The following is a 115028-nucleotide window of genomic DNA, read 5'->3' as shown; positions in this document are numbered from 1 at the left end:
CGTCAAGGTGGAGAAGATCACCGCCCTGCAGCGCAACATCGCCTACGCCGTAGCCACCGACAACGTGCGTCTGCTGGCTCCGATTCCCGGCAAGTCTGCGGTCGGTATCGAGGTGCCCAACACCGACCGGGAGATGGTGCGTCTGGCGGATGTGCTCAAGGCGCCCAAGACCCGCAAGGACACCCATCCGCTGGTGATCGGTCTCGGCAAGGACATCGAAGGTGAGTTCGTGAGCGCGAACCTGGCGAAGATGCCGCACCTGCTGGTCGCCGGTTCCACCGGCTCGGGTAAGTCCAGTTTCGTCAACTCGATGCTCGTCTCGTTGCTCACCCGCGCCACCCCCGAGGACGTGCGGATGATCCTGATCGACCCGAAGATGGTGGAATTGACTCCGTACGAGGGGATTCCGCACCTGATCACGCCGATCATCACCCAGCCGAAGAAGGCTGCCGCCGCGCTGGCCTGGCTGGTGGAGGAGATGGAGCAGCGCTATCAGGACATGAAGGCGTCGCGGGTGCGCCACATCGACGACTTCAACGCCAAGGTGCGCTCGGGCGAGATCACCACTCCGCTGGGCAGTGAACGCGTCTACAAGCCCTACCCGTACATCATGGCCATCGTCGACGAGCTCGCCGACCTGATGATGACCGCGCCCCGCGATGTGGAGGATGCGATCGTGCGCATCACCCAGAAGGCGCGCGCCGCGGGTATCCACCTCGTGCTGGCCACCCAGCGTCCTTCGGTCGACGTGGTGACGGGACTGATCAAGACCAACGTGCCGTCGCGGCTGGCCTTCGCCACCTCGTCGCTCACCGACTCACGCGTCATCCTCGATCAGCCGGGCGCGGAGAAACTCATCGGCATGGGTGACGGGCTGTTCCTGCCCATGGGGGCGAACAAGCCGATCCGCATGCAGGGCGCGTTCATCACCGACGAAGAGATTCAGGCGGTCGTCGACTTCACTCGCGAACAGAGCGACCCTGACTACACCGAGGGTGTCACCACCGCGAAGGCCGGCGACAAGAAGGAAATCGACGGCGACATCGGCAACGACCTCGATGATCTGCTACAGGCGATCGAGCTGGTGGTGTCGAGCCAGTTCGGCTCCACCTCGATGCTCCAACGCAAACTGCGCGTCGGATTCGCCAAGGCGGGCCGGTTGATGGACCTGATGGAGACCCGCGGCGTTGTCGGCCCCAGCGAGGGCTCGAAGGCACGGGAGGTCTTGGTCAAGCCGGAGGACTTGGCCGGGGTGATCACCTCGATCACCGGCGGCGCGGACTCCAGCGAACAGGCCTGAGGGCTCGGCGTCGGTCAGTCGAGACCGTGCTCGGCCAGCCACGTGGCGGCCCGGCGCGCCGATGCCCGGCTCAGCCAGGCGTCCTGGATGATCTCGGTGAGTTCGTCCCGAGTGACCTCGGAAACTCTTGACGTGCGCAACAACACCGACAGATGTCCGTTGAAATGGTTCGTGGTGAAGAACGGTGACCGATCCTGCTGCACCAACGCGAGTTTGTCGGCCTCCGAGGCGACCCAGATGACCACCACGTCGTCGTAGCGTTCGCCCGTCACCGGGTCGACCGCATCAGGGCGGGGAGTGCGGAAGAACACGAACGACTTGCCGCCGACCTGGTAGACGGGCCGGTCGGCATGGGTGCCGGCATCGGTCACATGTGGCATGCCCCGGGCAGTCGTGTGGATGTCGGCCACCGACGCCGGACGCGTCCCGGCCGACCCGGATGCAGGCGACATGGATGCAACCGTACGCGTGGGTGTACTAGGCTGGGCGACGATCGAAGAGGGGAGTATCCCCGACCTCGCGGCGTTCCCGTCAATACGGCCGCGTCCCGCCGACGATGCGGATCATCGTCGTCAGGACCGTCCCGGGTTCGTCGGTCGGCTCGCGGAGCGCACACGTACGTGGTGGGCGTCCGGTGTACCGGCGGGAGAGACCTCTGGCATCGCAACCGTTGTGCTGCGCGCTGGAGGAGATCGCTCGCATGGATGTTTCGTCAACCGTCTGGATTGTCACCTGTGTGGTGATCGCCGGACTCTTCGTCTTCGACTTCTTCGCCCACGTCCGCGTGCCACACGCCCCATCGCTGAAGGAATCGGGCTCGTGGTCGGCCGTGTACATCGGCATCGCCATCCTGTTCGGTCTCTTCGTGTGGTGGCAGTGGGGAAGCACCTACGGTGGCGAATATTTCGCCGGGTATGTGACCGAGAAGGCGTTGTCGGTCGACAACCTGTTCGTGTTCGTCATCATCATGTCGAAGTTCGCGGTGCCCAAGGAGTATCAGCAGAAGGTGCTGCTGCTCGGCATCGTGATGGCACTCATCCTGCGCGGCCTGTTCATCGCGGTCGGTGCTGCTGCCATCAACGCCTACGCATGGGTCTTCTACCTGTTCGGTGCGTTCCTGATCTACACCGCGATCAAACTCGTCCGGGAAAGCGACGACCCGGTCGACCACGAGGAGCAGCGCGAAACCCGGCTGGAACGCTTCGTCAAGCGCCGTCTGCGCACCACCGACGACTACGACCGCGACAAGTTGTTCACCCGTGTCAACGGCAAGCGGATGGCCACCCCGATGCTGATGGTGCTCATCGTCATAGGCTTCACCGACATCCTGTTCGCCCTGGATTCCATCCCGGCTATCTATGGGCTAACCCAGGAGCCCTACCTGGTGTTCACCGCAAACGCATTCGCGCTGATGGGGCTGCGACAGCTGTACTTCCTGCTCGGGGGGCTCCTCGACCGGCTGGTGTACCTGTCCTACGGACTCTCGTTCATCCTGGCGTTCATCGGCGTCAAGCTGGTGCTGCACGCCCTGCACGAGAACACCCTGCCGTTCATCAACGGCGGTGAGCACGTGTCGGTGCCCGAGATCACCACCCCGGTGTCGCTGGGGGTCATCGTGCTGACGCTGGTCATCACCACCGTCGCAAGCCTGATGAGTTCGAAGAAGCCGAAACAGTCGGAGTCCTCGGAGACCTGACCCAACGCGGCGCCGGTGCCGTTGACGTATCAGGAACCGAACGGACCGAACACCTCGGTCCACTCCACCACTCGGATCCCGTCGACGGCCCGGTGCGCGTTGAACGGGTCGTTGGCCAGGAACGCCTCGGCGGCGTCGAGCGACGCGGCCTGGATGAGGATCAGCGCGCCGGAGCCGTCCGGGTAGGGGCCGCAGGCCAGTACGTTGCCCGCGCGGAACTCCTCACCGAGCCATTCGCGGTGCAGCGGCCGGTGTTCGTCGCGGACGGCAGCCTTGGCGGGTTCGTAGGTGTAGTGCACGGCGAAGATGGTCATCGTCGACTCCTGTTGGTTCAGTGCGGTCGGATCGGTGCGGTCGGATCAGTCGAGCGCGGCCAGCATGCGAGTGTTACCCAGGGTGTTGGGCTTGACATAGCTCAGGTCCAGGAACTCGGCGACGCCGGTGTCGTAGGAGCGGCACATCTCCTCGAACACCTCCCGGGTCACCGGCGTCCCGTCGATCTCGGCGAAGCCGTGCCGCGCGAAGAAGGACGTCTCGAAGGTGAGCACGAACACGCGCGACAGTTGCAGTTCACGTGCGACATCCATCAGCCGGGCGACCAGTCGGTGGCCGATGCCGCGGCCGGCATACCCGGTGTCGACGGCGACCGTGCGCACCTCGCCGAGGTCGGCCCACAGGACATGCAGTGCACCGCACCCGACCACCACACCGTCGATGTCGGCGACCCAGAACTCCTGGACCGACTCGTAGAGCGTGACGAGGTTCTTCTCGAGCAGGATCCGCCCGGCGTACTGATCGATGAGTTCCTTGATCCGCGGGACATCGGAGGTACGGGCCCGGCGGATGGCCACCGCGCGGGCCGAGTCCGGGCCCGCCGCACTCGATTCCGACGATGTGGGGTCCGCGGGCGACGACGCCGGCTCGGGGGCGACAGGAGGCATGGCATCACAGAGTAGTCGCGAACGTGACCCGGGCGCACGGACCGGCGACATCGGCCAGATAGGCTGGCATCGTGTGGGAGCAGTATCGTCGGGTCAGCGTGCGGCCACAACCGACGCAACCACAACGGATCCGGGCATCATGACCGATCGTGTGCGTCGTGCAGTCGAGGAGAGCGGTCTCGCGAATGCCGGGCGCGGTCCCGATCACATCACCGACCCGGTCGACCCGGTTCCGGTCGTCAACATCGCCAACGCGCTCACCGTCTTCCGGATCGTTCTCGTCCCGGTCTTCATTGTGGCGTTGTTTCTCGGCGGCGGTCACGACACCGGTTGGCGCATCGCGGCCGCAGTGATTTTCGGCATCGCCGCGATCACCGATCGTTATGACGGCCGCCTGGCCCGCGAGCGCGGTCTCGTCACCGACTTCGGCAAGATGGCCGACCCGATCGCGGACAAGGCGCTCATCGGTTCGGCACTGGTGGGCTTGTCGATCCTCGGAGATCTGTCGTGGTGGGTCACCATCGTGATCCTCATCCGTGAACTCGGGGTCACCGCCCTGCGGTTCTGGGTTCTACGCCACGGCGTCATCCCGGCCAGTCGCGGTGGGAAGCTCAAGACGTTGCTGCAGGCGGTGGCCATCGGGCTGTATCTGTTGCCGTTGGCCGGACTGTGGCATGTGGCGGCCGCGGTGACCATGGGGACCGCCGTGATCGCCACCGTCTTCACCGGCGGTGACTACGTGTGGCAGGCGCTCGTCCTGCGCCGACGCTCGCTCGCCGGTCGGACCGATGAGGGGCGCGCGAGGACGCCCGACTGACACGCCCGGCGTGTTCGCCCCTGGCGCAATCGGCTCGCGGTGCGCAGTGCGGCAGCGGCGGTGAACTTCGACTACTGTCGTGGCACGGACGGCGGAGAGGTCGGCGGAACTCGCCGCGGGGTCGACGCGTTGATGTGGTGTACCCCGGGGCGTCGAACCGATCCGACGTCATGGACACGTCGGACGTCACGAACCACCCGATGTCATGATGTGCAGAGTCGTCACGATGTGCAGTACGGCCGGTGAGCAGTCGCGGACGGTAAGCAGTGAGGAGGACCTCGATGGCAGTGCTACTGCGTGAGGCGCTGGGAGACAGCCTGCGCCGGGTGCGCACCGCGCAGGGCCGGACCCTGCGTGAGGTGTCCACCGATGCCCGGGTCAGCCTCGGGTATCTCTCGGAGGTCGAGCGAGGTCAGAAGGAGGCGTCGAGCGAACTGCTGGCCTCCATCTGTGATGCGCTCGACGTCGAGATCGCCGAACTCCTGCTCGACGTGGGGCACGCGATGCTGCCCGCCGGCGACGAACACCTCGTCGGTTCCACGGACCCGGTGGCTGCGGGCGAGATGGGTGTGCTCGATGCGAAGGTCGTCATCCCCGGCCCCGGTGGTCGTACCGAGGCGGCACTGGCAGCGGCGTGAGGTCGGTTGTCGAACCGACCCGACCCGTCGCCCCGCGTCGGCCACAACGGCTAGATTGGTTACACACCGCAGGCGAATACCGGACTATGGAGTTGACGCAAGTATGGCGAACCCGTTCGTGAAGTTGTGGCGCTATCTGATGGCACTCGGCAACGCGAAGATCGACGAGAACGCGGATCCGAAGGTCCAGATCCAGCAGGCCATCGAGGATGCGCAACGACAGCATCAGGCGCTGTCGCAACAGGCCGCCTCCGTGATCGGCAACCAGCGACAACTGGAGATGAAACTCAACCGGCAGCTCGAGGAGATCGAGAAGCTGCAGGCCAACACGCGCCAGGCGCTGACCCTGGCCGATCAGGCCAGCTCGGCCGGTGACACGCAGAAGACTCAGGAGTACACCAACGCCGCAGAGGCCTTCGCCGCGCAGCTCGTCACCGCGGAGCAGAGCGTAGAGGATCTCAAGGTGCTCCACGATCAGTCGTTGCAGGCAGCTGAACAGGCCAAACAGGCCGTCGAGCGCAATGCGATGATGCTGCAGCAGAAGCTGGCGGAGCGGTCCAAGCTGCTCAGCCAGCTCGAACAGGCGAAGATGCAGGAGCAGGTCAGTGCGTCGCTCAACCAGATGAGCGAACTGTCGGTGCCGGGTAACACACCCAACCTCGATCAGGTCCGCGACAAGATCGAACGCCGCTACGCCAACGCACTCGGCCAGGCCGATCTCGCCCGCAACTCGGTGCAGGGGCGGATGCACGAGGTCGAACAAGCCGGGGTCCAGATGGCCGGCCATGCGCGTCTCGAGCAGATCCGCGCCAGCATGTCCGGCGGCGCGCTGCCGTCCTCGGGATCGGCCGAAACCGCCGCGCCGGCGCAGCCGACCGCGCAGCCGGGCACCGAACAGCCCCCTCAAACGGGCAACTGACAGACGGACATCTGAGCATGACCGCACCGACGGCCTCCTACCGACGTGGGGGGCCGTCGTCGTGTGCGGTCGGTGTTCGAATCCGAGTTCCCGCCGAGGAGGGTTGTGGCACGAGTCGCCATCGTCGCGGGACCTGATGCCGGGCATGCGTTTCCGGCGTTCGCACTCGCCGAGCGGCTGACCGCCGCGGGGATCGAGGCTGTCGTGTACACCGGTGCGCGGTGGTGCGCAGACGCCGGGACCCGGGACGTCCGTGTCGAGGTACTACCCGGGCTGGCCGCACTCCCCACCGACGACGACACCGATGCCGGCGCCAAATTGAGCCACCGTGCAGCGCGGATAGCGTCGGCCTTGGCGCCGATTCTCACCACCACATGCGTCGACCTGGTCATCTCCGATGTGATCACCGTTGGCGGAGCGTGGGCGGCCGAATTGGCGGGTGTTCCGTGGATCGAGTTGTCGCCGCACCCGCTGTACCGGGCGTCGGCCGGTCGCCCGCCGATCGGGGCCGGTCTCGAACCGGGCGTGGGCCGGGTGGGTCGCCTGCGCGACACGGCCATGCGTGCGGCCACGGCGCGTTCGGTGCGGTCGGGTGAACGGCAACGAGCCCGGTCGCGGGCGACGATCGGACTGTCCGGCCCCAGCGGGGAACCGATCGCACGTCTGGTGGCCACTCTTCCTGCCCTGGAGGTGTGGCGACCGGATTGGCCCGCCGACACACATCTGATCGGCCCATTGCTGTGGGAACCCACCGACGTGGTCTTCGATCGACCCGTGGGCGACGGACCCGTGGTGCTCGTGGCGCCGTCCACCGCCGTCACCGGTGCGGCGGACATGGTGTCGACGTCTCTGGCGGCGCTGATCGGCGAACTCGCCGATCTTTCGGTGCGGGTGGTGGTCTCTGCGCTGCAGATCCCCGACGGGGTCGAATCGACGGCGCAGGTGACGGTGGGCACCGCCCGCCAGGACGAGGTGCTCACCGACGCGACCTTGGCGATCTGCGGTGGCGGACACGGGATGTTGGCCAAGGCATTGAAGGCCGCCGTGCCGGTGGTGACGGTGCCCGGTGGTGGGGATCAGTGGGAACTGGCCAATCGTGTCCGGCGGCAGGGCAGTGGTGTGCTGGTTCGGCCGTTGGATGTCGGGTCGATGGCGGCCGCGGTGCGGCAGGTACTGTCCGATCCGGGATTCGCCGCCGCGGCCGCACAGGCGTCGGGTTCGGCGCGGGAGGTCGTCGATCCGGTCCGCATCGTGCAGTGGCTGCTGGGTCGGATGGCTGCCCGATCGGACGGGTGATCGGCTTCGCGTAGGCTGACGGCGATGCGTCTCACCGAGTTCACCGAGCTGATGACCGAGGAATTCGGCGCACAGTCGGCCGATTCGATCCTTCTCGACCACGTGCTGATCGATTTCGGCGGTCGAACCGGGGCGCAGGCCATCGACGACGGGATCGACCCGCGCGACGTATGGGTGGCCATCTGCCGGGATTTCGACGTCCCGCGCCACCGCTGGTGATCGCAGGCGTGTCACGCTTGCCATCGAACACATGTTCGTCCATTCTGAATCCAGAAGGAACCGCGCTCGCCTCCGGTGCGTCATAACCACGGGACACGAGCAACCCACGAACCGAGAGCAGCCGTCCCCGGCCTGTTCAGCAAACTTGTCAGACCCCGTGGCTAGCGTGCACATCACGTCAGCAACTTCAGCAGACCACCACATCCACGACCGGCCACCGGTCAGAGTTCGGAGGAGAATCTCATGGCACCAGCACCGCAGGATCGGGAGAAGGCACTCGATCTGGCCCTCGCCCAGATCGACAAGAGCTTCGGCAAGGGGTCGGTCATGCGACTCGGCGAGGAGACCCGCCAGCCGATCGAGGTGATCCCCACCGGCTCCATCTCGCTCGACGTGGCGCTCGGCATCGGCGGTCTGCCGCGTGGCCGGATCATCGAGGTCTACGGCCCGGAGTCGTCGGGCAAGACGACCGTGGCGCTGCATGCGGTCGCCAATGCCCAGGCGCAGGGCGGGATCGCGGCGTTCATCGACGCCGAGCACGCGCTCGATCCCGACTACGCCGCCAAGCTCGGGGTGGACACCGACGCGCTGCTGGTGTCGCAGCCCGACACCGGTGAGCAGGCTCTCGAGATCGCCGACATGCTGATCCGCTCCGGTGCGCTGGACATCCTGGTCATCGACTCCGTGGCCGCGCTGGTGCCGCGTGCGGAGATCGAGGGCGAGATGGGTGACAGTCACGTGGGTCTGCAGGCGCGATTGATGAGCCAGGCGTTGCGCAAGATGACCTCTGCGCTGAGCAACTCCAAGACCACGGCCATCTTCATCAACCAGTTGCGCGAGAAGATCGGTGTGATGTTCGGCTCGCCGGAGACCACCACCGGCGGTAAGGCGCTGAAGTTCTACTCCTCTGTCCGCCTGGATGTTCGGCGTATCGAGACGCTCAAGGACGGCACCGACGCGGTGGGCAACCGCACGCGGGTGAAGATCGTCAAGAACAAGGTGGCCCCGCCGTTCAAACAGGCCGAGTTCGACATCCTCTACGGCCACGGCATCAGCAAGGAGGGCTCGCTGATCGACATGGGTGTGGCCGAGGGATTCATCCGCAAGTCCGGATCGTGGTTCACCTACGAGGGCGATCAGCTCGGTCAGGGCAAGGAGAACGCGCGCAAGTTCTTGATCGAGAACGACGACATCCGCGACGAGATCGAGAAGAAGATCAAGGAGAAGCTGGGTATCGGCGCGGTGGTCGATGCCGACGACGTCGCTCCGGCGCCGGTGGAGTTCTGATATCACCGACGTTCGGATACCACCGATGAGCACCACTTCGGACCCCGAGGAACGAACCGGACCCAGCGCCTGGGATGCGGCACTCCGTCTTCTCGGGGTCCGAGCTCGTTCCCGCCACGAGATGATCGACCGGCTCGCGCGTAAAGGCTTCGACAGCGACACCGTCGACGAGGTGATGGCCCGGCTCGACAAACATCATCTCATCGACGACGAGGATTTCGCCGCCGAGTGGGTGCGTTCGCGGCATGCCCATTCGGCACGCGGACGTGTCGCGCTACGACAGGAACTGCGGGCAAAGGGAATCGACGCCGGCATCGTGGAGTCCGCCCTGGCCGACCTCGACCCCGAGGACGAGCGTGTGGCGGCCACCGACCTGATCGCCAAGAAGCTCACGCCGAGTCAGGTCGATCGACTTCAGGAAGACCCGGCATCGCGTGACGCCGTGTTCCGTCGGCTCGTCGGCATGCTGATGCGCCGTGGGTATGCCCAGTCCCTGGCCATCGAGGTGGTCACCGAATCGCTGGATGCAGTGACCACCTCGACGGACTGATCGATCGGCTCGACACCGAATCCGGTTGCGTTACTTCTTGCCGAAGGTTGGCATGTTCTCGGCGGCGGCCTGGTCGGCCTCCTCGTGGTCGGCCACGGCGGTCTTTCGTCGCCCACCACGCAGTCGCGCCTCGAGGTAGGTGGCGAACGACGACAATCCGAAGTTGATGAGGATCATCACAATGGCCACCACGACGAGCGCCGGGAGGTAGTTGCCGTAGTACGACGCGGATTGGATGCCCGAGCGGACCACCTCGACATAGCCGATGGCATAACCGAGCGCACTGTCCTTGAGTGCGATCACCATCTGCGAGATGAGGGCGGGCAGCATCGCGGTCACCGCCTGCGGCAGCAGAATCACCCGCATCATCTGACTCTTGCGCAAGCCCAGGGCCTGCGATGCCTCGGTCTGACCCTTCGGCAACGAATTGATACCCGAACGAATGATCTCGGCGATCACCGAGCCGTTGTACAGCGTCAGCCCGGTGACCACCGCCGCGAAGGCCAGTTGTGACGACGGGAAGATCGCGTAGTCGGCGAACAGGTAGTACGCGAAGATCATCAGGATCAGCACCGGGATCGCACGGAACACTTCGACGATCAGTCCGGAGACGGCGCGTACCCAGGTGTGGTCGGAGAGTCGCCCGATGCCGAGCACCGCACCGAAGATCAGCGCGAACACGATCGACAGCGCGGCAGCTTTCAGAGTGCCCCACAACCCCGGCAGGATGTACGTGGTCCACGTCGTCGACTTGATGAACGGGTTCCATTTGTCCGCGGTGAGCTGATCGTTGCCGGCCAGAACATAGATCACGTAGGCCGCGACCGCCATCAAGATGGCGATGAACACCACGGCGATGATGGCGTTGCGGCGTCGTGCCTTCGGGCCCGGTGCGTCGTAGAGGACGGTGGCGTTGGCGCTCATCGCTTCACCGCCAGACGCTTGGCGAGGTAACCGAACACGAATCCCTCCGTCAGCGTGATGATCATGAAACCGATGGCGATGATCGCGAACACCGCGATGATCTGGTCAGAAAACGTCTCGATCTCTTCCTTCATCAGCAGCGATGCCTCGGCGACACCGATCACCGAGGCCACCGTGGTGTTTTTGGTGAGCGCGATGAGAACGCTGCCCAACGGGCCGATGACGGACCGAATCGCCTGCGGCAGCACGATGATCCCGAAGACCTGAGGAAAGGTGAGACCCAGGGAACGTGCCGCCTCGGCCTGCCCGAGGGGCACCGTGTTGAAGCCCGACCGGAGGGTCTCGCACACGAAGGTCGCCGTGTAGAGGATGAACGCCAACACCGCGAGCCAGAAGTTGTTGTTCTCGATGAAGTTCTCGTTGTCGGGTGCCAGCGCGAGACCGAGGTTCTGATAGAGGCCGATCGAGCAGAACAGCACGATCAGTGTCAACGGGGTGTTGCGCACCACGTTGACGTACACGTCGGCGAACCCGCGCATCACCGGAACCGGCGACACCCGCATCGCAGCCAGCAGGGTGCCCCAGATCAGCGCCCCGATCGCCGAGAAGAACGTGAGTTTCAGCGTCACCCAGAAAGCCGGCCACAGTTGTGGCCCCATATCCGCCCAGAGTTCACTCATGTCGGTGCTCCACCTCCCTCGTCAGCTCAGGCCCGGTGGGCATGGTGTGGGTTCCGAGTCCAGGAAATCCAGGTCCCCGGGTGTCGGCGTGAACGTGTACTGCGAATCGGGCTCCTCGGCGCGGGCCATCATGCGGTCGACCTCTTCGTCGCCGATGGCGTCACGCAGCGCCGCATCCCACGGGGACGTGCCGTCGGGACCCGGCTGCATCATCTCGTCCAGGGCCTCGTTGACCGCGGTGACGACCTCCGGGCTGTCCTTCGCGAGGCCGATTCCGTAGTACTCGGTGGAGAACGGGGTACCCGCTGTTTTGAGGGCGTCCTTCACGCAGGCGTCCTGCGGATAGTTCATGTCGACGAGTTTGAATTCGTCGGGAAAGAAGTTGGCATACCCGGCGAGAATGACCTCGTCGGTGGTCAACGCGTCGACCTTGCCGCGCCGCAGCGCCTCCACACAACTCGAATAGGAGTCGTACTCCTGGAGCTGGACCGATGGAAGCTGCGCCTTCACGTTCTGAGCGGACGTGGAGCCGGTGACCGAGCACAGCTTCTTGCCCTTGTTGAGGTCGGTCAGCGTGGTGATCGAATCGTCGTCATCGCGGACCAGTAGACCCTGGTAATTGATCAGGTACGGACCGGCGAAATCGACTTCGTTCGCGCGCGACGAGGTGATCGAATAGGTGGCCGCGATCATGTCGACCTCGCCGTTCTTGATGAGCGTCTCGCGCTGTGCCGATGGCGTCTCCCGCCACTGGATCTCCGGGTGCTCCACCCCGAGGGAATCGGCGATGCTGTTGACCACATAGGTCGAAACCGCCGGATCGAACCCGGTCACGGATTTGTCGGGGTTTCGGATGCCGAGGCCGGGCTGATCGTATTTTGTTCCGAGCACCACGGTGCCCTCGCGTATCGAGTCGACGAGATTGCGCGGCTCAGAGCTGCCGCATCCCGCGAGTGTCGCGGCCAGGAGGGCAGCAACTACCGCGAACAGGCCGAGGGTGGAGGTGCGCGGTACACGTCTGCGTGATGTCACTGGTGATCTGTTCATCTCAGTGACCGAGGATCTTTCCAAGGAAATCTCGTGCGCGTTCGGACTTCGGTTGCGAGAAGAAGCTTTCGGGATCTGAATCCTCCACGATCGCGCCGTCGGCCATGAAGATGACGCGATCGGCTGCTTTGCGGGCAAAACCCATCTCGTGGGTCACCACGAGCATGGTCATGCCCTCCTTGGCGAGCGACACCATGACGTCGAGAACCTCGTTGACCATCTCGGGATCGAGTGCCGAGGTCGGTTCGTCGAACAACATGATCTTCGGGTCCATGGCCAGCGACCGGGCGATCGCCACACGTTGCTGCTGACCACCCGACAACTGGGCCGGGTATTTGTCCTTCTGGCTTGCTATCCCGACCCGTTCGAGAAGTTCGAGTGCTCGCTTGTTCGCGTCAGCCTTGTTCTTCTTACGCACCTTGATCGGAGCGAGGGTCACGTTCTCCAGGATTGTTTTGTGGGCGAAGAGGTTGAAGGACTGGAAGACCATCCCCACGTCGGCACGTAGCCGGGCCAGATCGCGGCCCTCGTCGGGAAGTGTGCGGCCCTCGACCTCGATCACGCCGCTGTCGACCGGTTCCAGGCGGTTGATGGTGCGGCACAGAGTTGACTTGCCCGATCCCGACGGGCCGAGGACCACGACGACCTGTCCGGCCGGAACCTCGAAATCGATGTCACGCAGCACATGCAGATCACCGAAGTGCTTCTGTACGTTCTTCATCGCGATCATCGGCTGTGGCCGGGAGGTGGGCACGGCCGTTGTGGAGTCGTCCGTCGGCGATTCGGTCATAGTGGCTCACACTAGTGTGATGGATGCGACTCGTCCTGTTCATCGGTGAACCGTGCGCGTATTTGGGACCGATTTGCCCACGCCCGTACCCTGGAAGCCGTGAGTATCGAGTTGTCCGATCGGCATGTTGCCGCTCGGAAGGGTGTCCGGGCGGCCCTGGCCGACGACGTGTCCGCGGGCAGTGGCCGCAGCTATCAGGTGCGGACCTACGGCTGCCAGATGAACGTGCACGATTCCGAACGCATCGCCGGACTGCTCGAAGACGCCGGGTATGTCAAGGCCGACGACGGTGACGACCCCGATCTCGTGGTGTTCAACACGTGCGCGATCCGCGAAAATGCCGACAACAAACTCTATGGCAATCTCTCGCACCTCGCGCCGGTGAAGTCCGAGCGGCCGGGAATGCAGATCGCCGTCGGTGGCTGCCTGGCGCAGAAGGACAAGGACTCGGTGCTGCGCAAGGCGCCCTGGGTGGACGTGGTGTTCGGCACCCACAACATCGGTTCGCTGCCCGCGCTGCTCGAGCGAGCCCGTCACAACGAGTCGGCGCAGGTCGAGATCCTGGAGTCGCTGGAACGCTTCCCGTCCACGCTGCCCGCCAAGCGGGACTCGGCGTACTCCGGGTGGGTCTCGGTGTCGGTGGGATGCAACAACACCTGCACCTTCTGCATCGTGCCGTCGCTGCGTGGCAAAGAGGTCGACCGTCGCCCCGGTGACGTGCTCGCCGAGGTGTCGGCGCTGGTCGAGCAGGGTGTGCTGGAGGTGACCCTGCTGGGTCAGAACGTGAACGCCTACGGCATGTCGTTCGCCGATCCGGACCAACCGCGTAACCGCGGTGCCTTCGCCGAACTGCTGCGGGCCTGCGGTGAGATCGATGGTCTCGAGCGTGTCAGGTTCACCTCGCCGCATCCGGCCGAGTTCACCGATGACGTCATCGATGCCATGGCCGAGACACCCAACGTCTGCCCACAGCTGCACATGCCGCTGCAATCGGGTTCCGACCGTGTTCTGAAGTCGATGCGCCGCAGCTATCGGCAACGTAAGTTCCTCGGCATCCTGGAGAAGGTGCGAGCAGCGATGCCCCATGCGGCCATCACCACCGACATCATCGTCGGATTCCCCGGTGAGACCGAAGAGGACTTCCAGCAGACACTGGATGTGGTTGCCGCCGCACGGTTCTCGAGCGCATTCACCTTCCAGTACTCACCGCGGCCCGGTACCCCGGCCGCGACGATGCCCGACCAGGTTCCGCCGGAGGTCGTGGGGGAGCGGTATCGCCGACTCATCGATCTACAGGAACAGATCTGCCTCACGGAGAATCAGAAGTTGCTCGGTACCGAGGTGGAGCTGTTGGTGGTGGCCGACGAGGGCCGCAAGTCGGCCCACACCGGACGTCGCACCGGGCGCGCTCGCGACGGTCGACTGGTGCACTTCGCGCCGGCACCTCACGGCGACGACGAGACGATCCGTCCGGGCGACGTGGTGACCACCCGGGTCACCGGCGCTGCTCCGCACCATCTGATCGCCGACGCCGGGGTCGACAATCATCGGCGGACCCGGGCCGGGGACGCCCATGCTGCCAGCCGGATGCCGACGACGGCACCGGTCGGGGTGGGGCTGGGGATGCCCGGTATCGGAGCGGCGCCCGCAGAATCGGTCGGCGTGGGATGTTCAGGAGGATGCGGCTGATGACTGCAGACAAGGACCAAGAGGTCGACCACGGTCAGGACGCCGCCGGCGGCCTCGCCGCCTACGAAAGCGATCTGCGTCGAGCTGAACGTAAGGTCGCCGGAGAGATCGATCCCGGTATGCGTGCGGTGGTCGTCGCGGTAGGTGTGCTGGTAGCGATGCTGTCGATGGTGTTGCCGCACACCGGTACCGCCAGTGGGATCGAGGTGCTCACCTTCGCCCCGGACGCCGACGCCGAACGCGTCACCATCACCTCGGAGGTGTTCGTCTACCTGTTGACGATCTTCGGCATCGGTGTGTCGGCATTCGCCCTGCTGACCCGACGGTGGCTGCTGGCGTGGATAGCGCTGTGCGGCAACGCCGTCGCCTGCGTGGCCGGCATGCTGGCGTGGTGGTCACGCAACACTCCCGGCGTCGGAGGCATCGAGCCACCGTCCGGGGTGGGCATCGGACTGATCATCGGCTGGCTCGCCGTTCTGGTGCTGACCTTCCACTGGGCGCGTGTCGTCTGGGCCCGTAGCACCTACCATCTGGCGCTCGAGGAACAACGGCGCAAAGAGGCGGCCACGCGCGACGCGGTGGCGCGATCCTTGCAGCTCAAGCCGGACCGCGACGCCTGACGTGGGCGAGCACACATCCGGCAGACTTCCGAGCGTCGCGGATTATCGCGCGCACGTCACCGAAAAGGTTCGGTACGCCGACACCGATCGCCAAGGTCATGTCAACAACGCCGTGTTCGCGACGTTCCTCGAATCCGGGCGGGTGGCGGTGCTCTACGACCCGCAGGCACCGCTGGCCGGGCCCGGCACCTCATTCGTGATCGCTCGGCTCGAGCTGGACTTCCGTTCCGAGATGACCTGGCCGGGTGACATCGTTGTCGGTACCCGCGTGGCCTCACTCGGTCGCAGTTCCATCGTGCTCGAACAGGGCATATTCCAGGCTGATACGTGCGTGGCGACTGCCACGACCGTCATCGTCGCCTTCGACGACTCCACTCGCCGGTCCCGACCGCTCCCGGAATCCGCCATAACGATCCTGCGTGCCCTGACCGTGTCGACGGCAGGTGGCTCGACGACGGACGAAACGACGTCGGGTGGGTCGACGAACTGAGCGCCGACCGCCCGGCGTGCGTCCCTCAGCGGTCGGCGATGGCGCTGGCTGCGGCGTCTGCCCACTCTCGCCACTGCGCAGCCTGTTCCCGAAGCTTCACGGCGTCCTTGGCCTTGCCACGGTCATCGGCCTTGCGGGCCTGATCCTCGAGTTGCGCGGCGCGGTCGGCGAATTGTGCGGCGCGCGCCTGTGCCTCCGGATCGGTTCGCTGCCATTGTGCATCTTCCGCGTCGCGGATGCGCTTCTCGAGGGCGCGTGCGCGTCCCTCGAGTGAACCCATCTGATCGCGCGGAACCTTACCGATCTCGTCCCACTGGTCGCGGAAGGCGCGAAATTCGCGCCGCGCAGCATCGAGGTCGGCGGCCGGGTCGATGGACTTCTCGGCGTGCTCCAACAGTGCCATCTTCGCGGCCCCGTTTGCCGCGAATTCGTTGTCGCGCTCCGACGTGGCGGCGTTGCGGGCGGAGAAGAACACGTCCTGGGCGGCTTTGAATCGCTGCCACAAAGCGTCGTCGGCGTCGCGCGGTGCGCGTCCGGCGGCCTTCCACTCGGTGAGCAGTTCACGGAAGCGTGCCGAGGTGGCGCCCCAATCGGTGGATGTGGACAGTTCTTCGGCGCGCGTGATCAGCTCCTCCTTGCGGGCCTTCGCGCCCGCTCGTTCACGGTCGAGCTCGGCGAAATGGGCGCCCCGCCGCCGATTGAACGCGTCACGCGCCTTCGCGTAGCGCTTCCACAACGCATCGTCGGTCTTGCGGTCGACACCCTTGATGGACTTCCATTCATCGAGGATGGCTCGCAACCGATCCCCGGCCACCTTCCACTGGGTGGATTCGGCGCCGATGTCCTCGGCCTCGGCGGCCAACGCCTCCTTGCGGGCGATAGCCGTGGCGCGGGCCTGCTCTCGCTCGGCCTTGATCGAGTCGGCCACCTCGTCGGCGCTGCCCACGATCACCGTCAGCCGCTGCTCGAGGGCGGCGACATCACCGATCACTGCGGCGGTCGGTAGCGCATCGAGCAGATGGCGCGCGGCGGTCTGCGCCTTGCGTGGATCACCCGACCGTGCCGCCAGACGTTCCTCGAGGATCTCCACCTCGGTGGCGAGGTCATCGAACTTGCGGGAGAAATGCGCCAGTCCGTCCTCGATGGAACCTGCTTGCCAGGAACCGATCTGACGCTCTCCGTCGGTGGTCTTCAGCCACACCACACCGTCGGCGTCGATTCGGCCGAACTCGTGCGGGTCGCCGCACGGTACAGGCGTGGGCACCGGGTGCACATCGGCGGCGCGTGGGCGCGGCCCGGGGCGAGGTCCGGGCTTGGGGCCCGGCTTGGGCATCGGATGCGGCTTGGGCGGGCCCGGGGTCGGCGCGGTCGGCTCGGCGGGTCGGGATGCCGCGGGCTCGACACGCCCCGGATCGGCGCCCCCCGGATCGGCTGGAGTGGGATCTGTCGGATTCGTCATGTGCAGGTGCCCTCTCCCGCAGATTGATGCCGCGCGCCACGGCTGCCGTCACGTCGAGGCCTGCACCGACGTACCGACGCCACAGGCTGCCCCCATTGAACCAGGTCAGGGTGTGCCGTGTGGGCGCTGCGGTGACATTGCGGCCGGACGCGGTGCGCTGGTGGCCCAACGGGTCGACTAGCGTCGTGAACGTGCTGGCGTCCGTGGTCTTCGTCCCGAGTGCTCCGCTGCTGGTGCCACAGGTCGCGGGGCCGGGCGCCACCGACACCGAGGCGGTACGGGAAGCGACCCGCACGGCCGGTCGGGAACTGGCCGCCGCGGCCACAGAGTTCGTGGCGATCGGCGCGCGCGACGATGATTCGGCGGCCGAGATCGGGGTGGACGGCGACTTCGGACGGTTCGGGGTGCCCATGGCGGTGACACTGCGCCGTCCGGCCGCTGTCGCGGTTCAGTCCGGTACCGCACGCAAGGACACGCTCGATCTGTCGCCGTCGGATCTGCCGCTGTCGATGCTGATCGCGGGGTGGTTACGTGCCGAGTCCGGCATCGAGGCCGTCGAACCGGTCACGGTGGCGCGCGATGCCCTGCCGGCCGACTGTGCGCGGGTGGGCGCCGAACTACGGAGGCGGATAGACGCCGATCCCGGTCGGGTGGGGGTGCTGGTGGTGGCCGACGGCGCTACCGCACTGTCGGCGCGAGCACCTGGTGGCGGCCTGCGACCCGGTGCGGTGGACATGCAGCGACGCATCGACCAAGCCCTGGCGGCTGCCGACACCGACACGCTCGCGGCGTTGGACCCGACGGCATGTGCTCACGCGGGTGTCGCGGGCCGTCCGGCGTGGCAGGTCGCCGCCGCACTGTGTTCGGGTCGGCAGTTCGCCTCGCGGCTCGCCTATCGCGATGCGCCGTTCGGGGTCGGCTACACGGTGGTCACGTGGACGCCGCGATGACCGGTTCCAGCGGGCCCGTTCCGATCGCGATCGTGGGTCCGACGGCGACCGGCAAATCCGATCTCGCCCTCGACATCGCCGAATACGTCGGCGGCGAGATCGTCAACCTCGATGCGATGCAGCAATACCGCGGGATGGACATCGGTACCGCGAAGGTGCCCGTCGCCGACCGCCGCGGCATCCCTCATCATCAGATCGACGTGCTCGACGTGACCGAGACCGCCACCGTCGCGCGTCACCAACGTGGCGCCGGAGCCGACGTCGACCGCGTGCGGGCCGCGGGACGGGTGCCGGTCCTCGTCGGCGGATCGATGATGTACATCCAGGGCCTGCTCGACGACTGGCGGTTCCCCGCGACCGATCCGCAGGTACGTGGCCGGTACGAGGCGCTGCTCGATGAGATCGGTGTCGCGGCGCTGCACCGGCGTCTGGCCGAGGTGGATCCGGACGGGGCGGCATCCATTCTCGCCACCGACGGTCGGCGTATCGTGCGGGCCCTGGAGGTGGTCGAACTGACCGGCGCGCCGTTCGCGGCGTCGGCGCCGAAGATCGGGGAGCCACGCTGGCACACGCGCATCCTGGCCCTCGACCGGGACACCGCCGATCTCGACGCACGCATCCGGGTGCGCACCCGGCAGATGTTCGCGCTCGGCCTCGTCGACGAGGTGGCGCAGTTGTGTCTGGCCGGTCTGCGCTCGGGGCGCACGGCGTCCCGGGCCATCGGCTATGCGCAGGTCCTCGCCGCGTTGGACGGCGAGTACGACATGGACACCGCCGAGGAGTTGACCTTCATCGGCACGCGCCGGTACGTCCGCAGGCAACGGTCATGGTTTCGACGCGACCACCGCATCACCTGGCTCGACGCCGCCCACGACGATGTGGCGGCGCAAGCCCTGCGGATTGTGGAGGCTTAGGCTTCGCCTCGTACGCTGGTGGGGTGATGGCCACAACCACGGGTGACCAGACGCCCGCCCTGCATTTCGTGAAGGGCCACGGGACCCAGAACGATTTCGTCATCCTGACCGATCCGGCGGCACACCTCGACCTGACCCAAGCCCACGTCGCGGCATTGTGTGACCGGCGGCGTGGAATCGGCGCGGACGGTCTGCTGCGGGTGGTGCGGTCGGCCGCACTGGTGGAACGCGGAGTGCTCGACGCCCTCCCGGATGGGGTCGCGCCCGATGACTGGTTCATGGACTATCGCAACGCCGACGGCTCCATCGCCGAGATGTGCGGAAACGGGGTGCGGGTCTTCGCCCATCACCTGCGCGCCTCCGGTCTGGTCGCCGCGGACCGCTTCACGGTCGGATCACGCGCCGGCGCTCGACCGGTTGTCGTCCATGCCCACGACGCCGTCCACGCCGACGTCACCGTCGAGATGGGGACGGTCCGCCGCGACGGCGACTCGCTGGTGCGAATCGGCGACGACGTCTATCGCGGTGTGATGATCGACGTCGGCAACCCGCACCTGGCCTGCGTGGTACCGGATCTGACCGCGACCGACCTGGCGGCCATCGATTTCTCCGACGGGGTGGTCCTCGAGCCGGATGCGTTCGCGCACGGCGCGAACGTCGAGATCGTGACCGCCCCCGGCACCCCCGACGGCCAGGGCCGGCTACCGGCGTCGATGCGGGTGTTCGAACGCGGTGTCGGGGAGACTCGGAGCTGCGGGACCGGTCTGGTGGCTGCCGGTGCCGCAGTGCTGGCACACCAGGGTGAGTCGGCGGGCACGCTGTGCATCACCGTGCCGGGAGGTCGGGTCGAGGTGGGTATCCGGGCGGACGGTTCCCATCTCCGTGGCCCGTCGATGCTGGTCGCCGAAGGCCACCTGCGGCCGGGATGGGATCGGCCCGCGAGCTGACCGCGGCACCACGTCCGGCCACCGCGCGGAAAACGGGATGCTTCCCGCACGTCGAGCGTGACATCATGGATGTCACCCATGACAGAATCAGCAATCACACCACCACCTCATCCGGCCAACCGAGATCTGGCCGACTCCGATCTGGCCGACCTGCCCGACGCATCCGATGACGGCACCACCGGGCGCGACATCTTGGCGGGGTTGTCCCGACCGACCACCGGTGAGCTCCAGCTCGAGGAACGCGCGTCTCTGCAGCGTGTCGCCGGTCTTTCCACCGAACTCACCGACGTCACCGAGGTCGAGTACCGCCAACTGCGCCTCGAGCGGGTGGTCTTGGTAGGCGTCTGGACCGAGGGCACCGCCGCCCAGGCCCGGGCCAGCATGACCGAACTCGCCGCGCTGGCCGAGACCGCGGGCTCGCAGGTACTCGACGCGTTGATCCAGCGACGTTCGCGGCCCGACTCGGCCACCTACATCGGTTCGGGAAAGGCCGACGAACTGCGCGCGGCCGTCTTGGAGACGGGTGCGGACACGGTGATCTGCGATGGTGAACTCACCCCGGCACAGCTGACCGCCCTGGAGAAGGTGGTCAAGGTCAAAGTCATCGACCGTACCGCGCTGATCCTCGACATTTTCGCGCAGCACGCGACTTCGCGGGAAGGCAAGGCCCAGGTGTCGCTGGCACAGATGGAATACATGCTCCCGCGACTGCGTGGTTGGGGTGAGTCGATGTCGCGGCAGGCCGGCGGTCGTGCCGGCAGCAACGGTGGTGTCGGTCTGCGTGGACCGGGTGAGACGAAGATCGAGACCGACCGCAGGCGGATTCGCGAACGGATGGCCAAGTTGCGCCGCGAGATCCGCGCGATGAAGAAGTCCCGCACGGTGATGCGTGCGGCCCGCGAGCGCAACGAGATTCCGCGGCTCACCGTGGCCGGCTACACCAACGCGGGTAAGTCCAGCCTGGTCAATGCGATGACCGGCTCGGGTGTCCTGGTGCAGGATGCGCTGTTCGCCACCCTGGATCCGACCACCCGCCGCGCCACACTCGATGATGGTCGAGCAGTGGTGTTCACCGACACCGTCGGGTTCGTCCGACATCTGCCCACACAGCTGGTCGAGGCGTTCCGGTCGACTCTGGAAGAAGTGGTGGACGCTGATCTGCTGCTCCACGTCGTCGACGGTGCCGACCCGTTCCCGGTCGAGCAGATCTCCGCGGTGCGCCGCGTCATCAACGAGGTCGTCGCCGAGGAGGGTGCCACCGCGCCGCCCGAACTGTTGGTGGTCAACAAGATCGACGCAATCGATGCCACCCGGATGGCGGAGTTGCGGGGCGCGCTCGGCGACGCGGTTTTCGTGTCCGCGCGCACCGGCGAAGGTTTGCCGGAACTGTTCGAGCAGGTGCGCGAGTTCATCGGTCGGTCCGACGTGGAACTGACCATCGACGTGCCCTACACCCGTGGCGACCTCATCTCGCGTATCCACGAGGAGGGTGAGGTGCTGACCAGCGAGCACACCGCCGACGGCACCACCATGCGGGTCCGGGTCCCGGCCGCGTTCGCGGGCATCCTGGAGCCATTGCGGGCCTGACCGGACAGCAGACGGCCCCGCCGCAGGTCATGCGACGGGGCCGTGGTCGACGTTGCGGTCAGTCTGCGTCGAGATCCTTGGCGACAAGTGCGGCGATCGCGTCGAGGGTGCTCTGATCGTCGGCGGTCACCACCACCTCGGTACCCTTCTCCGCCCCCAGGGTCATGATCATCAGCGCCGAACCGGCATCCACCGGGTCACCGCCCTCGAGTGACAGAGTGACGGTGGCGCCGGTGTCGGCCACCGCCTCGGCGATGATCGTCGCGGGACGGGCGTGCAGGCCGACGGCCGAGCCGACGGTGACTGTGGTGCTGGGCATTGGTGATACTCCTTTGCTTGTGGGTTCAAATCTCGAGCCGGGTGCGTTGCAGTCGGGATCGTCGCGGTCGGGAATGTTGCGGTCGATGTCGACTGAGTCTGCCCGAACAGCGCTCAAGCGGGGACGGTTTGGACGTCTTCGAAGCGTCCGGCGTGTTGCCGGTTGGCATGCCACTGCTTGGCTGTGATGACGGCGAACGCGCTCAGGACGGTTCCGGCGGCCAGGGCGACGAGGAACAGAATCCAGTTGTTCATGGCGAAGAACACGAAGATACCGCCGTGCGGTGCGCGCAGTTCGACACCGAATGCCATCACCAGGCCGCCCGCGAGCGCTCCGCCGGCCATCATCGAGGGGATCACCCGGAACGGGTCGGTGGCGGCGAACGGGATGGCTCCCTCGGAGATGAACGAGGCGCCGAGCAGCCATGCGGCCTTGCCGTTCTCACGCTCGGGCTCGGTGAACAGCTGCGGACGCAGCACCGTGGCCAGTGCCATGGCCAGCGGCGGCACCATGCCGGCACACATCACCGCCGCCATGATCTGCAGCTGTGCGGGTCCGCCGATGGCCAGGCCGGTGGTGGCGAACAGATAGGCCGCCTTGTTGACGGGTCCACCGAGGTCGAAGCACATCATCAGGCCGAGGACCACGCCCAACACCACTGCGGAGCCTCCCGACATGCTGTTGAGTGCGTCGGTCATCTGGTCGGTCACCCAGGCCAGCGGCTTGCCGAGGAGCATGTAGAGCAGCACGCCGATCACCATGCTGCCCAGCAGTGGGATGATGACCACCGGTTGCAGTCCGCGTGCCCACTGCGGCAACGGGATCCGGGCGATCCACAAGCACACGACACCGGCGATGAGGCCGCCGACCAGTCCGCCGATGAAGCTCGCGCCCACGGCGACCGAGACCAGGCCGGCCACGAATCCCGGCGCGATGCCCGGTCGGTCGGCGATGGCGAACGAGATGTAGCCGGCCAACACCGGGACCAGCATGCCCATGGCCAGCGAGCCGACTGCGAAGAGTACGGCGCCGATGTACTGGCCGACTCCGCCGGCCGGGAGGTCCCAGAGACTGTTGTTCAGTGCGATGAAAGCGCCGTCGGACAGTGAGCCGGCTTCATCGAGGGTGCTGTTGGCGATCTCGTAACCGCCGAGGAAGGGCAGGAAGCCCAATGCGATGAGCAAGCCGCCGGCCGCGACGAACGGGATCATGTAGCTCACACCCGTCATCAGCGCCTGTCGGACCTGGCCGCCGAGACCGACGCCCGCAGTCCCGGATGCCTCCGTTTCGGCGCCGTCGTCGTCGGCGGCGCCGCTGACCACGGTCGCCGACGGATTCTTCGACGCGGCAACCGCTTCGGCGATCATCGCGTCGGGTTCGTTGATCGCGCGTTTGACGCCCGAGGCGACCACGGGTTTGCCGCGGAAACGATCCTTGCCCTTCACCCCGACATCGGTGGCGAAGATCACGGCGTCGGCATCGGCGATGACCTGGGGATCGAACGAGGTGGTCGCCGAGGAACCCTGGGTTTCCACGTGGAAGTCGACGTCGGCGCGTTCGGCCGCGTACTTGAGTGCGTCGGCGGCCATGTAGGTGTGGGCGATACCGGTGGGGCAGGCGGTGATCGCCACGACAGACGGCCGTCGGTCGGCGTCGCCGGCGTCTGGTGCCGTGGGCGTTGTCTCGGGGGTCGCCACCGTGGATGTCGCCGCCGGCGTCTGGGTGGGCTGCGGGTTGATGGCCTCGTCGACGAGTTGTACGACGCGCTCGTCGCTGTCGGCCGCCCGCAGCGAGTCGACGAACTCCGGACGCACCAGCGACCGGGCCAGCGAGCTGAGCAGCTTCATGTGCTCGGAGGCGCCGCCTTCGGGTGCGGCGATGAGGAACACCAGGTCGGCGGGACCGTCCGGGGCGCCGAAGTCGACCTTTCGCGACAGGCGCGCCATCGCGAGGGAGGCTGCGGTGACCGACGCGGCGCGCGCGTGCGGGATCGCGATTCCGCCGGGCAGTCCGGTGGCGGACTTGGCCTCGCGATCGAGCGCGCCGCGGGCCAGCACGGTGGCGTCGGTGGTGCGGCCGGCCGAGGCCAGCCGATCGGCGAGGTAACCGATCACGGCCGCCGGGTCGTCGCCGGCGTCCACGTCGAGGCTCACCGTCTGTGGGGTGATGATCTGTTCTGACATGGGTTTTCCTTCGTGCGGGTGCTTGTCGGAAGGTGGATTTGCTTCGGTGTCAACGCAAGGGGATCGTCAACCTGCACTGGCGGCCCCGGTGAGGTCGGTGACGGAGACGTTGTCCGGATCGATCTGATCGGGACAGGGCGGTTGAGTGCCGGCCAGAGCGGTGGCCGCAGAGCCGTACGCCACGGCCATCCGGAGCCGTTCGGGTTCCTCGGCACCACCGCACTCGGCGATGAGATAACCGGTGAGGGCAGCGTCGCCGGCGCCGACGGTGCTGCGCGGCACGATGGGCGGTGGGGTCGCGAACCATGCGCCTGTCGAGGTGACCAACAGGGCGCCGGCGGCGCCGAGAGTGGCGAGGATCGCCGCCCCGGTGCGGTGCGCCAGCACAGTGGCGGCGGCGACCAGGGGAGCGTGGTCGCCACGCGCGGATGCCGTCGACAACTCCGCCGGGTCGACACCGGTGGCCTCGGCGAGCTCTTCCTCGTTGGGCTTGAGCAGATCGACCGGCCCGGTGACCGCCGCGGCGAGCGGAGCGCCGGAGGTGTCCACCGCCACCCGGCAACCCGTATCGGCAAGTGCGTCGACGACCGTGCGGTACCAGTTGTGCGGCAGCCCCGGCGGCAGCGAGCCGCACAACGCCACCCAGCGGGCATCGCCGGCATTGGCGAGGACCAGCTCGGTCAGTTCGGCGGCCGACGCGTCGTCGAGCACGAAACCGGGTGCGTTGACCTTCGTGGTGGTGCCGTCGGGGTCGACGATGGTGACGTTGGACCGGACCTCACCGTCGATCGCGAGCGTCAGGTAGGGCAACGCGACCGAGTCGAGCGCCGCGAGCAGCGGGTCACCGGCGCGCGCCGGGAGCAGTGCCCGCGTTCCGATACCCGCAGCGGATGCCACCCGGGCGACGTTGACGCCCTTGCCGCCCGGTTCGGTGCGGACGCTGCCGGCACGCTGGACCGCGCCATGGCTCAACGGCGCAGTCAGTTCCAGCGTCCGGTCCAGACTCGGATTTGCTGTCACGGTCACGATCGCCGGCGAACGGCCGGGGTCGACCCGGCCGGCGGCCGAAGCCGGGTGGGGGTCTGTCATCGATTCCCTCTCCGTGGTGTGGTCGGTGATCACGCGATCACCGTCTCGATGCCGTGATCGGCGAGTGCCCCCGCGAAGTCGGGGTCGATCCCGGTGTCGGTGATCAGTACGTCGATGTCGGCGAGCGCGGCGAAGGACGTGAGATCCTCATGGCCCGCCTTCGACGAGTCCGCCAGAACGACGACGCGATGGGCGGAACGGACGATCGCCGACTTGATCGCTGCCTCGTCCGGATCCGGGGTGGACAGACCGTGGGCGATGCTGATGCCGTTGGTGCCGACGAAGGCCGTGGTGATGCGCAGCCGTTCGAGTGCGGCGACGGTGTCGGCGCCGACCATCGCCTGGGTGAGTCCGCGGACTCGGCCGCCGAGCACATGCAGGGTCTCGGCGCCCTGTGCGGCCAGGGCGCCGGCGATGGGAATGCTGTGGGTCATCAACGTCAGTCGGCGGTCACGGGGGAGTGCGAGGGCGGCCTGGTAGGTGGTGGTGCCGGCGTCGATGAACACCGACCCGCCGTCGGGTGGGAGGAAGCGCGACGCGGCCGCACCGATCGCGAGCTTCTGGTCGGTGTGCGACATCAGGCGTTCGTCGATGCCCTGTTCGCCGACGACCGGCGTCGCACCGGGACGTACGGCGCCACCATGGACGCGCTGGAGGTGTCCGTTGCGTTCCAGCACAGCGAGATCGCGGCGGACGGTCTCGCTCGTCACGTCGAACAACGAGGCCAAAGCGGTGACCGAGGCGCGGCCGTTGACCCGTACCTGGTTGGCGATCGCCTGCTGACGTTCTTCCGCGTACACGATGTCCTCGTCTGTTGATTTGATTGGCTTTGAATGTGGGTATATCTGTGTTTACGCCTGTTTATGTTGACAAGTCAAGGTTTTCTTGTAACTTGGATCACAACGGTGACCAGTGGATCGTGGCGGCACACCGTGGCCCAGCCCGTCGGATAAGTGAGGATCTCGGTGGAGCACACACACGTACTGAACGGAACGCCGGTCGTCGGCGGACACGCCTACGGGCCCGCGATCTGGCCGGGTGAGCGTCCGGTGTATGACCCGGCCGTCGCCGCCCCAGTCCTCGAGGACGAACGCGACGTGGAGATCAAGCGGTTCACCGACGCGGCGGCCGCGGTCGCGGGGAGGCTGCGGGAGCGGGCATCACACGCCTCGGGTGCCGCGGCGGAGGTGTTGTCGGCGACGGCGGGTCTCGCCGAGGACCGCGGGTGGACCGGCGCGGCCTCGAAACTCATCACGACAGGGACGGCAGCGCCGGCGGCAGCGGTCGCCGCGACCGACCAGTTCGCGGAGATGTTCACCAAGCTCGGCGGCCTCATGGCCGAGCGCGTCACGGATCTCAACGATGTCCGGGACCGCGTGGTCGCCGAACTACTGGGAGTCCCCGAACCCGGGGTTCCGGAACCCGCCGAACCGTCTGTGCTGTTGGCCGACGATCTTGCTCCGGCCGACACGGCGGGACTGGACCCGACAAAGGTCACCGCGCTGGTCACACGGCTGGGCGGCCCGACCAGTCACACCGCGATCATCGCGCGACAACTCGGGATTCCGTGTGTGGTGGCGGTATCCGGCCTCGGTGAGGTGGCCGCCGGGACGACGGTGCTGGTCGACGGTACCGCGGGCACCCTGGAGGTCGAGCCGGATCCCGACGACGCCGCCGCGCGCGTGGCCGAGAGCCGGCGGATGGCGGAATTGGTGGCGGCCTGGGCCGGACCGGGAGTGACCGCCGACGGGCGACCGATCGCGGTCCTCGCCAATGTCGCCGATGGCACGTCGGCCCGGTCGGCGACCTCCCACCCGGTAGAGGGTGTCGGCCTGTTCCGTACGGAGTTGGCGTTTCTCGACCGCGCGGACGAGCCCTCGGTGGAGGAGCAGACGCGGCTCTATCGCGAGGTGCTCGACGCCTTCGAGGGGCGCAAGGTGGTGATCCGGACCCTCGATGCGGGCTCCGACAAGCCGCTGAAGTTCGTCACGCAGATCGAGGAGACCAATCCGGCACTCGGCGTGCGTGGCAACCGGATCGTCGATGCTCATCCGGGCATCCGGGCGGCCCAGCTCGACGCGATCGCGGCAGCCGCCGACGGACATCAACCGACGCCGTGGGTGATGGCGCCGATGATCGCCTCGGCGACCGAGGCCGCGGAGTTCGCCGGGGAGGTACGCCGACGCGGACTGATCGCCGGTGTGATGATCGAGGTGCCGGCGGCAGCGATTCTCGCCGAATCGATCCTGGCGGAGGTCGACTTCGTGTCGATCGGAACCAACGACCTGACCCAGTACACGATGGCCGCCGACCGGATGTCGGCGGAGCTCGCCGCTCTCACCGATCCCTGGCAGCCCGCGGTGCTCACCCTTATCGCCGGCGTGGCGCGTGCCGGTCAGGCCGCCGACAAACCCGTCGGGGTCTGCGGCGAGGCGGCAGCCGATCCGTTGCTCGCGTGTGTGCTGGTCGGACTCGGGGTCACGTCCCTGTCGACTGCGCCCGCGGCCTCGGCCGCGGTCGGCGCCAGGCTCGCGGAGGTGACCGTCGAGCAATGTCGTGCGGCCGCCGAGGCTGCCCTGGCGACGGCCGAACCCGCCGCGGCTCGTGCTGCTGCCACTGCGGTGCTGGCCGGCGCAGTGGTCGGCTGAGCGGCCGGCCCGCTCGGGTTCAGACCCGGCGCATCACGGTGACGACCTTGCCGAGAATGGCGGCGTCATCGCCCGAGATCGGGTCGAACAGATCGTTGTGCGGCATCAGCCAGACGTGGCCGTCCTTGCGCTTGAAGGTCTTGACCGTGGCCTCGCCGTCGATCATCGCTGCCACGATGTCGCCGTTGTCGGCGACACTCTGCTGGCGTACGACCACCCAGTCGCCGTCGCAGATCGCCGCGTCGATCATCGACTCGCCGACCACGCGGAGCAGGAACAGTGAGCCCTCACCGACGAGTTCGCGGGGCAGCGGGAACACGTCCTCGACGGCTTCCTCGGCGAGAATGGGTCCACCCGCCGCGATCCGGCCGAGGACCGGTACGAACGTCGGGGTGGGCAACTGCGCGCCATCGCCGGATGCGGCCGTACCGCCCGGTGGGATGTGCTGGTCGCCGTCTTGGATGTTGACCGCGCGTGGGCGGTTGTGGTCGCGCTTGAGTAGACCTTTGCGTTCCAGGGTCCGCAGCTGGTGGGCCACCGACGACGTCGAGGTGAGGCCGACGGCATCGCCGATCTCCCGGATGCTCGGCGGATATCCGCGCTCGCGGACCGAGGCGCGGATGTACTCGAGCACGCCTCGCTGACGAGGGGTCAGGCTAGCCTCGACGACTTCCGGATCGGCGACCGCGCTATCCGATGCCTCCGTATCGGCTCCGGTCGGCGCCTGCGCCTCGGGTTTCGGCTTGCTGCTGATCCCGCGGGACGCGCCGCGCCGCCCGCCGGCTTTGTCGCTCATCGGTCGAGTCCTTCCTGTCGCCGAAACCGGCAGTGGCCGATTACGGGTTGCCGGTCTGGATCGAAAAACTGCTGGTCTGTTCGGGGAGACTGCTCGGCTGGTTCGGAGCTGCTGTTCAGGGCCCATCCACGCACGTCACCATGTCGCCGACAGTAGCCGAACATTTTGACATGTTCAAACATGTGTTCGACGTGTGTCGAGACATTGTCGGACCCACGTGCTACAAATCGAACATGCGTTCTCTCGAACACATGAGCGACGTGCGTTCGAGAGGCGCCCGAGGTTCGATCCGACTCGTTCCCAGGAGGACACGATGAGCACAGCGACCCTTCATCGGCAGACGCAGTACGCACCGGCTGCGTCCCCGATGCACCCGGCATCCGGGCGCCCTGCAGACGTCCCGACGCGCGACAGAGTCCCGGCCGGGCATGTCTCCCGACCGCGGCGGCGGGGGCGATATGACTCCACTGGGCCCACGAGGCGTCGACCGGGCGGGTCCGGTGCCCCCGCGGCACGGGTGTCGGGGACGAGTTGTGCGTCGCCGGGAGTCGACCGTAGGTTCGTGCGTCGACGCGCGACGGCCGCAGCCGTGGTGCTCGGTGGGGCGCTCGCGGTGCTGGTGTGGGCGGTCGCCATCGTCGGCTCCAACTATGCCGCGTCGGTGAAACCGAGCCCTACCGGGACCGAGGTGGTCCACGTGCGGCAGGGTGATTCGTTGAGCTCCATCGCCGATCGCATCGCGCCGGATGTGCCACGCCAGGCCGTCATCGAGCAGATCGTCGAACGCAACAAACTCGCCGGCTCCGGCCTGCGGGTGGGGCAGGCTTTGATCGCACCCGCATACAGCTGAGGGCCTGACGGTATCCTCGATGGCACAGGGTCCGGCCGGGAACCGGCACGGCGTGACGGGTGACCGGTGCGCCGGTGTGTCCAGAGACGTGCGTGAGGACGACATGCGCTGCCCGTTTTGCAAGAACGAAGACACCAAGGTCATCGACTCGCGTGTCGCCGACGAGGGGCAGGCGATCCGACGGCGCCGTTCGTGTGCGGAGTGCGGTCGCCGATTCTCCACCGTCGAGAGTGCCGTGCTGTCGGTCGCCAAACGCAACGGGGTCACCGAGCCGTTCAGTCGGGAGAAGGTGATGCGCGGGGTTCGTCGGGCCTGCCAGGGCCGAGACGTCGCCGAGGACGCGCTCGCCAAGTTGGCCCAGCAGGTCGAGGATGCGGTCCGCGCATCGGGATCGGCCGAGATTCCCAGCAATGAGGTGGGGTTGGCGATCCTCGGTCCGCTGCGTGATCTCGACGAGGTGGCCTATCTGCGCTTCGCCTCGGTCTACCGGTCATTCGACTCGCTGGAGGACTTTCAGCGAGAGATCGACGACCTGCAGGGCAATCTCACCCACCGCTCCGAGGCCGATTCCGGGGTGGTTGATGAGCGGGTCAGCGTCACCGACGGTCTCAACTGAACTGATCGAGGGCGCGGATCGCCCGCTTCTCCGAGGTCGGCCGTGCGGTGCCCAACCGCTGCGCGAACAGTCCGACCCGCAGTTCCTCGACAAGCCAGTGCGCGTGTTCGTCGAACGCATCCCGGCGCGCCGCAGCGAGGTGCGTTGCACGCTGATTCCAATGCGTCACAACACGATCGATGGATGCCAGGGCGGTACTGTCGCGGCCGGCAGCTGCGGGCAACTCCGTGAGGCGAACGGTTGCGGCCTCGAGGTAGCGCGGCACATGGACAAGGCGGTCGTGCGGGGTCGCGACGACGAATCCGTCGAAGACCAGATTGTCCAACTGCTCGGCGACGTCATCGGCGGCCACCGAGCCGCTGAGCCGGTCCATCTGCGCGCGCAGCGGGGCCACGCGGCGGAGCACGTCAACGCTCAGGGTGAAGTAATCGGGAGCCTGTTGCGCCACCCGGGGGCGCAGATCGTCGCGGAGTCGCCGGAATTCGGTCGCCGATCGCACGGCACGAAGGTTCCGGTCTGCCGCGAGGTCGCGGATGGCGCGTCGGGTGCAGTCGCCCACGAGATGTTCGACATCGCGGTAGGGGCTCTGACTCATCGCCAACCGACCGGCGGCATCAAGGGTCGCGGTGATCTTGCGGGTCAGCGGTGGGATGGTCAGGTCGAGGAGTGCCACCACCGCTGCGCTGTGACGGCGGTCGCGTTCGGCCTCGGTGCTCAGCTCGACTCGGGTCACCCCAACCGTCCGGCCGGCTGCGTCACGAACAGCGTCGAGTCCCACATAATGGGTGATCTGCTGTCCGGCAACAGTTGTCGTCACCGTGGGCGGTAGCTCGCCGATGCCGGTGGCGGTCCAGTCCGTGACGACCTCGACGGGCCGGGCGGCCTCGTGCGACCCGTCGAACTCCTGCTTCAGCCGGTGCAGCGACTTCCCGGTCGTGAGCACGGTGCCGTCACGGTCGACCACGGCAAAATTCATCGTGAGGTGGGGTGGAATCCGCTCGGGTGCGAAGTCGTCGGGAGACACCGTCATGGTCGTGATCGTCGACAGTTCGCGGGCGAGGCCGGCGACGAGGGGCTCGGCGCGCGGTGTCAATCGGGACAACGCGAGATCGGCGAAACGCTGCGCCGGCGCCATCGACTTGCGTAGCGACTTGGGGAGTGACCGGACGAGTTCGGTCGCGAGCTCGCTGCGCAGGCCCGGAACCGACCAGTCGAAGCCTGCCGGCCGCACATGGTCGAGCAGCGGCCGTGGGATCACCACGGTGACACCGTCATCGGGCGCACCCGGTTCGAACCGGTACCGCAGCTCGAGGCGGGTTTCGCCCTGCTGCCAGGCGCCGGGGAAGTCGGTGTCGGCGACAGCGACGTCGGTGGCCACATCCTCCGGGCGGAGATCGAGCAGGTCTGGCTGCGCGCGCCGGGCCTTCTTCCACCAGCTGTCAAAATGTCGGGCCGAGACGACCTCGTCGCCGATACGCGCGTCGTAGAAGTCGAACAGTTGCTGTTCGCTGATCACCACATCGCGACGCCGTGCACGGTGTTCCACATCGGCCGCGGCCTCGAGCAGAGCACGGTTGTTGTGGAAGAACGTGTGCTCGGTGCGCCAGTCACCCTCGACGAGGGCGTGACGGATGAACATCTCTCGTGCGGTCGGTGGATCAATGGGCCCGAACTGCACCCGGCGTCGTGCCACCAGCGGAACGCCATAGAGCGTCACCCGCTCGTAGGCCAACGCGGCGCCACGTTTCGCCGACCAGTGCGGCTCGCTGTAGCTGCGGCGAACCAGATCTCCGGCGAGTTGCTCGACCCACAGCGGATCGATCGCCGCCACCGTGTGCGCGAACAGCCGGGAGGTCTCCACGAGCTCGGCGGCCATCAGGAACGCGGGCGGCTTCCGGGCCAGCGCCGAACCCGGGAAGATCGCCATGGTGGTGTTGCGTGCGCCCAGGTATTCGCGTGAATCACCCTGCCGCACGGCTATGTTGCCCAGCAGGCCGGCCAAGATGGCGCGGTGGATGGCATCGGCATCGCGTTCGGTTGCCGGAACAGACCAGTCGAGGTCGGTCACCACCCGGGTCAGCTGTCGATGCAGTTCCTGCCATTCCCGGATCCGCAGAAAGTGAAGGAACTCGCGTTCGCAGAGTCTCCGGAACTGATTCCCGGACAGCTCTTTGCGGCGCTCGGTCAGATACGACCAGAGCTCGAGGTGGGCCAGGAACTCCGAGCCCGGCACGGCGAACCGCCGGTGAGCGGCGTCGGCTGCCTCGCGCTGGTCGGCAGGGCGCTCGCGCACATCAGGAATCGACAGCGCCGCGGCGATGACCAGAACATGGTCGAGACACCCGCCGTCACGCGCCGCGATGAGCATGCGGGCCAGTCGTGGATCCACCGGGATGCGGGCCATCTGGCGGCCGACCTGGGTGAGCACGGGTTCGTGGTCGTCGCGTTGCGTCTCGTGTATTGCGCCGAGCTCGGTGAGCACGGCCATGCCGTCGCGGATTGCGCGAGCGTCCGGGGGTTGGACGAACGGGAACTGCGAGACGTCGCCGATGCGCAAGGAGGCCATCTGGAGGATGACCGCGGCGAGGTTGGTGCGCAGGATCTCCGGATCGGTGAACGCGGCGCGGGCGTCGAAATCCTCCTCCGCGTAGAGCCGGATACACACGCCCGGCGCCACGCGGCCGCACCGTCCCGCACGCTGGCGGGCACTGGCCTGTGAGATCGCTTCCACCGGAAGTCGGTTCACCTTGGACCGGGTGGAGTAGCGGGAGATTCGCGCGGTGCCGGTGTCGATCACGTAGCGGATGCCCGGGACGGTCAACGAGGTCTCGGCGACATTGGTGGCAAGCACGATGCGGTGTCCCGACGACGGCGCGAACACCCGTTGCTGATCGGCGATGGACAGACGGGCGAACAGGGGCACGATCTCGGCTCCGGCCGAGGCACGATGCCGCAGTGCATCGGCCGTCTCGCGGATGTCACGTTCGGTCGGCAGGAACACCAGGATGTCGCCGCTGCGCCGACCGGACCACAACTCGCCGACCGCGGCGTCGATCGCCTGTGCCTGATCGAGGTCGCGATGGTCACTGTCCGGGTCGCGTGCGTCACCGAACGGCCGATAGCGGACCTCCACGGGGTAGGTCCGACCGGACACCTCGAGAATCGGCACCTCTGCGCCGTCGACGGCGTCCGCGAAATGCCGGGCGAACCGATCCGGCTCGATCGTGGCAGAGGTGATGATCACCTTGAGATCGCGGCGTCGGGGCAGCAGCCGGCGGAGGTAGCCGAGGATGAAATCGATGTTCAGACTGCGTTCGTGGGCCTCGTCGATGATCAGCGTGTCGTAGCTGCGCAGCAACGGGTCGCCGGCGATCTCGCGGAGCAGGATGCCGTCGGTCATGACCTTGACCATGGTGTCGGCGCCGGCACGGTCGGTGAAGCGCACGGAGTAGCCGATTGCGTCGCCGATCTGCGACGCGGTTTCGTCGGCGATGCGACGCGCCACCGAACTCGCCGCGATCCGGCGAGGTTGGGTGTGCCCGATCGCGCCGCGCACTCCACGGCCGAGTTCCAGACAGATCTTGGGAAGCTGCGTCGTCTTACCCGAACCGGTCTCGCCCGCCACGACCACCACCTGATGCTCGGCGATGGCGCCGGCGATGGCGGAGCGCGCCTCGGATATGGGCAGTTCGGGCGGGAACTCGAGTAGCGGGAGCGATGCGCGCCGTCGGTCCACACGTGATTGTGCCGAAGCCACGTCCGCGGCGAGCCGCTGCCAAGCCGTGGCCCCGGGATGGCGCCCGAGCTTGTCGATCCGGCGGCGCAGCCGGTGTGCATCGACGATGGTCAGTTCATCGAGCGTGTCGAGCAGCGCGCGGCGGTCTGCGGAAGTCGGTGCGGACATGATGCATACAGGATATGGGGTGGCCACGAGTGGGGTCGCGCACGTCCGCATCATCGGCGCCGGACGACCTGCGTCCTCCGGCGATGCCGACGACCGGCATGATTGAGCCATGGCAGGCTCACTTTGGCATGGATTCGCCGACATGGGATCGGTCACCGCGAACGGACCGTTCGTGGTGACCCGCGGAAGCGGTACCCGGATCTGGGACGGACAGGGACGCGAGTACCTCGACGCGACCGCCGGTCTGTGGTTCACCAACATCGGCCATGGGCGCACCGAGGTCGCTGACGCCGTGGCCGACCAGCTGGGCCGGCTCGCGCATTACTCCGGCTTCGGTGACCTCACCGCGGACGTGACCGCCGAGCTCGCCGAACGGTTGGCCGGGATCGCTCCGGTAGCCGGTAGCAAGATCTTCTTCACCTCCGGTGGCAGCGATTCGGTGGACACCGCGGCCAAACTGGCCCGGCGGTACTGGCACGAGGTGGGCAAGCCGGAGAAGAACATCGTCGTCGGCCGCACCAAGGCCTACCACGGAATGCACGTCGCCGGAACCGCGCTCGCCGGAATCGGGGTGAACCGCGAGGGCTACGGGGAGCTGATGGCGGATGCGGAGACCGTGGAGTGGGACAACGCCAAGAGCCTGCTCGGTCTGATCGAGCGAGTCGGGGCGGAGCGGGTCGCGGCGTTCTTCTGTGAGCCGATCATCGGTGCCGGCGGGATCTATCTGCCGCCGGAGGGATATCTCGCCGAGGTACGCCAGATCTGCCGCGATCACGATGTGTTGTTCGTCGCCGACGAGGTGGTCACCGGTTTCGGCCGCATCGGTGGGCAGTCATGGTTCGCCTCGTCGCGATTCGATCTGGCGCCGGACATGATGACCACCGCGAAGGGGCTGACGTCGGGGTACGTCCCGATGGGGGCGGTGTTCATCGCACCGCATGTTGCCGAGCCCTTCTACGCCGGCGGCACCTGGTGGAGGCACGGCTACACCTACGGCGGGCACGCCGGGGCCGCGGCGGCAGCGATGGCCAACCTCGACATCATCGAACGCGAAGGTTTGCTGGCGGAGGCTGCGCGGCTGGAGGCGGATCTGGCCGCGCTGTTGAGCCCGTTGGCGCAGTTGGACGCTGTCGCCGAAGTGCGGACCGGGTTGGGTGCGGTCACCGCGGTGCAGCTCGCCGATCCGGCGCAGGCGCTGCCGATGGTGGGCCGGTTGCGCGAGCACGGTGTGAGCGGGCGGGCCGCCGGTCAGGGCGCCTTGCAGATCTCCCCGGCCTTCGTCATGACCACCGACGAGGTCGGTGAACTGGCCGAGCGGATGCGCGCGGCGTTGTCCTGAGCTGCCACGAGCATCCGCGAAACAGCGCCGACGAGCACGGCACAAACCAGTACGGCACAGACCAGTACGGCACAGATGAACAGCAGGCCCGGCCACCCGCGAGGGCGACCGGGCCTGCTGCGACGGCGAGGGGAGTCAGACCCCGGTCAGGACCTGTGTGGTCGTCAGGGCCTGCGCCACGCCCTCGATGGTTGCGGCGACCTTCACGGCCTCCCAGACCTGCTCCTTGGTCAGCCCGGCCTTGCGTACCACGTCGGCGTGGGCGCTGGTGCAGTCGTGACAGCCGTTGATGGTGGATACCGCCAGGCTCCACAGCTCGAAATCGGCCTTCTCGACGCCTGGGTTGCCGATGATGTTCATCCGCAGGCCCATCCGGACTCCAGCGTAATCGTCGCCGAGGAAACTCTTGGCCCGGTAGGCGACGTTGTTCATGCCCATGATCGATGCGGCGCCGAGCGCCGCGTTGTACGCCTCCGCCGAAAGAACGTCGGCGGCCTCGCTCGCGATCTCGTTGAGCACCTGCGGGTTTCGCGCAGCCGCGGCGGTGGCGAGGAAGGTGCCCCACAGCTGCTGCTCGGTGAGCTCGGTGGACCGGGCGAGCGAACCGAGGTTCAGCTTGAGGTCCTTGGCGTACTCCGGAAGTGCTTCCTTGAGATTGTCGATGCTCATGTGCTGTCCTCTCAGACGCTTGCGGTCAGCAGTTCGCCGGCGTCGAGCGTCGGATCGCCCTTCTTCCAATTGCATGCGCACAGTTCGTCGGACTGCAGCGCGTCGAGAACGCGCAGCACCTCGTCGACGTTGCGTCCGACGGATCCGGCCGTCACCGAGACGAACTGGATCTCGTTGTTCGGGTCGACGATGAAGGTGGCGCGGTCGGCGACGCCGTCTGCATTGAGAACGCCTGCTGCGGAGGCGAGTTCACGCTTCAGGTCACTGAGCATGGGGAACGGGAGGGTTTTGAGATCCTCGTGCTGCGCGCGCCACTGGAAGTGCACGAACTCGTTGTCCACCGAGGCGCCGAGCACCTGTGCGTCGCGGTCGGCGAACTCGTCCTCGAGTTTGCCGAACGCAGCGATCTCGGTCGGGCACACGAAGGTGAAGTCCTTGGGCCAGAAGAAGACGATGCGCCACTTGCCGGGGTGGTCCTCGCTGGTGACGGTGGTGAAGTAGTCGTCGGGCTGCTGGGCGTTCACCTTCGAGAGGTCGCCGCCGATGACCGCGGTGAGGTTGTAGGCCGGGAACTGGTCGCCGATGGTCAACAGTGGCATGGGTTGAGTCGCTCCTCTATGTGGCGGTGATTCTGTTGTCTTGCGCGAAGGATTTCGTCAGACATGCACTATCGTGCCGAAATCTCGGCGAAAGTGAAACGTGATGATACACACTATATTGATAGGTATGCCCAATAAGAGTTATCAGCCCTCGATCGCCGCGTTGCGCGCATTCGCCGCGATCGCCAAGGATCGCCATTTCGGTTCTGCCGCTGCGAATCTTGGTGTCAGCCAGCCAACCTTGTCGCAGGGTCTCGGTGGCCTCGAGGCGGGGCTCGGGCTACAACTCGTCGAACGCACCACCCGGCGTGTCTTCTTGACGCCCGAAGGCCAGCGTCTGCTACCCAAGGCGCTCGCGGTGATCGATGCGGTCGACGAACTGGTCTCGGCGGCGTCGGGTAACGGTGACCCGCTGGCGTCGACGGTGCGGCTCGGACTCATTCCCACTGTGGCGCCGTACATTCTGCCCGCTGTGCTGCGCGAACTGGCCGATCGGCTACCCGAGCTCGGCGTGCAGGTGGTGGAGGACCAGACCACCAGGTTGGTGGGTCAGCTGAGAGAGGGATCACTCGACGTCGCCGTCATGGCGTTGCCCACCAATGAATCCGGCCTCGGCGAGATCCCGATGTACCGCGAAGATTTTGTCCTCGCCCTGCCCCATGATCACCCGCTGGCCGGGCGCAAACGCGTGAATCCGGACCAACTCGCCGATCTACCGTTGTTGTTGCTCGACGAAGGGCACTGTCTGCGCGATCAGGCGTTGGAGGTCTGCCGGTTGGCCGGCGTGCGGCCCGAGGTCGGGCAGACGCGCGCGGCATCGCTGGCCACGGCGGTCCAGTGTGTCGAAGGCGGTCTCGGTGTGACGTTGATACCGCAGACCGCGGTGGCGGTCGAGACCGGCGGCGGTGGCCTGGCGACCGCCATGTTTGCGCGGCCACGGCCCGGCCGACGGATCGGGCTCGTGTTTCGTGAGTCGAGTTCTCGCGCAGACGCCTACCGCGCATTGGCGGACGTCATTTCCGACGTGGTGGCCCGGGACGCGGTGGTCGACAGGTGAGTCGCGGCCCAGGGGGCTCGGTCCGGACCGCGGCGCTGCGATTCAGGCCTCCGAGTGGGTCAGCTGCTCCCATTCGTCGACGAGGCTGGAGTCCACCGAGCGCACCATCGTGCCCACGTGTTCGGTGATCTCGGCTATCTCGTCGGTGCTGACGGTGTTCGGAAGACCTTGGCGCAGAACCCGATAACAGTCAGACAGATAGCGGAGAACCACTCCCTCGCTGCGGGCGAGGCCGTAGCCGGAGATGAGTTCGGTGAAGGTCATCGAGCGCTCCAGCATCTCGCGCAGCACCGATTTCGGCGACGGTGGAGAGGACGCCACCCATGGGTGTCCGCGCCGGTAGACGGAGAACGCGAACTCGATCTCGTCGAAAAGCGGGCGCGGCCAGGTGATCTCCTCCAGCCGTGCCATGCGTTCTTCGTACGCGATACCGTCGGCCTTCATCTCGGCGACCGCGGCGTCGCGAGCCACCTTACGCTGGGCGAACAACACCTGCCGTGGATCCTCCAGGGTGGACTCCAGGATCGAGATGACATCGAGAGCGTACGTCGACGAGTCGGGATCGAGGATCTCGAACGCCGCCAGCGCGAACGACGAGAGCGGGTTGGTCAACGCGAAGTTCTCCGGCATATCCACCGAGAGTGCGACGTTCTTTCCGTCGGCGTCCGGGGCGTCGAGTTGTACGACGATGCCGGAATCTCGCAAGCCGCGGAACAACTCGATCGTGTGGCGGATCTGTCGGAGCTGACGACTGCGCGGTTCGTGGTTGTCTTCGAGTAGATGCCGCAAGGCCGCGAAACAGTCGCCCGGCCGTGCCAGCACCTCCATCAGGATGGCCGTGGTCATCCGGAAATGGGATCGCAATGGTTCGTCCGGAGCGTCGACGAGCTGGGTGAAGGTCTTCTCGCCCCACGACACGAAGCCCTCTGGCGGTTTCTTCCGGACGAGTTTGCGAAGCTTCTTCGGGTCATCGCCGGCCTTGGCGACGGCGCGTGCGTTCTCGACATCGTGCTCGGGGGCCTGCGCCACCACATAACCGACGGTATCGAATCCGGCACGACCCGCTCGACCGGCGATCTGGTGGAACTCGCGGGCGCGCAGCCGGCGCACCCGGGTGCCGTCGTACTTGCTGAGCCCGGCGAACAGGACCGTCCGGATGGGTACGTTGATGCCCACGCCGAGGGTGTCGGTGCCCGCGATCACCTTCAGTAGCCCTTGCTGGGCGAGACGCTCGACGAGGCGGCGGTAGCGGGGGAGCATGCCGGCGTGGTGGACGCCGATGCCGGCCCGTAGCAGTTTCGACAGTGTCGCACCGAATCCGGTATGGAATCGGAAGTCTCCGATCGCCTCAGCGATCGCGGCGCGATCGGCCTTGTCGGCGATCTTCACCGACATCAGCGCCTGCGCGCGTTCCACGGCGGCGGCCTGGGTGAAGTGCACCACGTAGATCGGTGCGCGGCCGGCGGTGACGAGATTCTCGATTGTTTCGTGGATCGGCGTGATCGCGTAGCTGTGATCGAGCGGTACGGGCCGTTCGGTACCGGTGACCGCGGTGGTGTCGCGGCCGGTGCGCCGCTGCAGATCGTCGACGAAGAACGAGGTGTCGCCGAGGGTCGCCGACATCAGCAGGAACTGGGTGTTGGGGAGTTCGACGAGTGGCACCTGCCAGGCCCAACCACGGTCGGGCTCGCCGTAGTAATGGAATTCATCGGCGACCAGTGCGCCGATGTCGCTGCGGTCGCCGTCGCGCAAGGCCAGATTTGCCACGATCTCGGCCGTCGCGCAGATGATCGGGGCGTTCGCGTTGACCGCGGCGTCGCCGGTCAACAGCCCGACAGAGTCGGCGCCGAAGGTCGCGCACAGGTCGAAGAACTTTTCGCTGACCAACGCCTTGATCGGCGCCGTGTAATAGGCGCGTTCCCCGCGGCAGCGGGCGAAGTAGATGGCGCCGGCCGCCACGAGCGACTTCCCCGAGCCGGTCGGGGTCGCGAGGATCACGTTGTTGCCTGAGATCAACTCCAGCAGCGATTCCTCTTGGTGGGGGTACAGCGCAATCCCACGTTCATCCCACCAGCCAGCGAAGACCTCGAATGCGGTGTCCTCGTCGTCGACGGGTACGAGGTGCCGGGTGGTCGTCTCGCTCAGATCGGCGATGGCGAACCGCCCGGTCCGTCGTCGCCCGGTTCATCGTCGTCCGGCGCATCTTCGCGGCCCGGTTCCCCGTTCGCGCCCGGTCCCTGGCCTCCTTGTCCGACGTCACCGTCGCCGGTCTGCTGGGCCAGGAAACGTTCCAGCTCCGCGCCGAGTTCGTCGCCGGTCGGCAGGTCGGCCTCTGCCGCCAGCAGCGAGGCTCGCTGGGCCTGAGCCTGGGCAAAGGTGTCGTATTGCGACTCGAGGGCTTGGACGACGCCTTCGATCTCGGCGTTGCCGTCGACTTCCTTGTCTACCTGTTCGCGTACCTTGGCGGCGGCGTTGTCCAGTGCGGCGACCGGGATCTGCAGGCCGGTGAGTTCGCCGACCGCAGTCAGCAGTCGCGCAGACGCAGCCGGATAGTCGGTCTGCGACAGGTAGTGCGGTACATGCACCGACAGCCCCGACGCGCGATGATCGTGCTGGCTCATCCGCAGCTCGAGCAGCATCGACGCGCTCGCCGGAAGCTTCATCTCCGAGCCCCACCGCGGCAGGTCGCCGAGCCGGTCGGGCTCGTTGCCGTGTGCGGTGAGCGACGCCGGGCGCGTGTGTGGCACCGCCATCGGTATCGCGTTGAGCCCGATGACATCGGTGACACCGAAGTGTTCCACCAGCCTGCGCACCGCTTCGACGAACTGTTCCCAACGCAGATCGGGTTCGGAACCGGCCAGAAGCAGGAAAGGGCGTCCGGTGGTGTCCCGGATCGCGTGCATCGTCAGCGACGGCATCTCGATATCGGTGAAGGTGTTCCCGTCGAAGGTGACGGTGGGCCGCCGCGACCGGTAATCGATCAATTCGTCGGTGGAAAAGGTCGCGACGAGTTCGGAGTCAAGCGCGTCACGCAGATGCCGCGCGGCCAGCGCGACGGCATGGCCGGCATCGGCGAAGCCCTCGAGCGCGTGGACCAGTACCGGCCCCGTGCCCTCGTCATTGGAGACCTGGGGCGCGGGGAACTCCAGCGAGTACAGCGCGCTGTGCTCGGCGGGCCGCTCGTCCATGGTCGTGCCTCCTCGTGTCGGTTGTCTCAAGTGTCTCGCATCGGTGGTCCCCGGGGCCAATCACGCGCTGCCGGTCCGCCACCTCCCATGGCTGCTGTCACCGGTTTCAACACCACGACCGGGATGAGGATTCCCGGGTGGCACCCGAGGCTGCGGGTGTCGTGACCGGTCCCGGAGAGTAGACGGTGGCACAGTAGGTCGTTGTGATGGAATGGCTGCGTCGTGCGTCGTCTGCGCTGCGTGTCGTGTCACCCGAGCGTGACCGGCCCGACCGCCCAACGTCGGAAGCGGGGCGTTGCGAGCTGGACCGGGTCGAGTTCGGGCAACCCCGGCGGCGCGGTGGCCGGGGTCCGGTCCTTCTTGCGGCGCTCGCACTGCTTGCGCTCGCACTGCTTACGGCGGGTTGTTCGGTCGATGGCCAGGCAACTGCCGGTGGAAGTGAGGATCTCACCGCCCGCTCGCTCGCGCCGGCAGACTTCCCGGATCACACCGCGACCCGGCTGCCCGCACCCGCCGTCCCGGCAGCGCTGGCCGATCTCTCCGGGCGCCCCCTGCACGGCAGCGTCACCCCGGCCGAATGCACGCCCCGGCTGATCTCTCCGGACGGCGCCGTTGTGATCGTCGGCCCCGACCCGGCCACCTCGACGGCCACGTTCACCTCGGCCGTCGTGCACGTCGACGACTCGCTCGATCAGGTGACCGGACTGGCACGTCGGTGCCCACGAACGGTCACCGGGTCCGCGCCGACCGCGGTCACTGTCGTCACCACCGAGGTGCTGCCGGCGCCGAACCGGTCCGGTAACCAGACCGCCGCATTGCGGCGGACGATGACCACCGGCGGTGCCGAGTCGCCCCTGATCACCGGCACCACTGGTCTGATGGCGCAGCAGGACGGGATCCGGGTGATCGTCGAGTACCGGCACCAGGGCGCGGACGAGATGTCGGCCGAGGCCGGGGCATCGCTGGACGCATTGTTCGACTCGGCGATCACTGCTGCCTTCGGGTGACGGCGATCGGCCTGGGCGACCGCCGAGCCGAAGGCCACCTGTGGAGGACCGATTCGGTTGTGCACAGCAGGTGATTGGGGGCGTGGGCATGCTCCGAATCACCTGAGGATGGGGTCATGTCGACCTCACAGCGCCCACGCCCGCTCACCCCGTCGTCGCTCCTGACGGCACTACCCGGCCTCCTCGGATTCATCCCCGAACGATCGTTGATCGTTCTTGCCTTCGGAGCCGACCCGCACACCGTGCGGACCACCATGCGTCACGACCTGATCTTCGACGAGAACGGCGACCTCGCGGCACCGTTGGTCACGGTCCTCGACGGACTCGCGGAGATCTGCGCGCGCGAGCAAGCACACGCCGTCATCCTGGTGATCGCCGACGATCGGTATCCGATCGGAGACGATCGGTACCGACGGGTGTGCGTGACCGCGGACCGGTGTTTCGCCGGGATCGGTGGTGCCGTTGCCGGATTCGTGGTCGAGCAGTTCGCCGACAATGCGCGTTGGCAGCGGGTGTGGGACGCTCCGCAAACCGCCGGCACGTATATACCGCTGACGCGCGCCGGAGCATTGCGGGGGCGGATGGCCGACCCACACACCAGTCCGACGGCTGTCCGACATGCCGTCGAGAGCGGCCGGCGAGTGCTCGCGCGACGTTCGGAGATGCAGGAGATGTTGCGGCCGTTGCCTCATTGCGTGGGCCCGCACCGCGAGTTCGGTGACGACATAGACGGCATCGACGAGATAGTCGGCATCGACGACGGAGTGCTGTTGCGTGAGCTGGTCGGGCACGTGATCGCCTTCGCGTCGCCTCGCCACCCACCAGAACTCGATTGCGCCGCGGTCACGCTCCTCGGCGATGCGTTGTTGCGGCTGCAGGTCCGCGATGCCGCCCTCGTGCTGGCGGTCACCGATCTGCGCCACGCCGCGGAGGCCCTGTGGCGCCAACTCGCCCGGCGGCTGAGGGGCTCGAGGTCCGCAAGCGCGGCCACGATGCTCGGGCATCTGCATTACGTCAATGGCGAAGGCGGATACGCCGGCGTCGCCTTTGATCATGCGTTGGCGGCGGATCCGCAGTGGCATCTGGCGGACCTGCTCGACACGGCGCTGCGCGGCGGGATACACCCCACCGCGATGCGGGAGATGATCCCGATGGGCTACGACGTCGCCGATTCGCTCGGTGTCGCGATGCCCGGGCCCAGCGTCGACCGTGAGGTGAGCTGACCGGGCCGTGTCATCGCCGGGGACCTGAGTGGAACCGAAACTCAGACCTTCTCGACGAACACCGCGTGTGCCATGTCCTCGGCCAGCTCGAGACCGTCGTGACCGGGGGAGTTCACCACGGCGCGGCCGGGGCTGATGGTCACCGTCACGCGGGCGTTGGGCACCACGCCGGCCTCACGCAGATCGCTGATCAGCGCCGCATCGGATTGGGCGTGCTCGGACAGCCGCCGGACGATGACGACCACCGGATCGCCCTGGGGAAGGTCGGACAGGCGGGTGGCGCCGTCGGTGGCCGGAGCCTTGTCCATGCCCAGCTGGTCCAGACCCGGGATGGGATTGCCGTAAGGCGATGTCGTCGGGTTGTCCAGCACGGCCAGCAGACGCCGCTCGACGTTCTCGCTCATGACGTGCTCCCAGCGGCAGGCCTCCTCGTGGACCTGGTCCCAGGGCATACCGATGACGTCGACGAGCAGCCGCTCGGCTAGCCGGTGCTTGCGCATCACCGCCACAGCGAGCTCGCGGCCCTTCTCGGTGAGTTCGAGGTGCCGGTCGCCGGCCACATGCAAGAGGCCGTCCCGCTCCATGCGGGCGACCGTCTGTGACACGGTCGGGCCGCTTTGCTCGAGCCGCTCGGCGATACGTGCGCGCAGGGGGACGATGCCTTCCTCTTCGAGGTCGTAGATCGTCCGCAAGTACATCTCGGTGGTGTCAACCAGATCGTTCACGGTACGCAGTCCCTTCGTCTGTCCCAAGGGTACCTTGACCTGCCCACCGGTTCGGGTCCTGCGTGTCGTCACCGTCGGTTGCCGCGCGCACACCACTCCCTCGATTCCTCGCGGTGGAATCGAGGGACATGCCCTAGCCTGAAACCGTGACGCGGAGCACGGGCGACGAAGCGGCGGCAGTCATCTGGAGTGAGGACTTCCTGACCTACAAGTGGGCCCACACCCACCCGATGAATCCGGTCCGGCTGGCGCTGACCATGACGCTCGCGCAGAGCCTGGGGGTCCTCGACGGAGTGGACAGCCGCGCACCCCTGGCGATCGACGACTCGGCGTTGACAGTGGTCCATTCCACCGAGTACATCGACGCCGTGCGAGCGGTCGGATCCGGCACTGCATCGTTGGCCGGTCCGCTGCTCGAGAGACTGTTCGGCCTCGGCGACGCCGACAACCCCGTGTTCGAGGGGATGCACGAGGCCGCCCGTCTGCTGGTCGGCGGAACCCTGGCGGCCGCGCAGGCCGTCGGCTCCGGATCGGTGCGGCGCGCGGTCAACATCGGCGGCGGTATGCACCATGCGATGAAGGCTCGCGCCGCCGGCTTCTGTATCTACAACGATTGCGCGATCGCCATCCGCTGGCTGCTGGACAACGGGTACGACCGGATCGCGTACGTCGACATCGACGCCCACCACGGTGACGGCGTGCAGGTCGAGTTCGCCGACGACCCACGCGTGCTGACCGTGTCGTTGCATCAGCATCCGGCCACCCTGTGGCCCGGCACCGGTTGGCCCACCGAGGTCGGTGACGGCGCGGCGGCCGGTTCAGCAGTGAACATCGCGCTGATGCCGGAGGTGTCCGATCGGCTCTGGCTGCGCGCCTTTCACGCCGTCGTTCCGTCGGTGCTCGACCAGTTCCGGCCGCAGATCCTGATCAGCCAGTGCGGCGTGGACAGCCATCGGGCGGACCCGTTGACCGATCTCGCGCTGACCGTCGACGGCCAGCGAGCCGCGATGCAGGCTATGCGCGACCTTGCCGAGAAATACTGCGACGGCCGATGGATCGCCGTCGGCGGAGGCGGTTACGGGGTGGTCAACGTGGTACCACGCAGTTGGACCCACCTGCTGGCCGTGGTACTCGATCGGGATGTCGACACCGACACCGCGATCAACGAATCGTGGTATGCCACGGCCGAACAGATCGCCGAGACCGTGCACACCGACTACTCCCAGCCGCCGGTGGGTGTGATGGGTGACGGCGGCGATGTCGACTACATCGCCTGGGACGGTGACACCGGGCAGGACCCACCCGAGGGCATCACCGGAGCCGCGCAGCGCCAGACCGATCGAGCCATCCTCGCCACCCGCCGCGCCGTGTACCCGCTGCACGGACTCGATCCGGAGGACCCCCGTGACTGAGCAGGATCAGACCGATCAGTCGGCATCGCCGGCAGCGCACGTCGCCGCAGCGAACCTCGCAGAACCGTCGCGACAGCGTGATCCCTGGGATTACCCGCGACACTGGATCGCCGACGTGCTGGCTTCCGACGGCGGTGTCGTCCACCTGCGGCCGATCGTGCCCGACGATGCCGACCGTGTCGTCCGCTTCCACGGCGGGCTCTCCGAGCGCACCCGGTACATGCGGTACTTCGGACCGACTCCGACCCTGCCGCCCCGGGAACTCGCCCGGATGACCACCGTCGACTACCAGAAGCGGGTAGCGCTCGTTGCAGTTCTCGGTGGCGACATCATCGCGATCGGCCTGTACGAGGGCCTCGGATTCGACGGCAAACCGGAGTCGGCGGAGGTGGCCTTCGTCGTCGCGGACGACCATCAGGGCCGCGGACTCGGACCCATTCTTCTCGAACATCTCGCCGGCGCCGCCGCCGAGAACGGCTTCACCCGTTTCGAGGCCGAGGTGCTCAGCGAGAATCCGAACATGGTCGCGGTGTTCCGCGACGCCGGTTACCAGTTGTCACGCAACTTCGACGGCAGCACGGTGCATGTGGAGTTCTTGATCGACCCCACCGAGGCGCTCCTCTCGGTCCGCAACGCCCGTGAGCGGGCGTCGGAGGCCCGCAGCGTCGCCAACCTGCTGCGACCGTCCTCGGTTGCCGTCATCGGCGCGTCCACCGATCCGAAGAAGGTCGGCAATGCGTTGCTCGCGAACATCATCGCCGGTGGCTTCACCGGGCCCGTGTTCCCGGTCAACGGTCCCGGACCCGAGGAGCCGGAGGCGGATTCGGATGCGGACGCGCTCGCGCCCGGCCACGGCCACACGCGGCGCAGCGGGCGGCAGCACGCTCACCCGCGGCCGCCGTCGGTCCGCGGTATCCGGGCCTATCCCACCGTGCGGGCCGTGCCGGATCCGGTCGACCTCGCGGTCGTCGCGGTGCCGGCAGCAGTCGTCGACGACGTCCTCGATGATTGTCTGGTCAAAGGCGTGCGCACGCTGGTCGTGGTGTCCTCGGGTTTTGGTGAGAGTGGTGCGGCCGGACTGCAGAGCGAGCGGCGTCTCGTCGAGCAGGCGCGGGAGCACGGGATGCGGTTGGTCGGTCCGAATGCGCTCGGGGTGGCCAACAACAGCGCGTCGATCGCGCTGAACGCCACTTTGGCACCGCGGATTCCGGCCGCTGGTCGCGTCGGCTTCTTCTGCCAGTCCGGCGCTCTGGGGATCGCGATCCTCGACACCGCGGCGCGCCGGCAGATCGGGTTGTCGACGTTCGTGTCGGCGGGTAACCGCGCCGACGTCTCGGGCAACGACCTGTTGCAGTACTGGGATTCCGACACCGACACCGATGTCGTGCTGCTCTACTTGGAGAGCTTCGGAAACCCACGCAAGTTCTCCCGGATCGCGCGACGGGTGTCTCGATCGAAGCCGATTGTCGCGGTGAAGTCGGGTAAGGGTGCGATGACCGCCGCGCGTGCCGAACGGTCGTCGGCGGCCAGCCTGGACGATCGGATCGCGCAGATGGTGCTCGAACAGGCCGGCGTGATCCAAGTGCACACGATCTCCGAACTATTCGACTGCGCGACACTGTTTGCCTACCAGCCGCTGCCGCGCGGTCCGCGCACCCGGATCATCGGCAATTCCTCGGTCCTGGGCAGCCTGGCGGGCGACACCGCCCGAGGCGGGGGACTGACGGTGACCGACACGATCGACCTCGGGGCGGGAGCCAGCGAAGACGAGTTCGAATCGGCGGTCACCGACGCGATGCGCGACCCGGCCGTGGACTCGGTGATCGTGGTGTTCGTGCCACCGGTGGCGGTGGACGCCGACTGGCATGCGCGTGCGCTGATGGCGGCGGCCAACACACCCGACGCCGATGGCCGCAAACCCATCGTGACGACGTTCCTGGCGGTCGAGGGCATCCCGCCGGGGCTGATGAAGCCCGGCCACAACGGTCTTCCGGCCAATGGTTCGATCCCGTCCTACGGCAGCCCGGAGCGAGCGGCCAATGCGCTGGTGCGGGCGTGGCAGTACGCGCGGTGGCGGCAACGCCCGGAACCGGAGATGCACCGTCCGGACGGCACCGACCCCGAGGGTGCGCGAATGTTCGTGCGCGAAGCGATGGGTGACGACGCAGACGCGGAGGCCACGCGCGCGCTCGGGCCGGTCGAGTCGGCAACGCTCCTGCGCTCCTACGGCATCGACGTGGTGCCCTTCGCGGAGGTGTCGACGATGCACGAGGCGGCCGCGGCCGCCGAACGTTTCGGCTTCCCGGTCGCGGTCAAGGCCACCTCGGCGACCTGGCGCGGCCGACTCGACCGGGAAGGCGCGCGGCTCGATCTGCCCGATGCGACGGCGGTGATCACCGCCTTCTCCGAGCTGAGCCAATTGACCGGCGACGAGGTCCTACACGTCCAAAAGATGGCACCCAAGGGCATCGGCACGATGATCCGGGTGCGCGACGACCGCTCGTTCGGCTCGCTCATCTCGTTCGGACTGTCCGGGCGAACTTTCGAGCTGCTTGGTGACCACGGCTATCGGGCGATACCCCTGACGCCGCTCGACGCCGAAGAACTGATCGACGAACCGCGGTCGGCGCCCTTGCTGGCCGGGTACGCCGGCGAGCCACCCGTGGACCGGTCGGCGCTCACGGACTTGCTGGTGCGCATATCCACGCTGGTCGATGACATTCCCGAGGTACGCGAGGTGCACTGCGACCCCATCCTGGCCTCGCCCGACGGTGCGGCGGTGCTCAACGCCCTGATACGAATCGGTCCGGTGCCCACACGCGCGGACACCGGACCGAGACGACTGGCGTAGGTAAATCAGCTGGCGTACGCGCGCAAGCGTTCGGCGCGCTCGCCCTGACGCAGTTTGCCCATGACCTCGCGCTCGATCTGCCGCACACGTTCGCGGGACAACCCGAACATCCGACCGATCTGATCGAGTGTGCGCGGTTGGCCGTCGTCGAGTCCGTAGCGCATCCGGATGACCTGCTGTTCGCGCTCATCGAGAGTGGACAGCACCGACCGGATGTCGGAGTGCAGCAGGCCGGCGATCACCGCATTCTCCGCCGAAGTCGCTTCAGCGTCTTCGATGAAGTCTCCGAGCGGCGCCTCTTCGTCATTGCCCACAGGCATGTCGAGGCTCACCGGGTCACGGCTGTGATCGAGGAGGTCGGCGATCTTCTCCGCCGGGATGCCCGACTCGTTGGCCAGTTCGTCGTCGGTGGCCTCACGGCCGAGTTGCTGATGAAGTTCACGCTTGATGCGGGCGAGCTTGTTCACCTGCTCCACGAGATGGACCGGGAGCCGGATCGTGCGGCTCTGATCGGCCATACCGCGGGTGATCGCTTGACGAATCCACCAGGTCGCGTACGTGGAGAACTTGAACCCCTTGGCGTAGTCGAACTTCTCCATCGCACGGATCAGACCCAGGTTGCCTTCCTGGATGAGATCGAGCAACGGCATCCCGCGTCCGGTGTAGCGCTTGGCCAGCGACACCACGAGGCGGAGGTTGGCCTCGAGCAGGTGCGCACGCGCGTACTCGCCCTCGCGAACGATCACGGCGAGGTCGCGCTTCTTGGTGGCCGAGAGTCGCTTCTTGGTGGCCAGCAGATGCTTGGCGTAGAGGCCGGCCTCGATCTGCTTGGCCAGTTCGACCTCTTGCTCGGCATTGAGCAGTGCGGTGCGACCGATGCCGTTGAGATAGACGCGAACAAGATCAGCTGCCGGGGACTGCGCGTCGAGATCCTGCTCCGTCATCGCCGGACGGATGCGTGCGGGATCGTCGGCTACTCCAGTGGTCGTGGTTGCAGTGGTCGTGGTCGGGCGTGCAACTGTCGAGCGTGACATTCGGCCTCCTGACGTGAGTGCGTACACCCGGTTCAACGCGAACGGGTAGGGGAAAGTTCCCGGGGACGCCGACCCCCGGCGTCGACCGTGGGTGGTGTGACCAGCGCTTTTCCCGGCAGATGCAGCCGAGTACATGAGAAGTTGCTGAGAGTGTCGGTCAGTGGGAACGACGATCGCGATCGGAGCGCGACGGTTCGTCCGACGACTCGGCGGTGCCCTCGACGATCGTCGGATCGAGGGTCTGCCGATGCCCCTCGATCCCGGCCGGGCCGAGCACCGAGTGATCGACGCCGTATTTGTATTGCGCCACCTCGCCACGCTTGCGCGGCGGCCGGTCGTTCGCGATGAGGACCGCGACCCATGGAATCGGGATGGACGCGGCGACGATGGCGAGCGCGAGCAGTCCGTTTCCGGTGGCGCTGTACACAATTCCGGCGATCACCAGCGCCGGCACACGAAACGCCATCAGGGTCAGATACTTGCGCACACGAGCCCGGTGCTGATCGTCGAGCGACTGCTGCGCACCGGTGATCAGAAAGGTCTGGGGGTCGGTACGGTGCCCCGATGATCCTTGTCTGCTCATACGTCCACCATCCCACTTCGCCGCGGCGGATGCACCGACGGGCCATCCGAATCGAACTCGCCGATCGAGGTCTCATGTAGGTCATTCGGAGCTGTACCCCTTTCGGCGTTGTCCCTCGCCCGTCGTCGTGGCGCACAATGGTCGGTATGGGAACTGAGACAATCGAGCGGCCGGACCTCGACGAGCGGACAGACGTCGACGAACGACCCGATGCCGACACCACCGACCACGGCGACGACGATCGCCCCAAGTTCTTCCACTACGTGAAGAAGGACAAGATCGCCGAGAGCGCGGTCATGGGAAATCACGTGGTGGCCTTGTGTGGTGAGACATTCCCCGTCACCCGCTCGGCCAAACCCGGATCGCCGGTCTGCCCGAAATGCAAGAAGATCTACAGCCGGATGCGCAAAGGGGAGTGAGCTCGCCTGGCGTGCGGCCGGCTCACTCCGAGGTCGGTGGCGATGGAGGCGGCCGGCGTGACGGCCCGGCCGTACGCCCCCGCCGGATCGGTCCGGACGCCAGCCGGTCGGGCAACGTCTTGAGTTGACCGGTCACCTCCGCGGTCTGCGACGAAACCCAATCGCGCATCTGCGCCGACACGGGCGGTTTCGCCGGCCAGAACTCCTGTACCGCGGCATTGAACTCGGCGCCGACGACGATGGCGAAGCCAAGGAAGAACGTGAACAGCAGGAAAGCCACCGGCGTCGCCAACGCGCCATAGCTGTACCCGGCGCGGGTGAGCTCGGTCAGGTAGATGCGCAGTATGTAGCTGGCGACCCAGAAGAAGATCCCGGCGACCACCGCTCCGCCCACCAGCCGGTGCCACGGCAGCGGGTTGGGCAGCGCCAGATGGTAGAGCGTGGTCAGCATGACCAGCAGTAGTACGGCCACGAACGGGAAGTAGCCGAAATCGATCAGGTGGGTGACGATCGGGTCCCACGAGTCCGGCACGATCTCGTGGAGGTAATTGGGCCCGAGGGCGACCAGCGGCAACACGAACACCGACGCCACCAGGAATCCCATGTAGACGAACAGCGCGAAGAATCGTTGCCATACGGGGTTGCGGACCTCGTGCTGTCCGTGGGCGCGCACGATCGACGCGACGAAACAAGACACCGCCGACGACCCGGCCCACAGCGAGATCACGAAGCCCGCCGAGATGACGACCACCCGGCCACGGCCGAGGACGTTGTCGACCGTGGGTCGGATGATCTCGTCGACGACGTTGGCGGAGAACGTGCGGTCGGCGAAGGCCACGATGCGTTCGTAGATGACGTCGACCGTGTCCGGACCGAACCAGCCGGCGATGTAGCCGACACTGCCGAGCAGACCCAGCAGTAGTGGCGGTAGCGACAGTGCCTGCCAGAACGCGGCTTGGGCCGCCCAACCCACGATGCCGTCGTCCCACGCCTTGACGATGGTGCGCCACACCAGGCGGTGCAGATTCGGCAGCACAGGTCGACCGACCGACGGCGGTGTCTCGGCGGCCGGGTCGTCGACGCCTCGATCGGCATGGGAACGCCCCGCCCTTGTCCCCGTGCCCGAGTCCGGCATGTCCGTGTCGGGAGTCGCCGGCTCCGGGCCGTCCGGTGGTGCCGCGGCCGGGGGAGCGGCCTGTGGTCGAGACCGGTCCATGCCCGGCCGGGCCGCCAGGGGGCGGGTGGGATGGGTGTCGTCTATCGGGGTGGTCGGCGTCGCAGCCATCGGCGGGCCATCCGGTGGCGTCGGTGACGGGGCCGGACGTCGACGCGGTCGCGATCGGTCGGGTGGGATCGGGGCCGCCGATGCCGGATAGGGAGTACCTGCCGACGACGTGGTGTCCTCGGTGATCGGTACGGGGTTCCGGTTTCGACTGCTGATGGCTCCAGCATCCCTGATCCGGCGACGAAACGGGGCAACCGGGCCCCCGGTGGTGTGCCGTCGTCGATTCACCACCCGTCCGGGACGCTGCGCGAGTCGATCGGGTAGCCGCTCGGTGGTCCGGAGTACCATTGCTCGCGTCCCCTCCGACGGTTCTCACCCCGAGGGGACATTTCATGTCCCGAATGTGTCCCGAACGGACAGTCCGGTCAGACCAGGTGTCAGGAGCAGTGCACGAGTGACTTCAGCAGCCGACGGCACGGCAGCCGAAGAGGCAACCATCCCCCCAGGTCCGCCACTGCGCGCGTGGCAGCGGCGGGCGTTGACGAAATACCTCACCCGCCGACCGGTCGACTTCATGGCCGTCGCGACGCCGGGTGCGGGTAAGACCACGTTCGGCCTGCGCGTGGCGCGTGAGCTCCTCGACGACCGCACCGTCGAGCAGATCGCCGTGGTGGCCCCGACCGAACACCTCAAGCACCAGTGGGCCGAGGCGGCCGCCCGGGTGGGCATCGCGTTGGACTCGAGGTTCCGCAACGCAACCGGACAGACCAGTTCGGACTATCACGGTGTGGCGCTGACCTATGCGCAGGTCGCAGCGCACCCGTCGCGGCACCGGGTGCGCACGGAGAACAGGCGCACGCTGGTGATCCTCGACGAGATCCACCATGGCGGGGACGCGAAGTCGTGGGGAGACGCGATTCGCGAGGCCTTCTCCGACGCCACCCGCCGCCTGTCGCTGACGGGAACGCCATTCCGTTCCGACGACTCGCCCATCCCGTTCGTGACGTATGAGCCCGAGCCGGGCGGGGTGCTGCGGTCGGTGGCCGATCACACCTACGGTTACGCCGACGCACTCGCCGACGGCGTCGTCCGTCCGGTCATGTTCCTCGCGTACAGCGGGCAGGCCAGCTGGCGTACCAGCGCGGGGGAGGAGTTCACGGCGCGGTTGGGTGAGCCACTGTCGGCCGAACACACCGCCCGCGCCTGGCGGACCGCGTTGGACCCGCATGGGGACTGGATTCCGTCGGTACTCGAGGCCGCCAGCACGCGGCTGCGACAGCTTCGCGCCGGCGGAATGCCCGATGCCGGCGGGTTGGTCATCGCGACCGACCAGACCGTCGCCCGCGACTACGCGGAACTACTCACCGCGATCACCGGTACCCGGCCGACGCTGGTGCTGTCCGACGATCCCAAGTCGTCCTCACGTATCGCCGAGTTCGCGGCATCGCGCGACGAGTGGATGGTGGCGGTGCGCATGGTGTCCGAGGGAGTCGACGTGCCTCGGCTGGCGGTGGGCGTGTACGCGACGAGCTCGTCGACGCCTCTGTTCTTCGCTCAGGCGATCGGTCGCTTCGTCCGCTCCCGGCGCCCGGGCGAAACCGCCAGTGTGTTCCTGCCGTCGGTTCCGGTGCTGCTCGACCTGGCCTCCAAGATGGAGGCCGAACGCGATCACGTCCTGGGTAAACCACATCGGGACAGCGACGGCCTCGATGACGCGCTGTTGATCGATGCCAACAAGCAAAAGGACGAAGAAGGCGAGGACGAGAAGGCCTTCCAGTCGCTGCACGCCGACGCCGAACTGGACCAACTCATCTTCGACGGCGCCTCCTACGGGACGGCGACGTTCTCGGGCAGCGACGAGGAAGAGGACTATCTGGGTCTACCAGGGCTCCTTGATGCCGATCAGGTGCGTGAGCTGCTTCGCAAACGGCAGGCCGAACAGGTGTCACAGCGGTCGGCGGCCGGTCCTGCCCAGGTGATCGAGACCGCTGCGCCTGCGCGCCCGACCGGGGAGAATCTGCACGCCCTGCGCAAGGAGCTCAACACGCTGGTCGCGATGCACCACCGTCGCACCGGTAAGCCACACGGCATGGTTCACAACGAACTTCGCGAGCGTCTCGGTGGTCCACCCACGGCGATGGCCACCGCCGAGCAACTCCGTGAGCGGATCTCCGCGCTGCGTGAGTGGCGCTGAATCAGGTACCCGCGGTTGGGCGCAACCTCGACGACAAGAGGCGCCCACTCGACGACAAACGGCGCCCACTCGAGGCAACGGTGCCCATTCGACGGTGATACGACAGCGACCCGGCCGGATCACTCCGACCGGGTCGCGACATCGTGTGGACGATTCAGACCAATTCTTCGCTCGACTCCACGACTGCGGACAGCTCCACGAGCTTGGCCTCGTGCTCGTTGAAGTGGTGGCGGCAGAAGAGAAGCTCGCCACCGGCGGGCAGTACAGCCCGCACCTTGGCGGCCGCTCCGCAACGATCACAGCGATCGGCGGCGGTCAGCGGCATGGAGATCGGGGCTGTGGTGGCTGTGTCTGACATAGTTCCTCCGTCCCGGTCCGGCGGTGGCGTCGTTGCCGGTCGCCTTTCCCTTCGTGAGCCGACACATCGGTCTGATGCGTCACCCTCACCCTTTCAGACGTATGAGCGTTTCGTATTGTTCCGCGGGTCGCCCGGGTGTGTCGTCACTCACCGTTAACACGTGCTGCTCCAGCGGCAACACGCGCTCAATCCGAGTTTACGTGTGCTGAGACAACGCTCACACGAGCCCAGCACATCGTCGTCGACCATGTGCGCTCGAAGTCGCATCAGCCCACGGCCGGGGTACCGGTCGGCTCAGCGGCCTCATCGGGTTCGTGCTCCACAGCCTCGGCCTGCTCGGCACGCAGCCGACTGACGGCGTCCGACGACTCGTTCTCGCGGTCACGCAGGTACTCCCGCAGCGAGTACGCGAAGGCGGCCACCCACAGCACGATGATCGTGAGGTAGATGCCCGTCTGTGCGGCCGACGGGACGTCGACGAGATCGCTGCGCAGCAGGCTGCGGGTGTTGGTGAGCACGATCAGACCACCGACCGAGGCACCGAGCAGCCGCGGCGGGATGTGCCGGACCAGCCAGGCCGCGATCGGGGCAGCGATGATCCCACCGACCAGGATCGCGCCGACCCACGCGAAGTTGATCCCTTGCGAGCCCAGACTCACCAGGAAGCCCAGACTCGCGGCCACCGCGATGATGAACTCGCTGGTGTCGATGGAACCGATGACCTTGCGCGGTTCGAGTCGCCCGCTGGCGAGTATGGCCGGGGTGCCGACGGGCCCCCAACCGCCGCCACCGGTGGCATCGACGAAACCGGCGACGAGTCCCAGCGGGGACAGGAACCGCTTGCGCAGCGGCTTGCCGAGATGCTGACGCGGGATGCCCTGGAAGGTGAACCGGGTCAGAATGTAGAGACCCAGCAGCAACAGGATGATGGCCATCAGCGGAGCCGCAGCCTCGGTGGAGAGATTCGACAACACGGTCGCGCCGAGAAACGCGCCGATCGCGCCGGGCAGGGCGATGCGTCGGACGACCTTCCAGTCGACGTTGCCGAAGCGCCAATGCGATACCCCGGACACGAGTGTGGTCCCGATCTCGGCCAGGTGGACCGTGGCCGACGCGGCGGCGGGGTTGGCCCCGATGGCCAACAACAGGGTGGTGGTGGTGACGCCGTAGGCCATGCCGAGGCTGCCGTCGACGAGTTGAGCGGCGAGACCGACCAGGCCGATCAGGACGATGGTGCGCATGCGATGAGAACTTTCGGTTCAAATGACTCGGGGTTGTGCGGACACGCACCGGTAGCCGGGAAACCCTGGCAGACGCTGGCGCGATGGGGTACGCGCCGCGGCATCTCGATCAGATCGGGCCGCGGCGCCGCAGACACAGCATCGACGCCACCCTCAGGAGGTCGATGGCTCGTCGGGTCACCAGCATGCGGAGAATCGTAAGGGCAGACCGACCCGATCCGTGCATTTGGCACGGTCGGGAGAATCCGACCGCGCACAACTCTTGACAAGCCGGCTGCCGGATGGTTTAAGCAACGACCTATGAATGTCGACTCCGAGCCTGTGCTGCTGCACCTGTGTGCCCGCGTCGAATGGGAGCAGTCGCGCCGGGCCGGATCTCACGAACCGCCGTCGCTCACCGAAGTCGGGTTCATCCACCTCTCTGGGCCCGCTCAGGTCCATCTCCCGGCCAACCGGCTGTATGCCGGACGCGACGACCTCGTGCTGCTCGTCATCGACCCGGACCGGCTGTCGGCGCCGGTCGTCTGGGAACCGGGAGTGCCGTCTGATCCTGAGGGGATGCGGTTCCCCCATCTCTACGGCGCATTGCCGGTCGATGCCGTCATCGACGTACACCCATATAAGGCGAACGCGGACGGTGCTTTCGCACCGCCCGCGTTCGTGACGAAGATCTCCGGGTCGGATTCGGACCCATCGAGCCGAGATCAGTCCAGGTAGTCGCGCAGCACCTGCGACCGCGACGGGTGCCGCAACTTCGACATCGTCTTCGACTCGATCTGGCGGATACGTTCGCGCGTCACGCCGTAGACCTGACCGATCTCGTCGAGGGTCCGTGGCTGGCCGTCGGTGAGACCGAAGCGTAGCCGGACCACACCGGCCTCGCGTTCGGACAGCGTCTCCAGCACCGACTGCAGCTGGTCTTGCAGCAGGGTGAAACTCACGGCGTCCACCGCGACCACGGCCTCGGAGTCCTCGATGAAGTCACCGAGTTGGCTGTCGCCCTCGTCGCCGATGGTCTGGTCCAGTGAGATCGGTTCACGCGCGTACTGCTGGATCTCCAGCACCTTCTCCGGCGTGATGTCCATCTCCTTGGCGAGCTCCTCCGGGGTGGGCTCGCGGCCGAGATCCTGGAGCAGTTCGCGCTGGATCCGGCCCAACTTGTTGATGACCTCCACCATGTGCACCGGGATGCGGATGGTGCGTGCCTGGTCGGCCATCGCACGGGTGATCGCCTGCCGGATCCACCACGTCGCGTAGGTGGAGAACTTGTAGCCCTTGGTGTAGTCGAACTTCTCCACCGCGCGGATCAGACCGAGGTTGCCCTCTTGGATGAGATCCAGGAACGCCATACCGCGACCGGTGTAGCGCTTGGCCAGCGACACCACGAGCCGGAGGTTTGCCTCGAGCAGGTGGTTCTTGGCACGGTTTCCGTCGCGGGAGATCCAGTTCAGGTCGCGTTTGGCGGCGGTGCTGATCTTCTCGCCGGAATCGACGATCCGGCGCAGCCGCTCGGTTGCGAACAGGCCGGCTTCGATGCGCTTGGCGAGTTCGACCTCCTCCTCGGCGTTGAGCAGGGCGACCTTGCCGATCTGCTTCAGATAGGCGCGGACGGAATCGGCCGACGCGGTGAGTTCGGCGTCCTTGCGGGCCTGGCGGAGTGCCTCGGATTCTTCTTCGTCCCAGACGAAGTCGCCGGAGGTCTTCTCCTTGCTGTCCGCTTTGGCCTTGGTGCCGGTGGCCTTCGTCGCCGCCGGTGCGGTCTCGGCGTCGGCCGTGTCGTCGTCCTCGTCATCCTCGGAGGAGTCGTCGTCGGAGGCCTCGTCGTCCTCGTCGACCTCGATGTCGTCGATCTCGACATCGTCGCCGAGTTCGGCATCGGGACCATCGATGTCGTCGATGGTGCCGCTGTCGTCGAGATCTTCGGTCGACTCGCCGTCGGAATCGGCAGGCTTGGTGCCCTTCTTCGGGGCGCGTTTGCTCGCCGCCTTCTTTGCTGCCTTCTTCGCGGGTGCCTTGCGGGCGGCGGCCTTCTTGGCGGCTTTCTTGGCGGTCCGTTGGGCCGGCGCAGGCTCCGTGGCGGTAGTCGCGTCTGTCGATTCGTCGACGTCGGCCTGTCGGGTCTTGGTGGCTGCCACGTACAACCTTTCGGAACTGACTCGTGTATCCACCGACGGCGGCGCACGCCGACGCGGATCAGGGGCTTGATTTCTCGGTGCGCGATGACCGGTGTGGACCATTGTAACGACATCGCCTCGCACCATGTGGCAAAGCCCTGGTCAGGCCACGTCGCGATCCGCCCCGATCACCTCCACGAGGCGGTCAGGCGCGTAGCCCGGCGGTCACCGCCATCGCCGCGCCGACGATACCCGCGGTGTTCTTCAACGTCGCGGGCACGACCGGTGTCGAGTTGGTGAGGAACGGCACCCATTTGTCACTCTTGCGGCTGATACCACCGCCGATCACGAAGACCTTGGGCCAGAACAGAACTTCGTAGGCCTCGAGAACCTTGGAGACCTTGCCGGCCCACTTCTCATAGCTCCAGCCCTTGTCTTCTTTCACCTTCGACGACGCCCGGTGTTCGGCTTCTTTGCCGTCGACGATCATGTGCCCGAGCTCGGTGTTGGGTACCAGGGTGCCGTCGATCAGGATCGCCGAGCCGATGCCGGTGCCCAGAGTCAGCAGCATCACGACGCCGTCCACATCGGCCGCCGCACCGTAGCGGTCCTCGGCCATCCCGGCGGCGTCGGCGTCGTTGAGCACCGAGACCTGCCGACCCCCCAGATGCGAGCTGAACAGCTCGTAGACGTCGGTGTCGATCCAGCCCTTGTCGATGTTGGCTGCGGTGCGCATGATGCCGTCGGTGACCACGCCGGGCAGGGTGATGCCGACCGGTCCGGTCCACCCGAAGTGTTCGACGACCTCGGCCACACCGCCCGCCACGGCCTCTGGCGTCGAGGGCTGGGGTGTGAGCACTTTGAAGCGCTCGCCGACCAGCTCGCCGCTGTCGAGGTCGACGATGCCGCCCTTGATTCCGGAACCACCGACGTCGACGCCGAATCCGAGGTTGGTGGGGGTGGCTGTCTCGGTGCTCGCTGCCTCGGCATCGCTCATGTCCGGGTCCTCTCTGATCGAACCGTCGGGTTCCCCGTACTCGGGGAAATCGTGTGCGACCTAGGCTATCCAGCGCGCGGACGCGACGCTGTGGTCGACACCAACTCGTCATCGTTGCCGGTCCCGGTGTTCACCGCTCATCCCGCCGCGACGCGGCCGGTGTCGGTGTGCTGACATGGTTGCGTGACCGATGATCCCGGCTTCGACGAACTCGAGCGTGTCGCAATCGATGTGGCACAACGTGCCGCCGCCCATGTCCGGGTCCGGCGATCCGAGTTGTTCGGCGCCCGGCCCGGTCACGACCCCGGCGCGGTCGATACCGGATCGGACCGATCCACCCAGGCGCCGGCCGTCAGCACCAAATCGACGCCCACTGATCCGGTGACGCTCGCCGACACCGAGACCGAACAGCTCGTCCGATCCGAATTGCGCGCACGCCGGCCCGGCGACGAGGTGCTGGGCGAGGAATCGGGTGGCTCGGTCGATGTGCCGTCCGGAGTGCGCTGGGTGGTGGACCCCATCGACGGAACCGTGAACTTCATGTACGGCATCCCGGCCTATGCGGTCTCGGTTGCCGCCCAGGTGGACGGTCGTTCGGTTGCCGGTGCGGTCGTGGATGTGGCGCGTGCGATCACGTACTCCGCGTCGCTCGGCGCAGGTGCACGCCTCGACGCCGGCACCGGGCCGATTGCGCTGGCCTGTAACCCGATCGACCGTGTCGAGCTCGCCCTGGTCGCGACGGGTTTCTCCTATGACGCGCGCCGTCGGGCCGAGCAAGGGGCCATCGTCGCCGAGTTGCTGCCGCAGGTTCGTGATCTGCGGCGGGTCGGCGCGGCCGCCTTGGATCTGTGCATGGTCGCAAGTGGTGCGGTGGATGCGCATTTCGAACACGGATTGAGCCCGTGGGACTGGGCGGCCGGCGGATTGATCGCCGCCGAGGCGGGCGCAGTGGTGCACACCCCGCCACCGGATTCGCGCTCTTCGGACGGTCACGTCACCCTTGCGTGTGCGCCCGGCATCGCCGACGACTTCATCGAGGTTCTCGACCGACTCGGGGCACGCAGGACCATGTCCGCCGACTAGTGTCCCGCGCCCGAAATCATCAACGAATTTCCGACGCGGGACACTAGCCTCGATCTTTCACGTGGCCGGCGTTTGTGGTGGTCAGCGGGTCAGCGTGGGGTGAGCAGGGGCGATTCCCGGCGTTCGGTCGCCGGCTGTTCGAGGTCCTTGGTTGTTGGGGTGGGAGCGACGGCTCAGGCGGTCTGCAAGGTGGTCCAGGCGGTGTCGAGGAGGTCGAGGTAGGGCCAGTCTCGGGGGAGGTGCAGTCGCCGTCGCCGCCCGGTATGCACGATGCGTCCAGCGACCGAGAACAGTCGCAGGCGCAGCTTCTTGGGTGCCCATCGGCGTACCGGACTGTGTTCGTGGAATCCCAATGTTTGGGTCCAAGCGATCAATTCTGCGGCCAGGGACACGATTTCGAGCCACAGCTGGTTGTGCGCGAAACCGTGGAAAGGGAGATTACGCATCCCGGTGTCTTTGAGGCTGCGGATACGGTCCTCGGCACGGGCACGCTGGCGGTGACGCACCTCGAGCATGGGCAGTGTCCAGCCTCGTCCTCGGGTGTTGGTGGCAAAGCAGGTGATACGCCAGCCGTCTTCGTCGGTGAGTCGTAGTTGCGCGCCGGGGTGGGGGCGTTCGCGGCGCGCGATAATCCGCATCCCGACAGGCCACACGTTAAGGCCACTGAGGTGATCGCGGGTCGTGGTGGCATCCAGGCGGTCAGTTCGGCGACCTGGGCTCCGTCGCGAGCCTCGCCGTCACCGTTGAGTGCTGCGCGCCACGCCTGCACAGGGATCGTGGCGATTGCAGCGCGGATCGGGTCGCTGACCCCGAATCCGATGGAGTACTGCAACCCGGCGTCGGTGATGTGATGCAAAAACGCTTTCGAACAGCCACCGGTGTCGGTACGCACCAACACCTGAGCACGGTCGGTGGCAGGTAACTGGGCCAGCGCTGCATCGAGGACAGCGATGTGGTCAGCAGCACCCATCGCGGAGGCATTTCCCGCTCGCAACGTCAGCACCAGGGGTTCTCCGGTGCCGTGTTCGCCATGGTCGACCAACGCACACATCGGATGAAACCCGAACGTGCGTTTATAGGTCGGTGCAGCCGACTCTTTCTCGGAGTGCGCGGTCACCACGGTGGCATCGACATCGACGATGACCTGCCCCGAAAGGCTGGAACCGAGCGGACGGCGCTGTGACCACACCCGGTCGCGAGCCCGCACCCGCGCGTCGCGGATCGCCGAGAGCGCCTCGTCCCCACCGGCCGCCAATGCCGCCAGCACCCGCGATGCCGTCGCATCCGAGGCCACCGTGCCGAACACCCCGGGTTGTGCGCGCAGCACCGCCAGATCAGCCATACAGTCACCACCCAATGCCAGCACCATCGCCTCATCGACGAGGACCTTCGCAGGATCGTGCAGAGCGCGATCGGACCGCCATGGCGCCAGCGCGTCTGAGAGCACCGCGTCCAGCCCCGAGAGCCGAACCGCCTCGCGTAACAACACTGCCCCCGACGAGGAGACCAGCGACTCGTGGCCGCGTCCAACAACCAACCGTGGATACCAGCTACCCTTCACCTGCGGAGTGCCTCTCTGCTCGGCGGACCTTGACCTTCGACAAGCCAAGAATCCCCCAGCAGACAGGCACTTTCGCGTATCACACGCCGCCCATCACCCAGCCACGTGAAAGATCGAGGCTAGGGACGCGCTCCACCGCGTCGAGGGCGCTGATTCTGGTCGAGTGCGCAGAAGGCCGGAGTCGACGTCGGGTGGCTCTGCGCTACCCAGTGCCCAGTCAACGGGAAATGGTGCCCAGTCAACGGGAAATGGCGCCCAGTCAACGCTCGGGTAGGTGGACGGGCCGCTCGGTCGAGGGCGGTCAGCAGGACGAGGAGTGCACTGCCTCGACGAGACCGGGGTCGGCACCGGTCTGCGGGTTCTTCGGATCGGCCGAGCGCAGAGCCTCCAATGCGGCCTGAGCGTCCTGGGATTGTTCCCGGGCCTCGTAGTACTCGCCGAGCGCGACATCGACGGAATTGTCGGTTCGGCCGTCGAGGACGGGCTGCGCGCAGGGTAGTGCCAGCCACACCGCCGCGGCGGCGGACTTGCCGGCCGGCCCGAATCGAATCTGCGCATAGCACGCCAGGTCGCGATTGGGATACACGGTGTCGTCGGCATACGGGGCATCGGCGACCGGGGTGAAGCCCTGGGCCGTCAGGTCATCGGACACCGACCGGGCGGCACCGCGCTGAGACGACGCGTTGAGCACACGGACCTGGAAGGTGGACAGCGCCGCCGGGGTCACCTCGAGCATCTCGTCCCGGTCGGCCGCGGCGAGCTCCGGCGGCTCCGCGGCCGGAGTCGCCGGGGGCGGAGCGGACGGATCCGCTGATGCGGGTGTCGGTTGGTTGCATGCGGTGGGGATCGCGGCGGGCCCCGATTCGCCCAATGCCACCGCCCACGTGATCAACGCGGCCACCAGCAGCACGACTGCGGCGATGATCGCCGGACGTGCCCGGCGCCGCCGGAACGGACGACCTCTGGCGTCAACCGATGTTCCCCCGGTAATTTGCGACACCACCGCGAATCGGCTCCTTCTCACCTCGACCTGCGGCACCACTCTAGAGGGTCGGCGCCGGCGCTCGGCGTAGACAGGCCGGTGGACCCGTTGTCTCGGCCCAACGGGCCGGCTTCGCCGATGGAACACGCCAGGGAATGATCCGAATGGCTCCGCCGTTGACCCAGCGGCATCGGTGCACTAGGCTTCGGGCGCCCGCCCTCCGAAGAAGACGGAAGGCATGCGAGTCGGATGTGACGAAAATCACTCCGATCTGCAGGGTCCTGGGTAACGAATTGCACCGGTCATGACGTTGAAGTGACGCCCGACGGCAAGACAATCCCGGCGGGTCCGCGCACCTACGTTTGTCCGGCCACAAGCCTGGACAACCGAGAGCGCTCGCACACTCTCACATAGGTAAGGCACACAATGGCTACTGATTATGACGCGCCACGTCGCACAGACACCGAGGATCTGAACGAGGACTCGCTCGAGGAGCTGAAGGCCCGCCGCAGCGAGGCGCAGTCGGCTGCCGTCGACGTCGATGAGGGCGACACCGCGGAATCCTTCGAACTCCCCGGCGCCGATCTCTCGGGCGAGGAGCTCTCGGTTCGGGTCATCCCGAAGCAGGCCGACGAATTCACCTGCACCAGCTGCTTTCTCGTCTATCACCGCAGCCGGCTGGCGCGGGAGAACGGCAACTCGCGGATCTGCGTGGACTGCGCCTGACGAGCGCCGCAGACTCGCGGCTCAGCACCACAAATGCACCCAGAATGAATGGGGCGGGTCGACCGAAGTTGGGCCCGCCCCGTCGTTTATCCCGCCCTCTTGTTCATCCCCGCCGGGTCAGTCGGCGATACCGGCCTCGGCGGCGGCGTCCGGCACGTCGAGCGCGGCGAGCAGTCCGGCCGGGTCGCGCGTGGACACCAGCCAGTACGGGGTGGGGTCGTCCGGGTCGTCGAGCACGAGCAACACCATCGTCTTCACCCAGGCGCGGTGCATGAGAAACGCGGCCGGATCCAGTTGTCGACCGAGTGCGGCACTCTTGGCGGTCGCCGGCACGGTTGCGCCGCGTGCGATGACGCCGCGCGGCAGGCGCGCCCGACCGGCGTGTAGCTCCCGCTCGGCGGTGACCCGGACCGAGACCCGCCCCATCGACCACAGCACCGAGGCACACAACACGCCCACCACGACGTAGCCTGCGACACTCCACGCCGACCGGTGCGCGGACAGCTGAATCTCGTAGCCGACGACGCCGGTCACCACGGCGGCGGCCAGCCACCACCACCAGGGCACCCTCAGGCGTTCGGCGAACCGGTCCGACGCCGGATGGCGTTCTGTCGCCGGGTGCTGCGCGCCATTTCTCGACTCACCTGGGCCGTCGCCGGAGGGACGACCGGCCGGATCATCAGCTGCTTCAGGGGGAGTCACGCGACCAGCGTAGTCTGCCCTCGTGGCGCCGAATTCTCCCACCGTGACAAACGACCGGGGCGACGCGAGCGAACCGATCGCCCTCCGCCGACTCGACCCCGACATTCCTGTGCCCACCCGCGCGCATGCCGGCGACGCCGGTGTCGACCTGTGTTCGACGATCGACCTCGAGTTGCCGCCCGGTCGGCGGCAGCTGGTCGGTACCGGGATCGCGGTGGCGTTGCCGATCGGCACGGTCGGGCTGGTCCATCCGCGGTCTGGGCTCGCCGCACGCGCCGGCCTGTCCATCGTCAACAGCCCGGGCACCATCGATGCCGGCTACCGCGGCGAGATCAAGGTGTGCCTGATCAACCTCGACCCCGACGAGTCGATCGTGATCACCCGCGGAGACCGGATCGCGCAGTTGCTCGTGCAGCGCGTCGAGTTACCGGACTTCGTCGAGGTAGACGAGCTCGACGAGACCAGCCGTGGACTCGGCGGACACGGTTCCAGCGGTGGACACGCGATTCTGGCCGCGGCGGCACCCGATGGTGACCGCGGATCGGATCACCCGACGACACGTGACATCGAGGAGTAGACGACATGGCAGCCAACGACGATGACACCGACGGCGACCTGCGCATCGGCACCGCCCAGGGGCCGTACGACATCGAAGCGCTGACGACGCCGGCCGAGGAGCTCGGGAACTCCCATCTCGACCTCGGATCGGTGTTGGTCCCGGTGGTCGAGGGTGGTCAGGTGACTGTCGAGATGTCGGCCGATCATCAGCCGGAAGCCGTTTATCTGGTGACGCCACATGGGCGCATAAACGTCAGCGCCTTCGCGGCACCGAAATCACCGGGCCTGTGGCGCGAAGTGGTGCGCGAGCTCGCCGAGTCGCTGCGTGACGAGGGTGCGTCGGTGGCGGTTGAGGATGGCCACTGGGGTAGGGAGGTGGTCGCCACCGTGCCCGGCGGCGTGCATCGTTTCCTCGGTGTGGACGGGCCGCGGTGGATGGTCCGCTGCGTCGCCAGCGGACCCGATGACCGCGCCGATGAACTGGGCAGGTTGGCGCGCGCGGTGCTGGCCGAGTCGGTGGTGCGCCGCGGCACGGAACCGTTTCCGCCGCGCGACCCGCTGCCGGTGGTGTTGCCGCCGGTGCTGGCGGAGCAGGTCGCTGCGGCACAAGAGCAGATGGCGCAACAACAGGAGGCCGGCTCGCAGGGTGAGTCGACGCCCGGCGCCGCTCCGCAATCGTCTGCGCCCGACATCGCGCAGCCGCAGTCCGACGACCCCGAACCGATGCCGCGCTCATCCGGTTCGGCGATGCAGCGCCTCCGGCGCGACCGGCGAGGCTGATCGTCCCGATTCGCCGTGCCCGGACGTGATCAGCGCAGCGTTTGCCACCCGCGAGCACAGCGCAAGCCGAGCGTCGACGGATCGTTGCCCCACTCGTCGAGGGTCACCTCGTTCAGCACCGCACGCGGTGCCGCGCGCACCCAGGAGCGACCGACCGCCAGCGGGTGAACCGGGTCATCGACGGCCGCGGTCACCGCGAGCGGCGCCGACAGTGTCGAGATCTCGGTCATCGTCGGCCCGTGGAATTGCGCAGCCTGGGTCAGATGGCCGCCGAGCGCCGGATGCAGCGCGCGCCATGACCGGCTCAGCTCGGTCGCCAGCCAGGGCGGGCTCGACGCTGCCATCGCCGCGATCGTCGTCTCCAGACCGTCACGTGCCAGGGCCGCGGCCGTGGCCGCCGCCCCCGCTGCCCCCGGAGCCTTTGGGGGGTCCCCACTCCATGCCGGCAACGCCGCCCACACTCCCGCGCAGTCGTGGTTTAACGCCCAGGCCAGCGCGATCGCCGCGCCGATCGACACCCCACCGACCACGAGCGGACCCGACGTCGCCGCCACCTCGTCGAGGCGTCGGAGATGTCCGTCCACGAGGTCGGTCGAGGGTTCGAGCGCCACCAGTGTCAATCCGCATCGAGCGGCGGCGGGGCCGAATGCCCGGTGGACGAAATCGGCGTCCGAACCGGCTCCGGGAATGGCCACGAGCTTCTGCGCAACCGGGCGAACCGGCGGGCGTGTCGCGGGCATGTCATGATCATGCCCGACGTTGTACCCAGAGTACGGACGGGATTACGCTGGCGACTGTAAGCAGGGTCGGCGAATCCGCCCCACAATGTTTCACCAATGTCTCGACGAGAGACGCGTCACCCAAGGGGAGGGTGCGATGCCTACCACCGGCTACCTGAAGCGGTTGACCCGCAGGCTGACCGAAGATCTCGGCGACGCCGACGCCGTGGAGATCGCCGAGGAGTCGCGTGCCTCCGGCGCCCAGCGCGCCGCGGAGTGCTGTCGTGGCGACGAGGTAACGATGCACGGCGAATTGCGGTCAGTGGAGACCTGCTCACGTGCGGCAAAGGTCGGCGTCAAAGCGGAGTTCTTCGACGGGTCGGACACCGTGATGCTCAAATGGCTCGGTCGCAATCGGATCCCGGGGATCGAACCGGGCCGCAAGATCACTGTGCGGGGCCGACTGGCCGAACATGACGGCACCAAGCTCATCTACAACCCGTATTACGAACTCCAGGGCCCCGACGACGAATGACGTCGTCGCCAGACCCGTCGGAACCCACACTCGGTGGCGCACCCGAATCCGATGTTCGCCCGTCTGTGCTGGAACAGATGGGTGGCGTATCCGGGCTGATCTATTCGACGGTGCCCATCGTCGTCTTCGTGCCCGTCAACTCCGCGTGGGGACTCACGGCGGCGATCGTTGCGGCGCTCATCGCGGCGCTGGCCGTGTTCGTGATCCGGCTACTCCGCCGCGAACCCTTGAACCCGGCGATCTCCGGTCTGATCGGGGTCGCGATCTGTGTGTTCATCGCCTACCGGACCGGCGACGCCAAGGGTTACTTCCTGTTCGGCATCTGGACCACGCTGGCCTACGCGATCGTGTTCGTGGGGTCGATCCTGGTGCGGTGGCCGTTGGTGGGTGTGATCTGGAATCTCATCAGCGGCGAGGGTATGGACTGGCGCCGACACCGCAAGACCTTGCGTGCCTACGATCTCGCAACGGCCTTCTGGGCACTGGTCTTCGCCGCCCGATATCTGACGCAATCCGAACTCTACGATCACGGCAGCACCGGCTGGCTTGCGGTCTCCCGGATCGCGATGGGATGGCCGCTGACCGCGCTGGCGGTGCTGGCGACGGTGCTGCTGGTGCGCCGCGCGAGCAAGGAGGAGGATCGGATCGTGGCCGACGAGCAGTCCGATCCCGAAGTCGCCGAGACCGACACCGGCTGGCACTGACCCCGGCGCCGGGTCTCCTCGATCGGTTCAGTTACCCAGGCGCATCGCTTCGTAGAGCGCCGGTTCCGCCTCGGCCGGAGCGATGAAAACCAATTCGTCGCCGCCCTCGATCGGGTCGTCGTTCTGCGGCACGATGACCCGACCGCCGCGCAGGATGGTCACGAGTGCGGCGTCGCGGGGTAGCGCGAGTTTGCGAACGGGTTTACCCGCCAGCGGTGTGTTGGCCGGCAAGGTGAGTTCCACCAGGTTGGCCTGTCCCTGACGAAACGTCATCAGACGCACCAGGTCTCCGACAGACACCGCCTCCTCGACCAGGGACGCCAGGATACGGGGGGTCGAGACGGCGACGTCGACGCCCCAGTCCTCGTCGAACAACCACTCGTTGCGGGGGTCGTTGACACGTGCCACCACCCGATTGACTGCGAACTCGGTCTTGGCGAGCAGGCTCACCACGAGGTTCGCCTTGTCGTCGCCGGTGGCCGCGACCATCACGTCATAGGTCTGCAGCTCGGCCCGTTCGAGATTGCTGAGCTCGCACGCATCGGCCTGTACCCAGTTCGCGTCGGGCACGGCTCCGGGATCGATATGGGCCGACTTGCGTTCGAACAGCGTCACCTCGTGCCTGTTGACCAGCAACTCCCGCGCGATCGAGCGCCCGACCGCGCCCGCACCGGCGATGGCAACCTTCATCGTCTTCTCCCTCAGCTGAGTCAGTCGGATGTGATCCGCGGGGACCGGGCAGTGGCGCGAGCGGCATCGAGCTGCTCGGTCGGGATCGCCGCATAGATGAGGTCATCTTGCTGCACAACGGTTTTCGCGTCAGGAAGGATTGGGTTCCCCAGTCGGTTCAGGAAGGCGATCCGCCCACCGGTCTCTTCCTGGAACTTGCCGACCTTCACCCCGATCCAGGATTCGTCGACCTCGAGTTCGGCGATGACCAACGACCCCGACGGATCTCGCCATTCGATGGTGGTGGAGGTCTCGCCGAGCGCCGAGACGAATCGCTCCGTCGTCCACGGCACGGTGGCGACGGTGGGAATGCCGAGCCGTTCGTAGACCTGCGCGCGTTTGGCGTCGTAGATGCGTGCGACGACGCGTTCGACCCCGAAGGTCTCCCGCGCGACACGCGCGGAGATGATGTTGGAGTTGTCCCCGGAGGACACCGCCGCGAACGCGTCGGCCTTCTCGATACCCGCGCGCGTCAGTACATCCCGGTCGAAGCCGACGCCCACCACGGTGGTGCCGACGAACTGCGGGCTCAGCCGGATGAACGACGACTCGTCACGGTCGATGACCGCGACGTCGTGGCCCCGCTTCTGCATGGCCATCGCCAGCGATGAACCCACGCGACCGCACCCCATGATGACTACCTGCACGTGCACCCTTCCGACTGTGCGGACATCCCGCGACGACGATGCAAGCGCGGTACGGACCCATCGAACCTACCGCGCACACCGACGTGTCGGGCGACGACGTTACACATCCGTGGTGGCCGGATCGATGCGGCCGGTCCCTTGTGGCCTTTGTCTACTACACGCTCTAGTGTTGCCTGGTGTCCACCGTGTCCAAGGTGTCCGTAGCGACCAAACGGATTCTGCTCGGCCGCCCGTTCCGCAGCGACAAACTGGGTCACACCCTGCTGCCCAAGCGCATCGCGCTGCCGGTGTTCGCTTCCGACGCGATGTCTTCGGTGGCCTACGCACCGCAGGAGATCTTCCTGGTGCTGTCCATCGCCGGACTCAGTGGTCTGGTCTTCACCCCGTGGGTGGCAGTAGCGGTCGCCGTCGTGATGATCGTGGTGGTGGCCAGCTACCGGCAGAACGTGCACGCCTATCCGTCCGGTGGCGGTGACTACGAGGTGGCGACGGTCAACCTCGGTCCCAACGCCGGACTCACCGTGGGCAGCGCGCTGCTGGTCGACTATGTGCTCACCGTCGCGGTGTCGATCGCGTCGGCCGCCGAGAACGTGGGCTCGGCCATCCCGTTCGTCTCCGAACACAAGGTGTGGTTCAGTGTCGCCGCGATCGCGTTGCTCGCCGCGGTCAACCTGCGCGGGATCAAGGAATCGGGGGCAGTACTCGCGATCCCCACCTACGCCTTCATCTTCGGTGTCTCCGCGATGCTGATCTGGGGATTCCTGGAGATCTTCGTGCTGGGTGAGGACATCCAGTCCGAGACGGCCGATTTCGAGATCCGCGCCGAGGACAGCCACCTCGTCGGTATCGCTTTCGTGTTCCTGATCGCCCGGGCGTTCTCCTCCGGATGTGCCGCATTGACCGGCGTGGAGGCCATCAGCAACGGCGTTCCGGCCTTCCGGAAACCCAAGTCCCGCAACGCGGCGACCACACTGCTGCTGCTCGGAGCTTTTTCCATCACGCTGCTGATGGGTATCGTCCTGCTCGCCCAGCAGATCGGCGCCAAGTACGTCGAGAACCCGGAGCAGGATCTCATCGGCGCCCCGGAGGGGTATCAGCAGAAGGCGATGATCGCCCAGCTGGCACATGCGGTGTTCGACTCGTTCACGCCGGGCTTCTACTTCGTCGCGACCGTCACCGCACTGATCCTGATCTTGGCCGCCAACACTGCATTCAACGGGTTCCCCGTGCTCGGCTCGGTGCTCGCGCAGGACCGGTACCTGCCGCGTCAGCTGCACACCCGCGGTGATCGGCTCGCTTTCAGCAACGGCATCGTGTTCCTCGCGGTCGCCGCGATGGTCTTCGTGATCGCGTTCGGCGCGCAGGTCACGTCGCTGATCCAGCTCTACATCGTCGGGGTGTTCGTCTCGTTCACGCTCAGCCAGACGGGCATGGTCCGACATTGGACACGTCACCTGCGGACCGAGACCGACCCGCATGCGCGCCACCGGATGCAGCGGTCGCGGGTAATCAACGCTGTCGGCCTGGTGATGACGGCGACCGTGTTGGTGGTGGTGCTGGTGACCAAGTTCACCCAGGGCGCCTGGATCGCGATCCTCGCGATGGTGGTGTTGTTCGTCTTGATGAAGCTGATCCACCTGCACTATTCGACCGTGCAGCGCGAACTCGAGCGGGCCGACGAGGATTCGGTGCTGCCCAGCCGCACCCACTCGATCGTGCTGGTCTCCACGCTGCATCTGGCCACCCGTCGCGCCGTGCTCTACGCCCGGGCAACGCGACCCGACGTCCTGGAGGCGATCACCGTCAACGTCGACGACCGCGATACACGCAAGCTGGTATCGCAGTGGGAGGCGAGTGAGGTCTCGGTGCCGCTGAAGGTGATTGCGTCTCCGTACCGGGAGGTCACCCGCCCGGTCATCGACTATGTACGTCGGGTGCGTCGCGAATCGCCGCGCGACGTGATCACCGTCTTCATTCCCGAATACGTGGTCGGGCATTGGTGGGAGCAGATCCTGCACAACCAGTCGGCGCTGCGCCTCAAGACACGGTTGCTGTTCGAACCGGGCGTCATGGTCACGTCTGTGCCGTGGCAGCTCAACTCGTCGATCCGACTCAAGAATCGTGACCTCGAGTACTCGGCGCCGGGGGACACGCGCCGGGCCCTGGGCAGCGACCTCGACGACCAGTGACAGCACGGTGAGCACAACCGACGACGATGCCCGCGAGATCGTGCTGCGGCCCGACCGTCCGGCCAACGGTGGCGAGGCGGTCGGTCGACTCGACGGTCGGGTCGTCTTCGTCCGGGATGCGATCCCGGGTGAACTGGTCCGGGCTCGGATCGTCGACGACAGCCGGGAGCGCTTCGTTCGAGCCGAGGTCGTTGAGATCATCGAACCCTCGCCCTTCCGGGTCGAGCCGATCTGTGATGCCGCCCGACACGGTGCCGGATGTTGTGACCTCGCGTTCGTTTCGGTCGAGCATGCGCGTGACCTGAAGGCACAGGTCGTGCGGGACGCGTTGGGTCGGATCGGCGGATTCGGCGCTGACGCGCTCGACGACCTCGGCATCGCGTCCACACCGGTGACCGGTCTGGGTGACAGCGGCACCGGCTGGCGGGTACGGACCCGTCTCGGCATCGATTCCGCCGGCCGCGCGGGCATGCACGCCCGGCACGGCTCGGGCATCGTCGCCGGCCATTCGTGTGCGGCCCCGGAGGCCGGGATGCTCGCCGGACTCGACGATCTCGAGCTGACCCCGGGCGGTGACCTCGCGATCGTCGCCGATATGGACGGTGGGCGCCACATCATCGAAATCGCCCCTCCCCGGCCGGTGCGGCGTGCACGCCGTGGTGCCCGCGGCGCGGCGCAGGCGACGCGGCGGCGGCGTGAGCAGCCCCGCGCGCAACGCGTGGTCGAGGGTTTGGCCACCGCGCCACATCGTGTCGGCGACCGGATCTGGCAGATCCCCGTGACCGGTTTCTGGCAGGCCCACCGCGCCGCCCCCGCGACGTACGGGCAGACGGTCGTGGACCTGGTCGCAGCGGCGGGCGGTTGCGGGGACGGTGTCGTGTGGGATCTGTACGGCGGGGCCGGTGTGTTGGCGGGAGCGATGATCGATGTGGCAGGCCGGGCCGACCTCGGGTCGGTGGCCACGGTGCATGTCGTGGATTCCGACGCGGCCGCCCTCGCTGCTGCCGAGGCCACCTTCGACGACGGCATCGTCGAGGTGCATCGCGGTGAGGTGGCGGCGGTGGCCGCGCAACTGCCGACCCCCGACGTGGTGATCCTGGACCCGCCGCGCACCGGTGCCGGCGCGGCAGTGATCGGTGTGGTCGCCGATGCCGATCCGGATGTGATCGTGCACGTGGGATGCGACATCGGGCGATTCGCTCGCGATCTGGCCCTCTTCGGTGACCAGGGATATCGAGTGCAGGAGATCAGGGCGTTCGACGCGTTCCCGTTGACCCATCACGTCGAGGCCATCGCCGCCTTGGTGCCCGCACATCGCCGACGGTGACGCGCCACCCGCGTGTGATCAATCCGACGGGCGCGCGGCGGTCGGCGTGAATCCGACGATCCGGGTCCGGTCCGTAGACTGTCGGGAAAGCCATCGAGGCCACAGCGCCCGATGGAACGCACGCCATCAGCCCGGCGTGCTGATCTGAATCGACGGATGTGATGGAGGACTCGATGGGCGTGCTCGAGAAGATCGGTTCGCCGACCGATCTGCAGGCGCTGTCGCCGGAGGACATGACCACTCTGGCCGCCGAGATCCGGGCGTTCCTCATCGACAAGGTGTCCGCGACCGGCGGGCACCTCGGCCCCAATCTCGGGGTCGTGGAACTGACGTTGGCGCTGCACCGCGTGTTCGAGTCCCCCCGCGACCCGGTCATCTTCGACACCGGACATCAGAGCTATGTCCACAAGATCGTCACCGGCCGGCAGGACGGTTTCGACGGGCTGCGCCAGCAGGGCGGACTCACCGGCTACCAGGAGCGCGCCGAGAGCGAGCACGACTGGGTCGAGTCCTCACATGCGTCGGCGGCACTGTCCTACGCCGACGGCCTTTCCAAATCCTTCGAGTTGACCGGCTCTGCTGGCCGGACCGTGGTGGCCGTCGTCGGCGACGGCGCGCTGACCGGCGGTATGTGCTGGGAAGCGTTGAACAACATCGCCGGTGGCGACCGACCGGTGGTGATCGTGGTCAACGACAACGGCCGGTCCTATGCCCCCACCATCGGCGGGTTGGCCCGCCACCTGTCCGGGTTGCGGCTGGAGCCGGCCTACGAGCGTTTCCTCGACGAGAGTCGTCGCGCGGTCAAGCAGTTGCCGGTGGTCGGCGAACCCGCGTACGCGGTACTGCACGGGATGAAAAGCGGCCTCAAAGATCTGCTCTCCCCGCAGGCCATGTTCACCGACCTGGGCATCAAGTACGTCGGCCCGGTCGACGGTCATGACATCGCGGCACTGGAGTCGGCGTTCGGGCAGGCCAAGGCATTCGGTGCCCCGGTCATCGTGCACACCGTCACCCGCAAGGGGATGGGGTATGCGCCCGCCGAGAACCACGAAGCCGACCAGATGCACTCAACCGGGATCATCGATCCGCGGACCGGACGCGCCACCAGCGTGTCGCCACAGGACTGGACCTCGGTGTTCTCCGCGGCGTTGATCGAGGCCGGCTCGCGCCGCGACGACATCGTCGCGATCACCGCGGCCATGCCCGGTCCCACCGGTCTGACGCCGTTCGGCGAGAAGTTCCCTGACCGGATGTTCGATGTCGGGATCGCCGAGCAGCATGCGATGACCTCGGCCGCGGGGTTGGCGCTCGGTGGGCTCCATCCGGTCGTCGCGATCTACTCCACGTTCCTCAACCGCGCCTTCGACCAGTTGCTGATGGATGTGGCGCTGCTGAAGCTGCCGGTGACCCTGGTGCTGGACCGCTCCGGTATCACCGGACCCGACGGCCCGAGCCATCACGGCATGTGGGATCTGTCCTTGATGTCGTTGGTGCCCGGCCTGCGGGTCGCCGCGCCGCGCGACGCCGTGCGGCTGCGCGAGGAATTTGCCGAAGCCCTCGCGGTCAGCGACGGCCCGACCGCCGTGCGATTCTCCAAAGGCGCTGTGCCCGAAGATATCCGGGCGGTCGAGCGCCTTGAAGACGGCGTTGACGTGCTGCATCGGGTGGCGCCGGGTGTCGGTGCGGCGGCCGGGGATGTGCTCATCGTCGCGGTCGGTGCCTTCTGCGGTCTCGCGGTGGACACTGCGCAGCGGCTCGGACGGCAGGGCATCGACGCAACTGTCGTGGACCCGCGCTGGGTGCTACCGGTCCCGGGGTCGATCGCCGATCTCGCCCGACGTCATCGACTGGTGGTGACTCTCGAGGACAGCGGTGTGCGCGGCGGAGTCGGGTCGGCGGTCAGTGACGCGTTGTCCGACGCGGGCGTCGCGGTCCCGGTGCATCACCGGGGCATTCCGCAACGGTTCGTCGAACATGCCTCCCGCGGACAACTGCTGTCCGGTTTCGGTCTCACCGCCCAGGATCTCGCGCGCACCATCACCGCGACCGTCGCCGAGATGCACTCGGCGAGGGACTCGGCCGATAGCGAGTTGGACGAGTCCGAGCTGTCCGGATCCGAGCTGTCCCAGTCGGATGTGTCGGCCGCCCCCGAGGCCGAGGGCTGACGCCGCCAGAGGCCGAGTGTTTCAGTCGCGGCGTTCGGCGTCGGGGGTCTGGTTCGTGGCGGAGGGCTCGGCGTCGACGCTGTTGAGTGCCTCTGCGATCGCAGCTGCGGTCAGATCGCGTTGCCATCGACGGGCTCCCTCGTCAGCCTGGCGGGCAGCAACCGACCCGGCGGTGGCCGGCAGAGGTACACCCTCCCAGCACAACTGCCGCACCACCTCGGGGGCGAGCAGGTTTTCCGTCGGCACCTGGTGCGCTTCGGCGATCTCTCGGATCACGGGACGTACCCGCGCGGCCCGCGCCGCCGCGTCGGGATTGCGCTGATCCCACCGATTGATCGGCGGAAGTCCGGTCGTCGGGGACCGGCGCGGCGGCAGGTCGGCATCAGCGAGCTCCCGGGCCCGGTCCAGCGCGCGCAGCCAGATGTGGGCCTGGCGGCGTTGGCGGGGACCCCCGAACACGGGCAGGCGCGTGAGTTCCGCTTGTGACGTGGGGTTGGCGGTGGCGGCGGTGACGATGGCCGAATCGGGCAGTACCCGCCCGGGTGCGACGTCTCGACGTTGCGCGAGTTCCTCACGAGCGGTCCACAGTTCGCGTATCGCGGCCAGGGTCCGGACGTTCTTGATCGTGTGGATGTTCGACGTCTTGCGCCAGCGGTCGGGACGTGGGGGAGCAGGTGGCCGCTCCAGCACGAACCGGAACTCCTCGCGCGCCCACTGGTCCTTTCCGGCGGCGGCGAGGGCGGCATCCATCGCGTCGCGCAGCTCGACGAGGACCTCCACGTCGAGTGCGGCATAGTTCAGCCAGTCTGCGGGGAGCGGTCGCCGCGACCAATCGGCGGCGCCATGGCCCTTCACGAGCCCGAGGCCGAGAAACTCGGCCACCATCGCGGCGAGATTCACCTTGCTCAGGCCGAGTAGGCGTCCGGCCAACTCGGTGTCGTAGAGCTCGCGGCAGACGAAGCCGACCTCGCGCAGACAGGGCAGGTCCTGGTCGGCGGCATGCAGGACCCACTCGGGTCCGTCCAGCGCTTCGATGACCGGCGCCAGCGCGGCAGGCTCCTCGATCGGGTCGAGCAGAAAGGTGCCCGCACCGGTGCGGCGGATCTGGATCAGGTAGGCCCGTTGGGAGTAGCGATAGCCGGAGGCGCGCTCGGTGTCCACCGCGATCGGCCCATGTGCGGCGGCGATGGACTCGGCAGCCGCAGCGAACTCGGCGGCGCTGGTCAGCACAGGCGGCACGCCCTCGGCCGGACGGAGGAGGGGTTCGGTCACCGCCTCCGGTGGTGTCGGATCAGAGGGTCCGGTCGTCTCGTCGCCGCTCGTCATCGGACCCGCCACCGAATCAGGCCGGGCCCAGTTCGGTGACACCCGAGGGTGGCAGACCGGCGGCCGACGACAACACCTCGCAGAACGCCTCGAGGTGTCCGGCCAGTTCCAGACCCCCCGCGGTCCATGAGGCGCGCAGCTCGAGTTGGTGGGCGCGCGGCGGTCCCGCGATGTCGCCGTAGCGAACCGAGGTGGTGGAGGTCACCGTGCCGCCGAGTGCGGTCACCGCCACCCCGCTCGCCGGCGCGTGCCCGGAGGTCTCACCGGTCGGAACGCCGAGCGCGTCGGACAGCCAGCTCCATGCCACCTCCGGCAGCAGCGGGTCCATCGCCAGCGCGGCCTCCACCTCGGCCTGCACGTAGGCGACCATCCGCATGGTCCCGTTCCAGGCTTCCTGGCCGGCGGGGTCGTAGAGCAGGATCAGCCGCCCGAACGAGCTACCCGTGGAATCCACCGGTACGTCGTCGGCGTCGCCGGCGCTACGTACCTCGGCACCGACCGCGTAGCTGTACGGGGCGAGACGTTGTGGCGGACGGATCGGTCCGACCTCGATTTCCGGTCGGATCCGCGCGGCATGCAATGACGACACCGCGGCGCGGAAGTCAGCAGGCTCCGTCGGAGCTCCCGAAGAGGTCACGCCTCGACGGTAGGTCCGGTGGCCCCACGGTGGTAGGAGGCGCGCCGAGACGTGGCAGAGTAGAGGCGATGTCCGAGACAACACGTTCCCGCGCCCGTCGCGCACACGATCTCCCACTGGTCGCCGCGGCCCGCGGCGCCTCCCCGGAACGTCGGCCGGTGTGGTTCATGCGGCAGGCGGGTCGATCGCTGCCGGAGTACCGAGCCATCCGCGCCGACCACGGCATGCTGGAGTCCTGCTTCGACCCGGCACTGGTCTGCGAGATCACCATGCAGCCGGTCCGTCGACACGATGTGGATGCGGCCATCCTGTTCTCCGACATCGTGGTGCCGTTGAAGGCGGCCGGCATCGATCTCGACATCGTCGCCGGTACCGGACCGGTGATCGCCAACCCGGTGAGGGACGCCGCCGACGTGGCGAATCTGCCGCGGCTCGAGGAGCACTCGGTGGGTGCCATCGCGCATGCGATCGAGCTGATTCTCGACGAACTGCCGGACAAGGCCGCCCTCATCGGTTTCGCCGGTGCGCCGTTCACGTTGGCCTCGTACCTGATCGAAGGTGGTCCGAGCCGGCACTACGAGCGCACCAAGGCACTCATGCACGGCGATCCGGAGACCTGGCACGCACTGATGGGGCGTCTGGCCGACATCACGATCACCTTCCTGCGGGTCCAACTCGATGCCGGGATCGACGCACTGCAGCTGTTCGACTCGTGGGCGGGCATGCTGTCACTCGCCGATTATCAGACCTACGTCGCCCCCCACAGTTCCCGCGTCTTCGCCGAGGTCGCCGACCACGACGTGCCGCGCATCCACTTCGGAGTGGGCACTGGCGAGTTGCTCGGAGCCATGGCCGAGGCCGGGGCCGATGTGATCGGCGTCGACTGGCGCGTGCCGCTCGACGAAGCGGTACGCCGCGTCGGCCCGGGCAAGGCGGTTCAGGGCAATCTCGACCCGACGTTGATGTTCGCGGGGTCTGACGTGGTGGAACGTGAGGTCCGCAGAGTCGTCGCCGACGGGGACCGCGCGGTGCGCGCGGGCGCGACCGGGCACATCTTCAACCTGGGCCACGGCGTGTTGCCGAGTACCGACCCCGATGTGATCACCCGCGCGGTCGAGCTCGTCCACAGCCTCTGATGCCCGACGCGACGTCATGACCGCCCGCATCGCGATCATCGGCGCCGGGATCTCCGGTCTGACGGCGGCCTACCGGTTGCGTCGCGAGCTCGGTGCCGACGCGGTGATCGATGTCCTCGAGGCCGATGCCCATCCGGGCGGCCTGCTGCGCAGCGTCGATGTCGGGGGACGCACGGTCGATGTGGGCGCCGAGGCCTTCGTGGTCCGTCGCCCCGAAGCGCTGCAGCTGGTCCGCGAATTGGGTCTCGAAGCTCGGATGGTGACGCCCACCGGGCGCCGGCCGGCGGTGTGGTCGGGCGATCGCCTCCATTCGCTGCCGGCTCCCGCGCTGATGGGCATCCCGGCGACTGCCGGCGCCGTGACCGGCTTGGCCGATTCCGCGGACCTCCAGCGTATGACCGACGAGCCGGACCGACCGCTGGTGTGGGAGGCCGGCACGGACCGCTCGCTCGGCGATCTCGTGGCCGATAGGTACGGACCGTCGGTGGTGTCGCGCAGCGTGGACCCGATGCTGGGTGGCGTCTATGCCAGCCTGTCGCGTGACATCGGTGTACGCGAAGCGATTCCGGCGTTGGCCGCGCGGCTCGATGCCGGCGCACCCTCGTTGACGGCCGCGGTCGACGCGGTGCTGGCGGCCGGTGCCGACGCAACCGGCCCGGTGTTCGGCACGTTGGTCGGCGGTTACCGTGTGCTGGTCGAGGCGTTGTTGGCGAACGCGGAGATCACGCCGAGATTCGGCGCGACGGTGAGTTGGGTACGCGAGCACGCCTCCGGCTGGACCGTGGGCGTGCGCGGCGAGACGCCTGTCGCCTACGACGGCGTGATTCTGGCGGTGCCGGCCGGGATCGCGGGTGCACTCTTGTCCGAGGACCATCCCGAGGTGGGAGGGCCTCTCTGGGACGTCCCGCGGGCGTCGTCGATGGTGGTCTCCATCGCATTGGCACCGGGCACGATGTTGCCCGATCACTCGGGTGTGTTGGTTGCCACCGACGCCGGGCTGCGCGCCAAGGCATTCACGTTCAGTTCGCAGAAGTGGGCGCATCTGTCCGACGACGGTGGTCCGGTGTCGGTTCGCGCCTCGTTCGGGCGATACGGTGCGCCGGTCCCGTCAGCGCAGGAGCAGCCCGGGATCGACGAGCGGATTCGCGAGCAGGCGGTCGAGGACCTCGACCGAGTCTGCGCAGCTGCGGGGGTGGTGGCGCCATCGGCGCGGATCGTCGAGGTGCAAGCCGTGCGGTGGCCGGGCGGGCTGCCCGTCTACCGTCCCGGCCATCTGGCGGCGATGGCGGCGGTGCAGCGTGCGCGACCCCGTCGGCTGGTGCTCGCCGGATCCGCCTATGCAGGAGTCGGCGTTCCCGCCTGTATCGGCCAGGCCGGCCGCGCGGTGTCGGCGCTGCTGGCCGACCTGACCTGACTGATCGTGCGTGCGGTCACGGTGGCACCATGAACGCATGAGCCGTTTGGACTACGCCGAACTCAATTCCACCATCCGCTACCTGATGTTCTCGGTGTTCGCCGTGCGGCCCGGCGAACTGGGCGCCGATCGGGATCAGGCGAAGGCCGATGCCACCGACTTCCTCAAGTCGCTGGAGGACTCCGGGGTGGTGGTCCGCGGCATCTACGACGTCTCGGGTCTGCGTGCCGATGCCGACTTCATGATCTGGTGGCACGCCGAAGAGGTCGAAGCGCTCCAGGCCGCCTATGCACGCTTCCGTCGTGAGACGATCCTCGGTCGGGCCTGCGACGCCGTGTGGAGCAACGTCGCCTTGCACCGTCCCGCAGAGTTCAACAAAAGCCACATCCCTGCGTTCCTGGCGGGGGAGGAACCCGGCAACTACATCTGCGTCTACCCGTTCGTGCGGTCCTACGAGTGGTACCTGCTGCCGGACGAGGAGCGTCGCAAGATGCTGGCCGATCACGGCAAGGCGGCACGCGCCTACAAGGATGTCCGTGCCAACACCGTCTCGTCGTTCGCGCTCGGCGACTACGAGTGGCTGCTCGCCTTCGAGGCGCCCGAGCTGCACCGCATCGTCGACCTGATGCGCGATCTGCGCGCCACCGAGGCACGGATGCATGTGCGCGAGGAGACGCCGTTCTTCACCGGCCCGCGCGTCGAGCCGACCGCACTGATCGACGCGCTGCCCTGAGCGCTGCTGGCTGTGCACCGTAACGACGCTGGCTGAGTGGCGGCGTGCGCTTGCGAGCCGACGCCCACCTGCTGGTTGAGTAGCGGCGTGCGAGCTTGCGAGCCCGACGCGTATCGAACCCCACTGATCTGATCTCGATACGCGTCCTCGCCCAGGGGCTCGGCGGCTACTCGATCAGCGGGCGGGGTCGATGGAGTAGCCCTCCGTGACGCCTCTTCGCGGGTTCGTCAGGGAGCGCGGGACAACGGAAGAGCCTGTCCTGGTCCCTGAGGAGCCCTGGAGCTTGCGGAAGGGCGAACCCGCTCACTCCTCGGCCGGTTCGAGTTTCAGGCTGATCGAGTTGATGCAGTAGCGCAGATCGGTGGGTGTGTTGTAGCCCTCGCCGGAGAAGACGTGACCCAGATGGCTGCCGCAGTTGGCGCACAGCACCTCCACACGCCGCATGCCGAGTGAGTCGTCGGCCCGCTCGATGATGGCGTCGCCGGCCAGCGGGGAGAAGAACGACGGCCATCCGCAGTGTGAGTCGAATTTCTGCTCGCTGCGGAACAATTCGGCGTCGCATGCCCGGCAGCGGTACACACCGACGGTCTTGGTGTCGGTGTACTCGCCGGTGAACGGGGCTTCGGTGCCGGCCTGGCGCAGCACCCGGTACTCGGCCGGGGTCAGTCGCTGCCGCCACTGGTCGTCGGTGATCTCACCGGCATCCACGGATCCGGACTCGGCGGGGATGTTCGAACTCATTTCTCCACGGTAGCCACTGTGTCGGCGCCCTCGCCACCGTCGCGGGTGCGCGCGGTCAGCGCGGGGTCCACCGCCCCGGAACCGGCATCGGCCGACACGGTCGTGACACCGTCGCGTCGCATGTCGAGGTAGCGGAACAGCAGCGAGCAGAACACCGCGATCATCAACAGCGACCAGCCCCAGGTGACCTTGTTGAACTCCAGCATCCGGCCGAAGGCGTCCCATTCGTCGGAGTAGTAGGAGTCGAAGGTCATACACCCGTAGACGCCCAGCCAGGCCGGCCAGTTGCGCATCGTCGAACCGGGCAGGAAGACGGTCATCAGCAGCGGGAACAGCAGCATCGAGTAGTAGCCCTGGCCGAGCGCGCCGACCAGGAATTCAGTGACCAGCAGGACGCCGGTGGAGGTCGCCAGCCACAGCAGTTCATCGGTGCGACGGTAGTAGCGGTAGAGGAACCACAGGCTGAACGCCGCCATCAGGACGAACGCGATGCGCAGCAGCAGCACCAGCCAGTCGGCGACCCCGAAGTACGCGCCGTTGCCGGCGATCGAGCTGTTGTAGTAGTCCCGCGCCTCCCCGAGGTAAGGCACCGTGCGGGTGACGAAGGAATTGGGGTCGGCGATCAACGGCCACGCGATGATGTTGAGGATCACCGGCGTTCCGATGCCGGTCACCAGCACCCGCCATTGACGGTTGAGCAGTGGCAGCAACAGCAACGGGATCAGCACCGGTTTGACCGCGACGGTCACGCCGATCGCGAGGCCCGCCCACCAGTCGTGCCGCCGCATCATCAGCAGCATGAAGGCGAGCATCCCCAACAGCACGAACGAGTTGAAGTTCGTGAAGATCAGGGTGTGGGACACGGTTTCGGTACTGAAGAAGAAGAACAGGATCAGCGGCACGACCCACGAGCGTCCGGCGAATCCGAAGAGTTTGGCCAGCAGAAAGGCTGAGGCGATCAGCGCGAGCACGCTGAGCACGATGAACAGCCAGCGCGAGCGCTCCGGATCGATCACCGCGATCGGGGCCATCAGTAGCGTGCCCGACGGGGGATACAGGTAGTGGGGGTCGACGGTGTCGAGGTTCTCGGCGTAGACGGGTTGACCGTTGAGGAACTGCAGGGCGGCCTGATATACGGGCCGGAAATCGTCGGTCCGGTCACCGTTGACGGCAAGGATCACCGACCGCTGGAAGACCATCATGATGGAGATCGGCCACAGCACCATCGGGATGATCCGATCAAAGGTCATCTGCGGATGGAGGTACCTGTCGAGAATCGCCACCCGCGAACCGTACTACGAGCAGCGCGCCGAAACCGCATGCCCTGCGACGTTGCGGGCCGCGTCGCCGCAGTCAGCTCGGGCAACCACGGTCGGTGGGTTCACCGAGTGGTTCGTCACCGAGGTACTGCGTCACGATGTCGGCTGCGCAGGCACTACGGGCGAGGACCGAATATCCCAGACCACCCCAGCTCACCGTCGTCGGCGTGGTGCCGGCCCTGATGAACAGACCACCGAGTGCCTGGGCGCCGCCACCGCCGTTGATGGGGTCGTTGGCACCGTCGAGTACCAGTGGGTCGACCGGTAACGCGCTCGGCGGGTTCACAGGCGTCGACGACGCCCACGCGTTGCATCGCATCAGCGACAGCGCAGTGTCGGCGCCGGTGAGCGGGTTCTGCTTGCTCCAGGCGTCGATCAGTCCCGGGATCTCGTTCTGACCCACCGGCCCGCTCACATCGTTGCAGCGGGCGACCAGCTGACCGTCGGTGAGCCGCAGCGCGGCGGCGCGGTCGGCCAGCGTGGTCAGCGCGCCGATGTCGCCACGATCGGCGGCCGCGATCGCCGCGGCGGTCTCGGTCGTCGCGGCCGGTCGGTCGGGGGCCAGCGCCACCGCCGTGGTGATCGCCGACAATGCCTCCGTGTCGGACAATCCGCTGAGCCGGCCGGCCCGGCCTTTGGCGAGGACATCGGAGATGGTGGCCGTGCCGTCGGCACCGAGCGGGCACGAGCCGGCGGTGCTGCACTGCTGGGCGAAGGTCCGCAAGGCGGCCTGTACGCCGGTAGCGCGGGTGGCTGCGCGGTCGCGGGCGTTCGCGCCGAACGGGGTCGGTGTGTCGAGGATGATGCGTCCGGCGCGACCCGAGAAGTTCCCGGCGTAGGCGAGGACGACGTCGGAGCCTTCGCCGACCCCGGCCAGCGCCAGTTGGTCGACGCCCCACCGGATACGCAAGGCCTCGATGTCGGCGGCGGCGAATGCCTCGCCGAAGTCGAGTTGATGCGGTTCGAGGGTCTCGGTGCATCCACCTGCGGCTGATGAGGCCGACCCGGCCAGCCGGTCGATCCGTTGCTGCTGGGTGGCGTCGGCGTCGCCGGCCAGGCCGTTGCTGCGTATCGCGGCCCGCTCCTCGCGGGTCATACAGTCCAGTTCGCCGCTGGTCGGTGCCCCACGGCGGTCGATTGCCACCACCGGATGCTGTTCCAGCAGGGCGCGGCCCGGACCGGCGGCCAGCATCAGCAGCGTCCGTGAGGACGGCAGGTCCGAACCCGAGGTCAACACGACGGGCACCGCGTCGTCGGGCGTGGCCGCCACCTGTGCCCGGGTGAGGCCGACCGTGAGGGTGTCGCCGGTGGGTCGGTAGGGGTTGACGGGGACGGTCAGATCCGCACATTGCACCGTGACACCGTCTGGCCGGTCGACACCCCACCGGGTGGCGGTCTGGGGTGCGCAGTCGGTCCAGTCGAGGTCATTGCGTGGCGCCTGAATCGGCGGAAGGCCCGTCGGTGCCGCCGATGACGACGGCTGCTCGCCGCCGCCCCCACCGCCGTGCACCACTTGAGGTCCGGTGTCCGGGCCGACCGCACACCCACCGAGGCCGAGGACGGTCACCAGCGCCGCAGCGATGGCCGGCATCGCCGTGCGCCTCGGTTCGGATCCGCGGGTCCGCCGCCGGGGTGCTCGTCGCATGACCGCGAGCCTAGTCGGTGTCGGTGCGGTGCCCGTACGTGTCTTCGGTGGGTGTGCGCGCCCATCGGGTGAAGACGTAGCCGTCGTCGTCGGTGATGATCGACACCGGCCGCATCGGCCGAGTCGGTAGGGCGTCACGGTGGGAGACGATGCGGCCGGCATCGCCGCCGACGACGACGGGGGCGGTGGTGACACACAGTTCGTCGAGCGCATCTGCCTGCGCCAACGAGCCGAGCAACGACGGCCCGCCCTCGGTCAACACCCGGACCCAACCGCGCTCGGCACACACATCGAGGACGGCGTGCGGGTCGACGGTGTCGTCGCCGCAGTCGATGAGTGTCGCGCCGATGTCGGTCAGGGCCGAGCGCCTGTCCGCGGGAGCCGACGCGCAGGTCAGAACCAGGGTCTGCAGCTGAGCCACGGGCGCGAAGTCGTCGGGGATCGACAACGACCGCGACAGCAACGCCAGCGCGGGTGCGGGCGTCTGGTCTCGCGCGGTGCGGTCAGCGGTGAACTCGTCGTCGGCCGACGGTTGTCGGTAGCCCTCGGTGACCGCGGTGCTCGCGCCGACCACGACGACATCGGCGAGTGCTCTCAGCACACGGAACACCGCCTTGTCGCCGGGTCCGCCGAGCCCGCCCGAGCGACCGTCCACTGTCACCGCACCATCGATGGACCCGACCATGTTCGCTCGCACGAAGGGTCGGGGCAGGCAGGGCGGAGGGGAGGGAAGCGGTGGGTAGGCATACTGCTGGGCGAGCCACCGCAGGGTTGTGGCCTGGTCATCGGCAGGTGTGAGCTGGGTCGCTTTCTGTAGACCGAACATGACTCCATCATGGCCGAGGTCGTTACGCTGCCCCTTATGACCGCACGACTCTGCGACCGCAATCCGACGGTTGCACCCGAGGCGCTGATCGACGAGATGGTGCCCCCGTCGACGTTCGACTCGGTCAGCTTCGACTCCTATATCCCCGATCCGGCCGAGCCCTCACAGGCCGAGGCGGTCGCCAAGGGGCGCGACTTCGTGGCCCGGGCGGCCAAGGTGCGTGGCGGTAAGGGTGGCCTGTTCTCCCGCAAGAAGACCGGGCAGGGCGTCGGGCTCTATCTCGACGGCGGATTCGGTGTCGGCAAGACCCATCTGCTGGCCTCGATCTACCACTCGATGCCGGAGCCGAAAGCCTTCGCGACCTTCGTCGAGGTGACCCACGTGGTCGGAGCCCTCGGTTTCGTCAACGCCGTCGAACGACTCTCACAGCACACGGTGCTCTGTATCGACGAATTCGAACTCGACGACCCGGGTGACACCATGCTGGTGTCTCGATTGCTGACCGAGTTGACGACGAACGGGGTCTCCATCGCGGCGACATCCAACACGCTGCCGGGACAGCTCGGCGAGGGGCGATTCGCCGCCCAGGACTTCCTGCGCGAGATCCGCAAGTTGTCCGCGGTGTTCGAGACGATCCGGGTGGACGGCCCCGACTACCGGCATCGTGATCTGCCGCCGGCACCCGATCCACGCTCGGATGCCGAACTCGCCGAACTCGCCGAGTCGACCGTCGGTGCCACCCTCGACGACTTCGATGAGTTGTGTGATCACCTGAGCACGCTGCATCCGTCGAAGTACAAGGATCTCGTCGACGGTGTCTCGCTGGTCTGCATCAGCGATGTGCACGCCGCACGCGATCAGTCGGTGGCACTGCGCATGGTGGTTCTCGCCGACCGTCTCTACGACGCCAACATCCCGGTCACCGTTTCTGGCAGCAAGCTCGACGAGATCTTCACCGAAGAGATGCTCAACGGTGGATACAAGAAGAAGTACCTGCGTGCGACGTCGCGGTTGTTGGCGTTGTCGCGGTTCGCCGAGAGCGCAGTCTGACGCCGGCCGTCGCGGATTTCACAGCTGCTGAACAAAGATGAAGTCGTGCTCGACGGAGCCGTTGAGATCGAACGTCTTGACTCCGGCCCGTGCGAAACCCATTTTGGTGTAGAAGCGTTGTGCGCGTTCGTTTTCCTGATTGACGCCAAGCCATGCCAGCACGCTGCCTCGGGAGCGTGACACCTCGAGTGCGGTCTGCATCAGCATGTGCGAAGGCGCCTCGGTGAGTCCGCGGGCGTGATGGTCCGGTGCCACGTACATCTTGGAGATCTCGGTGACCGGCCGTTGCGTCACCACCGCCGCGACATCTGGGTGGACCGGCGCGGTGTGCAGCACCAGGCTGTATCCGATGACCGGTCCCTCGATCCCGTCGCGCGCCACCACGACGTCACTGTCGGCGCTGGTGATGTGATGGTCGAAGTTCGCCGGCTGCAGGTGCTCACGGATGTGCTCGGCGATGTCCGCGGTCGTCGAGTGGGGCGGGCAGGCCAACGGAAAGGTGGCTGCCGCCAGCGTGGCGATCTCCGCGGCGTGGCGCGGGTCGTCGACGATCTCGATCACGGTGGGCGCTCGCACATGCGCAGCGTACGCCGCGCCGGTGGTGAGGCGGGCCCGGCTACTCTCCGGACAGATCCGCCGAGAGGTCGGCGACCTTGACGCCCTCGGGTATCCGGACCTCTGCGACGCGTTCGGGGACGTCGTCGAACTCCAGTCGCAGTGCCTTGGCCATCGTGGCGTGCATGTCGTACAGCGCGGTGATGTAGGTCAGTTCCAGGATCTGGTTGGCCGGGAGGTGCTCGGTGAGCACGGCGAAGACCGCGTCGGGGACTCGTCCACCGTCGAGCACCAGACCGTCGGCGTAGGCCAGCACCGCACGTTCGAGGGGGCTGAACAGATCGCTGACCTGCCACGCGGGGATCGCCGCGATCTTTTCCTCGGGCATACCCAGTGACCGCATCTGCTTGCAGTGTTGGGAGAACACGAACTGGCTGCCGCGCGCATAACCCGCGCGGCCCTGACCGAGTTCGCGCAGCAGGGGATCGAGTGTCGCATTGCGGTAGAGCGCAAAGCCGCGAACTGCGTGACCGAACACCTCGGGGGAGTTGGCGAACACCGTCCACCAATCACCGGGGGTCGCATGGATCGTCCCGTGCTCGGTCGCGGGGTCCTTGTCGGGGCCGAACAGGCGGTCGTAGAAGTACCGGATCTTGTCGTCGGTGACGTCGGCGCGATGGACCTCGGGCAGGCGTGGCATGAGTTCCTCTCGGTGGGCGTTCTGGTGGGCTCAGGAGGGGGTGGCGACGCGGCGGTCCGCTGCCGTCTTCGGTTCGTGGGCGACGTCGGCGTCGGTGAATTCGCGTGTCCAGCAAGCGAACTCCAGCAGAACTCCGTCCGGGTCCTGAAAGTAGAAGGAGCGGACGAATGTGCCCGGATGTACATGCCGGGAGACGCCGGCGGCGCTGTCGTCGTGGTTGAGAACGGGGCTGACCGCGACGCCGGCGGCCTCGAGACGGCTGCGGTAGTCGTCGAAGTCCTCGGGCGGCACGGCAAAGGCGACGTGGTTCATCGAGCCGATGGCGCTGGCCAGTTCGCCCTCATCGGGGCGTCCTTTTGGGGCGGCGATACCGGGGGCGGCGTCCGGCGAGTCGGCGAGCCAGAAGAACGCCACCGTGTTGCCGCCGCCGCAGTCGAAAAAGAAATGCTGTCCGAGGTTGCCGGGCAGATCGAGGGTCTTCACCAGGGGCATGCCGAGGACACCGGAGTAGAAGTCGATGGTCCTGCGCATATCGGCGCAGACGAGCGCGAGGTGGTTGATGCCGCGGAGTTCGAAGTTGGGGTTGGTCGGCATGTGGAGCGTCCTTTCGGAGATGATCGGCGACCCGTGACATGACTTGACTGTCATGTCAACTTGCTGAAGAGTCTTGTTCGTGGCCAGGCTCGCTGTCAACAAGTCCACCGGAAGCACCTCGGGTGTGCCGGCGCCGGTCGACGCTCTGTCGCCGCGGGGCAGGGCCACGCGCGACGCCGTGCTCGACGGTGCGCAGCGGGTATTCGAGCGCATCGGATTCGTCGATGCGCGAGTGGAGTTGATCGCTCAGGAGGCCGGTGTCTCCTACGGGACCTTTTACCGATACTTCGTGTCGAAGGAAGACGTCTTCCGGGAGTTGAGCACCCGGCTGTTCACCGAAGTGCATCGCAAAGAACCGTCTGCTCCGGGAATGACCCCAGCTGAGCGCCTCATCGCCACCAATCGTTCCTATTACCAGGCGTATCGGCGGCATGCTCGCATGATGGCCATCGTCGAACAGGTGGCGACCTTCAACGAGGAGTTCCGGCACCTGCGCCACGAGCATCGTGCGTCGCTGATCGACAAGACGGCCGGTGCCATCGCGCACTGGCAGGAACAGGGTCGGGTGCGGGCGTCACTGGATCCGGTGATGGCGGCACGCGCGATGGCGGCGATGGTCGACCACACGCTCTACCTGTGGCTCGTCCAAGGGGAGGACGCCGACGAAGACGCTCTGCTCGACACACTCGACCTGATGTGCCTGGGCGCTCTGGGTCTGGCGACCGACAACTGACTCGGATGATCGTCGGCCCTGTTGACATGTGGGGCCTGCATGTCCGTATTGCCCCCGGAGCCGACGCATTCGTGTTTCACTGTCGTTGATCATCTCGGCGGTGGGGGCCGCGAGGTGGCCGGCCGTGGTCGGGATTCTGTGGGGGAGACAAGCAATGTGGCAGAGATCTGCCGTTCTGGTCGTCGCAGCATGTTTGATGATCGGCGTGGGGGGATGGGCAGGCGGGCCCGCCGCGGCCGTACCCGATGCGCGCGGGCCGTCTCGAATACTCGCGATGTCCATGACGACCCCTAACCACGCGACGGTGACCGTGTATTCGCGGGCGATGGATCGACCGATCCGCGTGTCGGTTCTTGTGCCCGCACGGCGGGACCGGGAGCGGCCGACCTGGTATCTCCTGGACGGAATCGACGGCGGCGTCTACACCAATTACACCCAGAGCGGCTGGACCTACCAGACCGATATCGCCGAGTTCATGGCTGACAATGCGGTCAACGTGGTGCTGCCGATCGGCGGTACCGGTTCCTACTACACAGACTGGTCTACGGCCGACCCGGTGCTCGGGAACAACCGGTGGGAGACGTTTCTCACCGAAGAGTTGCCGCCACTGATTGATTCGCGTTTTCAGGGTAGCGGCGTGAACGCCATCGGTGGGCTCTCCATGGGCGCCCTCGGCGCCATGTCGATCGCTGTGCGCCATCCCGACCTGTACACGGCGGTGGCCGCATTCAGCGGGTGCCTCGACCAGGGATCGAGTGAGTTCCGACAGGCGACCGCCGCGACCGTGGCAACGCGCGGCGGCAACCCGGACAACATGTGGGGCCCGGTGAGCGGCTCGGAGTGGGCGGCCCACGATCCTGCCGCTCATGTGGCCGCCCTGCGAGGGAAGGTCGTCTACATCTCCAGCGGAAACGGCGTGCCGGACCCGTCGCTGGGCCTCGCCGGCCTCGCGTCGCCGGTTGGTGGTCTCCTGGAAAGTGTCGTCCTGCAGTGCACGTTGGGTTTCAAGGCGCGCGCCGAGAGAGCCGGTGTCAGCGCGACCTACGATTTCCGGCCGGGGCTGCACTCGTGGGGCTACTGGAATCGTGACCTGCATCGTGCGTGGCCGACGATCGCGGGTGGTTTGGGAATCGGGAGCTGAACCACTCAAGGTTTGCGCGTCAGGGGGCGGGCCCCAGGTCGGGTCCGACATCCTCGAGGGCCTTGGCCCGGTTGCCTTTCCGGGGTGCTCGAGCCGCACCAGCCTTCAGATGCACAAAGCCCGCTGCGGGGCAGCGGGCTTTTCGTGGTGCGCGATACTGGGATTGAACCAGTGACCTCTTCCGTGTCAGGGAAGCGCTCTCCCACTGAGCTAATCGCGCGGGATATGCAATTGGTGTGGAGGTGGCGACGGGAATCGAACCCGTGTACACGGCTTTGCAGGCCGTTGCCTCACCACTCGGCCACACCACCAGATGCGAGAGGACTCGCCTCGAGCGGATGACGGGATTCGAACCCGCGACCCTCACCTTGGCAAGGTGATGCGCTACCAGCTGCGCTACATCCGCGTGGTCGGGAGCGATCTTGTGGATCTTTTGTTGCTCTCGACGCGATGAGGAACACTATCCGACGTACTCGCGCTTCGCCAAATCGCCTGGTCAAAGTGCTGTGAGCGGCCAATCGTATGTGCGGCGCCGACCGCTTGAGAATGTTCGGCGCACCCAACGGGCCGATTTGGGGATGCGAGTGGTGAGCGTGTAATCTTCTGCCTCGTGCACAGGCGCCGACGGCGTCTCGCGCGGTCCCGTGGCTCAGTGGAAGAGCGTCCCGTTCACACCGGGAAGGTCGCTGGTTCGATCCCAGCCGGGACCACCAGGAGTCCAGTGAGGCCCTTTCCGCTTTCTGCGGGGAGGGCCTCACTGTTTCGCCGTCGGTGCGGCATTACCCTCGCAGGGTGGATCTTGCCCCGAATCTGACCCCAATCGCCTCTCTCGTCGGCACCTGGACCGGTCCGGGCAGCGGTGAGTATCCGACGATCGAATCGTTCGATTACATCGAGACGATCACCGTCGAGAACATCGGCAAACCCTTCCTGGTCTACCGCCAGCGCACTCGCTCGGCGACAGGGGTTCCGCTGCACACCGAATCCGGATTCCTGCGCGTGCCGGCCGACGGCGTCGTCGAACTCACCCTCGCACAACCGACCGGGCACACCGAACTGTGCGCGGGCACGCTGGAAGTCATCGACGGGGTCGTCGAACTCAGGATGTCCGGCGTCGTGACCGCAACGGCCACGGCCAAATCGGTGGAGGCCACCGAACGTCGATATCGCCTCGACGGAGGCAGCCTGCGCACCGACTTCGCGATGGCGGCGGTCGGTGTGCCGATGACCCACCACCTCACCTCGCAGTTGGACCGGGCCTGAGTCGGGTGGGTGATGTGGCCGACGTCGCCATCGACCGACAGGTGCGCAGTCTCGTCACCGCTCGGGCGAATGCAGGCCATGGGCGCGGATCTGGGAGATGACCCACCGCTCGTCGCTGCGGACGAGCACGTCGGTGAAACCGTGGACGACAACTGCTCTCTTGTCGCCGAGCGAGCGCGCAACCCCCGTCACCCGCGCCCGCCCGTCGACAACCGCGACGTCGTCGGTGACGAACTCGACGCGGTCGATGGTGCTCTCGTGACACGATCCGGCGGCCTCGCCGCCGAGCACTCGGCCCAACACGGCTCGGATCTCACGGTGCCCACGGGCCACCTCGTCACGCGGGCTCACCAGCACGGCGTCGGGATGGAGGCACGCGAGGATGCCGTCGAGGTCACCCCGCTGCCACGCCTCGTCGTAGCGTTGCTCGACATGACGCACGGCAGCGGTCGGGTCGGCCATCACTCCTCCATTCGCCATTCGGGCCCAAGGTAGACCTGCATCGACAACGGAGATCGGCTTCCGAGGATGAGCCACCACAGCCAGCACGGTCGCGTACGGTCGATCGGTATGACTCGTGCTGACGTTGATGCTCCCGCGGTGGACACAACCAGTGGCCGCGTTCGCGGCCTGACTGCCGACGGGATCTTCGCCTATCTCGGAATCTCTTACGCCGCACCACCCGTAGGCGAGGCGGCCTTCGCTGCTCCGGCGCCTCCCGCTGCGTGGGAGGGAGTGCGACCGGCCACCGAGTACGGACCGACCGCCCCGCAGGTCGCCTATCCAGCCCCGATCGCGGCACTGTTCGACAACGCCATCGTGCTCGGCGATGACTACCTGAATCTCAACGTGTGGACCCCGGACCCCAGCGCGGGCGGACTGCCCGTGATGGTGTGGATCCACGGGGGCGCCTTCACACGTGGTTCCAATCGCATCGAGATGTATGCCGGGGACACGTTCGCTCGTGACGGCGTCGTCTGTGTCGGGATCAACTATCGGCTCGGCGCAGCGGGTTTCGCGTCGATCGAGGGGGCGCCGGACAATCGTGGGCTGCTCGATCAGATCGCCGCGCTGGGGTGGGTGCGTGACAACATCGCGGCCTTCGGTGGGGATCCCGACAACGTCACGGTCTTCGGCGAATCCGCCGGAGCGATGAGCATCGCGTCACTGCTGGCCTCGCCACTGGCCACCGGTCTGTTCCGGCGCGCGATCATGCAGAGCGGCAATGGTTCTGCCGCGGCCGATCCGACCGACGCGCGCAAGGTCACTGCTCGTCTCGCGGAGATCCTCGACGTCGATGCGTCCGTCGAGGCCTTGGGCCGTATCGGCGTCGACGACATGCTGCGCGCCCAATCGACGGTGGCGCTGGAACTGATGCTCGACCCGAACCCGGAGGTGTGGGGGCCGACGGTCGTCGACGTCGGTATGGGGATCATGTCACAGTTCCCGGTCGTGGACGGCGAAGTCCTCCCAGCGGTTCCCCGTCAGGCCATCGCCGCGGGTGCCGGAGCCGACATACCGTTGCTCGCGGGCTGGAATGCCGATGAATTCCGCTTCTTCATGGTCGCGACCGGCGGAGCGCAGGCCGTCACCGAGGAGGGCGCGGCAGCGGTCCTGGGTCGCGCGCCCGGTGGCCTCGACCATCTCCGCACTCGGCTCGCTGCCGGGGCGAGTGCCGGTGATGTGCTCAGCGAGGCGCTCACCGCGCGGGCCTTCTCGTCGCCGACCACGGAAATCGCCGAATCCCGGCCGACGGGTTCGACGTACCTGTACGAGTTCGGCTACCGCAGTCCGCAGGCCGACATCCAGGCCGGCCACGCGGTGGAGATCCCGTTCGTCTTCGACCATCTCGCCGCGGCCCATGCGTTGGTCGGACCCGAGCCGGATCAACGTATCGCCGACGACATGCATGACGCATGGGTGAGGTTCGCGAGCATCGGTGGCCCGGGGTGGCCGGCACATGGCGGCGGCGAGGACGTGCGGCGTTTCGTGTGATCCTCGCGCACGCCGTGCCGGTGGGCGGCAAACTGCCGGCGGGCGTCCTCACACCGGTCGGTCCGACCGCGTCTGATGGTCCCACAACAACTCCAGTTCGTTGAGATGTGCTGCGGTCCAGAGCAGGTCGGCGCCTACCCGATGGGCATCGAGCACATCGAGCAGGTCGGCACCGACCGAGGCCGACGCGCGTCGTCGGCCTCCCTCGGTGAGCCAGATGGCGATCTGTGCCGCATGCCGTTCGAGCACCTCTCCGACCCCTGAGCCCGCAGGTGCGCGGCAATCGGGCGTGAGCCGCCCGATCGCTTCTGCGGCCTGTACGGTCCGCACCACTCGTGTCGAGGCATCCAGCACCGGCGTGAGGCCCCCTGGTCCGCCGCCCTTCTCGGCCAGGTACTGGCGTACGTCATCGTCGAACGTCCTCGCCGCGGAATAAGTGTCGGCAACGACCGCGGTATCGAGCGGCCGCTTGCGGGTGACGTGTCGGACCGCGGCGAGCAGAAAACGGGAGCAGGCCACCGCCGCGTCGTCGCTGCCTGCTCGAAGTGCGGTACCGACGTCGCGTGGCCACAGCAGCACGGCCACGACGGCGGCCACGGCCGAACCGATCAGCACATCCTCGATCCGAATCAGCCCGACTTGAAAGCCCACCGGGTCGATCACGTTGAACAGCAACAGAACCGTCACCGTGAAGGCGGCCTGACCCGCGATGAACGACACCACCTCCGGGACGAAGGCGGCCAGGAAGATCGCAGGCGGAAGGGCGAGCCACAACGCCACCGGACCTGTGCCCACCATCGCGAGGAACCCGGCGCCGAGCGCAAACCCGATGACGGTGCCCACAATGGCGCGCAGCACCGAGGATCCGGTGGTGAGCGCGGAACTGCGGAGTACCGACAACGTGCCGAGTACGACCCAGAAACCGTGTTGTACCGAGAGCAACTCGGTGACCGCGACTGCGGCGGCCAGACCCAACCCACCGCGAAGACTGTTTTGCAGACTCACCGACCGCGAGCGCAGATAGCCACGGGTGTAGTGCGGTGACACCAATGGAGCCGGGATCATGCGGCCGTCGGCGCCCCGGCCGGACAGCCCCCGCCCGAGGAGCCGGTCGATCGTTCTTCGCGCATCGGCGGCCCCCGACCAGGCGACGATGCGCCCGACGGTGGCCACCGCAGAATCCACCGCGTGCGAGGCGAGCACGGCAGTTGCCGTGCGGTGATCGGTTGCCGCCGCGAAGTCGTCGAAGGCCTGGTCACGTTCGGAATCCAGCTCTGCCACCAGTTGCTCGAGAGTGCGCATGGCCGATCGGAGTTCGGAGCCGTCGGCCCCCAGTGTCGCCGCTGCCGCACGCAACATCCGTGCCGATGTCGCCGGCGACGACCCGGTCGCCACGGTTCCGGACGACGAGAGGGTCAGACGGTCGGTGAGCCATTCCAGCTCACCGACCACACGCACGAGTGCCCGACTACCCGCCGACAGGCCCACCGGTCGGCACGCGGTCGCCTGGAAACTCGTCCGGAGATCCCGCATGGTCGCGCGTGCCTCGTTGAGATCGCCGTTGCCCGTGACCAGATCGGCGAGCAGGCGACACATCCGGGCGGCTTGCCTGCGCAGCCGGTCGTGATGATGTGGTGCGAGCAGATACAGCGCCGCGGGAACACAACACACCAGGGCTATCGCCCAGCCGAGCAGCCGGTCGCCGACGGCGCTGGGCGCCGCCGGCGTCGCCACCGGCAGCACAAATGTCAACAGCACCGAGCGCTGCGCCGCAGCAAGGGCGGCACTGAGTAACCCGACGAAGATCACGACCACGCCGACCAGGAACATCGTGGCCACCGCGAGCCACGCAGACCGGGACACGAGAGTGGCCACGGTGATCATCACTGCGCCGACGATGCCCAGGCCGAGGTAGCTCGTGGCGCGCGCATGACGGTCGCCGGGGAAATCGGCGAAGACCAGCACGGCGAAGGCACCGAATGCGGCAAACAACGGAGTCTGTGCACCCCCAACCGCCAGACCGAGCGCGAATGACACCGGAATGATCAGTCCGGCACGTACGGCCCTGCGCAGCGCATCGTGATCGGGATCGTGCACACGGAGGTGGTTGCCGAACGCGGCCGGCAGAGTCGAGAGCACCGGTCACCGCCCGATGGGCAGGCCGGAGCGAGCGCGCAGGTCAGGTCCGGTCTGCATCATGGCCACCCGTTGATCACCCGGAGACGTGGGGCAACCGTCGTGAACATCGATAGGTTAACGCCGCCGGGACGGGTTCACGGCGTGTCGGCGAACTCGAGCCGCGGCGTCCATATGCATGGGGGCACCGGTGGACTGACACGTATCCTGGACGCCGTGATCCGCCGGGGTGCCCATCTGCCGACCGTGATCGACGAGACGGGCACCGGCGGATCGATCGTGTCACGAGGAGGGCGGGCCGCGACGGCCCGACGGGCGAGGGAACGGAGTGGCGTGGCGACCAAGATGCGAGTGTGGGCGCGCCAACGCCGATATGTGATCCGGCAGAATCCAACGTTGAACCTCGGGTACCGGGTCGCCATCGGCGTCGTGGGCACGCTGGTACTCGCCGGCGGCGTCGTCGCCATCCCTTACCCAGGCCCGGGGTGGCTGATCGTGTTCGTCGGCCTGGGGATCCTTGCCTCGGAGTTCGGCTGGGCCCACCGGCTGCTGACGTTCGCGCGTGGCAAGTACGACGCCTGGATGGTCTGGATCGGTCGGCAGCATTGGTCGGTCCAGGCCGTCTTCTGGCTGGGCACCGCCGCAGTCGTGGTGGTGACCCTGTGGTTGCTCGGCGCGGTCGGCATGGTCGCCGGATGGTTCAACATCGACGCCGATTGGCTGTCGAGCCCCATCTTGTCGTGACCGCAAGCCGACTGTCCTGACCGAAAGCCTCCTGGGACGGCTCCGGGTGGTTCCCGGTCGTCGGATAGGGCGCAGATACGATCTCTTGAGTAACCCATGCCCATCGACACGACCCCCGTGTCACAACTGCTGAGGAGCGCCTCGTGCCCGACGATCTGCAGGTCACCGCCCCCGCCACGATTCGCGTGCCGGCCGGGACCACCGCGGGCACGGCGCTGCGCGATCACGACCTGCCGAACAAGGGACCCGAGGCCATCGTGGTGGTCCGCGATGCCGCCGGGCAGCTCCGTGACCTGTCCTGGACCCCCGATCTCGACACCGACGTCGAGCCCGTGGCGGCAAACACCGAGGCCGGTCGCAGCGTCATCCGACATTCCTGTGCGCACGTCCTGGCCCAGGCCGTGCAAGAACTCTTCCCGGACGCCAAACTCGGTATCGGTCCGCCGATCAAGGACGGCTTCTACTACGACTTCGACGTCGCCGAGCCGTTCACCCCCGAGGACCTGACGGCTCTCGAGAAGAAGATGAAGCAGATCATCAAGTCGGGTCAGAGGTTCTCGCGGCGCGTGTACGCGTCGAAGGACGCCGCGCGGATGGAGTTGGCGCGCGAGCCCTACAAGCTCGAACTGATCGACGACAAGGGGGCTGCCGCCGACAGCGAGGTGATGGAAGTCGGCGGTGCGGAGCTGACGGCCTACGACAACCTCAATCCGCGCACCGGCGAGACGATCTGGTGCGACCTGTGCCGTGGCCCGCACGTGCCGACCACCAAATACATCGCCGCGTTCAAGCTCACCCGCAGTTCGGCTGCGTACTGGCGTGGTGACCAGAACAATGCCGACCTGCAGCGCGTCTACGGCACCGCCTGGGAGTCGTCGGAAGCCCAGGACGCCTACCTCGAGCTGCTCGCCGAAGCCGAACGCCGTGACCATCGCAAACTCGGCGCCGAACTGGACCTGTTCAGCTTCCCGGACGAACTCGGTTCCGGCCTGCCGGTGTTCCACCCGAAGGGTGGAATCATTCGCAAGGAGCTCGAGGACTACTCGCGGCACCGGCACACCGAATCCGGTTACGAGTTCGTCAACACCCCGCACATCACCAAATCTCACCTCTACGAGATGTCCGGCCATCTCGAGTGGTACGCGGACGGCATGTTCCCGCCGATGCAGCTCGACGCCGAGTTCAACGAGGACGGGTCGGTCCGCAAGCCGGCCCAGGACTACTACCTCAAGCCGATGAACTGCCCGATGCACAACCTGATCTTCCGGTCGCGCGGACGGTCCTACCGCGAACTGCCCTTGCGGCTGTTCGAGTTCGGTTCGGTGTATCGCTACGAGAAGTCCGGTGTCGTCCACGGCCTGACGCGCGTGCGAGGCATGACCCAGGACGACGCCCACATCTACTGCACCCGCGAGCAGATGCGCGACGAACTGCGGTCACTGCTCACCTTCGTGCTCGACCTGCTCTCCGACTACGGGCTCGACGATTACTACCTCGAGCTCTCGACGAAGGACCCCAAGAAGTTCGTCGGTGACGACGCATCCTGGGAGATCGCGACCAACACCCTGGCCGAGGTGGCCCGGGAGTCCGGGCTGGACCTGGTGCCCGACCCAGGGGGTGCGGCGTTCTACGGCCCCAAGATCTCGGTGCAGGTGAAGGACGCGCTCGGGCGCAACTGGCAGATGTCGACCATCCAGCTCGACTTCAACCAGCCCGAACGATTCGAACTCGAGTACACCGGCGCCGACGGCGCCAAGCACCGTCCGGTGATGATCCACCGGGCGCTGTTCGGCTCGATCGAACGGTTCTTCGGCGTCCTCACCGAGCACTACGCGGGGGCGTTCCCGGCCTGGCTGGCTCCGGTGCAGGTGGTCGGTATCCCCGTGGCCGAGGCCTTCGCCGATCATCTGCAGGGGGTGATCGACCGGCTCAAGGTTGCCGGCATACGCGCGGAGGTCGATTACTCCGACGACCGGATGCAGAAGAAGATTCGCACCCACACCAAGGCCAAGGTCCCGTTCATGCTGCTCGCCGGCGAGCGCGACGTGACCGCCGACGCGGTGAGTTTCCGGTTCCGCGACGGGTCGCAGGTCAACGGGGTGTCGGTGGATACCGCGGTGGCGCTCATCACCGATTGGGTTGCGCAGCGACGCAACGATTCTCCGACGGAGGCGGCCATCGACACGGCGGACCGGGCGGGCACCGCCGATGGCTGACGACGATCGCACGATCCGGGATTGCGGCACCGGGGATCCCGATCGCCTGCAGCGGTTGTGGAGTCCCCATCGGATGACCTACATCACCGCCGACCCGCCGCCGTCGGAGAAAGCAACGGGCCATCCTTTCCTCGACATCCCGACGATGTCGGATGAGGAGGGGCTCATCGTCGCGCGCGGCGAGGCTGTGTACGCCGTGCTCAACCTCTACCCGTACAACCCTGGGCATACGATGATAGTGCCGTATCGGCAGGTTGCGGATCTCGAGGCGCTGACCGTCGACGAATCCGCCGAGCTGATGGCGTTCACCCAGAAAATGCTGCGGACCATCAAAGCGGTCTCCAACCCCAACGCGTTCAATGTCGGTCTCAACCTCGGATACGCGGCGGGTGGATCGCTCGCCGAGCACCTGCATCAGCACATCGTGCCGCGGTGGATCGGCGACGCGAACTTCATCACGGTTGTCGGCGAGACGAAAGTCATGCCACAGTTGCTGCGCGACACCCGTTCGCTGCTCGCCGCGGCGTGGCACGAACAGTCGTGACGCACGCCGGTCGGGGGAGGAAAGGAGCGGGCAGATGCTGAGCATCCGAGGCCGGGCCTCGGTGTCGAAGGTCACCCTACCGCTGGGTCGGGCCCTCCTGCGCACCGGTCTCACACCCGACATCATGACCCTCATCGGCACCACGGCGACGATCGTCGCCGCGCTGACGCTGTTCCCGATGGGTTATCTGTTCGTCGGCACCCTGGTCATCTGGCTGTTCGTGATGTTCGACATGCTCGACGGTGCGATGGCCCGGGCGCGTGGCGGCGGCACCCGGTTCGGAGCGGTACTCGACGCCACCTGCGACCGGATCGCCGACGGCGCCATCTTCGCCGGCCTGGCGTGGTGGTGTGCGGTCACCGAACCCCACGACCTGCTGCTCGTCGCCACGCTGATCTGTCTGGTGACCTCCCAGGTCATCTCGTATGCGAAGGCGCGGGCCGAGGCCAGCGGCCTCAACGGTGACGGGGGATGGATCGAGCGGCCCGATCGCCTGATCATCGTGCTCGTCGGAGCCGGGTTCACCGGCCTGGGTATCGGATGGGCAATTCACGTCGCAATGTGGGTGCTCGCGGTGCTGTCGGTGATCACGGTGGGCCAGCGCATGTGGTCGATCTACTCATCGCCGGGTGGGCGCGATCTGATTCCGTTGGCCGCGCAGGAATCCGAGGATGCCGAGGATTCCGACGAGGAACCGCCGACCGGCACACAACGCGAGGCAGGGGCACACTGACACCCATGGGGGACGGTCACAACCCTTCGACGATCTCGCTGAGCGCACGATTGTCCGACCTCGGGTATGCAGCCGGGTGGGCGGCCGTCCGCCACGCACCCGAATCACTGGCGCGGGGAGCCTTCGACCGCGTGGGCAACATCGTCGGACGACGGCACGGTGGCCCGGACCAACTGCGGCGCAATCTCTCCCGTGTCCTCGGCGTGGACCCCGACGACGTGCCCGACGACCTGGTGGCCGCAGCGGTCCGCTCCTACGCCCGGTACTGGTGCGAAGCCTTCCGGCTCCCGGCGCTGGACCTCGCGCAGACCGCGTCCACGGTCACCGTTCCGCCCGCCGACCGCGCGCACGTCGACGCCGCGCTCGCCGGGGGAAAGGGCGTGATCCTGACGCTGCCGCACACCGGCAACTGGGATATGGCCGGAGTCTGGCTGGTACAGAACTACGGGCGATTCGCCACCGTCGCCGAACGTCTGGAACCCGAGTCGCTGTTCACGCGGTTCGTCGCTTACCGGGAATCGCTGGGCTTCGAGATCTTCCCACTCAGCGGCGGCGAACAGCCGCCGTTCGGGCTCCTCGCCGATCGGCTGCGCGACAACGGGATCGTCTGCCTCCTCGGTGAACGCGATCTGGCGCACCACGGTGTCCCCGTGGACTTCTTCGGCGAGAAGACAAGGATGCCGGCGGGGTCGGCGCGGCTGGCCATCGAGACCGGCGCAGCACTGTTACCCGTCCACCACTGGTTCACCGAGCCACCCACATCACGCATCTGCTGTGGCGCACCGATCGACGTCTCCGGCGGGGTGGAGGCGGCCACCCAGGCGCTCGCCGACGCGTTCGCCCGTAACATCGCCGCCCACCCGCAGGACTGGCACATGCTGCAGCCGCTCTGGGAGGCCGACTGGTCGGCGGCGCGGCGTGCGCGTATCGAGGCCGCTGGCGAGGGCAGTGCGGCCCCGACACGCGAGACCGGCCGCGAGGAGTGGCGGCGATGAGGATCGGGATGATCTGCCCGTACTCCTTCGACGTGCCCGGCGGCGTGCAGGCGCACGTCGTCGAGCTCGCGCAGGTGTTCATCGAACGCGGTCACGAAGTGAGCGTGCTGGCGCCCTCGGCGCCGCAGACCCCGCTTCCCGATTACGTGGTGTCGGCGGGGCCGGCCTTGGCGATTCCCTACAACGGGTCGGTGTCGCGCGTGAACTTCAGCCCGACCGGCTATCTGCGACTCCGAGCGTGGATCGACGAGTACGGATTCGACGTGTTGCACGTTCACGAGCCGAACGCGCCGAGCATCTCGATGTTGTCGCTGATGGTCGCGTCCGGCCCGATCGTGACCACCTTTCACACCTCGACCACCCGATCGATGTGGCTGTCGGTGTTCCAGGGCATTCTGCGGCCCTATCACGAACGCATCGCCGGAAAGATCGCCGTCTCGGAACTGGCCCGGCGCTGGCAGATGGAATCGTTGGGCTCCGACGCGGTGGAGATCCCCAACGGCATCGACGCCGCCTCCTTCGCCGACGCCGAACCCCTCGACGGCTACCCGTGGCCGGGTCGCACCGTGCTGTTCCTGGGACGCTACGACGAGCCGCGCAAGGGCATCGACATCCTCATGCGTGCGCTACCCGCTGTCGTCGCGGAGTTCCCCGACATCCGGGTCCTCGTCGTCGGCGGCGGCAACGAGCGTGCCCTGCGCCGACGTGCCGGTGGGCTCGCGGATCGTTTGGTCTTCCTCGGTCAGGTCGATGACAAGACCAAGGCGCGGGCGCTGCGTTCGGCAGACGTGTACTGCGCACCCAATCTGGGCGGTGAGAGCTTCGGGATCGTGCTGGTCGAGGCGATGGCCGCCGGCGCGGCAGTCCTCGCGAGCGATCTCAACGCATTTCGGCGGGTCCTCGACGACGGTCGGGCCGGCCGTCTGGTCTCCACCGGGTCGGTCGATGAACTCGGCGCCGCCCTCGTCGACCTGCTCGCCGACGACGATGCGCGGGCCGAACTCGTCGCGGCGGGTCGCCGTCGCGCCGATCGATACGACTGGTCGCGGGTGGCCGATCAGATCCTGCGCGTGTACGAGACCGTGACCGTGGGGGCCGGGTCCGTCGTGGTGGCCGAGTAGGGAGGGCACGCAATGACCATCTCGGGTTGGACCGTCGCGCTGATCGTGGCGATCGTGTTCGTCGTCGTGCTCGCCGCCGGCTGGGCCTTCCAGACCGCGAACCGACTTGACCGGCTCAACGTCCGCGTCGACCTGGCGCGCCAGGCTCTCGACGCCGCGCTGGCGCGCCGCGCGGTGGTCGCCCGGTCCATCGCAGCCGGGATGATCGCCGGCTACGACGACCAGGTCCGGGCGGTGGGACAGGACCTGGCGGCCGCGGCCGATCAGGCCGAGCATGCTGTGCCGGACTCGCGGGAGCAGGCCGAGAACGCCGTCTCGACGTTGCTCGCCCAACTCGACACCGGGTCGCGTCCGCAGGGCCTCGTGGTAGAGCTCGCCGACGCCGAGACCCGCATCATGATGGCCCGACGGTTCTACAACGACGCGGTGCGTGACACCCGCAATCTGGCCGAGCGTCGGCTCGTGGTGTGGCTGCATCTGGGCGGCACCGCCGAACTGCCGCAGTTCTTCGAGATCGTCGAACGGGTCACCCCGGCGAGCGGTTCCTGACCTCGCCTAGACTTGTGGGACAGCCCGCCTCACGCGGACCCGGCACCAGGTGCCGGAATGACGACATCAGGAGACATCAGTGAGTCAATTCCAGTCAGGGAACAATCCCGGACCGGACACCCCGAACACCGTCAACGGCCACGGCGGGCACGACCCGGCGCCGACCGTCGGGCAGGGTACCGCCCGGGTGAAGCGCGGCATGGCCGAGATGCTCAAGGGTGGCGTCATCATGGATGTGGTCACCGCTGAGCAGGCCAAGATCGCCGAGGATGCCGGTGCGGTGGCGGTGATGGCGCTCGAGCGCGTCCCGGCCGACATCCGTGCCCAGGGTGGTGTCTCGCGGATGAGCGATCCCGACATGATCGACGGGATCATCTCGGCGGTGTCGATCCCGGTGATGGCCAAGGCGCGGATCGGGCATTTCGTGGAGGCTCAGGTGCTGCAGAGCCTCGGCGTGGACTACGTCGACGAGTCGGAGGTGTTGACCCCGGCCGACTATGCCAATCACATCGACAAGTGGGCGTTCACGGTGCCGTTCGTGTGTGGCGCCACCAATCTGGGTGAGGCGTTGCGCCGGATCACCGAGGGTGCGGCGATGATCCGTTCCAAGGGGGAGGCCGGCACCGGTGACGTGTCGAACGCGACCACGCACATGCGCAAGATCCGCGATGAGATCCGCCGGTTGACGTCGTTGCCCACAGACGAGCTGTATGTGGCGGCCAAGGAGCTGCAGGCGCCCTACGACCTGGTCGTCGAGGTCGCGCAGGCCGGCAAACTGCCGGTCACGCTGTTCACCGCCGGTGGTATCGCCACCCCGGCCGATGCGGCGATGATGATGCAACTCGGTGCCGAGGGTGTGTTCGTCGGGTCGGGGATCTTCAAGTCGGGTAACCCGGCTCAGCGTGCGGCGGCGATCGTGCAGGCCACCACCTTCCACGACGATCCCGACGTGCTGGCGAAGGTGTCGCGCGGGCTCGGTGAGGCGATGGTCGGCATCAACGTCGACGACATTCCGCAGCCACACCGCCTCGCCGAACGAGGCTGGTAGCCGATCTGCCGTAGGATCTGCTGATCATGGACGCGGCGACCATCGTGCGGGACGAGTCCCGCTGCGGCACCGACACCCTGGCCGGCCTGCATCTCGATTGGGCCGCCGTGTGCAATGTGGGACGGGTCCGGGAGGCCAATGAGGACGCCGCCCTCATCGCGCCGGGGAAGTATCTGCTCGCCGACGGGATGGGTGGACACGACAGCGGTGAGGTCGCCAGTGAGACGGCATTGCTGACGCTGGCCGACGTTGACAGCCTGCACGATCAGACGCAGACCCAACTCGAGCTGATCGAATCCCTCACCCGGGCGCAGGATCGCATCGGTGAGATCGCGACCGAGACCGAGCGCCGCGCCGGAACGACGGCCACCGGTGCGGTGCTGGTGACACACGACCACGCACCGCACTGGTTGGTGCTCAACATCGGAGACTCGCGGACCTACCGGATGCAGGCCGGGGTGCTGACCCAGTTGACCGTCGACCATTCGCAGGTCCAGGAGTTCGTCGACGCCGGTTTCCTGACCCCCGAACAGGCCCGGGTCGATCCGCGGCGCAATGTGATCACGCGCGCGCTGGGCGCGGGAATTGTGGAGCCCGAGGCCGACTTCTTCTCGATGCCGGCGTTGCCCGGCGACACGCTCCTGGTGTGTTCGGACGGTCTCACCGGTGAGCTGCCCGACGAGGAGATCGCCGAGATCCTCGCCGACGCCGACGGTGCCGAGAAGGCTGCCGCGGCACTGGTGGACGCCGCCTTGGCGCTCGGCGCCCACGACAACGTGACGGTGGTGGTCGTCGCCGTACGGGCGGCGTCCGCCGACGGCGACGATGTCGATGCCCACGACAATTGACGGGAACCTCACGGCGGGCTGCTGCGTCTAACTCACGACAGCGGGCCAGACACCTCGTCTGCCCCACGAGGAGTGAGGACAATCATGACCGGCATCGCCCATCAGATCGCGCCACGTCACGCAGCTGTTCGCCCCGCTACTCATCGCACAGTGCGTGGCGCCGATCGGGTCGGCGGTGCGCGCGAGGCCCGTCGCGAAGCCGAGGCTCTGCGCAGGCGGCAGGAGGCGCTCGCGCGGCTCGCGCAGCGTCGGATGCCGCTGCCGGGATCGGCTGAGCACACCGACGGCCTGCGTCACGAGTCACGAGAGGCTACCGCCATGACGCTGGTCACCGACGATGCGGTGGCCGGTGTGGGATCGTCGCGCTGTATGTGCGGTGCCCCAGCCGCCGGTCTCGAGAGTCCCACGCTGACCGTCCGGGAGATCGAGGTGCTTCGGACCTGGTTGATGCTGGAGACGAAACCCGCTGTGGCGCAATCGTTGTACATTTCACTCGGCACGGTGAACACCCATCTCACGCGCATTCGGGCCAAGTACGCCGATGTCGGTCGGCCGGCGCCGACAAAGGCGGCCCTGGTGGCGCGGGCGGTCCAGGATGGCTTGATCACCCTCGACGAACTCTGACGCGGCCCCACCGCACCGAACAGATCGCGACGGTGCGCGCGATACTGTTTTCCCGTGGCAACCATCGAGGAGATCCTCCAGGTCGAGGCGATCGAGACCGACATCTACCGCGGGCCGGCGTTCCGTAGCCATCTGCAACGCACCTTCGGCGGCCAGGTCGCAGGCCAGGCTCTCATGTCGGCGACGCGCACCGTCGACGCCGACTTCGCGGTGCACTCGCTGCACGGCTACTTCCTCCGTCCGGGGAACCCCGACCTGCCGGCGGTGTTTCTCGTCGACCGCATTCGCGACGGCCGGTCGTTCACGACGCGCCGGGTGACCGGCATCCAGCAGGGCGAGGCCATCTTCACCATGTCGGCGTCGTTTCATGTGCGGACCGACCACGGCATCGAGCATCAGGACCGGATGCCCCCGGTTCCGTCGCCCGACGATCTACCCGACCAGATGAACGAGCTGTCCGACGAAGCGAAGGCAGTCTTCAAGGAATGGCAGGAGTTCGATCTGCGCCTGGTGCCGCGCGAGCAGATGCCGACCTCGAGCTATTTCGCGGCGCAGCAGCGTGTGTGGTTCCGCCATCGCCGTCGGTTGCCCGATGACCAGGTGTTCCACGTGGGCACGCTCGCCTACATGAGCGACATGACCCTGTTGGGGTCGTCGAAGGTGCCGCATCCGGGGGTGGAACCGCAAGCCGCATCCTTGGACCATGCGATGTGGTTCATGCGGCCGTTCCGCGCCGACGGATGGTTGCTGTACGACCAGACCTCGCCCTCCGCGGACGCCGGGCGTGCGTTGACCCAGGGGCGGATCTTCGATCTGGAGGGTCGGATGGTCGCCGCCGTCACCCAAGAAGGCCTGAGTCGGACGGGGCGCGACATGCCGGCCGATCAGCACGCGCGGCGGGACCGGTGAGCGCCGTCGGAAATCCGCGGATCGGTGTGCTCGCACTGCAGGGTGATGTCCGTGAGCACCTGGCGGCACTGTCCGAGGCCGACGCACAACCGGTGACGGTCCGACGGCCGGCAGAACTCGCCGACGTCGATGCCATCGTCATCCCCGGTGGTGAATCCACCACCATGAGCCACCTGCTCGGTGTCCTGGATCTGTACGACCCACTCCGTGAGCGGCTGGCCGCCGGCATGCCGGCGTATGGGTCGTGCGCCGGCATGATCATGCTGGCCACCACCATCCTCGACACCCGGCCCGACGCCCGTCATCTCGATGCATTGGACATCACTGTGCGGCGCAACGCTTTCGGACGTCAGGTGGCGAGCTTCGAGACAGATCTGCAGTTCCATGGCGTCACCGATTCCGCGGGTGACCCGCCGATGCGGGCGGTGTTCATCCGCGCTCCGTGGGTGGAGTCGATCACGCCCGACGTGCAGGTACTCGCCCGGGTGCCCGAGGGGCCCGCGAAGGACCGGATCGTTGCGGTCCGGCAGAACAACGTCCTGGCCACCTCGTTTCACCCGGAGGTGACCGGGGACCGCCGAGTGCACCGCTACTTCGTGGAGATGGTGCGGGAGTCGGGAGTGTGAGCCTCGACAACCCGCACCGGTAAGATCGAGGAGTTGGGCGGATCGTCATCGCACGGTCACGTTCGTCATTGACGTCTATACGGATGCGGGAGTGTCATGAGCGGCCATTCCAAATGGGCCACCACCAAGCACAAGAAGGCGGCCATCGATGCCAAGCGCGGCAAGATGTTCGCCAAACTGGTCAAGAACATCGAGGTCGCGGCAAGGACCGGTGGCGGCGACCCGGCCGGCAACCCGACACTGTACGACGCCATCCAGAAGGCGAAGAAGACCTCGGTACCCAACGACAACATCGAGCGTGCGCGCAAGCGCGGCGCGGGCGAAGAGGCCGGCGGCGCCGACTGGCAGACCATCATGTACGAGGGCTACGGGCCCAACGGGGTGGCGATCCTCATCGAGTGCCTGACCGACAACCGCAATCGCGCGGCCGGCGAGGTGCGCACCGCGATGACGCGTAACGGCGGCAACATGGCCGATCCCGGCTCGGTGGCGTACTTGTTCACCCGCAAGGGTGTGGTCACGCTGGAGAAGAACGGGCAGTCCGAGGACGACGTTCTGCTGGCCGTACTGGACGCCGGCGCCGAGGAGGTCAACGACCTCGGCGAATCGTTCGAGGTGGTCAGCGAACCGACCGACCTCGTCGCGGTGCGAACGGCGCTGGTCGATGCCGGCATCGACTACGACTCTGCCGAGGCAGCGTTCCGGGCGTCGGTGGACGTACCGGTGGACGCCGAGGGCGCGCGCAAGGTGTTCAAACTCATCGACGCACTCGAGGACTCCGACGACGTGCAGAACGTCTACAGCAACGTCGACGTCAGCGACGAGGTACTCGCCGAACTCGACGCCTGACCGGCGTCATCCCGCACGGCGTCGCATGCGGATGGCCGGCCGGTCCGGGTGGTCGTAGCGCACGTCGATGTCGGCACGCGGGGCATCTTCCGCGCCGGCCAGCAGCGCGGGGATCGTCCAGGCCATACCGGGCGGTGTATGTCTGCGCAGGGCGCCCTCACTCATCAGCAGTGCGATGGTCGTGTCGACGTCGAGTCCGGAACCGAGTAGCAGAGGGCCGGCAATGAGGATGACCTGGTCGGCGGCGGCCGGACGTGGAGCGTCACGAAATGATCGGTCGCGCGGGGCATTCCAGAGTCTGGGCAGCCAGCGACCGTGGTCGCGGACGGCCTCGATCACCTCACGGCGTAAGGCATCGTGGTCGAACCAGATTGCGCGATAACTCTCGGTGTCGGTGTGTCCGTATTCAAGGCGGAGCGAGGCGGGCCGGAGGAAATCGGCCGTCGAGACGACGGCCGCAGCACGACCCCGTGTGGTGAGCCGGGTGGCGACCCGTTCGGCAAGATCGACTGGTCGCGCCGCGTCGGCACCGTCGATCGCCATGATGTGGATGCCTGAGTGGAGTTCGGCGACATCGGCACACATCTGTTCGAGGCGGTCGGGGGTGATCGGTTCATAGGTGGCCATGGCGTCCGCCATTGTGTCGTGTTGCTCACCGGTCCGCACTCGTGCAGTCCGCATTCGTGCGGTCCGAAGTCGTGCGGCGCGCATGCGTGTCACTGCGTGTTGTTCGCGGGTGGTGTCGGATGCGGCCGATAGAATCTCGAACAACTGTTCGGAACATCGAAGCGGTGACGGAGGTGCGTGTGCGCGTGATGGGAGTCGATCCCGGATTGACGCGGTGCGGGATCGCGCTGGTCGAGTCGGGACGCGGGCGCACGGTCACCGCGCTCGACGTCGACGTGGTGCGGACCTCCGCGGACATGGAGCTCGCCGACCGGCTGATGGCGGTGTACACCGCCGCCTGTCACTGGCTCGACGTGCACCAACCCGATGTGGTCGCGATCGAGCGCGTCTTCGCCCAGAATCAGGTGTCGACCGCGATGGGTACCGCGCAGGCCGGCGGGGTCATCGCGCTGGCCGCAGGACAGCGCGACGTCCCGGTGCGGTTTCACACGCCATCTGAGGTCAAGGCCGCGGTCACCGGTAGTGGCCGCGCCGACAAGGCCCAGGTCACTGCGATGGTGACGCGGATTCTGGGGATGCAGACCAAACCTCGACCGGCCGATGCCGCAGACGCGCTGGCGCTGGCGATCTGCCACTGCTGGCGGGGGCCGATGACGGAGAAGATGGCGCAGGCACAGCGCCGTGCCGACGAGCTGGCCCGACGACACCGGTCGCGGATCGCCCAGGCTGGTCGGGAACGCGCAGTGCAACCCGGCGCGACGCATAGCGGCCGGGCCCAGCAGTCCGCGAACCAGACGAACAAGAGCCAGGCGGGTAGGACCCGGGCCGGGAACGGGGGAGTGGCATGATCGCGTCGGTGCGTGGGCCAGTGGTGGATGTGGCCCTCGATCACCTCGTCATCGACTGTGGGGGCGTCGGCTACCGAGTGCTGGTGACGCCGGCGACGGTCGGCGCGGTGCGTCGTGGCGAGGAAGCCACCTTGCTCACGTCGATGATCGTGCGCGAGGACTCGATGACCCTGTACGGGTTCACCGACTCCGATGCGCGAGCGCTGTTCACCCTTCTGCAGACCGTCACCGGTGTCGGGCCACGCCTGGCGATGGCGGTCTTGGCGGTTCTCGAACCCACCTCGCTGCGCCGCGCGCTCGCCGAGTCCGACGTCAAGGCACTGACCACGGTGCCGGGAGTGGGTAAACGGGTAGCGGAGCGACTGGTGGTGGAACTGCGCGACAAGGTCGACGCGCCGACGGCGGGTCAAGCGGGAGTGGCCGCGTCGCCGGTCGCCGGGTCGATTCGTGATCAGGTCGCCGAAGCGCTGGTGGGGTTGGGGTTCACCGCCGCACCGGCCGACAAGGCCGTCACGGCGGTGCTCGCCGACGAGCCCGATGCCGATGCCTCCACCGTGCTACGCAAGTCGTTGGCCCTGATGGGAAAGAGCCGATGAACGACCACATGACAGTGGGGGAGACCGCGTGACAGAGACCTCGCCCGATCCCGACGATCGCCCGGTGAGTCCCGACGAGTTGCATGCCGACGGCGACTTCGACGCGGGGCTGCGGCCGCGATCGCTGGCCGACTTCATCGGTCAACCCCGTGTGTGCGAGCAGCTCGAGCTGGTGCTGCATGGCGCGAAGGGCCGGGGCAGCACCCCCGATCACATCCTGTTGTCGGGCCCACCCGGGCTGGGCAAGACCTCGCTGGCGATGATCATCGCCGCCGAGATGGGGGCCGCCATCCGGGTGACCTCCGGGCCCGCGCTCGAACGCGCCGGTGACCTGGCGGCGATGCTGTCCAACCTCGTCGATGGGGACGTGCTGTTCATCGACGAGATCCATCGCATCGCCCGTCCTGCCGAGGAGATGCTGTACCTCGCCATGGAGGACTTCCGCGTCGACGTCGTCGTCGGCAAGGGGCCGGGTGCCACCTCGATTCCCTTGGACGTCGCCCCGTTCACGCTCGTCGGCGCCACCACTCGATCGGGATCACTCACCGGCCCGCTGCGTGACCGGTTCGGGTTCACCGCGCACATGGAGTTCTACGAGACCGACGACCTCGTGCAGGTGCTGCGCCGATCGGCGGGCATCCTCGGTATCCGGTTGCGCGACGACGCGGCCACCGAGGTCGCGCGGCGGTCGCGGGGCACCCCGCGGATCGCCAATCGTCTGCTGCGCCGCGTCCGCGACTACGCCGAGGTCCGTGGCGACGGCGTGATCACCGTGGATATCGCACGGGCCGGACTCGCCGTCTATGACGTCGATGACCTCGGCTTCGATCGGCTGGACCGTGCCGTGTTGGGATCGCTGGTGCGGGGATTCGGTGGCGGGCCGGTCGGTGTCTCGACGCTCGCGGTGGCAGTCGGGGAGGAACCCGCCACAGTCGAAGAGGTCTGCGAACCGTTCCTCGTGCGGGCCGGGATGATGGCGCGGACCCCACGCGGGCGGGTGGCGACAGCGGCGGCCTGGCATCACCTCGGCCTCACACCACCGGCGGGGGCCATGAATGCCAGTTTCGGGGTGCGTAGCCGCGACGTCATCACCGACAGTCTCTTCGACGACCTGTGACCGGCTCGCGGGACCACCCCACGGGACGTGGCACACTGGTTGGAGCCGCCGGATGAGTTGGTGTGTCCGAGCGTGCCTGCGATCGGCCGCCACCTGAGCGGTCGAAACGGGCAAAAGCCCTGAAATCACCACGACCGAACCGACAAGGATTGTTGCCGTCATGGAGTCCCTCTTCTTCCCCCTTTTGCTGGCCTTGCTGGCCGGATTCATGTTCCTGAGCATCCGTAAGCAGAAGAAGCGCATGACCGAGATGCAGGACATGCAGAACTCCGTGGCCACCGGGGCCCGCGTTCAACTGACGGCCGGCATGTACGCGACCGTCGTCGAGTCCACACCCGATTTCGTCGACCTGGAGATCGCCACCGGTGTGGTGACCCGGTTCAGTCGTCAGGCCATCGTGCGCGTGGTGCCCACCGACGAGGCCGCCGAGACGTACCCGGGTGCGCTGAGCACTCGTCCCGAAGCACTCGACGAGGACGCGGACGCGGGGCAGATCGAGAACCCGGGCACCGAGTCGCGCACCGACGACAGCTACTCCGCCGATCGCCCGGGCGAGGGTACGACCGACGACAAGTGACCCGGGAGCGGGTCGCGCTCGGCGGTCCGCCCGGTCCGAGCCGCAGGTGACCACCGGAGAACCGGTGGTTACCGCGGAGTCAGTAGAGTGAGCGTCCGACCGGATCGGGCGCGCGTGCCGACCGGTCGTGTCCGCACGCGCTTTCCTAGGAGACTAGAACACCTGTGACCACACCCCGCCGGGCGTCGGCGAAGCGGTCGGGACCTCCACGTGAGATTCCACCGTGGAGACCCCTGACCGCATTCTTCGTGTTGTTGGCCGTCGTCTACGGGCTGGTCTTCTTCACCGGAGGTGGATCGCCGACCCCGAAGCTCGGTATCGACCTGCAAGGCGGTACGCGGGTGACGCTCACCGCGCGTACCCCGGACGGGCAGCCTCCCTCGCGCGAGCAGCTCGACCAGGCGAAGCAGATCATCGAGCAGCGCGTCAACGGACTCGGTGTCTCGGGGTCCGAGGTGGTCGTCAACGGCGACAATCTGGTCATCACCGTTCCCGGTGACGACGGCGCCCAGGCGCGCACGCTCGGGCAGACGGCCCGATTGTTCGTCCGACCGGTGGAAAATGTGGCGCCCGCGACGCCACAGCCGGACGCCGACGATCAGAACGCTGAGGGTGGCGACGGACAGAACTCCGCTGCGCAGGACTCTCCCGAGGACGACGCCACGCAGGCGGCCGCCATCGCCGAACAACGCGAACTGCGGCAGGCCCCCGAGGGAGCCAATCTCGACGCGTTGAACGCGCAGATGGCCAAGATGGACTGTTCGCCCGACTCGTATGACGCATTGCAGGGCAATGACCTGCCCGATCAGTACCTCGTCGCCTGTTCAGAGGATGGCAGCGAGGTGTACCTGCTCGGTCCCGAGATCATCGACGGACGCGACATCGCCAACGCGTCGGCGGGTACCACCCAGCAGGCCGGCTCGTGGGTCGTGCAGGTGGAGTTCAAGAACGAGGCGAGGGACTTCTGGCCGACCTACACCGCCCAGAACATCGGTAAGCAGACCGCCTTCACCCTTGACACCAAGGTCGTCTCCGCCCCGCAGATCCAGGGTGCGATCACCACACCCCAGACCGAGATCAGCGGCGACTTCACCCAGCAGGATGCGAAAGACCTCGCCAACGTCCTCAAATACGGTTCGCTGCCGTTGTCCTTCGAGGCGTCCGACGCAGAGACGGTATCGGCGACGCTGGGACTGTCCTCGCTCAAGGCCGGCCTCATCGCCGGAGCCGTCGGCATGATCGCGGTGCTGATCTATGCGCTGCTCTACTACCGGATGCTCGGCATCCTGACGATGCTGTCGTTGGTGCTGGCCGGCGCGATGGTCTACGGGATCATCGTGCTGCTCGGCCGGTGGATCGGTTTCACTCTCGATCTCGCCGGCATCGCCGGACTCATCATCGGTATCGGTATGACCGCCGACTCGTTCGTCGTGTACTTCGAGCGGATCAAGGACGAGATGCGCGAGGGACGAAGTTTCCGCTCCGCGGTGCCTCGCGGTTGGGCCAGTGCCCGCCGCACCATCTGGTCGGGCAACGCGGTCAGCTTCATCGCCGCGGCGGTGATCTATGTGCTGGCCATCGGCGAGGTCCGCGGATTCGCCTTCACATTGGGTCTCACGACGATTCTCGACGTCGTGGTGGTGTTCCTGGTGACTCATCCGCTCGTGGTGCTGGCCAGTCGGTCGGAGTTCTTGTCACGACCGAAGGTCAACGGTCTCGGCGCGGTCAGCGAGGTGGCTCGGCGCCGTCGCGTGGCCGAGCGATCTGAGCGGGTCGCGGCGACGGAAGGATCGGCGAAATGACCAATGCGCAACGCCCCAATTCCGGGCGGGACGGCGGAGGACGCAGCGCCGTGGTCGGCGAGGTCACCTCCGAAACCACAGTCGAGCAGGGACCGGCCGGCCCCTCCGACGCCAACTACGTCGCCGAGAAGGACCGCTCGTTCCTCTCGCGGCTGTACACCGGTACCGGTGCGTTCGGGATCATCCCGTCGCGGCGGACCTGGTACATCGTCACCGCGGTGATCCTCGCCATCTGCATCGGGTCGATCGCCATCCGTGGCTTCACCCTCGGTATCGACTTCGAGGGGGGCACTCAGGTGTCCATCCCTGTTTCGGCCGGCGTCACCACCGACGCCGTCGAAGAGGTGTTCGCCGAGACGCTCGGCGAGGAACCGGAATCGGTGCAGACGGCTGGATCGGGATCCGCCGAGACGGTGCAGGTGCGGACCGAGACCCTCACCGCGGCCCAAACCGAACAGATCACCCGAGCATTGGCTGACCGGTTCGCGCCGGAACTGACCACCGCGGAGGTCAGCTCGTCCGACGTCAGCTCGACTTGGGGCGGCGAGATCACCGAGAAGATGCTGATCGCCCTGGTGGTGTTCTTGGTGATCGTGTTCATCTACATCACGATCCGGTTCGACCGGGAGATGTCGGTGGCAGCGCTCACCTCACTGTTCTTCGACATCATCGTCACCGCCGGTGTCTACTCGCTGGTCGGATGGGAGGTCACTCCGGCAACGGTCATCGGTCTGCTCACCATCCTCGGCTTCTCGATCTACGACACCGTCGTGGTGTTCGACAAGGTCTCCGAGAACACGCGGTCGGTCCTGCAGACCACCCGACGTACCTACGCCGAACAGGCCAACCTCGCGGTCAACCAGACCCTGATGCGCTCGATCAACACCACTGTCATCTCGGTGCTGCCGATCATCGCGTTGATGGTGATCGCGGTCTGGATGCTCGGCGTCGGCACGCTCAAGGACCTCGGCCTCATCCAGCTCGTCGGCGTGGTGGTCGGTGCCTACTCGTCGATCTTCCTGGCGGCCCCGCTGCTGGTGACGTTGAAAGAACGGCGCGCGGACATCTCGCGGCACACCAAACGGGTACTCGATCGCCGCGCCCGTGTGGAGGCGGGCGACGATCTCACCGACGATCCGCGACCGGCCCGTGGCCGCCCGTCGGGCCGCCGGCGCGCCAACCCGGCCGATGCCGACGCGCCCCAGACCCCGACCGGGAAGCCACGCCGGGCGCGTTAATGTACGGGACGTGACTGTGCGGAGCGGGTCGGGCGCCCGCCGACGAACCGGCCTGCCCGTGACAATGGCCACCTGCGTGGCGGTGGTGTTGCTGCTGACGGGACTGTTGACCGCCTGCGGCGAGGAAGGCCCGCCCTCGATCGACTACGCCCTCGACGCGCGGCTCGACACCTACAACGCGAACACCGTCGACGGCAACGCCGGCGGCGTGTTGATGGCGACCACCCGGATGCTGCCGGGGTTCAGCTATCTCGGCGCGTCCGGTCAGGTGACCCCTGACCGTGACATCGGTACCGTGACACCGGTCCCGGGCGCCGGTCTCACGTTGCGCTACGACTTCTCGCCGGCTGCGCGGTTCTCCGACGAGACGGCCCTCGACTGCGACGACCTGGTGCTGGCCTGGGCGGCGATGAGTGGGCGATTCCCGGGGTTCGCGCCGGCCACGACGGCCGGATACCGCGACATCGAGGCCGTGGACTGCGATCTCGCTTCGAAGACCGCGACCGTGCGCTTTGCGCGCGGCCGTGACTACCGCGACTGGCTGTCGCTGTTCGGTGCGGGCACCTTGCTGCCGGCACACGTCGTCGCGCGCCTGGCCGGTGTCGGTGACGTCGTGCGGCCGATCCGCTCCGGCGATCGGACCGCGATCAACAAGATCGCCGATGCGTGGAACACGGGTTTCGACCTGACCCCGGGGACCGTCGATCAGGCACGTTTCCCCGCCTCGGGGCCGTACCGGGTGCAGCAGTACTCGCAGTCGGGTGGCCTGGAGTTGGTCGCCAACGAATCGTGGTGGGGCGACGCCCCTGCGGTGTCACGGATCGTCTTGTGGGGGCGCGGCACCGACGCCGAGCGCCGACTGGCCGACGGTGACTTCGACATCGCCGATGTCAGTTCGGGCATCGTCGGCGGGGAGCTGGTGCCCGCGGGGGCCGAGGAAACCCGGATCCCATTGCCGAAGCCGAACCGCGCGCTCGCGGTGGAAGAGTTGGTACTCGCCCAGCGCGGGGTGTTTGCGGAGCTCAATGCCCGGCAGGCGTTCGCATCATGTGTTCCGCGTGATGCGCTCGCCCGCCAATTCGGACAGGGCGCCCAGATCTGGAATCTTCGGGTACTCGCGCCGGCCGACAACCTGGCCGGCCAGCTCAACGGCGCGTTCGGCAGGGCCTATGCGCGGCCCAACCTGAACCGGGCGCGCACCCTCGGCGCCGAGGCCGGCGACACTCCCATGACGGTCCGGATCGGATATCTCGCGCCGATGCAACGACGAGCGCAGATGGTGGCCGCCATCGCCGACTCTTGCCGGCAGGTGGGCATCGAGGTGGTCGACGCGGGGTCGGCCGACATCACCACGGGTGCGCTGGGCGGCGAGGTCGACGCCCTGATCGTGGCGAACGGGGCGTCGTTCGCCGCAGCCGGGGCGGCGAATCCGTCGCGCGATGCCTTCGCGCTGCGCGGTGGCGATCCGCTGGACATCAACAACTACCGCAACCCGCAGGTCAGTGGTGCCATCGACCGGCTGGTCGCCGCGGACCTGGCAGCCGACCGACTCGAGCTGGTGCGCACGATCGAGAACACCGCGTGGGCGACGCTGCCGTCGATCCCGCTTTTCGCCGCGCCGCGGATGCAGGTGTTCGGTCCCGGGGTCGATAATGTTGTGGCGGGGCTGGGCCGCAACGGGACCGGATGGAACATGGATCGGTGGACGGTACGTGACTGACGCAGCGCAAGTGTCCGGTGGCGACGAGACGACAGACCGGGCGGTGACCCGCGCGCGGCAGGCCATCGCCGATCACGCTCGACTGGTTCCGGACTTCCCGGAGCCCGGTATCGACTTCAAGGACCTCACCCCGGTGTTGGCCGACCCGGTCGGCTTGGCCGCGATCGTCACCGCATTGACCCACGGGTGCAGCGACGTCGATCTGGTGGCCGGGATCGATGCCCGCGGCTTCCTACTCGGCGGCGCGGTGGCGCGAGAGCTCGGTGTCGGAGTGCTGGCGGTGCGCAAGGGCGGCAAGCTGCCGCCACCCGTACACAGCGTCACCTACACACTCGAGTACGGCACGGCGACCCTCGAGATCCCGGCGAATGCGGTCGATGTCGCCACCCAGCGGATCCTGCTGGTCGATGACGTGTTGGCGACCGGTGGGACGGCCGTTGCGGCGGCGGAACTGCTCGGTCGCGCCGGGGGAGTCGTGGTCGGCGTGGCCGTCATCATGGAACTCGACGGCCTCGACGGTCGCGGCACCATTGCGCGCGGCTTGGGTGCGCAGCTGCCGGTACACGCGGTGACGACAGGGTGATCATCGGATACCTGCGCGCGCCGTCCGCTCGGCAGCGCGCGGTCCGGGATCGTCAGGCGGACTAGACTCGCCTCAACCGGTGTTGCTGTCATCGGTGACATCACCGGAAGGAGGTCAGGATGCACGACGAGGTCGACACCGATTCCCGTCAGGAGCAGACGGGGACGTCGAGTGCAGATGCCCGGCCTCTCCGTACGGACACCGCGGCGAACGGACGGTCGGCGCCACCACAAGGCGACGGTGGCGCGCCCATCCCCGCCGGCGCGCCCACCGCTGCCGGTGCGCCGGGCAGTGCGGGCGCCGCCGACGAAAGCGCTCGGGCAGCGCGTACCGAGACACTGGCACCACCGTCCACCTCGGCGT

General features: G+C 67.3%; 110 protein-coding genes, 4 tRNA genes and 1 pseudogene (2 of these 115 running past the window's edge). 68 read left to right on the top strand and 47 right to left on the bottom strand.

Translation table 11 applies throughout. The features are described 5' to 3' along the window. A protein-coding gene (locus L1892_RS04260; RefSeq protein ID WP_235722196.1) for a DNA translocase FtsK crosses the window boundary here: on the top strand, window positions 1-1300 show its 3' portion. 1688 nt of this gene lie to the left of the window's left edge; only the last 1300 of its 2988 coding nucleotides appear in the window; its start codon lies off the left edge, out of view; the stop codon is at window positions 1298-1300. Between the two features lie 14 nt (window positions 1301-1314). Here the strand turns inward: L1892_RS04260 and L1892_RS04255 are convergent, their stop codons facing one another. Beyond that, window positions 1315-1752, bottom strand: coding sequence for an MmcQ/YjbR family DNA-binding protein (locus L1892_RS04255; protein ID WP_235722195.1), 438 nt, complete (start codon window positions 1750-1752; stop codon window positions 1315-1317). A gap of 248 nt (window positions 1753-2000) precedes the next feature. Here L1892_RS04255 and L1892_RS04250 point away from each other — a divergent pair, with 248 nt between their 5' ends. Beyond that, window positions 2001-2996, top strand: a complete 996-nt coding sequence (locus L1892_RS04250) for a TerC family protein (protein WP_235722194.1) — start codon at window positions 2001-2003, stop codon at window positions 2994-2996. 29 nt (window positions 2997-3025) lie between these two features. On the opposite strand, the gene L1892_RS04245 is transcribed toward L1892_RS04250, so the two are convergent. Both L1892_RS04245 and L1892_RS04240 read right to left on the bottom strand, forming a co-directional pair. After that, window positions 3026-3310, bottom strand: a complete 285-nt coding sequence (locus tag L1892_RS04245; protein ID WP_235722193.1) for a YciI family protein — start codon at window positions 3308-3310, stop codon at window positions 3026-3028. Window positions 3311-3355: 45 nt separating this feature from the next. Continuing rightward, the gene (locus tag L1892_RS04240; RefSeq protein WP_235722192.1) at window positions 3356-3937 is read right to left on the bottom strand and encodes an amino-acid N-acetyltransferase; all 582 of its coding nucleotides are present in this window, start codon (window positions 3935-3937) and stop codon (window positions 3356-3358) included. Window positions 3938-4076: 139 nt separating this feature from the next. Here L1892_RS04240 and pgsA (L1892_RS04235) point away from each other — a divergent pair, with 139 nt between their 5' ends. From pgsA (L1892_RS04235) to L1892_RS04205, 7 genes are all read left to right on the top strand, one after another. Continuing rightward, entirely contained in the window at window positions 4077-4754 is a 678-nt protein-coding gene (gene pgsA, locus L1892_RS04235) for a CDP-diacylglycerol--glycerol-3-phosphate 3-phosphatidyltransferase (RefSeq protein WP_235722191.1), read from the top strand. Between the two features lie 281 nt (window positions 4755-5035). Then, window positions 5036-5392 carry a helix-turn-helix domain-containing protein gene (locus tag L1892_RS04230; RefSeq protein WP_235722190.1) on the top strand — a complete coding sequence of 119 codons (357 nt, stop codon included), beginning with the start codon at window positions 5036-5038 and terminating at the stop codon, window positions 5390-5392. A 103-nt stretch (window positions 5393-5495) separates the two neighbouring features. Beyond that, window positions 5496-6311 carry a PspA/IM30 family protein gene (locus L1892_RS04225; RefSeq protein WP_235722189.1) on the top strand — a complete coding sequence of 272 codons (816 nt, stop codon included), beginning with the start codon at window positions 5496-5498 and terminating at the stop codon, window positions 6309-6311. Window positions 6312-6416: 105 nt separating this feature from the next. Continuing rightward, complete coding sequence (locus L1892_RS04220) at window positions 6417-7607, top strand: glycosyltransferase (protein WP_235722188.1); 1191 nt, start codon at window positions 6417-6419, stop codon at window positions 7605-7607. A 24-nt stretch (window positions 7608-7631) separates the two neighbouring features. Then, window positions 7632-7826 carry a DUF3046 domain-containing protein gene (locus tag L1892_RS04215; RefSeq protein WP_235722187.1) on the top strand — a complete coding sequence of 65 codons (195 nt, stop codon included), beginning with the start codon at window positions 7632-7634 and terminating at the stop codon, window positions 7824-7826. Between the two features lie 243 nt (window positions 7827-8069). Further along, window positions 8070-9113 carry a recombinase RecA gene (recA, locus tag L1892_RS04210; RefSeq protein WP_235722186.1) on the top strand — a complete coding sequence of 348 codons (1044 nt, stop codon included), beginning with the start codon at window positions 8070-8072 and terminating at the stop codon, window positions 9111-9113. 25 nt (window positions 9114-9138) lie between these two features. Then, window positions 9139-9663, top strand: coding sequence for a regulatory protein RecX (locus tag L1892_RS04205; protein ID WP_235722185.1), 525 nt, complete (start codon window positions 9139-9141; stop codon window positions 9661-9663). A gap of 30 nt (window positions 9664-9693) precedes the next feature. Here L1892_RS04205 and L1892_RS04200 read toward each other — a convergent pair whose 3' ends face one another. Genes L1892_RS04200 through L1892_RS04185 form a run of 4 tightly spaced genes read right to left on the bottom strand, consistent with a single transcriptional unit; the run spans window position 9694 to window position 13044 of the window. Further along, the gene (locus tag L1892_RS04200) at window positions 9694-10587 is read right to left on the bottom strand and encodes an amino acid ABC transporter permease (protein ID WP_235722184.1); all 894 of its coding nucleotides are present in this window, start codon (window positions 10585-10587) and stop codon (window positions 9694-9696) included. Further along, a complete protein-coding gene (locus L1892_RS04195; protein WP_235722183.1) occupies window positions 10584-11267 on the bottom strand; it encodes an amino acid ABC transporter permease in 684 nt (227 codons plus the stop codon). Before L1892_RS04195 ends, L1892_RS04200 begins: the two co-directional genes overlap by 4 nt. 21 nt (window positions 11268-11288) lie before the next feature. After that, entirely contained in the window at window positions 11289-12314 is a 1026-nt protein-coding gene (locus tag L1892_RS04190) for a glutamate ABC transporter substrate-binding protein (RefSeq protein WP_235722182.1), read from the bottom strand. 1 nt (window position 12315) lies between these two features. After that, entirely contained in the window at window positions 12316-13044 is a 729-nt protein-coding gene (locus L1892_RS04185; RefSeq protein WP_235722381.1) for an amino acid ABC transporter ATP-binding protein, read from the bottom strand. Between the two features lie 159 nt (window positions 13045-13203). Between L1892_RS04185 and miaB the strand changes: the two genes are divergently transcribed. From miaB to L1892_RS04170, 3 genes are read left to right on the top strand one after another with little or no spacing between them, the layout of a single operon-like run. Next, window positions 13204-14793 carry a tRNA (N6-isopentenyl adenosine(37)-C2)-methylthiotransferase MiaB gene (gene miaB / locus L1892_RS04180; RefSeq protein WP_372474958.1) on the top strand — a complete coding sequence of 530 codons (1590 nt, stop codon included), beginning with the start codon at window positions 13204-13206 and terminating at the stop codon, window positions 14791-14793. Beyond that, the gene (locus tag L1892_RS04175) at window positions 14793-15413 is read left to right on the top strand and encodes an Rv2732c family membrane protein (protein WP_235722181.1); all 621 of its coding nucleotides are present in this window, start codon (window positions 14793-14795) and stop codon (window positions 15411-15413) included. The genes miaB and L1892_RS04175 overlap by 1 nt, the downstream gene beginning before the upstream one ends. Window position 15414: 1 nt before the next feature. Next, window positions 15415-15903, top strand: a complete 489-nt coding sequence (locus L1892_RS04170; protein WP_235722180.1) for an acyl-CoA thioesterase — start codon at window positions 15415-15417, stop codon at window positions 15901-15903. Window positions 15904-15928: 25 nt separating this feature from the next. Here L1892_RS04170 and L1892_RS04165 read toward each other — a convergent pair whose 3' ends face one another. Continuing rightward, window positions 15929-17362 carry a DUF349 domain-containing protein gene (locus L1892_RS04165; protein WP_372474957.1) on the bottom strand — a complete coding sequence of 478 codons (1434 nt, stop codon included), beginning with the start codon at window positions 17360-17362 and terminating at the stop codon, window positions 15929-15931. A gap of 191 nt (window positions 17363-17553) precedes the next feature. On the opposite strand from L1892_RS04165, the gene L1892_RS04160 reads away from it, so the two are divergent. The 4 genes from L1892_RS04160 to hflX all read left to right on the top strand — a co-directional run bounded on the left by L1892_RS04160 (window position 17554) and on the right by hflX (window position 21760). Next, window positions 17554-18312, top strand: a complete 759-nt coding sequence (locus L1892_RS04160; RefSeq protein WP_235722179.1) for a class III extradiol ring-cleavage dioxygenase family protein — start codon at window positions 17554-17556, stop codon at window positions 18310-18312. Next, the gene (miaA, locus tag L1892_RS04155) at window positions 18309-19226 is read left to right on the top strand and encodes a tRNA (adenosine(37)-N6)-dimethylallyltransferase MiaA (RefSeq protein WP_235722178.1); all 918 of its coding nucleotides are present in this window, start codon (window positions 18309-18311) and stop codon (window positions 19224-19226) included. Before L1892_RS04160 ends, miaA begins: the two co-directional genes overlap by 4 nt. Window positions 19227-19252: 26 nt before the next feature. Further along, complete coding sequence (gene dapF, locus L1892_RS04150) at window positions 19253-20173, top strand: diaminopimelate epimerase (protein WP_235722177.1); 921 nt, start codon at window positions 19253-19255, stop codon at window positions 20171-20173. A 78-nt stretch (window positions 20174-20251) separates the two neighbouring features. Further along, complete coding sequence (gene hflX / locus L1892_RS04145) at window positions 20252-21760, top strand: GTPase HflX (protein WP_235722176.1); 1509 nt, start codon at window positions 20252-20254, stop codon at window positions 21758-21760. Window positions 21761-21818: 58 nt separating this feature from the next. On the opposite strand, the gene L1892_RS04140 is transcribed toward hflX, so the two are convergent. The 4 genes from L1892_RS04140 to L1892_RS04125 form a co-directional block, all read right to left on the bottom strand. Then, window positions 21819-22079 (bottom strand): HPr family phosphocarrier protein, encoded by a 261-nt coding sequence (locus L1892_RS04140; protein WP_235722175.1) that lies wholly within the window; start codon window positions 22077-22079, stop codon window positions 21819-21821. Window positions 22080-22192: 113 nt separating this feature from the next. Beyond that, window positions 22193-24262, bottom strand: a complete 2070-nt coding sequence (locus L1892_RS04135) for a PTS fructose transporter subunit IIABC (protein WP_235722174.1) — start codon at window positions 24260-24262, stop codon at window positions 22193-22195. A 66-nt stretch (window positions 24263-24328) separates the two neighbouring features. Beyond that, a complete protein-coding gene (locus tag L1892_RS04130; RefSeq protein WP_235722173.1) occupies window positions 24329-25351 on the bottom strand; it encodes a 1-phosphofructokinase family hexose kinase in 1023 nt (340 codons plus the stop codon). Window positions 25352-25380: 29 nt separating this feature from the next. Further along, window positions 25381-26151, bottom strand: a complete 771-nt coding sequence (locus L1892_RS04125) for a DeoR/GlpR family DNA-binding transcription regulator (protein ID WP_235722172.1) — start codon at window positions 26149-26151, stop codon at window positions 25381-25383. Window positions 26152-26316: 165 nt separating this feature from the next. Here L1892_RS04125 and L1892_RS04120 point away from each other — a divergent pair, with 165 nt between their 5' ends. Further along, entirely contained in the window at window positions 26317-27999 is a 1683-nt protein-coding gene (locus L1892_RS04120; protein WP_235722171.1) for a phosphoenolpyruvate--protein phosphotransferase, read from the top strand. 19 nt (window positions 28000-28018) lie between these two features. On the opposite strand, the gene lexA is transcribed toward L1892_RS04120, so the two are convergent. Further along, a complete protein-coding gene (gene lexA / locus L1892_RS04115) occupies window positions 28019-28795 on the bottom strand; it encodes a transcriptional repressor LexA (RefSeq protein WP_235722170.1) in 777 nt (258 codons plus the stop codon). Between the two features lie 562 nt (window positions 28796-29357). Between lexA and L1892_RS04110 the strand changes: the two genes are divergently transcribed. Then, a complete protein-coding gene (locus L1892_RS04110; RefSeq protein WP_235722169.1) occupies window positions 29358-29645 on the top strand; it encodes a LysM peptidoglycan-binding domain-containing protein in 288 nt (95 codons plus the stop codon). A 103-nt stretch (window positions 29646-29748) separates the two neighbouring features. Beyond that, a complete protein-coding gene (nrdR, locus tag L1892_RS04105) occupies window positions 29749-30261 on the top strand; it encodes a transcriptional regulator NrdR (RefSeq protein WP_235722378.1) in 513 nt (170 codons plus the stop codon). Here nrdR and hrpA read toward each other — a convergent pair. Next, window positions 30254-34165, bottom strand: coding sequence for an ATP-dependent RNA helicase HrpA (hrpA, locus tag L1892_RS04100; protein ID WP_235722168.1), 3912 nt, complete (start codon window positions 34163-34165; stop codon window positions 30254-30256). The genes nrdR and hrpA overlap by 8 nt on opposite strands. 109 nt (window positions 34166-34274) lie before the next feature. Between hrpA and L1892_RS04095 the strand changes: the two genes are divergently transcribed. After that, window positions 34275-35504, top strand: a complete 1230-nt coding sequence (locus tag L1892_RS04095) for an aminotransferase family protein (RefSeq protein ID WP_235722167.1) — start codon at window positions 34275-34277, stop codon at window positions 35502-35504. A gap of 135 nt (window positions 35505-35639) precedes the next feature. On the opposite strand, the gene ahpD is transcribed toward L1892_RS04095, so the two are convergent. Then, window positions 35640-36173, bottom strand: coding sequence for an alkylhydroperoxidase, AhpD family (gene ahpD / locus L1892_RS04090; RefSeq protein ID WP_235722166.1), 534 nt, complete (start codon window positions 36171-36173; stop codon window positions 35640-35642). An 11-nt stretch (window positions 36174-36184) separates the two neighbouring features. Further along, window positions 36185-36772 (bottom strand): peroxiredoxin, encoded by a 588-nt coding sequence (locus tag L1892_RS04085; protein ID WP_235722165.1) that lies wholly within the window; start codon window positions 36770-36772, stop codon window positions 36185-36187. A 127-nt stretch (window positions 36773-36899) separates the two neighbouring features. Between L1892_RS04085 and L1892_RS04080 the strand changes: the two genes are divergently transcribed. Continuing rightward, on the top strand, window positions 36900-37829 hold the full coding sequence (locus L1892_RS04080; protein WP_235722164.1) for a hydrogen peroxide-inducible genes activator: 930 nt from the start codon (window positions 36900-36902) through the stop codon (window positions 37827-37829). A 42-nt stretch (window positions 37830-37871) separates the two neighbouring features. Here L1892_RS04080 and L1892_RS04075 read toward each other — a convergent pair whose 3' ends face one another. Next, complete coding sequence (locus L1892_RS04075; protein WP_235722377.1) at window positions 37872-39974, bottom strand: DEAD/DEAH box helicase; 2103 nt, start codon at window positions 39972-39974, stop codon at window positions 37872-37874. Continuing rightward, complete coding sequence (locus L1892_RS04070; RefSeq protein ID WP_235722163.1) at window positions 39971-41017, bottom strand: PAC2 family protein; 1047 nt, start codon at window positions 41015-41017, stop codon at window positions 39971-39973. Before L1892_RS04070 ends, L1892_RS04075 begins: the two co-directional genes overlap by 4 nt. 206 nt (window positions 41018-41223) lie before the next feature. On the opposite strand from L1892_RS04070, the gene L1892_RS04065 reads away from it, so the two are divergent. Both L1892_RS04065 and L1892_RS04060 read left to right on the top strand, forming a co-directional pair. Next, window positions 41224-42024: a hypothetical protein gene (locus tag L1892_RS04065; RefSeq protein ID WP_235722162.1), complete on the top strand. Its 801-nt coding sequence runs from the start codon at window positions 41224-41226 to the stop codon at window positions 42022-42024. Between the two features lie 116 nt (window positions 42025-42140). Continuing rightward, a complete protein-coding gene (locus L1892_RS04060) occupies window positions 42141-43247 on the top strand; it encodes a DUF4192 domain-containing protein (protein ID WP_235722161.1) in 1107 nt (368 codons plus the stop codon). A gap of 41 nt (window positions 43248-43288) precedes the next feature. On the opposite strand, the gene L1892_RS04055 is transcribed toward L1892_RS04060, so the two are convergent. Next, on the bottom strand, window positions 43289-43972 hold the full coding sequence (locus tag L1892_RS04055) for an iron-dependent transcriptional repressor DtxR (protein ID WP_235722160.1): 684 nt from the start codon (window positions 43970-43972) through the stop codon (window positions 43289-43291). Between the two features lie 146 nt (window positions 43973-44118). On the opposite strand from L1892_RS04055, the gene L1892_RS04050 reads away from it, so the two are divergent. Together L1892_RS04050 and L1892_RS04045 are read left to right on the top strand one after the other, a co-directional pair. Continuing rightward, on the top strand, window positions 44119-45384 hold the full coding sequence (locus L1892_RS04050; protein ID WP_235722159.1) for an acetoin utilization protein AcuC: 1266 nt from the start codon (window positions 44119-44121) through the stop codon (window positions 45382-45384). Continuing rightward, on the top strand, window positions 45377-48235 hold the full coding sequence (locus L1892_RS04045; RefSeq protein WP_235722158.1) for a bifunctional acetate--CoA ligase family protein/GNAT family N-acetyltransferase: 2859 nt from the start codon (window positions 45377-45379) through the stop codon (window positions 48233-48235). The genes L1892_RS04050 and L1892_RS04045 overlap by 8 nt, the downstream gene beginning before the upstream one ends. A 5-nt stretch (window positions 48236-48240) precedes the next feature. Here the strand turns inward: L1892_RS04045 and L1892_RS04040 are convergent, their stop codons facing one another. Next, window positions 48241-49269, bottom strand: coding sequence for a sigma-70 family RNA polymerase sigma factor (locus tag L1892_RS04040; RefSeq protein ID WP_266062601.1), 1029 nt, complete (start codon window positions 49267-49269; stop codon window positions 48241-48243). A 157-nt stretch (window positions 49270-49426) separates the two neighbouring features. Further along, window positions 49427-49852 carry a DUF3099 domain-containing protein gene (locus tag L1892_RS04035; RefSeq protein WP_235722157.1) on the bottom strand — a complete coding sequence of 142 codons (426 nt, stop codon included), beginning with the start codon at window positions 49850-49852 and terminating at the stop codon, window positions 49427-49429. A 146-nt stretch (window positions 49853-49998) separates the two neighbouring features. Here L1892_RS04035 and L1892_RS04030 point away from each other — a divergent pair, with 146 nt between their 5' ends. Next, window positions 49999-50271 carry a DUF3039 domain-containing protein gene (locus tag L1892_RS04030; RefSeq protein WP_235722156.1) on the top strand — a complete coding sequence of 91 codons (273 nt, stop codon included), beginning with the start codon at window positions 49999-50001 and terminating at the stop codon, window positions 50269-50271. Between the two features lie 22 nt (window positions 50272-50293). Here L1892_RS04030 and L1892_RS04025 read toward each other — a convergent pair whose 3' ends face one another. Further along, window positions 50294-51556 (bottom strand): YihY/virulence factor BrkB family protein, encoded by a 1263-nt coding sequence (locus tag L1892_RS04025; protein ID WP_372474956.1) that lies wholly within the window; start codon window positions 51554-51556, stop codon window positions 50294-50296. A gap of 394 nt (window positions 51557-51950) precedes the next feature. Here L1892_RS04025 and L1892_RS04020 point away from each other — a divergent pair, with 394 nt between their 5' ends. Next, on the top strand, window positions 51951-53690 hold the full coding sequence (locus L1892_RS04020; protein ID WP_235722155.1) for a DEAD/DEAH box helicase: 1740 nt from the start codon (window positions 51951-51953) through the stop codon (window positions 53688-53690). A gap of 154 nt (window positions 53691-53844) precedes the next feature. Here the strand turns inward: L1892_RS04020 and L1892_RS04015 are convergent, their stop codons facing one another. Beyond that, a complete protein-coding gene (locus L1892_RS04015) occupies window positions 53845-54048 on the bottom strand; it encodes a DUF7455 domain-containing protein (RefSeq protein ID WP_160902505.1) in 204 nt (67 codons plus the stop codon). A gap of 266 nt (window positions 54049-54314) precedes the next feature. After that, the gene (locus tag L1892_RS04010) at window positions 54315-55289 is read right to left on the bottom strand and encodes a TSUP family transporter (protein WP_235722154.1); all 975 of its coding nucleotides are present in this window, start codon (window positions 55287-55289) and stop codon (window positions 54315-54317) included. Between the two features lie 300 nt (window positions 55290-55589). On the opposite strand from L1892_RS04010, the gene L1892_RS04005 reads away from it, so the two are divergent. Then, complete coding sequence (locus L1892_RS04005; RefSeq protein WP_235722153.1) at window positions 55590-56006, top strand: DUF952 domain-containing protein; 417 nt, start codon at window positions 55590-55592, stop codon at window positions 56004-56006. Here the strand turns inward: L1892_RS04005 and L1892_RS04000 are convergent. After that, entirely contained in the window at window positions 55994-57424 is a 1431-nt protein-coding gene (locus L1892_RS04000) for an RNA polymerase sigma factor (RefSeq protein WP_235722152.1), read from the bottom strand. The two genes, L1892_RS04005 and L1892_RS04000, sit on opposite strands and share 13 nt — an antisense overlap. Window positions 57425-57608: 184 nt before the next feature. Further along, on the bottom strand, window positions 57609-58400 hold the full coding sequence (ppgK, locus tag L1892_RS03995; protein WP_235722151.1) for a polyphosphate--glucose phosphotransferase: 792 nt from the start codon (window positions 58398-58400) through the stop codon (window positions 57609-57611). 183 nt (window positions 58401-58583) lie between these two features. Here ppgK and L1892_RS03990 point away from each other — a divergent pair, with 183 nt between their 5' ends. Next, window positions 58584-59483, top strand: a complete 900-nt coding sequence (locus L1892_RS03990) for an inositol monophosphatase family protein (protein WP_235722150.1) — start codon at window positions 58584-58586, stop codon at window positions 59481-59483. A gap of 173 nt (window positions 59484-59656) precedes the next feature. Here the strand turns inward: L1892_RS03990 and L1892_RS03985 are convergent. Next, a pseudogene (locus L1892_RS03985) lies at window positions 59657-61044 on the bottom strand (IS1380 family transposase). A 301-nt stretch (window positions 61045-61345) separates the two neighbouring features. Next, window positions 61346-62047, bottom strand: a complete 702-nt coding sequence (gene cei / locus L1892_RS03980; RefSeq protein WP_235722149.1) for an envelope integrity protein Cei — start codon at window positions 62045-62047, stop codon at window positions 61346-61348. A gap of 405 nt (window positions 62048-62452) precedes the next feature. Between cei and L1892_RS03975 the strand changes: the two genes are divergently transcribed. Then, on the top strand, window positions 62453-62752 hold the full coding sequence (locus L1892_RS03975) for a DUF4193 domain-containing protein (RefSeq protein WP_235722148.1): 300 nt from the start codon (window positions 62453-62455) through the stop codon (window positions 62750-62752). 117 nt (window positions 62753-62869) lie between these two features. Here the strand turns inward: L1892_RS03975 and L1892_RS03970 are convergent, their stop codons facing one another. Continuing rightward, window positions 62870-63454, bottom strand: coding sequence for a DUF3093 domain-containing protein (locus L1892_RS03970; protein WP_235722147.1), 585 nt, complete (start codon window positions 63452-63454; stop codon window positions 62870-62872). A 43-nt stretch (window positions 63455-63497) separates the two neighbouring features. Between L1892_RS03970 and dut the strand changes: the two genes are divergently transcribed. Both dut and L1892_RS03960 read left to right on the top strand, forming a co-directional pair. After that, entirely contained in the window at window positions 63498-64031 is a 534-nt protein-coding gene (gene dut / locus L1892_RS03965; RefSeq protein ID WP_235722146.1) for a dUTP diphosphatase, read from the top strand. A 5-nt stretch (window positions 64032-64036) separates the two neighbouring features. Further along, a complete protein-coding gene (locus L1892_RS03960; RefSeq protein ID WP_235722145.1) occupies window positions 64037-64792 on the top strand; it encodes a DUF3710 domain-containing protein in 756 nt (251 codons plus the stop codon). Window positions 64793-64821: 29 nt separating this feature from the next. Here L1892_RS03960 and L1892_RS03955 read toward each other — a convergent pair whose 3' ends face one another. Further along, entirely contained in the window at window positions 64822-65532 is a 711-nt protein-coding gene (locus tag L1892_RS03955) for an alpha/beta hydrolase (RefSeq protein ID WP_235722144.1), read from the bottom strand. Window positions 65533-65668: 136 nt separating this feature from the next. Between L1892_RS03955 and L1892_RS03950 the strand changes: the two genes are divergently transcribed. Further along, window positions 65669-66046: an OB-fold nucleic acid binding domain-containing protein gene (locus L1892_RS03950; RefSeq protein WP_235722143.1), complete on the top strand. Its 378-nt coding sequence runs from the start codon at window positions 65669-65671 to the stop codon at window positions 66044-66046. Further along, window positions 66043-66750 (top strand): DUF3159 domain-containing protein, encoded by a 708-nt coding sequence (locus tag L1892_RS03945; RefSeq protein WP_235722142.1) that lies wholly within the window; start codon window positions 66043-66045, stop codon window positions 66748-66750. Before L1892_RS03950 ends, L1892_RS03945 begins: the two co-directional genes overlap by 4 nt. Before the next feature lie 27 nt (window positions 66751-66777). Here the strand turns inward: L1892_RS03945 and L1892_RS03940 are convergent, their stop codons facing one another. Together L1892_RS03940 and L1892_RS03935 are read right to left on the bottom strand one after the other, a co-directional pair. Next, a complete protein-coding gene (locus L1892_RS03940; RefSeq protein WP_235722141.1) occupies window positions 66778-67440 on the bottom strand; it encodes a potassium channel family protein in 663 nt (220 codons plus the stop codon). 20 nt (window positions 67441-67460) lie between these two features. Further along, window positions 67461-68126: a potassium channel family protein gene (locus L1892_RS03935; protein ID WP_235722374.1), complete on the bottom strand. Its 666-nt coding sequence runs from the start codon at window positions 68124-68126 to the stop codon at window positions 67461-67463. Between the two features lie 176 nt (window positions 68127-68302). On the opposite strand from L1892_RS03935, the gene L1892_RS03930 reads away from it, so the two are divergent. From L1892_RS03930 to dxs, 3 genes are all read left to right on the top strand, one after another. Beyond that, on the top strand, window positions 68303-70315 hold the full coding sequence (locus L1892_RS03930; RefSeq protein WP_235722140.1) for an APC family permease: 2013 nt from the start codon (window positions 68303-68305) through the stop codon (window positions 70313-70315). A gap of 7 nt (window positions 70316-70322) precedes the next feature. Continuing rightward, complete coding sequence (locus tag L1892_RS03925) at window positions 70323-71642, top strand: class I SAM-dependent RNA methyltransferase (protein WP_235722139.1); 1320 nt, start codon at window positions 70323-70325, stop codon at window positions 71640-71642. Between the two features lie 173 nt (window positions 71643-71815). Further along, entirely contained in the window at window positions 71816-73807 is a 1992-nt protein-coding gene (gene dxs, locus L1892_RS03920; RefSeq protein ID WP_235722373.1) for a 1-deoxy-D-xylulose-5-phosphate synthase, read from the top strand. A gap of 21 nt (window positions 73808-73828) precedes the next feature. Here dxs and L1892_RS03915 read toward each other — a convergent pair whose 3' ends face one another. Next, the gene (locus L1892_RS03915; protein ID WP_235722138.1) at window positions 73829-75133 is read right to left on the bottom strand and encodes an HRDC domain-containing protein; all 1305 of its coding nucleotides are present in this window, start codon (window positions 75131-75133) and stop codon (window positions 73829-73831) included. 16 nt (window positions 75134-75149) lie between these two features. After that, the gene (locus tag L1892_RS03910) at window positions 75150-75770 is read right to left on the bottom strand and encodes a DUF3000 domain-containing protein (protein WP_235722137.1); all 621 of its coding nucleotides are present in this window, start codon (window positions 75768-75770) and stop codon (window positions 75150-75152) included. A gap of 68 nt (window positions 75771-75838) precedes the next feature. On the opposite strand from L1892_RS03910, the gene hemE reads away from it, so the two are divergent. Genes hemE through hemQ form a run of 3 tightly spaced genes read left to right on the top strand, consistent with a single transcriptional unit; the run spans window position 75839 to window position 79053 of the window. Then, entirely contained in the window at window positions 75839-76906 is a 1068-nt protein-coding gene (gene hemE / locus L1892_RS03905) for a uroporphyrinogen decarboxylase (RefSeq protein ID WP_235722136.1), read from the top strand. Between the two features lie 16 nt (window positions 76907-76922). Further along, a complete protein-coding gene (locus L1892_RS03900) occupies window positions 76923-78320 on the top strand; it encodes an FAD-dependent oxidoreductase (protein WP_235722135.1) in 1398 nt (465 codons plus the stop codon). A 37-nt stretch (window positions 78321-78357) separates the two neighbouring features. Continuing rightward, entirely contained in the window at window positions 78358-79053 is a 696-nt protein-coding gene (gene hemQ / locus L1892_RS03895; RefSeq protein WP_235722134.1) for a hydrogen peroxide-dependent heme synthase, read from the top strand. A 303-nt stretch (window positions 79054-79356) separates the two neighbouring features. Here the strand turns inward: hemQ and msrB are convergent, their stop codons facing one another. The 4 genes from msrB to L1892_RS03875 form a co-directional block, all read right to left on the bottom strand. Next, window positions 79357-79794, bottom strand: a complete 438-nt coding sequence (msrB, locus tag L1892_RS03890; RefSeq protein ID WP_235722133.1) for a peptide-methionine (R)-S-oxide reductase MsrB — start codon at window positions 79792-79794, stop codon at window positions 79357-79359. Beyond that, window positions 79791-81077 carry a glycosyltransferase family 87 protein gene (locus tag L1892_RS03885; protein WP_235722132.1) on the bottom strand — a complete coding sequence of 429 codons (1287 nt, stop codon included), beginning with the start codon at window positions 81075-81077 and terminating at the stop codon, window positions 79791-79793. The genes msrB and L1892_RS03885 overlap by 4 nt, the downstream gene beginning before the upstream one ends. A gap of 70 nt (window positions 81078-81147) precedes the next feature. Further along, window positions 81148-82758, bottom strand: coding sequence for an alpha/beta hydrolase (locus L1892_RS03880; protein ID WP_372474955.1), 1611 nt, complete (start codon window positions 82756-82758; stop codon window positions 81148-81150). Window positions 82759-82768: 10 nt separating this feature from the next. Further along, a complete protein-coding gene (locus L1892_RS03875; protein WP_235722131.1) occupies window positions 82769-83584 on the bottom strand; it encodes a dihydrofolate reductase family protein in 816 nt (271 codons plus the stop codon). A gap of 36 nt (window positions 83585-83620) precedes the next feature. On the opposite strand from L1892_RS03875, the gene zapE reads away from it, so the two are divergent. Next, window positions 83621-84634 (top strand): cell division protein ZapE, encoded by a 1014-nt coding sequence (gene zapE, locus L1892_RS03870; protein WP_235722130.1) that lies wholly within the window; start codon window positions 83621-83623, stop codon window positions 84632-84634. 18 nt (window positions 84635-84652) lie between these two features. Here zapE and L1892_RS03865 read toward each other — a convergent pair whose 3' ends face one another. The 3 genes from L1892_RS03865 to L1892_RS03855 are packed head-to-tail and all read right to left on the bottom strand — an operon-like array spanning window position 84653 to window position 86483. Then, window positions 84653-85210 (bottom strand): GNAT family N-acetyltransferase, encoded by a 558-nt coding sequence (locus L1892_RS03865; protein WP_235722129.1) that lies wholly within the window; start codon window positions 85208-85210, stop codon window positions 84653-84655. Window positions 85211-85250: 40 nt separating this feature from the next. Next, window positions 85251-85889, bottom strand: coding sequence for a carboxymuconolactone decarboxylase family protein (locus L1892_RS03860; RefSeq protein WP_235722128.1), 639 nt, complete (start codon window positions 85887-85889; stop codon window positions 85251-85253). 30 nt (window positions 85890-85919) lie between these two features. Continuing rightward, a complete protein-coding gene (locus L1892_RS03855; RefSeq protein WP_235722127.1) occupies window positions 85920-86483 on the bottom strand; it encodes a VOC family protein in 564 nt (187 codons plus the stop codon). 79 nt (window positions 86484-86562) lie between these two features. On the opposite strand from L1892_RS03855, the gene L1892_RS03850 reads away from it, so the two are divergent. Both L1892_RS03850 and L1892_RS03845 read left to right on the top strand, forming a co-directional pair. Further along, a complete protein-coding gene (locus L1892_RS03850) occupies window positions 86563-87216 on the top strand; it encodes a TetR/AcrR family transcriptional regulator (protein ID WP_235722126.1) in 654 nt (217 codons plus the stop codon). Window positions 87217-87370: 154 nt separating this feature from the next. Beyond that, a complete protein-coding gene (locus tag L1892_RS03845) occupies window positions 87371-88357 on the top strand; it encodes an alpha/beta hydrolase (protein ID WP_372474954.1) in 987 nt (328 codons plus the stop codon). Window positions 88358-88502: 145 nt separating this feature from the next. Here the strand turns inward: L1892_RS03845 and L1892_RS03840 are convergent. From L1892_RS03840 to L1892_RS03830, 3 genes are all read right to left on the bottom strand, one after another. Beyond that, window positions 88503-88577 (bottom strand) — tRNA-Val (locus L1892_RS03840). Window positions 88578-88594: 17 nt separating this feature from the next. After that, window positions 88595-88668 (bottom strand) — tRNA-Cys (locus tag L1892_RS03835). A 22-nt stretch (window positions 88669-88690) separates the two neighbouring features. Further along, window positions 88691-88763 (bottom strand) — tRNA-Gly (locus tag L1892_RS03830). A gap of 232 nt (window positions 88764-88995) precedes the next feature. Between L1892_RS03830 and L1892_RS03825 the strand changes: the two genes are divergently transcribed. Beyond that, a tRNA-Val gene (locus L1892_RS03825) sits at window positions 88996-89070 on the top strand. A gap of 79 nt (window positions 89071-89149) precedes the next feature. Further along, a complete protein-coding gene (locus tag L1892_RS03820; RefSeq protein ID WP_235722124.1) occupies window positions 89150-89620 on the top strand; it encodes a heme-binding beta-barrel domain-containing protein in 471 nt (156 codons plus the stop codon). Window positions 89621-89674: 54 nt separating this feature from the next. Here L1892_RS03820 and L1892_RS03815 read toward each other — a convergent pair whose 3' ends face one another. Then, window positions 89675-90082: a YybH family protein gene (locus L1892_RS03815; RefSeq protein ID WP_235722123.1), complete on the bottom strand. Its 408-nt coding sequence runs from the start codon at window positions 90080-90082 to the stop codon at window positions 89675-89677. Between the two features lie 108 nt (window positions 90083-90190). On the opposite strand from L1892_RS03815, the gene L1892_RS03810 reads away from it, so the two are divergent. Beyond that, window positions 90191-91615 (top strand): carboxylesterase/lipase family protein, encoded by a 1425-nt coding sequence (locus L1892_RS03810; protein WP_235722122.1) that lies wholly within the window; start codon window positions 90191-90193, stop codon window positions 91613-91615. 48 nt (window positions 91616-91663) lie between these two features. On the opposite strand, the gene L1892_RS24840 is transcribed toward L1892_RS03810, so the two are convergent. Then, a complete protein-coding gene (locus L1892_RS24840; RefSeq protein ID WP_235722121.1) occupies window positions 91664-93754 on the bottom strand; it encodes an FUSC family protein in 2091 nt (696 codons plus the stop codon). A gap of 342 nt (window positions 93755-94096) precedes the next feature. On the opposite strand from L1892_RS24840, the gene L1892_RS03800 reads away from it, so the two are divergent. From L1892_RS03800 to L1892_RS03740, 13 genes are all read left to right on the top strand, one after another. Then, on the top strand, window positions 94097-94495 hold the full coding sequence (locus tag L1892_RS03800; RefSeq protein ID WP_235722371.1) for a TIGR02611 family protein: 399 nt from the start codon (window positions 94097-94099) through the stop codon (window positions 94493-94495). Window positions 94496-94638: 143 nt separating this feature from the next. After that, window positions 94639-96711, top strand: a complete 2073-nt coding sequence (thrS, locus tag L1892_RS03795; protein WP_235722120.1) for a threonine--tRNA ligase — start codon at window positions 94639-94641, stop codon at window positions 96709-96711. Then, window positions 96704-97255, top strand: coding sequence for an ATP adenylyltransferase (locus L1892_RS03790; RefSeq protein WP_235722119.1), 552 nt, complete (start codon window positions 96704-96706; stop codon window positions 97253-97255). Before thrS ends, L1892_RS03790 begins: the two co-directional genes overlap by 8 nt. Window positions 97256-97289: 34 nt before the next feature. Next, window positions 97290-97988 carry a phosphatidylinositol phosphate synthase gene (gene pgsA, locus L1892_RS03785; protein ID WP_235722118.1) on the top strand — a complete coding sequence of 233 codons (699 nt, stop codon included), beginning with the start codon at window positions 97290-97292 and terminating at the stop codon, window positions 97986-97988. A gap of 5 nt (window positions 97989-97993) precedes the next feature. Further along, window positions 97994-98983 (top strand): phosphatidylinositol mannoside acyltransferase, encoded by a 990-nt coding sequence (locus L1892_RS03780; protein ID WP_235722117.1) that lies wholly within the window; start codon window positions 97994-97996, stop codon window positions 98981-98983. Beyond that, on the top strand, window positions 98980-100104 hold the full coding sequence (locus tag L1892_RS03775; RefSeq protein WP_235722116.1) for a glycosyltransferase family 4 protein: 1125 nt from the start codon (window positions 98980-98982) through the stop codon (window positions 100102-100104). The genes L1892_RS03780 and L1892_RS03775 overlap by 4 nt, the downstream gene beginning before the upstream one ends. 12 nt (window positions 100105-100116) lie before the next feature. After that, window positions 100117-100653, top strand: coding sequence for a LemA family protein (locus tag L1892_RS03770; RefSeq protein WP_235722115.1), 537 nt, complete (start codon window positions 100117-100119; stop codon window positions 100651-100653). Window positions 100654-100732: 79 nt separating this feature from the next. After that, on the top strand, window positions 100733-101701 hold the full coding sequence (pdxS, locus tag L1892_RS03765) for a pyridoxal 5'-phosphate synthase lyase subunit PdxS (protein WP_308191650.1): 969 nt from the start codon (window positions 100733-100735) through the stop codon (window positions 101699-101701). 26 nt (window positions 101702-101727) lie between these two features. Beyond that, window positions 101728-102549, top strand: coding sequence for a PP2C family protein-serine/threonine phosphatase (locus L1892_RS03760; RefSeq protein WP_235722114.1), 822 nt, complete (start codon window positions 101728-101730; stop codon window positions 102547-102549). 84 nt (window positions 102550-102633) lie between these two features. Further along, entirely contained in the window at window positions 102634-103173 is a 540-nt protein-coding gene (locus tag L1892_RS03755; RefSeq protein ID WP_235722113.1) for a helix-turn-helix transcriptional regulator, read from the top strand. A gap of 54 nt (window positions 103174-103227) precedes the next feature. Then, entirely contained in the window at window positions 103228-104082 is an 855-nt protein-coding gene (locus L1892_RS03750; protein ID WP_235722112.1) for an acyl-CoA thioesterase, read from the top strand. After that, window positions 104079-104708, top strand: coding sequence for a pyridoxal 5'-phosphate synthase glutaminase subunit PdxT (gene pdxT / locus L1892_RS03745; protein WP_235722111.1), 630 nt, complete (start codon window positions 104079-104081; stop codon window positions 104706-104708). The genes L1892_RS03750 and pdxT overlap by 4 nt, the downstream gene beginning before the upstream one ends. Window positions 104709-104804: 96 nt before the next feature. Beyond that, entirely contained in the window at window positions 104805-105557 is a 753-nt protein-coding gene (locus tag L1892_RS03740) for a YebC/PmpR family DNA-binding transcriptional regulator (protein ID WP_235722110.1), read from the top strand. 6 nt (window positions 105558-105563) lie between these two features. Here the strand turns inward: L1892_RS03740 and L1892_RS03735 are convergent, their stop codons facing one another. Continuing rightward, complete coding sequence (locus L1892_RS03735; RefSeq protein WP_235722109.1) at window positions 105564-106184, bottom strand: nucleoside/nucleotide kinase family protein; 621 nt, start codon at window positions 106182-106184, stop codon at window positions 105564-105566. 179 nt (window positions 106185-106363) lie between these two features. On the opposite strand from L1892_RS03735, the gene ruvC reads away from it, so the two are divergent. From ruvC to L1892_RS03690, 9 genes are all read left to right on the top strand, one after another. Further along, window positions 106364-107032, top strand: coding sequence for a crossover junction endodeoxyribonuclease RuvC (ruvC, locus tag L1892_RS03730; RefSeq protein ID WP_235722369.1), 669 nt, complete (start codon window positions 106364-106366; stop codon window positions 107030-107032). Further along, on the top strand, window positions 107029-107628 hold the full coding sequence (gene ruvA, locus L1892_RS03725) for a Holliday junction branch migration protein RuvA (RefSeq protein ID WP_235722108.1): 600 nt from the start codon (window positions 107029-107031) through the stop codon (window positions 107626-107628). The genes ruvC and ruvA overlap by 4 nt, the downstream gene beginning before the upstream one ends. Before the next feature lie 28 nt (window positions 107629-107656). Then, window positions 107657-108745 carry a Holliday junction branch migration DNA helicase RuvB gene (gene ruvB / locus L1892_RS03720; protein WP_235722107.1) on the top strand — a complete coding sequence of 363 codons (1089 nt, stop codon included), beginning with the start codon at window positions 107657-107659 and terminating at the stop codon, window positions 108743-108745. Between the two features lie 160 nt (window positions 108746-108905). Next, a complete protein-coding gene (yajC, locus tag L1892_RS03715) occupies window positions 108906-109322 on the top strand; it encodes a preprotein translocase subunit YajC (RefSeq protein ID WP_235722106.1) in 417 nt (138 codons plus the stop codon). A gap of 164 nt (window positions 109323-109486) precedes the next feature. Next, entirely contained in the window at window positions 109487-111124 is a 1638-nt protein-coding gene (secD, locus tag L1892_RS03710; RefSeq protein ID WP_235722105.1) for a protein translocase subunit SecD, read from the top strand. Next, window positions 111121-112362: a protein translocase subunit SecF gene (gene secF, locus L1892_RS03705; protein WP_235722104.1), complete on the top strand. Its 1242-nt coding sequence runs from the start codon at window positions 111121-111123 to the stop codon at window positions 112360-112362. The genes secD and secF overlap by 4 nt, the downstream gene beginning before the upstream one ends. Window positions 112363-112426: 64 nt before the next feature. Continuing rightward, a complete protein-coding gene (locus L1892_RS03700) occupies window positions 112427-114082 on the top strand; it encodes an ABC transporter substrate-binding protein (RefSeq protein WP_235722368.1) in 1656 nt (551 codons plus the stop codon). Then, a complete protein-coding gene (locus tag L1892_RS03695; protein WP_235722103.1) occupies window positions 114075-114665 on the top strand; it encodes an adenine phosphoribosyltransferase in 591 nt (196 codons plus the stop codon). The genes L1892_RS03700 and L1892_RS03695 overlap by 8 nt, the downstream gene beginning before the upstream one ends. A gap of 119 nt (window positions 114666-114784) precedes the next feature. Next, window positions 114785-115028 carry the beginning of a RelA/SpoT family protein gene (locus L1892_RS03690; RefSeq protein ID WP_272492737.1) on the top strand. The gene runs 2249 nt beyond the window's last position, so the window shows 244 of its 2493 coding nt (coding positions 1-244); the start codon lies at window positions 114785-114787; the stop codon falls past the right edge of the window.

It is taken from the genome of Gordonia tangerina, assembly GCF_021556435.1.
GTDB classification, from domain to species: domain Bacteria; phylum Actinomycetota; class Actinomycetes; order Mycobacteriales; family Mycobacteriaceae; genus Gordonia; species Gordonia tangerina.
Note: the sequence above shows the minus strand (reverse complement) of the source record. Positions and strands in the feature narration are given on the sequence as shown.

Bases quoted from the DNA above. Each gene is read 5' to 3' on its own strand.
- L1892_RS04185 (WP_235722381.1), bottom strand. From the start codon at position 13,044: ATGATCGCGATGAAGAACGTACAGAAGCACTTCGGTGATCTGCATGTG.
- pgsA (WP_235722191.1), top strand. From the start codon at position 4,077: ATGACCGATCGTGTGCGTCGTGCAGTCGAGGAGAGCGGTCTCGCGAAT.
- zapE (WP_235722130.1), top strand. From the start codon at position 83,621: ATGACCGCACGACTCTGCGACCGCAATCCGACGGTTGCACCCGAGGCG.
- L1892_RS04230 (WP_235722190.1), top strand. From the start codon at position 5,036: ATGGCAGTGCTACTGCGTGAGGCGCTGGGAGACAGCCTGCGCCGGGTG.
- hemE (WP_235722136.1), top strand. From the start codon at position 75,839: ATGTCCGAGACAACACGTTCCCGCGCCCGTCGCGCACACGATCTCCCA.
- L1892_RS03940 (WP_235722141.1), bottom strand. From the start codon at position 67,440: ATGAAGGTTGCCATCGCCGGTGCGGGCGCGGTCGGGCGCTCGATCGCG.
- L1892_RS03740 (WP_235722110.1), top strand. From the start codon at position 104,805: ATGAGCGGCCATTCCAAATGGGCCACCACCAAGCACAAGAAGGCGGCC.
- L1892_RS04165 (WP_372474957.1), bottom strand. From the start codon at position 17,362: ATGACGAATCCGACAGATCCCACTCCAGCCGATCCGGGGGGCGCCGAT.
- yajC (WP_235722106.1), top strand. From the start codon at position 108,906: ATGGAGTCCCTCTTCTTCCCCCTTTTGCTGGCCTTGCTGGCCGGATTC.
- L1892_RS04080 (WP_235722164.1), top strand. From the start codon at position 36,900: ATGCCCAATAAGAGTTATCAGCCCTCGATCGCCGCGTTGCGCGCATTC.
- L1892_RS04175 (WP_235722181.1), top strand. From the start codon at position 14,793: ATGACTGCAGACAAGGACCAAGAGGTCGACCACGGTCAGGACGCCGCC.
- L1892_RS03790 (WP_235722119.1), top strand. From the start codon at position 96,704: ATGGCTGACGACGATCGCACGATCCGGGATTGCGGCACCGGGGATCCC.
- L1892_RS04010 (WP_235722154.1), bottom strand. From the start codon at position 55,289: ATGCGCACCATCGTCCTGATCGGCCTGGTCGGTCTCGCCGCTCAACTC.
- L1892_RS04040 (WP_266062601.1), bottom strand. From the start codon at position 49,269: ATGTCACGCTCGACAGTTGCACGCCCGACCACGACCACTGCAACCACG.
- L1892_RS04030 (WP_235722156.1), top strand. From the start codon at position 49,999: ATGGGAACTGAGACAATCGAGCGGCCGGACCTCGACGAGCGGACAGAC.
- L1892_RS03755 (WP_235722113.1), top strand. From the start codon at position 102,634: ATGACCGGCATCGCCCATCAGATCGCGCCACGTCACGCAGCTGTTCGC.
- hflX (WP_235722176.1), top strand. From the start codon at position 20,252: ATGACAGAATCAGCAATCACACCACCACCTCATCCGGCCAACCGAGAT.
- ppgK (WP_235722151.1), bottom strand. From the start codon at position 58,400: ATGAGCGATGCCGAGGCAGCGAGCACCGAGACAGCCACCCCCACCAAC.
- L1892_RS03735 (WP_235722109.1), bottom strand. From the start codon at position 106,184: ATGGCCACCTATGAACCGATCACCCCCGACCGCCTCGAACAGATGTGT.
- L1892_RS04095 (WP_235722167.1), top strand. From the start codon at position 34,275: ATGGCAGGCTCACTTTGGCATGGATTCGCCGACATGGGATCGGTCACC.
- L1892_RS03845 (WP_372474954.1), top strand. From the start codon at position 87,371: ATGTGGCAGAGATCTGCCGTTCTGGTCGTCGCAGCATGTTTGATGATC.
- hrpA (WP_235722168.1), bottom strand. From the start codon at position 34,165: ATGTCCGCACCGACTTCCGCAGACCGCCGCGCGCTGCTCGACACGCTC.
- L1892_RS03860 (WP_235722128.1), bottom strand. From the start codon at position 85,889: ATGCCACGCCTGCCCGAGGTCCATCGCGCCGACGTCACCGACGACAAG.
- recA (WP_235722186.1), top strand. From the start codon at position 8,070: ATGGCACCAGCACCGCAGGATCGGGAGAAGGCACTCGATCTGGCCCTC.
- L1892_RS03945 (WP_235722142.1), top strand. From the start codon at position 66,043: ATGACGTCGTCGCCAGACCCGTCGGAACCCACACTCGGTGGCGCACCC.
- secF (WP_235722104.1), top strand. From the start codon at position 111,121: ATGACCAATGCGCAACGCCCCAATTCCGGGCGGGACGGCGGAGGACGC.
- L1892_RS04200 (WP_235722184.1), bottom strand. From the start codon at position 10,587: ATGAGCGCCAACGCCACCGTCCTCTACGACGCACCGGGCCCGAAGGCA.
- hemQ (WP_235722134.1), top strand. From the start codon at position 78,358: ATGAGCCGTTTGGACTACGCCGAACTCAATTCCACCATCCGCTACCTG.
- L1892_RS04255 (WP_235722195.1), bottom strand. From the start codon at position 1,752: ATGTCGCCTGCATCCGGGTCGGCCGGGACGCGTCCGGCGTCGGTGGCC.
- miaA (WP_235722178.1), top strand. From the start codon at position 18,309: ATGACCGGTTCCAGCGGGCCCGTTCCGATCGCGATCGTGGGTCCGACG.
- L1892_RS04065 (WP_235722162.1), top strand. From the start codon at position 41,224: ATGGAATGGCTGCGTCGTGCGTCGTCTGCGCTGCGTGTCGTGTCACCC.
- L1892_RS04205 (WP_235722185.1), top strand. From the start codon at position 9,139: ATGAGCACCACTTCGGACCCCGAGGAACGAACCGGACCCAGCGCCTGG.
- L1892_RS03760 (WP_235722114.1), top strand. From the start codon at position 101,728: ATGGACGCGGCGACCATCGTGCGGGACGAGTCCCGCTGCGGCACCGAC.
- pgsA (WP_235722118.1), top strand. From the start codon at position 97,290: ATGCTGAGCATCCGAGGCCGGGCCTCGGTGTCGAAGGTCACCCTACCG.
- L1892_RS04085 (WP_235722165.1), bottom strand. From the start codon at position 36,772: ATGCCACTGTTGACCATCGGCGACCAGTTCCCGGCCTACAACCTCACC.
- L1892_RS03800 (WP_235722371.1), top strand. From the start codon at position 94,097: ATGCGAGTGTGGGCGCGCCAACGCCGATATGTGATCCGGCAGAATCCA.
- L1892_RS04250 (WP_235722194.1), top strand. From the start codon at position 2,001: ATGGATGTTTCGTCAACCGTCTGGATTGTCACCTGTGTGGTGATCGCC.
- L1892_RS04245 (WP_235722193.1), bottom strand. From the start codon at position 3,310: ATGACCATCTTCGCCGTGCACTACACCTACGAACCCGCCAAGGCTGCC.
- dapF (WP_235722177.1), top strand. From the start codon at position 19,253: ATGGCCACAACCACGGGTGACCAGACGCCCGCCCTGCATTTCGTGAAG.
- L1892_RS04135 (WP_235722174.1), bottom strand. From the start codon at position 24,262: ATGTCAGAACAGATCATCACCCCACAGACGGTGAGCCTCGACGTGGAC.
- L1892_RS04005 (WP_235722153.1), top strand. From the start codon at position 55,590: ATGAATGTCGACTCCGAGCCTGTGCTGCTGCACCTGTGTGCCCGCGTC.
- L1892_RS04025 (WP_372474956.1), bottom strand. From the start codon at position 51,556: ATGGCTGCGACGCCGACCACCCCGATAGACGACACCCATCCCACCCGC.
- L1892_RS04190 (WP_235722182.1), bottom strand. From the start codon at position 12,314: ATGAACAGATCACCAGTGACATCACGCAGACGTGTACCGCGCACCTCC.
- L1892_RS04060 (WP_235722161.1), top strand. From the start codon at position 42,141: ATGTCGACCTCACAGCGCCCACGCCCGCTCACCCCGTCGTCGCTCCTG.
- dxs (WP_235722373.1), top strand. From the start codon at position 71,816: ATGGGCGTGCTCGAGAAGATCGGTTCGCCGACCGATCTGCAGGCGCTG.
- L1892_RS03815 (WP_235722123.1), bottom strand. From the start codon at position 90,082: ATGGCCGACCCGACCGCTGCCGTGCGTCATGTCGAGCAACGCTACGAC.
- L1892_RS04140 (WP_235722175.1), bottom strand. From the start codon at position 22,079: ATGCCCAGCACCACAGTCACCGTCGGCTCGGCCGTCGGCCTGCACGCC.
- L1892_RS04215 (WP_235722187.1), top strand. From the start codon at position 7,632: ATGCGTCTCACCGAGTTCACCGAGCTGATGACCGAGGAATTCGGCGCA.
- L1892_RS04195 (WP_235722183.1), bottom strand. From the start codon at position 11,267: ATGAGTGAACTCTGGGCGGATATGGGGCCACAACTGTGGCCGGCTTTC.
- L1892_RS03770 (WP_235722115.1), top strand. From the start codon at position 100,117: ATGACCATCTCGGGTTGGACCGTCGCGCTGATCGTGGCGATCGTGTTC.
- L1892_RS03915 (WP_235722138.1), bottom strand. From the start codon at position 75,133: ATGACGAGCGGCGACGAGACGACCGGACCCTCTGATCCGACACCACCG.
- ahpD (WP_235722166.1), bottom strand. From the start codon at position 36,173: ATGAGCATCGACAATCTCAAGGAAGCACTTCCGGAGTACGCCAAGGAC.
- L1892_RS03880 (WP_372474955.1), bottom strand. From the start codon at position 82,758: ATGCGACGAGCACCCCGGCGGCGGACCCGCGGATCCGAACCGAGGCGC.
- nrdR (WP_235722378.1), top strand. From the start codon at position 29,749: ATGCGCTGCCCGTTTTGCAAGAACGAAGACACCAAGGTCATCGACTCG.
- L1892_RS03780 (WP_235722117.1), top strand. From the start codon at position 97,994: ATGGGGGACGGTCACAACCCTTCGACGATCTCGCTGAGCGCACGATTG.
- L1892_RS03950 (WP_235722143.1), top strand. From the start codon at position 65,669: ATGCCTACCACCGGCTACCTGAAGCGGTTGACCCGCAGGCTGACCGAA.
- L1892_RS04240 (WP_235722192.1), bottom strand. From the start codon at position 3,937: ATGCCTCCTGTCGCCCCCGAGCCGGCGTCGTCGCCCGCGGACCCCACA.
- L1892_RS03955 (WP_235722144.1), bottom strand. From the start codon at position 65,532: ATGCCCGCGACACGCCCGCCGGTTCGCCCGGTTGCGCAGAAGCTCGTG.
- ruvA (WP_235722108.1), top strand. From the start codon at position 107,029: ATGATCGCGTCGGTGCGTGGGCCAGTGGTGGATGTGGCCCTCGATCAC.
- L1892_RS04225 (WP_235722189.1), top strand. From the start codon at position 5,496: ATGGCGAACCCGTTCGTGAAGTTGTGGCGCTATCTGATGGCACTCGGC.
- L1892_RS03775 (WP_235722116.1), top strand. From the start codon at position 98,980: ATGAGGATCGGGATGATCTGCCCGTACTCCTTCGACGTGCCCGGCGGC.
- L1892_RS04035 (WP_235722157.1), bottom strand. From the start codon at position 49,852: ATGAGCAGACAAGGATCATCGGGGCACCGTACCGACCCCCAGACCTTT.
- L1892_RS03960 (WP_235722145.1), top strand. From the start codon at position 64,037: ATGGCAGCCAACGACGATGACACCGACGGCGACCTGCGCATCGGCACC.
- L1892_RS03855 (WP_235722127.1), bottom strand. From the start codon at position 86,483: ATGCCGACCAACCCCAACTTCGAACTCCGCGGCATCAACCACCTCGCG.
- msrB (WP_235722133.1), bottom strand. From the start codon at position 79,794: ATGAGTTCGAACATCCCCGCCGAGTCCGGATCCGTGGATGCCGGTGAG.
- L1892_RS04130 (WP_235722173.1), bottom strand. From the start codon at position 25,351: ATGACAGACCCCCACCCGGCTTCGGCCGCCGGCCGGGTCGACCCCGGC.
- L1892_RS04015 (WP_160902505.1), bottom strand. From the start codon at position 54,048: ATGTCAGACACAGCCACCACAGCCCCGATCTCCATGCCGCTGACCGCC.
- L1892_RS03900 (WP_235722135.1), top strand. From the start codon at position 76,923: ATGACCGCCCGCATCGCGATCATCGGCGCCGGGATCTCCGGTCTGACG.
- L1892_RS04070 (WP_235722163.1), bottom strand. From the start codon at position 41,017: ATGGACGAGCGGCCCGCCGAGCACAGCGCGCTGTACTCGCTGGAGTTC.
- L1892_RS03810 (WP_235722122.1), top strand. From the start codon at position 90,191: ATGACTCGTGCTGACGTTGATGCTCCCGCGGTGGACACAACCAGTGGC.
- L1892_RS03975 (WP_235722148.1), top strand. From the start codon at position 62,453: ATGGCTACTGATTATGACGCGCCACGTCGCACAGACACCGAGGATCTG.
- L1892_RS03875 (WP_235722131.1), bottom strand. From the start codon at position 83,584: ATGTTCGGTCTACAGAAAGCGACCCAGCTCACACCTGCCGATGACCAG.
- L1892_RS03700 (WP_235722368.1), top strand. From the start codon at position 112,427: ATGGCCACCTGCGTGGCGGTGGTGTTGCTGCTGACGGGACTGTTGACC.
- lexA (WP_235722170.1), bottom strand. From the start codon at position 28,795: ATGAGCGACAAAGCCGGCGGGCGGCGCGGCGCGTCCCGCGGGATCAGC.